This window comes from Salinisphaera sp. PC39, assembly GCF_040361335.1.
In the GTDB taxonomy this organism is placed as follows: Bacteria; Pseudomonadota; Gammaproteobacteria; order Nevskiales; family Salinisphaeraceae; genus APNM01.
The window spans coordinates 1-112,895 of record NZ_APNM01000002.1; the positions used below are offsets into that span (position 1 = coordinate 1).

100 protein-coding genes, 2 tRNA genes and 3 rRNA genes (1 of these 105 running past the window's edge) are annotated in these 112,895 nt (G+C 68.2%); 56 read left to right on the forward strand and 49 right to left on the reverse strand.

Annotated features, from left to right (window positions below):
* Positions 1-46 precede the first annotated feature (46 nt).
* From PC39_RS02370 to PC39_RS02380, 3 genes are all read right to left on the reverse strand, one after another.
* The gene (locus tag PC39_RS02370) at positions 47-667 is read right to left on the reverse strand and encodes a SpvB/TcaC N-terminal domain-containing protein (protein ID WP_353251768.1); all 621 of its coding nucleotides are present in this window, start codon (positions 665-667) and stop codon (positions 47-49) included.
* Between the two features lie 131 nt (positions 668-798).
* Positions 799-3,525, reverse strand: coding sequence for a winged helix-turn-helix domain-containing protein (locus tag PC39_RS02375; protein ID WP_353251769.1), 2,727 nt, complete (start codon positions 3,523-3,525; stop codon positions 799-801).
* Between the two features lie 132 nt (positions 3,526-3,657).
* Positions 3,658-5,004, reverse strand: coding sequence for a cytochrome P450 (locus tag PC39_RS02380; protein WP_353251770.1), 1,347 nt, complete (start codon positions 5,002-5,004; stop codon positions 3,658-3,660).
* Positions 5,005-5,124: 120 nt separating this feature from the next.
* Between PC39_RS02380 and PC39_RS02385 the strand changes: the two genes are divergently transcribed.
* On the forward strand, positions 5,125-5,598 hold the full coding sequence (locus PC39_RS02385; RefSeq protein WP_353251771.1) for a DUF2489 domain-containing protein: 474 nt from the start codon (positions 5,125-5,127) through the stop codon (positions 5,596-5,598).
* 349 nt (positions 5,599-5,947) lie between these two features.
* On the opposite strand, the gene ggt is transcribed toward PC39_RS02385, so the two are convergent.
* From ggt to rpe, 19 genes are all read right to left on the reverse strand, one after another.
* Positions 5,948-7,678 (reverse strand): gamma-glutamyltransferase, encoded by a 1,731-nt coding sequence (gene ggt, locus PC39_RS02390; RefSeq protein WP_353251772.1) that lies wholly within the window; start codon positions 7,676-7,678, stop codon positions 5,948-5,950.
* The gene (gene coaD / locus PC39_RS02395; protein WP_353251773.1) at positions 7,675-8,175 is read right to left on the reverse strand and encodes a pantetheine-phosphate adenylyltransferase; all 501 of its coding nucleotides are present in this window, start codon (positions 8,173-8,175) and stop codon (positions 7,675-7,677) included. Before coaD ends, ggt begins: the two co-directional genes overlap by 4 nt.
* A complete protein-coding gene (gene rsmD / locus PC39_RS02400) occupies positions 8,172-8,750 on the reverse strand; it encodes a 16S rRNA (guanine(966)-N(2))-methyltransferase RsmD (protein ID WP_353251774.1) in 579 nt (192 codons plus the stop codon). Before rsmD ends, coaD begins: the two co-directional genes overlap by 4 nt.
* 19 nt (positions 8,751-8,769) lie before the next feature.
* The gene (gene tldD / locus PC39_RS02405; RefSeq protein WP_353251775.1) at positions 8,770-10,212 is read right to left on the reverse strand and encodes a metalloprotease TldD; all 1,443 of its coding nucleotides are present in this window, start codon (positions 10,210-10,212) and stop codon (positions 8,770-8,772) included.
* Positions 10,209-11,030 carry a carbon-nitrogen hydrolase family protein gene (locus PC39_RS02410; protein ID WP_353251776.1) on the reverse strand — a complete coding sequence of 274 codons (822 nt, stop codon included), beginning with the start codon at positions 11,028-11,030 and terminating at the stop codon, positions 10,209-10,211. The genes tldD and PC39_RS02410 overlap by 4 nt, the downstream gene beginning before the upstream one ends.
* 49 nt (positions 11,031-11,079) lie before the next feature.
* Complete coding sequence (locus PC39_RS02415; protein ID WP_353251777.1) at positions 11,080-14,853, reverse strand: YhdP family protein; 3,774 nt, start codon at positions 14,851-14,853, stop codon at positions 11,080-11,082.
* A 96-nt stretch (positions 14,854-14,949) separates the two neighbouring features.
* Positions 14,950-16,410 (reverse strand): ribonuclease G, encoded by a 1,461-nt coding sequence (gene rng, locus PC39_RS02420; RefSeq protein ID WP_353251778.1) that lies wholly within the window; start codon positions 16,408-16,410, stop codon positions 14,950-14,952.
* A gap of 183 nt (positions 16,411-16,593) precedes the next feature.
* Positions 16,594-17,064, reverse strand: coding sequence for a 23S rRNA (pseudouridine(1915)-N(3))-methyltransferase RlmH (gene rlmH, locus PC39_RS02425; RefSeq protein ID WP_353251779.1), 471 nt, complete (start codon positions 17,062-17,064; stop codon positions 16,594-16,596).
* Positions 17,065-17,083: 19 nt separating this feature from the next.
* Positions 17,084-17,434, reverse strand: a complete 351-nt coding sequence (rsfS, locus tag PC39_RS02430; RefSeq protein WP_353251780.1) for a ribosome silencing factor — start codon at positions 17,432-17,434, stop codon at positions 17,084-17,086.
* The gene (gene nadD / locus PC39_RS02435; protein ID WP_353251781.1) at positions 17,431-18,084 is read right to left on the reverse strand and encodes a nicotinate-nucleotide adenylyltransferase; all 654 of its coding nucleotides are present in this window, start codon (positions 18,082-18,084) and stop codon (positions 17,431-17,433) included. The genes rsfS and nadD overlap by 4 nt, the downstream gene beginning before the upstream one ends.
* A 3-nt stretch (positions 18,085-18,087) precedes the next feature.
* Entirely contained in the window at positions 18,088-19,374 is a 1,287-nt protein-coding gene (locus PC39_RS02440; RefSeq protein ID WP_353251782.1) for a glutamate-5-semialdehyde dehydrogenase, read from the reverse strand.
* A gap of 7 nt (positions 19,375-19,381) precedes the next feature.
* Positions 19,382-20,446 (reverse strand): DNA polymerase III subunit delta, encoded by a 1,065-nt coding sequence (holA, locus tag PC39_RS02445; protein WP_353251783.1) that lies wholly within the window; start codon positions 20,444-20,446, stop codon positions 19,382-19,384.
* A 69-nt stretch (positions 20,447-20,515) separates the two neighbouring features.
* Entirely contained in the window at positions 20,516-21,289 is a 774-nt protein-coding gene (gene speD, locus PC39_RS02450) for an adenosylmethionine decarboxylase (protein WP_353251784.1), read from the reverse strand.
* Between the two features lie 85 nt (positions 21,290-21,374).
* A complete protein-coding gene (locus tag PC39_RS02455; RefSeq protein ID WP_353251785.1) occupies positions 21,375-21,794 on the reverse strand; it encodes an OsmC family protein in 420 nt (139 codons plus the stop codon).
* A 91-nt stretch (positions 21,795-21,885) separates the two neighbouring features.
* A complete protein-coding gene (gene trpC, locus PC39_RS02460) occupies positions 21,886-22,689 on the reverse strand; it encodes an indole-3-glycerol phosphate synthase TrpC (protein WP_353251786.1) in 804 nt (267 codons plus the stop codon).
* Positions 22,686-23,717 carry an anthranilate phosphoribosyltransferase gene (trpD, locus tag PC39_RS02465; protein ID WP_502950840.1) on the reverse strand — a complete coding sequence of 344 codons (1,032 nt, stop codon included), beginning with the start codon at positions 23,715-23,717 and terminating at the stop codon, positions 22,686-22,688. Before trpD ends, trpC begins: the two co-directional genes overlap by 4 nt.
* A 171-nt stretch (positions 23,718-23,888) precedes the next feature.
* Positions 23,889-24,488 carry an anthranilate synthase component II gene (locus tag PC39_RS02470; protein ID WP_353251787.1) on the reverse strand — a complete coding sequence of 200 codons (600 nt, stop codon included), beginning with the start codon at positions 24,486-24,488 and terminating at the stop codon, positions 23,889-23,891.
* Entirely contained in the window at positions 24,485-25,969 is a 1,485-nt protein-coding gene (trpE, locus tag PC39_RS02475) for an anthranilate synthase component I (protein WP_353252036.1), read from the reverse strand. The genes PC39_RS02470 and trpE overlap by 4 nt, the downstream gene beginning before the upstream one ends.
* 248 nt (positions 25,970-26,217) lie before the next feature.
* A complete protein-coding gene (rpe, locus tag PC39_RS02480; protein ID WP_353251788.1) occupies positions 26,218-26,907 on the reverse strand; it encodes a ribulose-phosphate 3-epimerase in 690 nt (229 codons plus the stop codon).
* Positions 26,908-26,994: 87 nt separating this feature from the next.
* On the opposite strand from rpe, the gene PC39_RS02485 reads away from it, so the two are divergent.
* Together PC39_RS02485 and PC39_RS02490 are read left to right on the forward strand one after the other, a co-directional pair.
* Positions 26,995-27,456 (forward strand): CopD family protein, encoded by a 462-nt coding sequence (locus PC39_RS02485; RefSeq protein ID WP_353251789.1) that lies wholly within the window; start codon positions 26,995-26,997, stop codon positions 27,454-27,456.
* Between the two features lie 64 nt (positions 27,457-27,520).
* Positions 27,521-28,408: a phosphoribosylaminoimidazolesuccinocarboxamide synthase gene (locus tag PC39_RS02490; protein ID WP_353251790.1), complete on the forward strand. Its 888-nt coding sequence runs from the start codon at positions 27,521-27,523 to the stop codon at positions 28,406-28,408.
* Positions 28,409-28,476: 68 nt separating this feature from the next.
* Here PC39_RS02490 and PC39_RS02495 read toward each other — a convergent pair whose 3' ends face one another.
* Positions 28,477-29,796, reverse strand: coding sequence for a hypothetical protein (locus tag PC39_RS02495; RefSeq protein ID WP_353251791.1), 1,320 nt, complete (start codon positions 29,794-29,796; stop codon positions 28,477-28,479).
* A gap of 50 nt (positions 29,797-29,846) precedes the next feature.
* Positions 29,847-31,916, reverse strand: coding sequence for a TonB-dependent receptor domain-containing protein (locus tag PC39_RS02500; protein WP_353251792.1), 2,070 nt, complete (start codon positions 31,914-31,916; stop codon positions 29,847-29,849).
* Between the two features lie 340 nt (positions 31,917-32,256).
* Here PC39_RS02500 and PC39_RS02505 point away from each other — a divergent pair, with 340 nt between their 5' ends.
* The gene (locus PC39_RS02505) at positions 32,257-34,062 is read left to right on the forward strand and encodes a sensor histidine kinase (protein WP_353251793.1); all 1,806 of its coding nucleotides are present in this window, start codon (positions 32,257-32,259) and stop codon (positions 34,060-34,062) included.
* A 17-nt stretch (positions 34,063-34,079) separates the two neighbouring features.
* Positions 34,080-35,027 carry a response regulator gene (locus PC39_RS02510; protein ID WP_353251794.1) on the forward strand — a complete coding sequence of 316 codons (948 nt, stop codon included), beginning with the start codon at positions 34,080-34,082 and terminating at the stop codon, positions 35,025-35,027.
* 118 nt (positions 35,028-35,145) lie between these two features.
* On the opposite strand, the gene prpB is transcribed toward PC39_RS02510, so the two are convergent.
* From prpB to PC39_RS02525, 3 genes are all read right to left on the reverse strand, one after another.
* Positions 35,146-36,012 (reverse strand): methylisocitrate lyase, encoded by an 867-nt coding sequence (gene prpB / locus PC39_RS02515; protein WP_353251795.1) that lies wholly within the window; start codon positions 36,010-36,012, stop codon positions 35,146-35,148.
* Positions 36,013-36,162: 150 nt separating this feature from the next.
* On the reverse strand, positions 36,163-37,620 hold the full coding sequence (locus PC39_RS02520; RefSeq protein WP_353251796.1) for an aldehyde dehydrogenase family protein: 1,458 nt from the start codon (positions 37,618-37,620) through the stop codon (positions 36,163-36,165).
* Between the two features lie 84 nt (positions 37,621-37,704).
* The gene (locus PC39_RS02525; RefSeq protein WP_353251797.1) at positions 37,705-38,373 is read right to left on the reverse strand and encodes a TetR/AcrR family transcriptional regulator; all 669 of its coding nucleotides are present in this window, start codon (positions 38,371-38,373) and stop codon (positions 37,705-37,707) included.
* Positions 38,374-38,517: 144 nt separating this feature from the next.
* Here PC39_RS02525 and PC39_RS02530 point away from each other — a divergent pair, with 144 nt between their 5' ends.
* From PC39_RS02530 to PC39_RS02550, 5 genes are all read left to right on the forward strand, one after another.
* Positions 38,518-39,705 carry an alkane 1-monooxygenase gene (locus tag PC39_RS02530; protein WP_353251798.1) on the forward strand — a complete coding sequence of 396 codons (1,188 nt, stop codon included), beginning with the start codon at positions 38,518-38,520 and terminating at the stop codon, positions 39,703-39,705.
* 79 nt (positions 39,706-39,784) lie between these two features.
* The gene (locus PC39_RS02535) at positions 39,785-40,954 is read left to right on the forward strand and encodes an alkane 1-monooxygenase (protein ID WP_502950841.1); all 1,170 of its coding nucleotides are present in this window, start codon (positions 39,785-39,787) and stop codon (positions 40,952-40,954) included.
* A gap of 97 nt (positions 40,955-41,051) precedes the next feature.
* Positions 41,052-41,219 (forward strand): rubredoxin, encoded by a 168-nt coding sequence (locus tag PC39_RS02540; RefSeq protein WP_353251800.1) that lies wholly within the window; start codon positions 41,052-41,054, stop codon positions 41,217-41,219.
* 39 nt (positions 41,220-41,258) lie between these two features.
* Positions 41,259-41,429 carry a rubredoxin gene (locus PC39_RS02545; RefSeq protein WP_353251801.1) on the forward strand — a complete coding sequence of 57 codons (171 nt, stop codon included), beginning with the start codon at positions 41,259-41,261 and terminating at the stop codon, positions 41,427-41,429.
* Between the two features lie 85 nt (positions 41,430-41,514).
* Positions 41,515-42,657, forward strand: coding sequence for an NAD(P)/FAD-dependent oxidoreductase (locus PC39_RS02550; protein ID WP_502950842.1), 1,143 nt, complete (start codon positions 41,515-41,517; stop codon positions 42,655-42,657).
* On the opposite strand, the gene PC39_RS02555 is transcribed toward PC39_RS02550, so the two are convergent.
* Together PC39_RS02555 and PC39_RS02560 are read right to left on the reverse strand one after the other, a co-directional pair.
* Complete coding sequence (locus PC39_RS02555) at positions 42,629-43,777, reverse strand: FAD/NAD(P)-binding protein (RefSeq protein ID WP_353251802.1); 1,149 nt, start codon at positions 43,775-43,777, stop codon at positions 42,629-42,631. The two genes, PC39_RS02550 and PC39_RS02555, sit on opposite strands and share 29 nt — an antisense overlap.
* Positions 43,778-43,782: 5 nt before the next feature.
* Complete coding sequence (locus PC39_RS02560; protein ID WP_353251803.1) at positions 43,783-44,292, reverse strand: SixA phosphatase family protein; 510 nt, start codon at positions 44,290-44,292, stop codon at positions 43,783-43,785.
* A gap of 50 nt (positions 44,293-44,342) precedes the next feature.
* Here PC39_RS02560 and PC39_RS02565 point away from each other — a divergent pair, with 50 nt between their 5' ends.
* From PC39_RS02565 to ubiB, 4 genes are all read left to right on the forward strand, one after another.
* Positions 44,343-44,690, forward strand: a complete 348-nt coding sequence (locus PC39_RS02565) for a gamma-butyrobetaine hydroxylase family protein (RefSeq protein ID WP_353251804.1) — start codon at positions 44,343-44,345, stop codon at positions 44,688-44,690.
* 305 nt (positions 44,691-44,995) lie between these two features.
* Positions 44,996-45,748, forward strand: a complete 753-nt coding sequence (gene ubiE, locus PC39_RS02570; RefSeq protein ID WP_353251805.1) for a bifunctional demethylmenaquinone methyltransferase/2-methoxy-6-polyprenyl-1,4-benzoquinol methylase UbiE — start codon at positions 44,996-44,998, stop codon at positions 45,746-45,748.
* Positions 45,745-46,350: a ubiquinone biosynthesis accessory factor UbiJ gene (locus PC39_RS02575; protein ID WP_353251806.1), complete on the forward strand. Its 606-nt coding sequence runs from the start codon at positions 45,745-45,747 to the stop codon at positions 46,348-46,350. Before ubiE ends, PC39_RS02575 begins: the two co-directional genes overlap by 4 nt.
* Positions 46,350-47,996: a ubiquinone biosynthesis regulatory protein kinase UbiB gene (gene ubiB / locus PC39_RS02580; protein WP_353251807.1), complete on the forward strand. Its 1,647-nt coding sequence runs from the start codon at positions 46,350-46,352 to the stop codon at positions 47,994-47,996. Before PC39_RS02575 ends, ubiB begins: the two co-directional genes overlap by 1 nt.
* Here ubiB and PC39_RS02585 read toward each other — a convergent pair.
* The 3 genes from PC39_RS02585 to PC39_RS02595 form a co-directional block, all read right to left on the reverse strand.
* Positions 47,976-48,530 carry a DJ-1 family glyoxalase III gene (locus PC39_RS02585; protein WP_353251808.1) on the reverse strand — a complete coding sequence of 185 codons (555 nt, stop codon included), beginning with the start codon at positions 48,528-48,530 and terminating at the stop codon, positions 47,976-47,978. The two genes, ubiB and PC39_RS02585, sit on opposite strands and share 21 nt — an antisense overlap.
* Entirely contained in the window at positions 48,530-49,888 is a 1,359-nt protein-coding gene (locus PC39_RS02590; RefSeq protein WP_353251809.1) for a S41 family peptidase, read from the reverse strand. Before PC39_RS02590 ends, PC39_RS02585 begins: the two co-directional genes overlap by 1 nt.
* A gap of 156 nt (positions 49,889-50,044) precedes the next feature.
* On the reverse strand, positions 50,045-51,115 hold the full coding sequence (locus PC39_RS02595; protein ID WP_353251810.1) for a murein hydrolase activator EnvC family protein: 1,071 nt from the start codon (positions 51,113-51,115) through the stop codon (positions 50,045-50,047).
* 186 nt (positions 51,116-51,301) lie between these two features.
* Between PC39_RS02595 and PC39_RS02600 the strand changes: the two genes are divergently transcribed.
* From PC39_RS02600 to PC39_RS02620, 5 genes are all read left to right on the forward strand, one after another.
* Complete coding sequence (locus PC39_RS02600) at positions 51,302-51,727, forward strand: rhodanese-like domain-containing protein (protein WP_353251811.1); 426 nt, start codon at positions 51,302-51,304, stop codon at positions 51,725-51,727.
* A 64-nt stretch (positions 51,728-51,791) separates the two neighbouring features.
* Entirely contained in the window at positions 51,792-52,262 is a 471-nt protein-coding gene (gene secB, locus PC39_RS02605; protein ID WP_353251812.1) for a protein-export chaperone SecB, read from the forward strand.
* A 40-nt stretch (positions 52,263-52,302) separates the two neighbouring features.
* Positions 52,303-53,310, forward strand: coding sequence for an NAD(P)H-dependent glycerol-3-phosphate dehydrogenase (locus PC39_RS02610; protein ID WP_353251813.1), 1,008 nt, complete (start codon positions 52,303-52,305; stop codon positions 53,308-53,310).
* Between the two features lie 2 nt (positions 53,311-53,312).
* Positions 53,313-53,921 carry a CDP-alcohol phosphatidyltransferase family protein gene (locus tag PC39_RS02615; protein ID WP_353251814.1) on the forward strand — a complete coding sequence of 203 codons (609 nt, stop codon included), beginning with the start codon at positions 53,313-53,315 and terminating at the stop codon, positions 53,919-53,921.
* Positions 53,918-54,559, forward strand: a complete 642-nt coding sequence (locus PC39_RS02620; protein ID WP_353251815.1) for an HAD family hydrolase — start codon at positions 53,918-53,920, stop codon at positions 54,557-54,559. The genes PC39_RS02615 and PC39_RS02620 overlap by 4 nt, the downstream gene beginning before the upstream one ends.
* 22 nt (positions 54,560-54,581) lie before the next feature.
* On the opposite strand, the gene PC39_RS02625 is transcribed toward PC39_RS02620, so the two are convergent.
* Positions 54,582-55,034 carry a tRNA (cytidine(34)-2'-O)-methyltransferase gene (locus PC39_RS02625; protein WP_353251816.1) on the reverse strand — a complete coding sequence of 151 codons (453 nt, stop codon included), beginning with the start codon at positions 55,032-55,034 and terminating at the stop codon, positions 54,582-54,584.
* Positions 55,035-55,362: 328 nt separating this feature from the next.
* The gene (locus PC39_RS02630; RefSeq protein WP_353251817.1) at positions 55,363-55,677 is read right to left on the reverse strand and encodes a putative signal transducing protein; all 315 of its coding nucleotides are present in this window, start codon (positions 55,675-55,677) and stop codon (positions 55,363-55,365) included.
* 135 nt (positions 55,678-55,812) lie between these two features.
* On the opposite strand from PC39_RS02630, the gene PC39_RS02635 reads away from it, so the two are divergent.
* On the forward strand, positions 55,813-56,103 hold the full coding sequence (locus PC39_RS02635; protein WP_353251818.1) for a hypothetical protein: 291 nt from the start codon (positions 55,813-55,815) through the stop codon (positions 56,101-56,103).
* Between the two features lie 19 nt (positions 56,104-56,122).
* Here PC39_RS02635 and PC39_RS02640 read toward each other — a convergent pair whose 3' ends face one another.
* The gene (locus tag PC39_RS02640; RefSeq protein WP_353251819.1) at positions 56,123-57,277 is read right to left on the reverse strand and encodes an OmpA/MotB family protein; all 1,155 of its coding nucleotides are present in this window, start codon (positions 57,275-57,277) and stop codon (positions 56,123-56,125) included.
* Entirely contained in the window at positions 57,264-60,092 is a 2,829-nt protein-coding gene (locus PC39_RS02645) for a M16 family metallopeptidase (RefSeq protein ID WP_353251820.1), read from the reverse strand. The genes PC39_RS02640 and PC39_RS02645 overlap by 14 nt, the downstream gene beginning before the upstream one ends.
* 71 nt (positions 60,093-60,163) lie before the next feature.
* Here PC39_RS02645 and PC39_RS02650 point away from each other — a divergent pair, with 71 nt between their 5' ends.
* The 7 genes from PC39_RS02650 to PC39_RS02680 all read left to right on the forward strand — a co-directional run bounded on the left by PC39_RS02650 (position 60,164) and on the right by PC39_RS02680 (position 68,723).
* On the forward strand, positions 60,164-62,023 hold the full coding sequence (locus tag PC39_RS02650; RefSeq protein ID WP_353251821.1) for an OPT family oligopeptide transporter: 1,860 nt from the start codon (positions 60,164-60,166) through the stop codon (positions 62,021-62,023).
* Positions 62,024-62,101: 78 nt separating this feature from the next.
* Positions 62,102-62,590, forward strand: a complete 489-nt coding sequence (locus tag PC39_RS02655; RefSeq protein ID WP_353251822.1) for a DUF3015 domain-containing protein — start codon at positions 62,102-62,104, stop codon at positions 62,588-62,590.
* A gap of 102 nt (positions 62,591-62,692) precedes the next feature.
* Positions 62,693-64,525 carry an Lnb N-terminal periplasmic domain-containing protein gene (locus PC39_RS02660; RefSeq protein WP_353251823.1) on the forward strand — a complete coding sequence of 611 codons (1,833 nt, stop codon included), beginning with the start codon at positions 62,693-62,695 and terminating at the stop codon, positions 64,523-64,525.
* Positions 64,488-66,437, forward strand: coding sequence for a lipoprotein N-acyltransferase Lnb domain-containing protein (locus PC39_RS02665; RefSeq protein ID WP_353251824.1), 1,950 nt, complete (start codon positions 64,488-64,490; stop codon positions 66,435-66,437). The genes PC39_RS02660 and PC39_RS02665 overlap by 38 nt, the downstream gene beginning before the upstream one ends.
* Positions 66,438-66,470: 33 nt before the next feature.
* Positions 66,471-67,016 carry a 1,6-anhydro-N-acetylmuramyl-L-alanine amidase AmpD gene (ampD, locus tag PC39_RS02670; protein WP_353252038.1) on the forward strand — a complete coding sequence of 182 codons (546 nt, stop codon included), beginning with the start codon at positions 66,471-66,473 and terminating at the stop codon, positions 67,014-67,016.
* A complete protein-coding gene (gene ampE / locus PC39_RS02675; RefSeq protein ID WP_353251825.1) occupies positions 67,013-67,885 on the forward strand; it encodes a regulatory signaling modulator protein AmpE in 873 nt (290 codons plus the stop codon). Before ampD ends, ampE begins: the two co-directional genes overlap by 4 nt.
* A gap of 64 nt (positions 67,886-67,949) precedes the next feature.
* The gene (locus PC39_RS02680; RefSeq protein ID WP_353251826.1) at positions 67,950-68,723 is read left to right on the forward strand and encodes an inositol monophosphatase family protein; all 774 of its coding nucleotides are present in this window, start codon (positions 67,950-67,952) and stop codon (positions 68,721-68,723) included.
* An 83-nt stretch (positions 68,724-68,806) separates the two neighbouring features.
* Here the strand turns inward: PC39_RS02680 and PC39_RS02685 are convergent, their stop codons facing one another.
* Complete coding sequence (locus tag PC39_RS02685) at positions 68,807-69,532, reverse strand: histidinol-phosphatase (RefSeq protein ID WP_353252039.1); 726 nt, start codon at positions 69,530-69,532, stop codon at positions 68,807-68,809.
* Positions 69,533-69,660: 128 nt separating this feature from the next.
* Between PC39_RS02685 and PC39_RS02690 the strand changes: the two genes are divergently transcribed.
* On the forward strand, positions 69,661-70,179 hold the full coding sequence (locus PC39_RS02690) for an RNA pyrophosphohydrolase (protein ID WP_353251827.1): 519 nt from the start codon (positions 69,661-69,663) through the stop codon (positions 70,177-70,179).
* A gap of 114 nt (positions 70,180-70,293) precedes the next feature.
* On the opposite strand, the gene PC39_RS02695 is transcribed toward PC39_RS02690, so the two are convergent.
* Positions 70,294-72,450 (reverse strand): TonB-dependent receptor family protein, encoded by a 2,157-nt coding sequence (locus tag PC39_RS02695; RefSeq protein WP_353251828.1) that lies wholly within the window; start codon positions 72,448-72,450, stop codon positions 70,294-70,296.
* 284 nt (positions 72,451-72,734) lie between these two features.
* Here PC39_RS02695 and PC39_RS02700 point away from each other — a divergent pair, with 284 nt between their 5' ends.
* Together PC39_RS02700 and bfr are read left to right on the forward strand one after the other, a co-directional pair.
* The gene (locus tag PC39_RS02700) at positions 72,735-72,965 is read left to right on the forward strand and encodes a bacterioferritin-associated ferredoxin (protein WP_353251829.1); all 231 of its coding nucleotides are present in this window, start codon (positions 72,735-72,737) and stop codon (positions 72,963-72,965) included.
* Between the two features lie 141 nt (positions 72,966-73,106).
* The gene (bfr, locus tag PC39_RS02705) at positions 73,107-73,589 is read left to right on the forward strand and encodes a bacterioferritin (RefSeq protein ID WP_353251830.1); all 483 of its coding nucleotides are present in this window, start codon (positions 73,107-73,109) and stop codon (positions 73,587-73,589) included.
* 63 nt (positions 73,590-73,652) lie between these two features.
* On the opposite strand, the gene PC39_RS02710 is transcribed toward bfr, so the two are convergent.
* Positions 73,653-74,075, reverse strand: coding sequence for a CopD family protein (locus PC39_RS02710; RefSeq protein ID WP_353251831.1), 423 nt, complete (start codon positions 74,073-74,075; stop codon positions 73,653-73,655).
* A 76-nt stretch (positions 74,076-74,151) separates the two neighbouring features.
* Positions 74,152-75,924, reverse strand: coding sequence for a chloride channel protein (locus PC39_RS02715; RefSeq protein ID WP_353251832.1), 1,773 nt, complete (start codon positions 75,922-75,924; stop codon positions 74,152-74,154).
* 352 nt (positions 75,925-76,276) lie between these two features.
* Between PC39_RS02715 and argC the strand changes: the two genes are divergently transcribed.
* The 4 genes from argC to erpA are packed head-to-tail and all read left to right on the forward strand — an operon-like array spanning position 76,277 to position 79,070.
* On the forward strand, positions 76,277-77,329 hold the full coding sequence (argC, locus tag PC39_RS02720; protein WP_353251833.1) for an N-acetyl-gamma-glutamyl-phosphate reductase: 1,053 nt from the start codon (positions 76,277-76,279) through the stop codon (positions 77,327-77,329).
* Between the two features lie 43 nt (positions 77,330-77,372).
* A complete protein-coding gene (locus tag PC39_RS02725; protein ID WP_353251834.1) occupies positions 77,373-78,131 on the forward strand; it encodes a DUF6776 family protein in 759 nt (252 codons plus the stop codon).
* A gap of 35 nt (positions 78,132-78,166) precedes the next feature.
* Positions 78,167-78,673: a bactofilin family protein gene (locus tag PC39_RS02730; protein ID WP_353251835.1), complete on the forward strand. Its 507-nt coding sequence runs from the start codon at positions 78,167-78,169 to the stop codon at positions 78,671-78,673.
* 43 nt (positions 78,674-78,716) lie between these two features.
* A complete protein-coding gene (gene erpA, locus PC39_RS02735; protein WP_353251836.1) occupies positions 78,717-79,070 on the forward strand; it encodes an iron-sulfur cluster insertion protein ErpA in 354 nt (117 codons plus the stop codon).
* A gap of 198 nt (positions 79,071-79,268) precedes the next feature.
* Here erpA and PC39_RS02740 read toward each other — a convergent pair whose 3' ends face one another.
* Together PC39_RS02740 and PC39_RS02745 are read right to left on the reverse strand one after the other, a co-directional pair.
* A complete protein-coding gene (locus tag PC39_RS02740) occupies positions 79,269-80,414 on the reverse strand; it encodes an anhydro-N-acetylmuramic acid kinase (protein WP_353251837.1) in 1,146 nt (381 codons plus the stop codon).
* Positions 80,415-80,487: 73 nt separating this feature from the next.
* Entirely contained in the window at positions 80,488-81,927 is a 1,440-nt protein-coding gene (locus PC39_RS02745) for an OapA family protein (RefSeq protein WP_353251838.1), read from the reverse strand.
* 175 nt (positions 81,928-82,102) lie between these two features.
* Between PC39_RS02745 and tyrS the strand changes: the two genes are divergently transcribed.
* The 6 genes from tyrS (at position 82,103) to rrf (ending at position 89,006) form a co-directional block, all read left to right on the forward strand.
* Positions 82,103-83,305 (forward strand): tyrosine--tRNA ligase, encoded by a 1,203-nt coding sequence (gene tyrS / locus PC39_RS02750; RefSeq protein ID WP_353251839.1) that lies wholly within the window; start codon positions 82,103-82,105, stop codon positions 83,303-83,305.
* A gap of 404 nt (positions 83,306-83,709) precedes the next feature.
* Positions 83,710-85,253: ribosomal RNA gene (locus tag PC39_RS02755) — 16S ribosomal RNA — on the forward strand.
* 67 nt (positions 85,254-85,320) lie between these two features.
* Positions 85,321-85,397, forward strand: a tRNA-Ile gene (locus tag PC39_RS02760).
* Between the two features lie 78 nt (positions 85,398-85,475).
* Positions 85,476-85,551 (forward strand) — tRNA-Ala (locus PC39_RS02765).
* Positions 85,552-85,865: 314 nt separating this feature from the next.
* Positions 85,866-88,754, forward strand: a 23S ribosomal RNA gene (locus PC39_RS02770).
* A 135-nt stretch (positions 88,755-88,889) separates the two neighbouring features.
* A 5S ribosomal RNA gene (gene rrf / locus PC39_RS02775) occupies positions 88,890-89,006 on the forward strand.
* The 16S, 23S and 5S rRNA genes sit together here with 2 tRNA genes alongside, the layout of an rRNA operon.
* A gap of 195 nt (positions 89,007-89,201) precedes the next feature.
* Here rrf and PC39_RS02780 read toward each other — a convergent pair.
* The 4 genes from PC39_RS02780 to PC39_RS02795 all read right to left on the reverse strand — a co-directional run bounded on the left by PC39_RS02780 (position 89,202) and on the right by PC39_RS02795 (position 92,609).
* Positions 89,202-90,266, reverse strand: a complete 1,065-nt coding sequence (locus PC39_RS02780) for a hypothetical protein (protein ID WP_353251840.1) — start codon at positions 90,264-90,266, stop codon at positions 89,202-89,204.
* A gap of 95 nt (positions 90,267-90,361) precedes the next feature.
* On the reverse strand, positions 90,362-90,985 hold the full coding sequence (locus PC39_RS02785; protein WP_353251841.1) for an opacity family porin: 624 nt from the start codon (positions 90,983-90,985) through the stop codon (positions 90,362-90,364).
* Positions 90,986-91,104: 119 nt separating this feature from the next.
* Complete coding sequence (locus PC39_RS02790) at positions 91,105-91,722, reverse strand: YqgE/AlgH family protein (RefSeq protein WP_353251842.1); 618 nt, start codon at positions 91,720-91,722, stop codon at positions 91,105-91,107.
* A gap of 89 nt (positions 91,723-91,811) precedes the next feature.
* Positions 91,812-92,609 (reverse strand): thioesterase family protein, encoded by a 798-nt coding sequence (locus tag PC39_RS02795; RefSeq protein WP_353251843.1) that lies wholly within the window; start codon positions 92,607-92,609, stop codon positions 91,812-91,814.
* Between the two features lie 155 nt (positions 92,610-92,764).
* Here PC39_RS02795 and nhaD point away from each other — a divergent pair, with 155 nt between their 5' ends.
* The 5 genes from nhaD to PC39_RS02820 are packed head-to-tail and all read left to right on the forward strand — an operon-like array spanning position 92,765 to position 98,530.
* Positions 92,765-94,192, forward strand: coding sequence for a sodium:proton antiporter NhaD (nhaD, locus tag PC39_RS02800; protein WP_353251844.1), 1,428 nt, complete (start codon positions 92,765-92,767; stop codon positions 94,190-94,192).
* Positions 94,189-95,259 carry a patatin-like phospholipase family protein gene (locus tag PC39_RS02805; protein ID WP_353251845.1) on the forward strand — a complete coding sequence of 357 codons (1,071 nt, stop codon included), beginning with the start codon at positions 94,189-94,191 and terminating at the stop codon, positions 95,257-95,259. The genes nhaD and PC39_RS02805 overlap by 4 nt, the downstream gene beginning before the upstream one ends.
* Before the next feature lie 7 nt (positions 95,260-95,266).
* Positions 95,267-95,866, forward strand: coding sequence for a Maf family protein (locus PC39_RS02810; protein WP_353251846.1), 600 nt, complete (start codon positions 95,267-95,269; stop codon positions 95,864-95,866).
* The gene (dauA, locus tag PC39_RS02815; RefSeq protein WP_353251847.1) at positions 95,859-97,601 is read left to right on the forward strand and encodes a C4-dicarboxylic acid transporter DauA; all 1,743 of its coding nucleotides are present in this window, start codon (positions 95,859-95,861) and stop codon (positions 97,599-97,601) included. Before PC39_RS02810 ends, dauA begins: the two co-directional genes overlap by 8 nt.
* A complete protein-coding gene (locus PC39_RS02820; RefSeq protein ID WP_353251848.1) occupies positions 97,598-98,530 on the forward strand; it encodes a bile acid:sodium symporter family protein in 933 nt (310 codons plus the stop codon). The genes dauA and PC39_RS02820 overlap by 4 nt, the downstream gene beginning before the upstream one ends.
* A gap of 55 nt (positions 98,531-98,585) precedes the next feature.
* Here the strand turns inward: PC39_RS02820 and msrA are convergent, their stop codons facing one another.
* A complete protein-coding gene (gene msrA / locus PC39_RS02825; protein WP_353251849.1) occupies positions 98,586-99,206 on the reverse strand; it encodes a peptide-methionine (S)-S-oxide reductase MsrA in 621 nt (206 codons plus the stop codon).
* A 92-nt stretch (positions 99,207-99,298) separates the two neighbouring features.
* On the opposite strand from msrA, the gene PC39_RS02830 reads away from it, so the two are divergent.
* The 10 genes from PC39_RS02830 to PC39_RS02875 all read left to right on the forward strand — a co-directional run bounded on the left by PC39_RS02830 (position 99,299) and on the right by PC39_RS02875 (position 108,887).
* Positions 99,299-99,913: a class I SAM-dependent methyltransferase gene (locus tag PC39_RS02830; protein ID WP_353251850.1), complete on the forward strand. Its 615-nt coding sequence runs from the start codon at positions 99,299-99,301 to the stop codon at positions 99,911-99,913.
* Positions 99,914-99,999: 86 nt separating this feature from the next.
* Positions 100,000-100,749, forward strand: coding sequence for a DUF6662 family protein (locus tag PC39_RS02835; RefSeq protein ID WP_353251851.1), 750 nt, complete (start codon positions 100,000-100,002; stop codon positions 100,747-100,749).
* 82 nt (positions 100,750-100,831) lie between these two features.
* Positions 100,832-102,550, forward strand: a complete 1,719-nt coding sequence (locus tag PC39_RS02840) for a phosphoethanolamine transferase (protein WP_353251852.1) — start codon at positions 100,832-100,834, stop codon at positions 102,548-102,550.
* 60 nt (positions 102,551-102,610) lie between these two features.
* On the forward strand, positions 102,611-103,222 hold the full coding sequence (locus PC39_RS02845; protein WP_353251853.1) for a thermostable hemolysin: 612 nt from the start codon (positions 102,611-102,613) through the stop codon (positions 103,220-103,222).
* Entirely contained in the window at positions 103,216-104,685 is a 1,470-nt protein-coding gene (locus PC39_RS02850; protein ID WP_353251854.1) for an AMP-binding protein, read from the forward strand. The genes PC39_RS02845 and PC39_RS02850 overlap by 7 nt, the downstream gene beginning before the upstream one ends.
* Positions 104,686-104,695: 10 nt before the next feature.
* On the forward strand, positions 104,696-105,364 hold the full coding sequence (locus PC39_RS02855) for an iron-containing redox enzyme family protein (protein WP_353251855.1): 669 nt from the start codon (positions 104,696-104,698) through the stop codon (positions 105,362-105,364).
* Complete coding sequence (locus PC39_RS02860; RefSeq protein ID WP_353251856.1) at positions 105,361-106,167, forward strand: SDR family oxidoreductase; 807 nt, start codon at positions 105,361-105,363, stop codon at positions 106,165-106,167. Before PC39_RS02855 ends, PC39_RS02860 begins: the two co-directional genes overlap by 4 nt.
* Before the next feature lie 12 nt (positions 106,168-106,179).
* Positions 106,180-106,821: a TRAP transporter TatT component family protein gene (locus tag PC39_RS02865; protein ID WP_353251857.1), complete on the forward strand. Its 642-nt coding sequence runs from the start codon at positions 106,180-106,182 to the stop codon at positions 106,819-106,821.
* Between the two features lie 6 nt (positions 106,822-106,827).
* Entirely contained in the window at positions 106,828-107,493 is a 666-nt protein-coding gene (locus tag PC39_RS02870) for a response regulator (protein ID WP_353252040.1), read from the forward strand.
* Positions 107,490-108,887 carry an ATP-binding protein gene (locus PC39_RS02875; protein WP_353251858.1) on the forward strand — a complete coding sequence of 466 codons (1,398 nt, stop codon included), beginning with the start codon at positions 107,490-107,492 and terminating at the stop codon, positions 108,885-108,887. The genes PC39_RS02870 and PC39_RS02875 overlap by 4 nt, the downstream gene beginning before the upstream one ends.
* Before the next feature lie 21 nt (positions 108,888-108,908).
* Here the strand turns inward: PC39_RS02875 and PC39_RS02880 are convergent, their stop codons facing one another.
* Positions 108,909-110,846: an N-acyl-D-amino-acid deacylase family protein gene (locus PC39_RS02880; RefSeq protein WP_353251859.1), complete on the reverse strand. Its 1,938-nt coding sequence runs from the start codon at positions 110,844-110,846 to the stop codon at positions 108,909-108,911.
* A 150-nt stretch (positions 110,847-110,996) separates the two neighbouring features.
* The gene (locus PC39_RS02885; protein ID WP_353251860.1) at positions 110,997-112,310 is read right to left on the reverse strand and encodes an MFS transporter; all 1,314 of its coding nucleotides are present in this window, start codon (positions 112,308-112,310) and stop codon (positions 110,997-110,999) included.
* 128 nt (positions 112,311-112,438) lie between these two features.
* On the opposite strand from PC39_RS02885, the gene PC39_RS02890 reads away from it, so the two are divergent.
* On the forward strand, positions 112,439-112,895 hold the 5' portion of the coding sequence (locus PC39_RS02890) for a hypothetical protein (RefSeq protein WP_353251861.1). Its footprint extends 47 nt past the window's final position; the window shows 457 of its 504 coding nt (coding positions 1-457); the start codon lies at positions 112,439-112,441; its stop codon lies off the right edge, out of view.

Below are 112,895 nucleotides of genomic sequence, written 5' to 3' on the forward strand. Positions count from 1 at the left end.
GCTCCATCCTCTCAAGAAATGGAGCCTCCGGGAATCTCGGGGCGGTTCAATCTTTAGAATAATTATATTTTATATAATTCCCCGAGGTGTCCATAGTTCGGCTAACAGACCATATATAATTGTAATCTTTTCCGGGAACTTGGAATGAGGAGTTGTTTCCCCCGTATTCTTTTATTAGTCCGTTTTTTGTATGGACTTTGAACCATGTGTTTGCGGCATTGAGATCGCCTCCAAATTGTTTTACTTTGATAAAATCCTCTACTTCTGTGCGATACTCTGTCCCGCTTTCCCCGTAGTTACCGGATATCGCTACAAGGCGAGATCCATTGAGACATAGTTTATCGTTGGCGTCGAAATCTACTCCATCTATCGTGTTGTCTTGCACATATGTCGCTGGACAGCGTGTAATACGGGATAATCCCGTAAGACTCCATCCAACCCCGAGCATGCCGTCCCCGCCTTGGCTGGAGTATCTCAGTTGGAGCCTGGGCTCCATTCCGGCGGTGCCCGGTGGAACTGTAATTGGGATGCTGTAACTCGCTGCGCCGTCAGGTGTGACGGCAAAATTAGAATTGGTTGTGCCAACTGCAGCCAGCGCTGAATTCAGGCTGAGGGCGATAAGAAGTGAGAGGGAGCTAAGTGTCTGTTGAGGAATACTGGTGCTCATCCGTGGCCTCCATACACCTATCCATGTGCGACACGCAGTTGGATTCACCGTGGAACAGAGGCTGAGCGAATGTCAACTCGCTAGCGGAGAAGTCTGGGGCTTGACCAGTGCGTGTATTACGTCTCATTAACTCAGATCAGGTTCATCTCGCGGGCCGCGCCGGTCGCCTGAAGGCGGCTGTTGACGCCGAGCTTGGAGTAGATGTTCTTGAGGTGGAACTTGACGGTGTTCTCGGAGACGAACACCCGCCCGGCGATGTCCTTGTTGGATAGCCCGCTGGCGAGCAATCGCAGGATCTCCTCCTCGCGCTCCGACAATGCTTCCAGTGGCTGGAAATCGGTGCCCACCAGGGTCTCGGCCTTGCGGATATCGGTGCCCGAGGCTTCCAGGAGACGCGCCAGGAAGCCGTGGATACGGTCCGTGGCGGCGTCCCGCCGGGTGGCGCCGGTCAGGCCCTGGTAGTCCTCGCGCAACAGCTCGACCACGTCCTCGCCCTCGTCCAGGAATATCCGCACGAACCCGCCCGGCGCGGCCAGTTGCAGTGCCTTGCGCAGACTGCGATGGGCGATGTTGGTGTCGCCCAGCCGTTTGTGCGCGATCGCCTCCAGGATCAGCAGCTTGATCTGCCGCCGCGTGCGCCCCAGGCCCTGCACGGCGCTCAACTCGGCGGCGAGACGTTTGAGGGCGTCCTGCGGGTGTCCCTCGTGGATCGCCAGACGAATCCCGCCGATGGCGTCGCCCTCGGCGTCCTCGGCGAATTGGATCCAGTCGTCGGGGAGCGCGGTGTCGCGCGGCGGGATGCGGCTGGCGATGGATTGCGCCCGGTCCAGCTCGCCGGCGAGCAGCGCGCGCCGGACCCGTTCCCAGCTCACCGCGCGGATCACGCGGGGCCACATGCTGGCGTGGCCGATGGCCTCGGCCTCGTCCAGGATCTCCAGGGTCTTGACCGGCCGCCCCTGGACATCGTGGATGCGGGCCATCGTGATATAGCCCAGGGCCATGAAATCGTGCATCGCGGCGTTGGCGATGACGTCCTGGAACTGGGTGAAATAGTTCTCGGCGGCGTCGAGGTCGTCGGCCTCGTACAGGGCCTGGACGTAGCAGGAGACCAGGGAGGCCGAGGCCACCGATTCGTCCAGCGTCACCCGCGGCTCCGACATTCCGAGTCGGAACATGTCCAGGGCCTCGCCCAGCAGTCCCTGGAGCATCAGGTTCACCCCGGCCACGCTGATCGAATAGCCCCAGCTGAATCCGGCCTTGGCGCGGTCGCCGTGGGCGCGGGCCAGGGTCAGGTATTCGCGGGCCCGCTCGAAGTCGTTGGCGACGATGGCCAGATAGCCCTTGAGGTTGGCCGCGGCGCCGAGCTCGAAGGCCCGGAAGCCCTGGATGTCCAGGTCATGGACATCCACCGGATCGACGATCTCGAAGGCCGCCAGGATATCGTCCTCGATCACGGCCACCATGGACCGGACCACATCGGGGTTGGCGCCGCTATCCGGCTGCTCGGCGAGGCGCTCCAGGATGTGCAGCACCGGTCCGATCTTCTGCCGGCGGCGCAGGAAGGCCAGGGCGTAGGCGACCTTGATCGCCAGATGCGGCCGTTTGTCGATCTCGCCCAGCGGCAGCCGGTCGTACCAGCGCTCGACCGTCGCCAGGTCGCCGTCCATGACCAGTTGGGTGGCCCAGGTATCCAGGGTGTCGGCGGCGAACTCGTAGTCGCGGATGGCGATGGCATGGTGCATCGCCTCCTCGTACAGGTCCTGGTCGCGGAACCAGCGCGCCGCCCGATGGTGGATGTCCGGGATGGCGTCGGGATTCTGGACCTTGAGCTGGTCGGCGAGGAAGGACGAGAACAGCGTGTGGTACTTGAACCAGCGCAATCGCGAGTCGACGCTGCGCAGGAACAGGCCGGCGCTTTCCAGGTTCTCCAGGATCTCCTGGGAATCCTCGCGCTCGAGCACGGCGTCGCACAGCGCGCCGTTGAGCCGGACCAGCAGCGAGGTGCGCAGCAGGAAGTCCTGCATCGGGGGCGACTGCAGGGCGAGCACGTTGTCCGCCAGGTATTCCGCGAGCTGCCGCGGCTGGAATGAATTGATATTGGCCAGGGACTCGCGCACGGAGGGGCGGACCAGCGACAGCCGGTAGAGCTGGAGCGCGGCCGGCCAGCCCTCGGTCTTGCCGTAGATCGCGTCGATCTCGCCCTGACTGATGTCCAGCTCGTCGGCTTCGGCGAAGAAGGCCTTGACCTCCTCCGGGCTGAAGCGCAGGTCCTCGGCGCGCAGGATCAGCGCCTGGTTGTTCACCACCAGGCGCGCCAGCCCCAGGTTGGGTACGGTGCGCGAGCCGATGAACACCATGACCTGGTCGGGCAGGCGCGCGAGCAGGTTGCGGAAGAAGGCGTGCGTGGTCTTGTTGGTCAGCGCCTGGAATTCGTCCAGGAACAGACCCACGGGCCGGCCCAGCGCCACCAGCCGGTTGATGAACCAGTCGGTGCCGCGGCTGGGCGGCATGCCACGTTCCTGACGTGCCCGGCTGCGGCTTTCGGCGCCGCTCTCGATCTCGGTCAGCAGCGCCTGCAGGTGGGTGAACAGGCGACTGATGTCGTTGTCGGCCTCGTCGAAGGTGAGCCAGCCGGTGAGGGCGTCCCGGTCCTCCAGCTTGGACTTGGCCTGCTGCAGCAGCGTCGATTTGCCGTGACCGGCGGGTGCCTGCAGCAATACCACGCGGATGGCTTCCTCGCCGAAGATCCGGTCGAGGATGGCCTGGCGGCAGATCGCGCCACGGTAGACGGGCGGGGCGAACAGCTTGTGCGCCGCCACCTGCTCCGCGGTATTGGCCCGCTTGTCAGCCAGGCTCATGGATTCGCCGCCCTCCTCCGGTGTGTCGCGCCGTCCGGCCGGAATCGCGCCGGCGGCGTTTTTTTGGATGTGCTCGTGCGCTATCCCGGCACTTTAATAGGGCCGGGCCGGCATTTCCATCCGTTGCGGCCGTCAGCCGGGCGCGCCGACCGGCGCCAGGGTCAGCGGCAGACCGTCCCGGGGCTTGGAAATGGGCACGATCTGGTAGGGCATGCGGTAGCCGGGGGGCACCGACAGGCGGTATTCGCGCAGCAGCCGATGCAGGACCGCCTTGACCTGGATCTCGGCGAAATGCAGTCCGATGCAGGTATGGGCGCCGGCCCCGAAGGGGATGAACTGGAACGGGTGCCGCCGATGCTCGTTGCGCGCGAACCGGTCGGGGTCGAAGCGTTCGGGGTCGTCCCAGTATTCCGGCATGTGGTGGGTGAAGTGGTTGAAGATGTTGACCGCGGTGTCGGCGGGCAGGGTATGGCCCTTGAACTCGCACTCGCGCACGGTGCGCCGGCGCATGGACGGCAGCGGCGGGTACAGGCGCAGCGCCTCGCGGAAGGCGCGGCCGGCGTCGGGCAGCGCATCCAGGTCGGCATGCTCCAGGTCCGGCCCCGCGGCCATCGCCTCCTCTCGCAGCCGCGCCTGCCAGTCCGGGTTCGCGGCGAGCAGGTAGGCCAGCGTCGTCAGCGCGCTGGTCGTGGTGTCGTGGGCGGCCATCATCAGGAAGATCATGTGGTCCACGATCTCGCCGTCGCTGTAGCGCTCGCCCTCCTCGGACTCCGCGGTGCATAGGCGCGAGAACAGATCGTTGCCGGGGGCCGCGCGCTTGCCGGGGATGCGCGCGGCGAAGAACCGCTCCAGGAAGGCCCGGCCGCGCAGGCCGCGACCGTAGAGCGTGCCCGGCACCGGCAGTTGCAGCACCGACATCGAGGCCTCGACCACGTTCACGAAAGCGCGGTTCACCCGCGCCGCGTCGCGGCCCAGCGGCAGGTCCAGGAACACGCTGGCGGCCAGATCCAGGGTCAGAGACTTGATCGCCGGGTAGAACTTCAGCCGCTGCGGCCAGCGCGCCAGCCGCTCGGCGATCAGCGGCTGCATCAGCGCCAGATCCGCCGCGAGCGCCTCCTTGCGGAAGGCGGTCTGCATGATGCGGCGGTGCGAGCGGTGGTCGGCGCCGTCGCGCAGCATCAGGCCGCGCGGGAAGAGGTCCCCCAGGATCGGGGTCCAGCCGCGGTAGGCCGAGAAATTGCCCTCGCGGTCGGCGAGCACGAACTGGTTGGCGTCCGGCCCCAGCAGATTGGCGGCGTTCTCGAACATGACGTTGCCGCGCGAAATCTCGCCGTAGCGCGCGTAGAGCCGCTCCGGCATCGCCACCGGTCGCATCAGGAATTGCAGCGTCTGGCCCAGGACGGGCCAGCCGTCCTCGCCCGGGATATGGGAGAGGTCGACGCGCGAGCGCGCCACGGGCGGATAAAGCGTCTGTGCCACGATTGCTGCCCCCGGCCGATGCCGGCCGTCGCCGAAAATTACCGTTCGGTCAGTAAAACACCGGAGACGCCATCGGGCAAGGGGGCGTCCGCTCGGCGCCGTGACGCGTACACTGGGACCATGGCGATATGGATCGGAATGGCGGCCGGCGCGCTGTGCCTGGCCCTGGCGGCCTATGCCCTGTGGCTGTGGCGCGAGGTCTGGCGCCGCCGGGCGGATCTGCGCGCGCGGCGGGGCGAGGCGGGCGCGCACCGACGCGAGAGTATCCGCATCCTCGCCCGTGCCGTGATCGACGACGAGTTGAACCTCACCGAGGGTGCGATCCGCCTCAAGGTCCTGCTGGATCACGAGGTCCCGGCCGAGACCGGCGCGCAGCGTTTCCCGGCGATCTACGGATTGCACGACGCCACCGCCCACATGCCCCGGCGTTTGGCGCGGCGCCGCCGCCCCCGGACCGAGATCGCACGCCTGGATGCCGAGCGGGAAGAGCTGGAGACGGACTACCGGCAGGCGGTGTTGGCCGAGGCGCGGCGGCTGCTGGCGGTGGCGGACAGTGACGCCGGCGACGACTGGCTGCGGCGCGGCCTCCATTGAGAGGTGTCTACAAAACGTAGCGAGCATGGGCAGACCGTAGGCCGGGATTAAGCGCAGCATTCCCGGCATTCCCCTGCCGAAGATCACAACGGCGGAAAGTACCTCGGCAAACGGCCAGCCGGAAAATTAACCACAGAGGGACACAGAGGAAACTGACTGTCCTCCCGGAAGCCGCAAAGAAGCCTGCCCCGGACACGACCGGGGCGCCCATCAAAAACCTCTGTGCGCCTCCGTGCGCCTCTGTGGTTTCATGTCCCGCCAACCAAAGCCTGTGGAGCCGGATAAGCGAAGCATCCCCGGCCTACGGTCCGGGTAGACACCCTCTGAGGCAATGCCGGAGGGGGCGGAATCAGGGTGCGGCGTCTTCCGTCTGTGGTGCCGGCGCGCCTTCGCTGATCCGGGCGCTGCCCACGCCGCGCGGATCGGCGGCGGCGTCGAGCCGGTCCTCGGCGCGGTCCCAGATCACCACCTGCATGTTGCCGTATTCCCGGTCCGCCAGGGTCAGAGCATGGCCCTTGGCGCGCAAGGCCTCCTTCTCGGACTCGCGCAGGGCGCCGGGCTCGTACTGGATCTCGTCCGGCAGATACTGGTGGTGGTAGCGCGGCAGGCCGACGATCTCGGCCGCGCCGGCGCCGTCGGCCACTTCCAGCATGCCCAGCAGGACCATGGAGATGATGCGGCTGCCGCCGGGCGTGCCGAGCACGGCGATCCGGTCCTCGCCGACCATGAAGGTGGGCGACATGCTCGACAGCGGTCGCTTGCCGGGCGCCACCGCGTTGGCGTCGGTGCCGACCAGGCCGTAGGCGTTGGGCGTGCCCGGCTTGGCCGCGAAATCGTCCATCTCGTTGTTCAGGACCACGCCGGTGCCCTCGGCCACCAGCGCGCTGCCGAACGGGAAATTGATCGACAGGGTCGCGGCCACACGGTTGCCCTCGGCGTCGATCACCGAGAAGTGGGTGGTGTCCCGGCCGGCCTCGGCGTCGTGCCGGATGGGCGCCAACTCGTCGCTGGCGGTGGCCCGGTCGCGGCGGATACCCACGCGCAGCCCGGCCGCGTAGTCGGGCGAGGTCAGGCGCGCCAGCGGCATGTCCACGAAATCGGGGTCGCCCAGGTAGGCGGCCCGGTCGCGGTAGGCCCGGCGCATGGCCTCGACCACGAGATGCTTGCGCTCGGCGCCGGCCAACTCGGCCAGCGGGTAGCCCGAGAGAATGTTCAGGGCCTCGGCGAGCACTACGCCGCCGGAAGAAGGCGGCGAGGCGGAGACCACGTCGTAGCCGCGGTACTCGAAACGTATGGGTTCGCGCTCGATCACCCGGTATTCGGCGAGATCCTCGGGGCGCCAGATGCCGCCGGCCTGGCGAACCGCGTCCACCAGATCGCGCGCCGTGTCGCCGCGATAGAAGCCGGCACGGCCTTCTTTCGCCAGGCGCTCTAGCGTGCCCGCGAGGTCGGGCTGCTTGAGGGTGGCGCCCAGGGACAGGGCCTGGCCGTCGGCGTCCAGGAAGATATCGGCGCTGGCCGGGAAGCGTCGCAGGGCCTCGGCGCGCCACAGCAGCATGGCGTGCATGCGGGCGTCCACCTCGAACCCCTCGCGCGCCAGCCGGATCGCGGGCGCCAGCGAGCGGGCCAGTTCCAGGTTGCCGTACTTCGCCGCGATGTGCGCCAGCGCCGCCGGCTGGCCGGGAATGCCCGCCGCCAGGGCGCCGGTCCGGGAACGTTCCTGGACGTAGGTGCCGTCTTCGTCCAGATACATGTCCTCGCCGGCGGCGCCGGGCGCGGTCTCGCGGCCGTCGATCATCACGTCGCGGCCGTCGACGGCACGGTGCAGCAGCCAGAAGCCGCCGCCGCCGAGACCGGAACTCTGCGGCTCGACCACCGCCAGCGCCGCGGATACGGCCACCGCCGCGTCGAAGGCGTTGCCGCCCGCGGCCAGTATCTCCATGCCGGCGGCGGTGGCGGCCGGGTGGGCGCTGGCGATGGCGGCCCCCGGCGGCCGGTCGGACGCGGCGGCCGTCGTCGCCGCCAGGAACAGGACGGCGGCGAGCAGGGGGCGCAGCGCGATCGCTCGGACGTGCATCATTCGCGGTGGTTGGTCTTCTCGGCGAGTTTCTCGGCCACGATGGACGGCACCAGGCCGCTGATGTTGCCGCCCAGGAAGGCGATCTCGCGTACCAGGGTGGACGAGATGTGGGCGTACTGCGGCGAGGGCGCCAGCAGCACGGTCTCGATCTCGGGCGCCAGGTGCCGGTTCATCACCGCCATCTGGCGCTCGTACTCGTAGTCGCCGACGCCGCGCACGCCGCGCACCAGCACGCTCACGCCGTTGGCGCGGGCGAAGTCGACCACCAGGCCGCTGGTGCCCATCACGGTGACGTTGGGCAGGTCCGACAGGGCCTGCTCCGCCAGCCACTTGCGCTCCTCGGGCTCGAAAATGGATTTCTTCGAGGTGTTGTTGGCCACCGCCACCACCACCTCCGCGAACATGCCGGCGGCGCGCCGGATCACGTCGGCGTGGCCGTTGGTGATCGGGTCGAAGGTGCCGGTGTAGGCGGCACGGATGTTCTTGGCTTGGCTCATTGCCGTCTATCTTCCGTGGCCGGGGCCCGCCTTGCAAGGCAATAGCCCACCTCGCCGGCGCGTTTCTCGCGCAGTGCCGACCAGCCCGCCGGCAGCGGCGGCTCGCCGGCCGGGTATTCCAGGTAGACCCGGTGGTCCGGTGCCAGGTGCGGCGCCAGCGCGGCCAGGGACGGTTCCCAGAGGCCGGCGGCGAAGGGCGGGTCGAGGAACACGATGTCGAAGCGCGCCGCCGGCGTCCCCCGCAGGAAATGCAGGGCATCCGCGCACCGGATGTCGCCGCCGGTCGCGCCGAACCGCGCCAGGGTGTCGGCGAGGTCGCGCGTCAGCCGCCGGTCGTTTTCCAGGAACAGGCAGGAGGCGGCGCCGCGGGAGAGCGCCTCCAGGCCCAGAATGCCGGTGCCGGCGAAGGCGTCCAGGCAGCGCGCGCCCGCGATCACCGGCATCAGCCAGTTGAACAGGGTCTCGCGTACCCGGTCCGGGGTGGGACGCAGGCCGGGCGAATCGGTCACGGTCAGGCGTCGGCCGCGCCAGTCGCCGCCGATGATGCGGATGCGGTGGTCGCGCACGCGGGTCATGCAGGCGGGCGGACCGCGGTCAGCCCGTGCCGCCGACCGTCAGGCCGTCGACCCGGAGGGTGGGTTGGCCGACGCCCACCGGCACGCTCTGGCCGTGCTTGCCGCAGACGCCGATGCCGGTGTCCAGCGCGAGATCGTGGCCGACCATGGAGACCCGTTCCAGCACCGCGGGGCCGTTGCCGATCAGGGTGGCGCCCTTGACCGGCTCGGCGACGCGGCCGCCGCGGATGCGATAGGCCTCTGAGGCCGAGAAGACGAAGTTGCCGGAGGTGATGTCCACCGAGCCGCCGTCGAAGTTGACCGCGTAGATACCGTCGTCGACCGAGGCGATGATCTCCTCGGGATCGTGCCCGCCCGGCCGCATGTAGGTATTGGTCATGCGGGGCATGGGCAAGTGCGCGAACGATTCCCGTCGGCCGTTGCCGGTGGGCGTGCCGCCGGTGAGGGCGGCGTTGTGCTTGTCCTGCATGTAGCCGGTGAGCACGCCGTTCTCGATCAGCACGTTGCAGCGGCTGGGCGTGCCCTCGTCGTCCACCGACAGCGATCCGCGGCGGCCGGGGAGGGTGCCGTCGTCGACCACGGTGCACAGCGACGAGGCGACCTTTTCGCCAATCCGGCCCGAATAGGTGGAGCTGCCCTTGCGGTTGAAGTCGCCCTCCAGGCCGTGACCCACCGCCTCGTGCAGCAGTACGCCGGGCCAACCCGGTCCCAGGACCACCGGATAGGTGCCGGCCGGCGCCTGGCGGGCGTCCAGGCGTACCAGGGCGCGGCGCACGGCCTCGCGGGCATAGCGTTCGACGGTGTCGCCGTCGGCCAAAAGCTCGTAGCCGGCGCGTCCGCCGCCGCCGGCGCTGGCCGATTCGCGGCGGCCGTCGCGGGCGACGTGCACGGTCACGCTCAGGCGCACCAGCGGCCGCACGTCGCCGGCCCGGGTGCCGTCGGAGGCCGCGACCAGCATCACATCGTGGCTCGCGGCCAGCGCGATCCGGACCTGGACCACGCTGGGATCGGCCGCGCGCGCCGCGGCGTCGGCGCGGGCCAGCAGTGCCACCTTGGCCTCCTCGTCGAGACCCGCCGCCGGATCGAGGGGTGGATACAACGCCGGTGCCGTCGGGGAATGACGTGCGGCGATACGGCCGCCGCGCCCGTCGCGGGCGATGGCGGCGGCGGCGGCCGAGGCTTCGCTCAGGGCCGGCAGCGCGAGGTCTTCGGCATAGGCGAAACCGGTCTTCTCGCCGGCGATGGCGCGCACGCCTACTCCCTGCTCGGTGCCGGCCGCCGCGGTGCGCACGATGCCGTCCTCCCACAGCCAGCTCTCGCTGCGGTGGAGCTGGAAATACAGGTCGGCGGCGTCGATGCCGGGCCGCATGAGGCCGCCGAGCACGCGGTCCAGGGTGGCGGCGTCCAGCTCGGCGGGCGCGAGCAGGGTGGACTCGGCGATGGCGAGGGTATCGTCGGTCATGTCAGGCGGCGGTGCTCCAGGACGGGGAAGTGCTCGCGCGTGCGCCGCAAGGCGTCGCGATCGACGGTGCCGATGGCGATGCCGGGCCCCGCGGCGACGCGGTCCATGACCCGGCCCCAGGCATCGACCACCAGACTGTCGCCGTAGGTCTCGCGGCCGCCGGGGTGGCGGCCGCCCTGGTTGGGGGCGATCACGGTGCACAGGTTCTCGATGGCGCGGGCGCGCACCAGGACCTCCCAATGGGCGCGGCCGGTGACCGCGGTGAAGGCGGAGGGCACGGCCAGGATCTCCGCGCCGGCGGCGGCGTAGTGGCGATAGAGCTCGGGGAACCGCAGGTCGTAGCAGACCGAGAGTCCGACGCGGCCGAACGGGGTGTCCACCGTGGCCGGATCGGAGCCCGGCACGGTACTGGCCGATTCCTTGTATTGCTCGGCGGTGTCGGGCACGGCGACGTCGAACAGGTGGATCTTGTCGAAACGCGCCGCGCGCTTGCCGTCCGGGTCGTAGACCAGACAGGCGCCGAACGAGCGCCGGGCCTGGCCCGGCGCGCGCAGCGGGATGGTGCCGCCGATCAGCCAGAGGTTGTGGCGGGCCGCGGTCTCGGCCAGGAATTCCTGTATCGGCCCGTCGCCGTCCGCTTCGGCGATCTCCGACTTGTCGGCCTCGTGGCGTCCCAGGTAGGCGAAATTCTCCGGCAGCACGGCGAGGCCGGCGCCAGCGTCGGCCGCCGCCGCGGCGAGGCGGCCCGCCGCGGCCAGGTTCATGTCGACGTCGTCGTTGGACACCATTTGGATGGCCGCGACTCGCGATGTGGTCATGCTATGGGGTCTCCGATCGGTTCATGCCGGGCACGGGGGCGCATACGGCCTATTCGGTGGCCGTCGGCTCGCGTATCTCCGGATCGTCCCAGCTTCCGGTCAGATGGTAACTGACGCGGGTCAAATCGCCGAGGGGCTTGTCCAGGAACTGTTGCGCGACCCAGACCGCGGCGCCCAGGGCCGGACCGCCCAGCACCGTGCCGGCGATCGCGGCGGCGCCCGAGACCTGGGGGGTGATGGTCACCCGCTGGTCGTAGTCCCGGGCCGCCAGTCCGACCCGGCCCTCGATGGCGATCTCGGCCGAGGGGGTCCGGATCACGAGATCGTCGGTGTAGGCGTCGCCGGATTCGATGCGGAAATCGCCCGAGAGGGTGTCGAAGGTCGTGCCCTTGCCCAGGACATCGCGGAAATCCAGCAGGAGCCGGCGCGGCAGGGCGTAGAAGTTGACCAGTCCCAGCACGCGTCCGGCGCCGGGCTCGACCGCGAGCAGGTTGCCGTTCTCCATGGACAATGACAGGCGCCCGTCGAGGGTGGCCGGTGTGAGTCCGTCGGGGTTGGGCGCCAGCGCCAGCTCGGCCTCGATATCGGCCTTGTCGGCGCGCAGGTTGGCGGTGTAACCCAGAGTCCGCAGCAGCGGCGCGATCCCGCTGCCCTTGAGCCGTGCGTCCAGGGAGGCGCGCGTGAGGCCGTCGGTCCGCCGCCAGTCGCCGGTCGCCCGCAGGGTCATGACGCCGCCGTCGACGTCGAGCGTGTCCAAGGACAGCCCGTCCGCCAGGGGGGTCGTGTTCAGGTCGAGGTGGCCGAAATCGTCGCCGGCCAGCGCCAGGGCCTCCACCCGGACGTCGAGCAGGGGCAGCGTGGCGGGATCGATGGGCGCGGCATCGGCGTCATCGTTGCCGGGTGCCGACGTGTCCGGCACCGGTGTGAGACGCAGCCGTTCCAGGCGCGCCTCGATCCGGTCGCGGTCCGCGCGCCGCAGCCAGCGCACCGTGCCGCGGCCCGCCGTGCCGGCCAGGTCGGCACGCCAGCCGTCGTCCGCGGTCAGCGGCGTGATCCGCAGCGACAGGTCCTTGAGCCGCTGGCCGGCCGCGCGCAGCTCGCCGATCTCCAGGTCGGCGCCGCGCAGGGCGAGCCGGCCGCCGCCATCGTTCTCCGCCCGTTCGCCGCCGTCCGCGAGCAGGTCGCGCCAGGCGCCCGCGTCCAGGCGGTCCGCGGTGCCGCCGATCCACCAGCCGGGACCGTCCGGTGCGGCCTCGGTGTCGCCGCCGCCCAGTATCGCCGTGAGTCCCCAGAGGCCGTCGGCGTCGAAACGCAGGTCGAGAGTCGCGCGCTCGCCGTGTTCCACCCGGACCCGATCCCGGTCGCCGGCGATCGTCACCCGGGTCGGTACCGCGTCGCCGGCCGGCTTGGCCAGTGGTGCCGGCAGCTTCAGCGCCATGCCCGCGAGGTCGCTCGTCAGGGTCAGCGCCGAGGCGCGGCCGCCCCCGCCGATGCCCAGCGCGATACGCCAGGGGGTCTCGCCCGCCGCGGCGGCGACGATCCGCGCCGGGAGCCGGAAGGCGGCAAGTGTCTCGGCGTGCTCCGGCAGGCGCAGGGTGGTGCGGGCATCGATGCGCAGCGTGTCGCCGTCGCCGGGCGCCACGTCCGCGGTGAGCGGCAGACCCGCTAGCTCGGCCGTCAGGCCCTCGGCATAGAGACCGTCGAGGTCGAAGCGCAGGGTGCCGGCGATGCCGGTCAGGGGGGCCGGCAGGGCGTCGTGCTCGGCGCGCAGGCCGGCCACGGTCACCGCGCCGTTGACGCGTGGCTCGCCCAGGCCGGGTTTGAGGGGGATGGACAGATCCAGGGTCAGGTCGGCCGCGCCGTCCAGCGTCAGCACCTCCGGCAGGCGGCCGAAGCGTTCCGCCAGCGGCGATTCGGCGAGGAAATCGAGCATGCGGGCGGCGGCACCGTCCCGGACCCGGCCGTCGACCTTGAGCACCGGTTCGCGGACGTTCGCGATGCGGGCCGTGGCCGGTCCCGCCGCGACGCCGAGCATGCGCCCCCGCTCGGCGCGGATCTCGAGATCGTCGCCGTCGATGACGAGACGCCCGGCCACGGCCGTCAGGCTCGGCCAGCCCGGCTTGTAGGTCAGGTCGACGCCCTCGCCGCGCGCGGTGATGCGGAATGTGCCCGCGTCACCGGCCAGGGGGAAACGGTCGAGCGGGCCGGCGAGCCGGATTTGCCCCGAGGTCAGCCGGCCGGCGCCGATCGCGTCGGGGAGCCAGTCGCGCAGTCGGGGGTTGGGCAGGTCCTCGGCCTGCGGTATGTGCGCGAGCACGGCCGGCAGGTCGTCGCTGACGACGTCGAAGGTCAGGTCGGCGACGGGCGGGCCGGCGTCCGGCAGTTCGAGGGTGCCGCCGCCCGCGATCTCGGTGCCGGCGGCGGCGAGACGCAGTCCGGACATCGTCAGGCGCCGGCCGTCGGCGGTCGTGGTCCAGGCGAGCTCGCCGCCGAGTGCCGCGAGCGGCAGCCGGCCCCGCAGGTAGCGGTCGAGCGTGATCCCGCCCTCGCCTTCGGTCAGGGTCAGCGAGCCGCCGTCGCCGTCGACGGACCAGGTCCCGCCGAAACGCCCGGCCTCCAGGCCGAGCGGTGCGTCGCGCAGGGTGAGTCCGGCGAAGCGGCCGTCCGCCCGCCAGTCGCCCTCGCCGGCGTATTCGACACGCAGGGTCTCCAGCGTGCCGTCCGCCGCGGTGTCGGTGAACCGCGCCGGCAGGGCGAGCTTGAGCCAGCCGGCGGCCAGGCCGGCCGGCAGCGATGCCAGCCGCGCCTCGATACGGCCGCCGTCGGGGGCGATCAGCGCCTCGCCGGTCGTGTCTAGGGCGCCGCCGTCGGGGGTGCGCAGGGCGTCGAGCCGCGCGCGGTAGCCGCCGTCCCCGCCGGCCGGCTCGATGCTGGCGTCCAGGGTGGTCGCGGTCCGTAACGGCGTCCCGGACAAGCGGAACGACTCCGTCGCCAGGGTGAGGCGGGCGCCCTCGAAGTCGCCTTCACGCCAGTCGCTCCAGGCTTCGAGTTGCGCGCGTCCGCCGCGCAGCGCGTCGTCGCCCAGGCCCGCGGCGCGCAGCAGGCTGGCGCCGTCGAGTCCCTCGGCGTTCACGTAGGCGTGCGCCTCCAGGTTCTCCGGGCGGGCGAAATCGCCGAGCACGAAGACATCGATTTCGGCTCGCTCGCCGATACGCGGCGGCAACTGCGCCCGGATACGCGCCCGGTGGCGCGGGCCCTTGTTGCGGAGGGTGCCGGCGATGCCGGTCACGTCCAACGCCAGGTCCGGATGGGCCGCGTCCGTGATGCGTACGTGGCCGTCCTCGATCCGGGTGAAGTGCACGCGGTCCAGCCAGCGGTCGATATCGGCGGCGTCGAAGCCGCGGGTCTCGCTCTGCCCCAGGCCGCGCAGCCGCCAGTGGCCGTCGCCGTCGCGGTGGAGCGTGAGCTCCACGCCCGATATCAACAGCCGGTCCGGCTCCCGGATACCCCGCAGCAGGTCCCAGAAGCCGAAATGCAGACCCAGTCCGCGCAGGCGCAGTGCCGGACGCGCGTCCTCTTCCCGGAGCAGGGCGACGTCGCTGAAGTGCAGCACCGGTCCGGTCCAGGTCCAGCCCAGTTCCATGGCGCCGATCGCCAGCGGCTGACCGATGCGCTCGCTGACCCAGTCCGCGGTCTGGGCCCGGTAGCCCGGCACGGCGCGGTCGAGCAGGCGCACCGTGCCCACCAGCGTGCCCGCGACGATCACCAGGACGGCGATGCCGAGGAGAAGCCAGGTTTTCAGGCGCAGGTTGCGTCGCAGCATGGCGGTCGGTGTCGGGTCTCGCGGCCGGGGTCCGGGGGGTCGTCCTGGGTTATGACCATGAAAGGCGCCGGCAGTGCCGACGCCCGGCGTCCCGTGTTATGTCGGGACGACGTCGAATTGCTCCTGAAGATACAGCGATTCCGCCTGCAGGCGGACCCGGCGCGCCACCGATTCGGCTAGGTCGCCGAGCGCGCCCGCCTGCTCGTCCAGCAGCATGGCGACCACGTCGGGATTGGCCAGGACCAGCATCCCGTCGGTGTCGAACTGGCGGGCCGAGCGCAGGATCTCACGGAATATCTCGTGGCAGACGGTCTCCACGCTCTTGACGCTGCCCCGGCCCGAGCAGGCGGGACAGGGTTCGCAGAGCACGTGCTCCAGGCTCTCGCGGGTACGCTTGCGGGTCATCTCCACCAGGCCGAGCGGCGAGATCTGGGAGATCATGCTCTTGGCCGGGTCGCGCTCCAGGGCGCGCTCCAGGGCGCGCAGCACCTGCTCGCGATGGCTGGTTTCGCTCATGTCGATGAAATCGACGATGATGATCCCGCCCAGGTTCCGCAGGCGCAGTTGGCGGGCGATGGTCTGCGCCGCCTCTAGGTTGGTCTTGAGGATGGTCTCGCCCAGGTTGCGGGTGCCCACGTAACCGGCGGTGTTGACGTCGATCGTGGTCATCGCCTCGGTCTGCTCGATCACGATGCTGCCCCCGGACTTGAGCGGCACGCTGGGCTGCAGCGCGCGCTCGATCTCGTCCTCCACGCCGAACAGGTCGAAAATGGGCCCGTCGCCCCGGTAATGCTCGATGCGGCCGGCCAGCTCCGGCACGAAGCGGCGGGCGAAGTCCGCCATCTCGCGGCAGGCGCGGTCGTCGTCGATGCGTACCCGCTCGATGCCGGACAGGACCATGTCGCGCAGCATCCGGGTGACCAGCGGCAGGTCCCCGTGCACCAGGCTGCCCGGGGCGGCGTGCATCACCTGCTCCCGGATCGAACGCCAGAGCCGGTCCAGGAAACGCATGTCGGCGGCCAGGGCGTCGGCGTCCGCGCCTTCCGCCACGGTGCGCACGATGAAGCCGCCGCGCAGGCCCAGTTCCGACTTCAGGGAGGCCACCGCGGCGCGCAGGCGCTCGCGTTCCGTTTCGTCCTCGATCCGCGTGGATACGGCGGCCTGGTCGCCGTGCGGCATCAGTACGAGGTAGCGTGACGGGATCGAGAGGTCCGTGGTCAGGCGGGCGCCCTTACTGCCCAGCGGTTCCTTGGCGACCTGGACCAGCACGCTCTCGCCGGCCGACAGCAGGTGCTGGATATCGGGACGGATGTCGTCCTCCTCGCCGCGTTGGCGCACGATGTCGGCGGCGTGCAGGAAGGCCGTGCGGTCGAGCCCGATCTCCACGAACGCGGCCTGCATCCCCGGCAGCACGCGCTGGACCCTGCCCAGATAGATGTTGCCGGCGACGCCGCCGCGGGAGTCGCGCTGCAGGTGGATTTCCTGGAGCACGCCGGCCTCCACCTGGGCGACGCGGGTTTCGCCCGGCGCCACGTTGACCAGTATTTCGGCGCTCATCGCGGACCGCTCGGGGGCGTTCGCGCACGCAAGCCGGGGCGCGGGGGATTGTCATGAAACCTGCACATGGCGGGATTGTCGGCGGGCGGGGGAAACGCTGCAAGCAATGGACGGGCGCGCCCGGATATCCGGTGTCCCCGTCTTCCGTTTCCCATTTTCCGTTTTCCGTCTCCCGGCTTGAAGTCAGCCCCGGTGATACGGATGGCCCGCCGTCACGCTCCAGGCCCGGTACAGTGCCTCCGCCACCAGCACCCGGGCCAGGCCGTGCGGCAGGGTCAGCGGCGACAGGGACCAGCGTGCCGTGGTGCGCTCCCGCACCGCCGGCGCCAGGCCGTCGGGGCCGCCGATCAGGAAGGCGCGGTCGCGACCGTCCGCCAGCCAGTCCGACAGGCGATTCGCCAGCGTTTCCGTGGACCAGGCGGCGCCGTCGACGTCCAGCGCGATCGCCTCGGCCGCCGCCGGCAGGGCCGCGAGCATGCGCTCGCCTTCCTCCGCGACCGCGCGGCCCGGGGAACGGTTCTTGGCGCGGCGGCCGAGCGGGATCTCGGTCAGTTCCAGGCGGCATTCGCGCGGCAGCCGCCGGGCATACTCGCGGTAGCCGGCATCGAGCCAACCGGGCAGGCGGCTGCCGACGGCGATCAGGTGAAGCCTCACGGTCCCGTGGGGCGCGGGGTCACTGTTCCAACTGCTGCTCGGGCGGCCGGGCGTCGATGTCCCAGAGCTTCTCGAGCTGGTAGTAAGCGCGCGCGGTGGGCTGCATGATGTGGACCACGACGCCGGAGAGGTCGATCAGGACCCACTCGGCCTCGGCGAGGCCCTCCACCCGCGGCCGGAGTCCGGCGCCCTTGGCGCGTTGCACGAGGTTCTCGCCCAGGCGCTTGACGTGGCGGGCGGAACGGCCGTTGCACACGATCATGTAATCGGTGATCGGTGTCAGCGAGGCGACGTCGAGGACGCGGGTCGATTCGCCCTTGAGTTCCTCGATCGCGTCCAGGGCGAGTTGCAGGGTGTCGTCGGGTGTCATGCGGGGGCCGGCTCGCGGCGGTAGACGCCGGCGTCCTGGATTTCCTCCAGGACCACGTCGGGCAGCAGGTAGCGCGCGCTGCGGCCGGCGGCCAGGAGCTCGCGGATGCGGGTGCCGGAGATGGTCAGTGGCGGCGGCGTGCACACGTGCACCAGACCGTGCGTGGCGCCACGCAGGTCGGCGGCGTCGCCGACACGCCGGCGTTCCACCTCGTCGGCGACGGCGGCCGGCAGCTCGGTGTCGGTGTCGGGCCGCTCAACGAGCACGATGTGGGCGTGCTCGAACAGGCCGCGCCACTCGTGCCATTTGTCGAGGGCGGCCATCACGTCCCGGCCCATGAGCAGGCACAGGGGCGTGTCCGGCAGTTCCCGGCGCAGCGAGGCCAATGTGTCCACGGTGTAGGACGGCCCGCGGCGCAACAGCTCGCGGTCGTCGAGACGCAGCCGCGGCTCGTCGGTGATCGCCACGCGGATCCACTTGGCGCGTTGGCCGGGCGAGGCGATGGGGGCGCCGCGATGGGGCGGCCGGGCGCTGGGCACCAGCCGTACCTCCGCCAGTTCGAGCGCTTCCGCGAGTTCCACGGCCAGTCGCAGGTGGCCGTTGTGAACCGGGTCGAACGTGCCGCCGAGAATCCCGATCGGTGCCGGCATCGTTCAGCGCACGTGCCCGTCGCCGAACACGACGTACTTCACGGAGGTAAGCCCCTCCAGGCCCACGGGGCCGCGGGCATGCAGCTTGTCGGTGGAGATGCCGATCTCGGCGCCGAGGCCGTACTCGAAGCCGTCCGCGAAGCGGGTGGAGGCGTTGACCATCACCGACGACGAGTCCACCTCGCGCAGGAAGCGCCGAGCGCGGGTGACGTTCTCGGTCACGATCGCGTCGGTATGGTGCGAGCCGTGGCTCTCGATATGCTCGATGGCCTCGTCCAGGCCGGCGACCACGCGCACGGCCAGGATCGGCGCCAGGTACTCGGCGTCCCAGTCCGCCTCGCTGGCCGGCACCGCATCCTCGACCAGCTTGCGGGTGCGCGGACAGCCCCGGATCTGGACATCGGCCTGGCGCAGGGTGTCGGCGATGTCGGGCAGCAGGCGCTCGGCCACGCTTTCCGCCACCAGCAGCGTTTCCATGGTGTTGCAGGTGCCGAAGCGCTGGGTCTTGGCGTTGACCGCGATCGACCGTGCCTTGTCCGGATCGGCGTCGTCGTCGATATAGACGTGGCAGACGCCGTCGAGGTGCTTGATCACCGGCACGCGGGCATGCTCGGCGACATACTCGATCAGGCCCTTGCCGCCGCGCGGCACCACCACGTCCACGGAGTCGGTCATGCGCAGGAGTTCGCCGACCGCGGCGCGGTCGGTGGTCTCCAGCACCTGCACGGCGTCCGTGGGCAGGCCCACGGAGGCCAGGGCGCGTTCGATGCAGGCGGCGATCGCCTGGTTGGACTCGCGCGCCTCGGAGCCGCCGCGCAGGATCGCGGCGTTACCGGATTTGAGGCACAGGGCGGCGGCGTCCGCGGTGACGTTGGGACGCGATTCGTAGATGATGCCGACCACGCCCAGCGGCACGCGCATGCGGCCGACCTGGATGCCCGAGGGCCGGTAATTGAGATCGGTGATCGCGCCCACCGGGTCCGGCAGGGCGGCCACCTGGCGGACGCCGTCGGCCATGGCGCCGATGCGCTCGTCGGTCAGCTCGAGGCGATCCATCAGGGCGTCGTCGAGGCGGTCGCGGCCGGCGCGCAGGTCACGCTCGTTGGCCGCCTTGAGACGGGCGCGATCCTTTTCCAGGGCATCGGCCACGGCGAACAGGGCGGCGTTCTTGACCCCGGGATCGGCCGCGGCCATGCCGCGTGCCGCGCGACGCGCGCGGCGGCCGACCTCGCGCATGTACTCGCTCACCGTGGTGGGCGCGGCGTCGGCCTGGCTCAAGCTGGCGCTCATGATTCGGTTACGGACTCCTCGCTGTCGTCTGGTTTCCTGCCGTCGGCCGTCGCTGGCGTCCCGGCGAGCGGGGTCCGGCCGCGGCCGCGGTATCGAGTGCCAATCTTACCAGTTCTTCCCAGGGGCGGCCCGGCGCGGCGCCCTTGTTGATGCGGTCCAGGCGCGCGGCGCGGCGGAGCAGGGCGAGCGCGGCGGTGGGGCGGATGCGGGAGGCGGCGGCCGCGAGCTGGCGCTTGCGTGCCGGGGGCATGCGGACCGAGGCGAGCGCCCGCTCGCGGTCGACGGCCCCGGCGAGCCGGTGCAGCAGCCGTAGCTCGCGGGTCAGCGCCGCCAGCACGGGCACCGCGTCAACGCCCTCCTCGCGCAGGCGCAGCAGGCTGCGCACCGCGCCCTCGGCGTCGCCGGCCAGGGCCTTGGCGGGCAGGTCGAACACCGCGAAGCGCGCGGCGTCGGCACCGGCCTCGCGCATGGCGTCCGCGTCCACGGTCGTGTCCGGGAATAGCAGCGCCAACCGGTCGATCTCCTGGGCGGCGGCGAGCAGGTTGCCTTCGGTCAGGGCGGCGAGCACCGCCACGGCGTCGGATGTGAGCGTCACCCCGCGGCCGGCGGCGCGGCGCTCGATCCAGTCCGGCAGGGCCGTGGCCGGCAGGGGCCAGGCGTAGACCGCCGCGCCGGCCCCGGCCAGTTGCTTGTACCAGGCGTTGCGCCGCTGGTTCGAGGCCAGGCCCGGCGCCAGCACGATCAGGACGGTGTCGGCGGGCGGGTCGTCGAGGTAGCGGCCGAGGGCGTCCGCGCCGGGCTTGCCGGGGCCCTTGTCCGGGAGGTGCAGTTCGATGAGGCGGCGGCTGGCGAACAGCGACAGGTTGTCGCCGGCGGCGGCGAGCTGGCTCCAGTCGAAGCCGGGCTCGGCGTGCAGCACGTCGCGCTCGTCGTGGCCGGCGGCGCGCGCCGCCGCGCGCACGGCGTCCGCCGCTTCGTGCACCAGCAGCGGTTCCTCGCCGGCCAGCAGGTAGGCCGGCCGCAGGCCGTGCCGGCGCAGGTCGGCGGGGAGTTGCTCCGGTTTCAATTCCATGTGATCGGTGATTGGTGATTCGTGACTGGCAGGAGCGTAACCGCCCGTGTCAGCCCTGCAAATCACGAATCACGAATCACCGACAGGGAAGTTGCGCCCGTAGAAGATCTCCATCACCTCGTGCTCGATGCGTTCGGTGATCTCCGCGGCCTCTTCCTCGGTCAGATTCTCGGGCGACTCGGCGAACAGGTAGTCGTCCAGGTCCAGCTCGGTGAGACGCATCTTGGTGTGGAAGATGCGCTCGGCGGGGACGTTGACGTCCACCATCTGGTAGCGGTTCTTGACGTCGTCCGGCACGTAATCCTGGATCGAGTTGATCTCGTGGTCGATGAAGTGCTTGCCGCCGTCGACGTCGCGGGTGAAGCCGCGCACCCGGTAGTCCAGCGCCACCACGTCGGATTCGAAACTGTAGATCAGGTGCTCCAGGGCCTTGAGCGGCGAGATCAGGCCGCAGGTGGAGACGTCGATGTCCGCGCGGAACGTGGAGATGCCGTGGTCCGGGTGGAATTCCGGGTAGGTGTGCACGCAGATGTGGCTCTTGTCCAGGTGCGCCACCACGGCGTCGGAGTCGGGCTCGTGGTAGGCCGATTCCTCGGCGATCAGCATGGTCACCGAGGCGCCCTCGGGCTCGTAATCCTGGCGCGCCACGTTGAGGATGTTGGCCCCGATGATGTCGGAGACCTCGGTGAGTATCTGGGTCAGACGCTCGGCGTTGAACACTTCGTCCAGGTACGCGACATAGGCCTTCTTCTGTTCGGCCGTGCGCGCGTAGCAGATGTCGTAGATGTTGAACGACAGGGACTTGGTGAGGTTGTTGAAGCCGTGCAGTCTGAGTTTGTCCATGGCGCCACTCCGTGTTGCCGGGCCGCGCGGGATCGCGGGGCGCGCATTATGCCGTCGCCGGGCGGCGGACGAAACGGCGAGAGGGTTATGTCGCGTCCCGCAGCTCGTGGCTGTGCGTGATGTCGACGCTTTCGCGCAGCATGATCGAGGCCGAGCAGTACTTTTCCGCGGACAGGCGCACGGCGCGCGCCACCTGCTTTTCCGACAGGCCGTCGCCGCTGACGATGAAGTGCAGGTGGATGGCGGTGAAGACCTTGGGGTCGGTGTCGGCGCGGGTGCCGTCGACCCGGATGCGGCAGTCGGTCACCGATTGCCGGGCCTTGCGCAGGATGTGCATGACGTCCATCGCGCTGCAGCCGCCCACGCTCATCAGCATCAGTTCCATCGGGCGCATGCCGGCGTTGCCGCCGCCCAGGGCCGGGGGGCCGTCGATGGTGAGGCTGTGGCCGCTGCCGGCGGTGCCGGTGAAACGAAGGTCTTCCTGCCAGTCTATGGTGACGTTCATGGGCTGGACCTGTCTGGTGTCTCAGGTTTCATGTCGGGTGAATGGCGCCGGTGGCGGGTTCGTGTGTCACGAAACCCGGAACACCGGCCGGCTACGCGAGCAGCTCGGCCAACGCCTGTCCCGGATCCGGGCGGCGCATCAGGGATTCGCCGATCAGCAGGGCCGGCACGCCGGCGGCGCGCAGGCGGGCGACGTCCTCGCGGGTATGGATGCCGCTCTCGCTGACCAGCAGACGGCCGGCCGGCACGCGCTCGCGCAGCGCGAGCGTGGTCTCCAGCGTGGTCTCGAAGGTACGCAGATCGCGGTTGTTGACGCCGATCAGGCAACCCTCGTCCAGCGTCAGGACGCGCTCCAGCTCCTCGGCATCGTGCACCTCGGCGAGCACGTCCATGCCCAGTTCCCGCGCCTGGGCGGCCAGCCGCGCCATGCGGGTGTCGTCCAGCGCCGCCGCGATCAGCAGGATGCAGTCGGCGCCCAGGGCGCGCGATTCGGTCACCTGCACGGGGTCGATGATGAAGTCCTTGCGCAATACCGGCAGGGTGCAGGCATCGCGCGCGTCCATCAGGTACTGCGGATCGCCGCGGAAGAATTCGCGGTCGGTGAGCACGGACAGGCAGGCGGCGCCGCCCGCCGCGTATTGCGCGGCCAGCGTCGCCGGGTCGAAATCCTCGCGGATCAGGCCCTTGCTGGGGGAGGCCTTCTTGATCTCGGCGATCACCGCGATGCCGCGCTCGGCGGCCGTCGCGCGCAGGGCCGCGGCGAAGCCGCGCGCCGGCGGCGCCTCGGCGGCCTGCTCGTGCAGCACCTCGGGGGTGCCGTAGGCGTGCAGGGTCTGGATCTCCTCGCGCTTGCGCGCCAGGATGCGCGCGAGCACGTTGTCGGCCGGCGCCGTCATGGTGCCATCCCCTGGGTGAGCTCGGCGAGCGCGGCCAGCCGGTCGCCGGCGGCACCGCTGGCCAGGGTCTCGCGGGCCAGGGCCACGCCGGCCGCGATCGAATCCGCCCGCCCGGCCGTGTACAGCGCGGCGCCGGCGTTGAGCGCGACCATGTCGGCGGCGATGCCGCGCTCGCCGGCGAATGCCCGCCGGATCAGGGCCAGGCTGGCCTCGGCGTCGTCCACCCGCAGGGCGTCCAGGGAGCCGCGCTCCAGGCCCACGTCCTCGGGGGTGATCTTGTAGCTGGTCACCTCCCCGTCGCGCAGCTCGGAGACCCGGCTGGGGGCATTGATGCTGAGTTCGTCCAGGCCGTCCTCGCCGTGCACCACCAGGACGTGGCGGCTGCCGAGCTTGGCGAGCACCCGGGCCAGCGGCTCCGTGAGGTGGCCGTTGAACACGCCCACGACCTGGTTGCGGGCGCCGGCGGGGTTGGTCAGCGGGCCGATGATGTTGAACACGGTGCGGATGCCCAGCTCACGGCGGGGGCCGATGGCGTGCTTCATGGCGCCGTGATGGGCGGGCGCGAACATGAATCCCACCCCCAGGCTGCGGATGCACTCGGCCACCGCCTCGGGGGGGATGTCGAGGCGGACGCCGGCGGCCTCCAGGACATCGGCGCTGCCGGACTTGCTGGAGACCGAGCGGTTGCCGTGCTTGGCCACCCGGCCGCCCGCCGCCGCCACCACGAAGGCGGCCGCGGTGGAGACGTTGAACAGACCCGACCGGTCGCCGCCGGTGCCGCAGGTATCCACGAGCTCGTCGGCGAAGGCCGGATCCACCGGTACCGGCGTGGCCAGTTCGCGCATCACCTCCGCGGCGGCGGCGATCTCGGCCACGGTCTCGCCCTTCATGCGCAGGGCGACCAGGAATCCCCCGATCTGCGCCGGCGTGGCGGCGCCGGTCATGATCGCGCGCATCGCTTCGCGCATGCGTTCCGGGTCCAGGTCGCGGCCCGCGACCACATCGTTCATCAGGGCCTTGTCGATCATTGCGATTTCACGAATGTTTCTTAACGAACCACGGAGGCACGGAGGCACAGAGAGTAGCAATCTTGAAAAGACTGAAGATGCTGAGAGCGCAAAAGTGGCCGAAGCAGGGTCACGGCTGTTTCGCCTTGGATTTTGCGGCCTTGACTCTGTGTTCTCTGTGACTCTGTGGTTTTATCCTGTCTCCGCCACGCCGGTACGTGCCAAAAATGTGCGCAGCATGGCGTGGCCGTGCTCGGAGAGGATCGACTCGGGGTGGAACTGCACGCCCTCGGCGCCGGTCGGGCCGTGGATGAGTCCCATGATCTCGTCGATCTCGCCGTCGGCGCTTTCGGTCCAGGCGGTGATCTCGAATTCCGTCGGCAGGCTCTCCCGGTCCACCACCAGGGAATGGTACCGCGTGGCGGTGAGCCCGTCCGGCAGGTTCGCGAACACGCCGCGGCCGCGGTGCCGGATCACGGAGGTCTTGCCGTGCATCACCTCGCGGGCCCGCACCACGCGGCCGCCGAAGGCCTGGCCGATGGCTTGGTGGCCGAGGCACACGCCCAGGATCGGCAGTCGCCCCGCCAGCCGGCGCACGGTCTCCAGGGACACGCCGGCCTCGTTGGGCGTGCACGGGCCGGGCGAGATCACCACGCCGGCGGGGTCCATGGCCTCGATGTCGGCCACGTCGACCGCGTCGTTGCGCACCACCTCGACGTCCGCCCCCAGCTCGCCCAGGTACTGGACCAGGTTGAAGGTGAAGGAGTCGTAGTTGTCGATCATCACGATCATGAGTTCGCTCCCGTATCCAGCCCCCGGGCGGCCATCGCGGCGGCACGCATCACCGCGCGCGCCTTGTTCATGGTTTCCTCCCACTCGGTCGGCGGGTCGGAGTCGGCGACGATGCCGCCGCCGGCCTGGACGTGGATCTCGCCGCCCTTGAGCACCGCGGTGCGGATGGCGATGGCCAGGTCCATGCTGCCGTTGTCGGCGAGATAGCCGACGGCGCCGCCGTACACGCCGCGCTTGACCGGCTCCAGTTCGTCGATGATCTCCATGGCCCGGATCTTGGGCGCGCCGGAGAGGGTGCCGGCCGGGAAGGTGGCGCGCAGGGCGTCCATCGGGGTCAGGTCGGGGCGCAGCCGTCCGGTCACGTTGGAGACGATGTGCATGACGTGCGAGTAGCGCTCGATGATCATGCGGTCCGTGACCTCGACGCTGCCCACTTCGGCGACCCGGCCGACGTCGTTGCGGCCCAGGTCGATCAGCATCAGGTGCTCGGCCAGTTCCTTGGGGTCGGCCAGGAGTTCCTCCGCCAACGCCGTGTCCTCGGCCGGGGTGGCGCCGCGCGGGCGGGTGCCGGCGATGGGCCGCACCATCACCTCGCCGTCGGTGACCCGTACCAGGATCTCCGGCGAGGAGCCCACGACATGGTGGTCGCCGAAGTTGAAGAAATACATGTACGGCGAGGGGTTCAGGCAGCGCAGCGCCCGGTACAGCGACAGCGGCTCGGCCGTGTAGGGGGCCGACAGCCGCTGGCTGGGCACCACCTGCATGACGTCGCCGGCGCGGGTGTATTCCACGATCCGCCGGACCGCGTCCTCGTAGCCGGCCTGGGTGAGTCCCGAGACGAAGCTGGCGTCGTCCAGCGTGTCGCGGCCGAGATCGGCCTCGGGCATCGCCAGCGGCTGCGACAGTTTCTTCAGCAGCGCGTCCAGGCGGGCGGCGACCCGTTCGCGGTCGGCCTCGTCCCCTTCCAGGTGGTGGCCGATGCAGTACAGCTTGCCGGACAGGTTGTCGAAGACCACCAGTTCCTCGGCCACCAACAGCAGGATGTCCGGCAGGTCCAGCGGGTCCGGCTTGTCGACGCCGGCCAGACGCGGCTCGATGTAGCGCACGGTGTCGTAGCCGAAGTAACCGACCAGGCCGCCGGTCAGGCGCGGCAGGTCCGGCAGGCGCGGCGCCGCGCGGGCATCGGCGAAGGCCTGGATCCAGGCCAGGGGATCGTCGGTCTCGACGCGCTCGAGCACGGTGTCGCCGCGTTCGTGCACCAGCGTGCGGCCGTGCACGCGAATGCGCTCGTCGCAGGGCAGGCCGATGATCGAGTAGCGGCCCCAGCGCTCGCCCCCCTGGACGGATTCCAGCAGGAAGGAGTAGGGCGCGTCGGCCAGCTTGAGATAGGTGGACAGCGGCGTGTCCAGATCCGCCAGTGCCTCGCGGACGAGGGGCAGGCGGCGCGGCTGTCGGGGGTGTCGGGTCTGCTCGGATGTCATGCGGTCGATCTCCTGGACGGGCGTGATGGCGCGGGCGGCCGCAGGGGGCCGCGGCATCGGCTTACGCCGAGGTGCCGTTGCGCCATCGCCACGCGGCGCGGGGAGCGGCCGGCGCGGTCCTGTCCAGAGCGATCGAATGCATGTCGGTGTCTTCGCGTTGCGTTTGTCCGGCGGGCGCCGGGGGCGTCCGCGAACCGCGATTATATGTCAGCTTGCCGCCGCCAGAAACCCGCATGCCCCGTCGCGCCTCAGACGGTCCGCAGCGCGTCCAGCTCGCTGCGCATGGCCGCGACCGTGGCCGCGTAGTCGTCGCCGCCGAAGATCGCGGAGCCGGCGACGAAGGTGTCGGCCCCGGCCGCCGCGATCTCGCGGATATTGTCCTGCTTGACGCCGCCGTCCACCTCCAGCCGGATGGGTTTGCCGGAGGCGTCGATCAACTCGCGCGCCTCGCGGATCTTGTGCAGCGTCTCCGGGATGAAGGACTGGCCGCCGAAGCCGGGGTTGACCGACATCAGCAGCACCATGTCCAGCTTGTCGAGCACGTGCTTGAGCCAGTACAGCGGCGTCGCCGGGTTGAACACCAGGCCCGCCTTGCAACCGGCGTCCTTGATCAGTTGCAGGCTGCGGTCGATGTGCTCGCTCGCTTCCGGGTGGAAGGTGATGTAGTCCGCGCCGGCCTCGACGAAATCGCCGATCAGGCGGTCCACCGGCTTGACCATCAGGTGGACGTCGATGGGTGCCTCGATGCCGTAGTCCCGCAACGCCTTGCACACCGGCGCGCCGAAGGTGAGGTTGGGCACGTAGTGATTGTCCATCACGTCGAAGTGGACCATGTCCGTGCCGGCGGCGAGGACGTTCTCCACTTCCTCGCCGAGCCGCGCCAGGTCGGCGGACAGGATCGAGGGTGCGATGCGGTAGGGCTGGGGCGACAGGGGCATGGCCGGAACCTGCTGGATGTATTGTGCCGGCGCGCTACTCTACCTTAAGCTGCCCCGCGACACAGCATCCTCACGGGCTCCGAACCTATGGCCGCGTTCCTGATCGCCGTGCACGCCCTCGCCGCCGTCGTTTGGGTGGGCGGCATGTTCTTCGCCTACCAGGTCCTGCGGCCCGCGGCGGCCGGTCTTGCCCTGGCCGAGCGGCTGCCGCTCTGGTCCCGAGTCTTCGGCCGTTTCTTCCTCTGGGTCTGGCTGTCGGTGATCGCGCTGCTGGTCACCGGGTACGGCATGATCTTCGGCGTCTACGGGGGCATGGCCGCCGCCGGGACCCATATCCACATCATGCACGGCCTCGGATGGCTGATGTTCCTGGCCTTCGGTCACCTGTTCTTCGTGCCCTGGAAGCGTTTGCGCACGGCGCTGGCCGCCGGTTCCCTGGACGAGGCCGCGCGCCATCTGAACCAGATCCGGTGGATCGTAGCGGTCAATCTCGCGCTCGGCCTGATCGTGGTCGTCGTCGCCAGCGGCGGCCGTTTCGGTCTGGTCTGACGCGCGTTGTCGCGTCAGGTAAGCTAGCGCGCCTTTCCCTCCGTTTTCACAGGGATCACGCGCCATGCCGGAAGCGCTCTATCAGTCCGATCTTCGTAGTCTGACCCTGCTCAATCGCGGCAAGGTGCGCGATATCTACGCGGTCGGCGACGATCACCTCCTGATCGTGGCCACGGACCGCATCTCGGCGTTCGATGTCGTGCTGCCCGATCCGATTCCCGGCAAGGGGGCGGTGCTGACCGAGGTCTCCGATTTCTGGTTCAACCATCTCGCGGGCGTGATTCCCAATCACCTCGCCGACCTGTCCCTGGCGGACGTGCTGCCGGACTCCGGGGAGCGGGCCCAGGTGGCGGGCCGCGCGACCATCGCGAGACGCCTGCGGGCCTTGCCGGTGGAGGCGGTGGTCCGCGGCTACCTGATCGGCTCCGGCTGGAAGGACTATCAACGTACCGGTGCGGTATGCGGCATCGGCCTGCCCGCCGGCCTGGCCCAGGCCGAGCGGCTGCCCGAGCCCATCTACACCCCGTCCACCAAGGCCGAGGTTGGGCAGCACGACGAGAACATCGACTTCGACGCCACCGTCGACCTGGTCGGCGGCGAGCTGGCCGCCCGCATCCGCGACGTCAGCCTCGAAATCTACCGCCGGGCCGCCGAATACGCGCGCGAGCGCGGCATCATCATCGCCGACACCAAGCTGGAGTTCGGCCTGGACGAGGACGACCGGCTGGTCTTGATCGACGAAGTGTTGACCCCGGATTCGTCCCGATTCTGGCCGGCGGACAGCTACCGCACGGGCATCAGCCCGCCCTCGTTCGACAAGCAGTACGTGCGCGATTACCTGGAGACCCTGGACTGGGACAAGACCGCCCCGGGCCCCCGTCTGCCCGCGGACGTGATCGCCAACACCGCCGCCAAGTACCGCGAGGCCCGCGACCGCCTGTTGGCGGTTTGAAGGCACGTTTCCGCCGGCGGACGGCGGCGCGGCCCCGCCGTCGGGCCGCGCCGCGGCTGAAGAACGGCCTAATGCTCGTGGTCGTGGTCCTCATCGTCATGGTCATGGTCGTGGTCGCTCTCGGCGAGCCCGGTCCACGCCAATCCGACGGGAGCGAAGTCCAGTTCGATCGCTTCATCCAGAAGGCCGAGGGTCTCCAGGTCGAGCACGCGGATGGCGCGTTCGGCGGGGTCGGTGATGAAGGCCAGGTCGCCGGCCCCGCTGAAGGCCAGGACGGGGCTGGTGCCGCCACTCGGCGGGACCGAGTCCAGCAGGTGGAGGCGGGTTTCGCGTTGCCAGTCGGTCGTGTCCAGCACGTGCAGATGGCCGGTATTGTCGAGGATCAGCAGGTGTTCGCCATGCGGGTCCAGACCGTATTGAATCGCCTCCACCGGGTCGCCGTCGCCGTCGGTCGCGCCGTCGCGCCAGTCGATCTCCTCCGCGGTGGCGGTCTCCGGGTCGATCGCATACAGGTTGTAACCGGGATAGGCGAAGGCCGCGAATCGGGGCAGGTCCGGCCGGCCCAGCACCAGCGCGATCCGCTCGCTGACGGTCACTTTGGCCTCGTGGAAGTGGTCGCCGTGCAACTCGGCCAGAAGCACGCCGTCCTCGCAGCCGAAGGCGGAGAATGCCCCGTTTGAGGCGCCGCCGTGCAGGCCCGGGCACGCCGTGGCGAGGCTGCCCTCGTCGTGAAAGTGATCGCCATGCAACTCATACACCGTGATGCCGTCGGCTGGATCGCCGTTGGCGGGGCTATGGCTGGCGAGGACGAGTTCGCCGAGAGGCTCGGCGATGCCGTGGTGCGCGGTGTCCAGGGTCTGACCGGCCACGACGCCGCCCGCGGTCAGGCTCTCGTCGGTCAGCAACTGGAATCGGGACAGGTTGGCGGCGCCGGCGTCGCCGTCGTAGAAGAGCGCGGCCTGTTCTCCGTTGATCCGGTAGTGGGTGGGCCGGACACCGGTCAGGATGAAGCCGAGCATGGCGGGATCGTTGGTGTGGACGTGATCCTCATGGCGTGAAATCCCGCTATCCAGGAGCGCCACCTGATCGTTGTCGCGCTGCACGAGCAGGGCGTAGCGTGCTTCCGGGCTGGCATGGACGGCGGTGGCCGGGTAGGTGAGCGCGAAATCCGCGATCGATGCCCGTTCCGTCAGGTCATAGACGTAAACCCGCGAGTTGCTGCCGTTGGCCTCGGTGAACACCAGGCGCCCGGTATGTTCGTGGTCGTGGTCATGGTCATCGCCGCCGGGCAGGGTGGTGCTGCCCGTGTCGTTGTTGCAGGCGGCGAGCAACAGGGTTGCGGCCAATAGCGACGACACATGCAGGTTACTTATTTTAAAGGATTTCATGACGGTTTTCCTGATATAAAACGTTATAACATCTCTTCGAGAGGCGAAACTCAGAATTCAATCTCCACGCCCGTGATCAGGTTGCGGCCGGGAGCGGGCACGGCATCGGCCAGAAACGAGGTGTGATTCCAGACTTCCTCGCCCAGCAGATTGCGGCCGCGTACGAACAGCCGGTAACGCTGTCCGGCATCCACCCGGTAGCCGATGGTGGCGTTGAGCATCTCGTGGCCGGGGGTCGTGGTCTCGAAGTCGGCGATCTTGCGCTGGTCGCGGACGTGATAGAACTCGGCCTCGGCGTCGAACGGCCCCCGGAACGTGTTCACCCGCACGCCCAGCCGGTCCGCCGGCATGCGCGGCAGATCGTCGTTGCCGTCGCTCAGCCGGCCGCGGACCGTGTCCCCGAACAAGGTGGTCGTTAGTCGGTCGTTCCAGCGGTAGGTGAGCTCCAGTTCACCGCCTACGAATTCGGCGTCGTCCTGCGTGTACTTGATCAGCCGGAACGCCTCGATCCGGTCCAGGCTGCGGGCGTATATGTAATCGTCGATGCGGTTGTAGAAGACACCGGCATCGAATGTGAGATCGCCGCGAACCCTGCGCAGGTTGAGGCCGATGTTATGCGAGGTTTCCGGTTCCACGGAGCGGTCGTCCGCTGGGTCGCCGCAGGTCAATTCGGCCGCGACCAGCCCGCATTCGTAGGTATTGGTCGCGAGGTGCACGCCGCGGGCATACATCTCCTGGGCATTCGGCAGACGTTGCGAGCGCGAGAGGGACAGGGCCAGGTTGTAGTCGGGACGGACTTCCCAGACCAGGCCCACGGAGGCGGAGTCGGCGGACATATCCGACGACGGGCGATTGATCGGATCCTTCACGGGATTCAGATCCCGCCGCTCGTGCCGCGCCCCGACCTCCATGTGCCAGCGCTCGGACAGGCGGTAGCGTTCGATCGCGAACACGGCGACGGTTTCCGTGTCGGTCTTGGGCATGAAGGCCTCGGTGCCCTGGGTGTTGAACTGGCTGTCCGAATACTGGGCGCCGACGATGCCCCGCCAGCCGGCCAGCGGTGCGTGCTCGACCTCCACGCGGGTCTCGTAGCCTTCGTGCCGGAAGGTAGTGCCGGCCACGCCGTGTTCGACCTCGTCGTGTCGGTAGTCGCCATGGCTGGAACGCACGCGCACGCGCTCTATGCCGGCCGTCGACGGCCGGTATTCGGCGCGCAGGTCGACCCGGCGGCTGTCCAGGTCGACGTACGGCGATTCGCCACCGTGATCATGGTCGTGATCGTGTCCCGCCCCGCCGCAGACCAGGCTGTCCCCGTCGGCGGTGCAGTCCTCGAATTCGTGGCTGTGCCCGGGCAGGCCGTATTTGTCCGCGCGGTCGGAATAGGCGATGCCGATATAGCCCTTGTCCCCGATCCAGGAGGCGCCCAGCGTGCCCGTGTCGCTCTCGGCGAAGGTGCCGTCGATCGTCGGCACGGTGAACCCGTTGACCTCGTAATCGTCCGCGTCGCGGCGCGCGCCCTCGACCCGGATGGCGAATCGGCCGGCGGCGGGGAGGGTGACGCCGAAGGCGCCGGCCCGTTCGTCGGCCGCGGTATCGCCGCGCACGGAGGCGAAGCCGTCGGCCATGCCGTCCGGCATCCGGGTCGGGATCTTCTCGTCGAGAACATTGACCACGCCGCCGATGGCGCCGCCGCCGTAACGCAGGGTCGCCGGGCCGCGCAAGACCTCGATCTTGCGGGCCAGCATCGGTGTCACGGTCACCGCGTGATCGGGTGAGATCGCGGAGGCGTCGAACAACGAGGCACCGTCCGACAACACGCTGACGCGGGGCGAGCGTTGCCCTCGGATCACGGGGCGGCTGGCGCCCGCGCCGAATGCGTCCGAATGCACGCCGGGCAACCCGTCGAGCGTGTCGCCCAATGTCGCCCGGCTGTTCGTCAACAGATATTCGTCGTCCAGCAGGGAGAATGACGCGGGCGTGTAATCGGCGTCGCCGCCGAACGGCAGGGCGGATATCTCGATCGGTGCCAGTTCGTTCGTGGTGTCCCGGTTCGTATCGTCAACCGTGGCGGCGGATGTTGAAGAGAAGGCAATGCCCAGCAGGGCGCTTACGGCCTGCATGGTCCGAGGGTGGTTGTTTGGCATGGTCGCTCGTTGTCTGGGGAACGCGATTCGTTTCTAAAATAGTTATGTTATAACGTATTAATAATGTGGGCAAGTAGCCGTGGCACATGTCGTCGTTCGCTGACCGCGAGGACCGGGTAACGCGACTGCCCGGGATTCAGCCGGTGCTGCCGGGTGGCACGGAATCCCGGCGGCCGCTGTCACGCGCGGATTCGCCCGCGGATCGTCGGCGCAGGAACGGGCACTTGATTTCGCCAAGAATCCTTGTATCTTCTGGACGGAAGTCGCGCTCCCTCCGGAAGGGACGCCGTGTGCGAGAGCGAGAGGGGAGACCGGGATGCGGGTAAAGCCGATCCTCGTCGGGGCCGCCGCGTTGCTGGCGGTCGCCGGTTTCGGATTTCTGGTGGTGGCGATCCAGGCCCTGGAGCAGGGCAACGAGTCCGAGGTCCGCGCCGAATTGCGGACGTTCGACCGTCTGGGCGCCCATTTCAACGAAGAGCTGGCGCGGGCCCGGCTGTACGTGGATGTGCAGCAGGACGACCTGCTGCGGCACATCGAGCGTATGCGCGAGTTGGCGAGCCGGCTCGGCGACGGCGACACGCCCCTGCGCGGGCTCGATCCGCGGGTGGATGCCGCCCTGGACGCGTACCTCGCGAGCCTGCGCGAGAAGATCGACCTCGCCACCGAGTACGAGAGCCGGAATCTCGCCCTGATCAATGCCCTGGAACTCATTCCCTGGGAATCCGACCGGATTCTCGAGGCGCTGCCCGACGAGAACCGCGGAACCCGTTCCCTGGTCCTGGCCCTCAACAAGGAAGTGCTGACATACGGCATCCTGCCGCGTCCCGACAACCTGGGCCGGGTCGAGGATCTGCTCTATGAGTTGAGCCATGTCCCGCCGGACTTGCCTGCCGAAGTGCAGAACCCCCTGGTGAAGCTGTCCTCGCTGGGCAACGCGGTGCTGATCCAGAAGCCCTGGGTCCAGACCAACATGGAGACGCTGCTCGCCCATCCGGTGGGCGGGAAGCTGTCCGACCTGCAGTCGGCCTACAACGGCTACCGGGCGGAGCGGCTGGCGCTGGCGGGGCAGTACCGATGGCTGCTGGTGGGCTATGCCGCGGCCCTGCTGCTGGGTCTCGGCTGGCTGGGGTGGCGGTTGCGCGACAGTTACCGCAGCCTCGACCTGGCCAACACCCGGCTGCACGAGGCGAACCGGGACCTCGAGGAGAAGGTCGCGGAACGCACCCGGCATCTGGAGGATACCCTGGCCGAACTGAAGACTTCCCAGACCCAGCTCATCCAATCCGAGAAGATGGCCTCGCTGGGCCAGATGGTCGCCGGCGTCAGTCACGAGATCAACACGCCCCTGGGCTACGTGCGCAGCAACAACGACATCGTCGCCGAATCCCTGGACGAGCTGGATGCCCTGCTGCGGTCGTACCGGGACACGCTGGCGATGCTCAATCGTCCGGACGCCGACCTGGACGAGGCCGCGCGCGCCATGCAGGAGCTGGAGACGCTGCAGCGGGAAGTCGATCCGGACGGGGTCTGGGACGAACTGCGGCAATTGTTGGCCGACAACCGGCACGGTCTGGCGCAGATATCGGAGCTCGTCGGCGACCTCAAGGACTTCAGCCGCCTGGACCGTTCGCGCACCGAGTACACCGATCTCAATGCGGGGCTGGATGCGGCGCTCAAGATCTGCCGGAACGTGCTCAAGGATCGCATCGAGGTGGTCCGGCGCTACGGCGAGCTGCCGCAAGTCGAATGCGCGCCCTCCCAGATCAACCAGGTCTTCCTGAACCTGATCACCAATGCCGCGCAGGCGATCGAGGGCGAGGGCCGGATCGTGCTCACCACGCGCCGCGACGGCGATCGCGTGGTGGTGCGCATCCGCGACACCGGCAGCGGCATGGACGAGGAGACGCGATCGCGGATCTTCGACCCCTTCTACACCACCAAGCCGGTGGGCGAGGGCACGGGGCTGGGGCTCGCCATCTGTTACCGCATCGTCAACGAGCACGACGGGCGCATCGTGGTCGCGTCGGCGCCCGGCAAGGGCACCGAGTTCGCGATCGTGCTGCCGCTGCGCCAGCCGGACGAGCGCGACAGCGCGGCCGCCGCCGCGACCGCCGAGGCCTGAACGGGAGAGCCACGCGCATGAGTCACGATACCCCCAATGCCAAGCCGCGCGTGTTGTTCGTGGACGACGAGCAGCGCATTCTCACCAGTCTCAAGATGCTGTGCCGCCGGGATTACGACGTGCGCATCGCCCATGGCGGCGAGGCCGCCCTGGAGGTGTTGCGCAATGCGCCGGTGGACGTGATCGTCAGCGACCAGCGCATGCCGGGCATGACCGGTATCGAGTTGTTACGGCAGGCGCGCGAACTGCAGCCGCGCGCGATGCGTCTGCTGTTGACAGGGTATGCCGACCTGAACGCCATCATCGGCTCGATCAACGAGGGCGAGATATTCCGCTTCATCAGCAAGCCCTGGTCCAACGACGATCTCAAGGCGACGTTGGCCCAGGCCGCGGAGGCGGCGGGTATCGATGTCGCCGACGAGGCGCCCGCGCCGGAAAGCGGTGGCGACGCCCCGGCGGCGGCTCCCGACTCGCAGCCCGGCGTTCTGGTGCTGGAGCCGGACGAGACCCGCCGGCGGGCGTTCCGGGACGTGCTCGGCGACGAGTGCCGGCTGTTCGAGGCGGAGACCCTGGACGGCGCCGTGGAACGGCTGCAGCAGCACGACATCGGCGTGATCATCTCGGACGTGCGGGTGCAGGGCACGCCGATCGTGGACCTGCTGAACCCGCTCAAGCGTTACCAGCCGCACCTGGTGTCGATGATCCTGACCGACCGTGCGGACGCGCACGATGCCATCGAGCTGATCAACCGCAGTCAGGTCTACCGTTTCCTGTTACGCCCCCTGCGGCCGGCGATGTGCCGTATCAGCGTGCGTTCGGCCCTGCAGCAGCACGCCGCGCTCAAGCGCAACCCGGAGCGTACCCGCCGCCACCGCGTGCAGGAGACCGACGAGCGTGCCGGCGGTCTCGGCGAGGGGCTGGTCAACCGCATCCGGATGATGCGGTCGCGGCTGGGGCTGACCTAGCGCGGCAGGGCCGCGTCGTTCCCCGTTTCAGGTTTCGTGTTTCGTGACGCCGTTGCAGGGCATCCGCCGCGGCCCCGCTGTCCGAGAAACATGAAACGCGACACGGGCGGTGTCTCCGTCAGGAGGTGCCGCCGAACAGCTCGTCCAGCTTGTCCTCGTATTCGTGGTACCCGAGGTGCTCGTAGAGCTCGTTGCGGGTCTGCATGGCGACGACCACGTTCTTCTGGGTGCCGTCGGCGCGGATCGCGCCGTAGACCTCCAGGGCCGCCTTGCTCATGGCGCGGAAGGCGGACAGCGGGTAGAGCACCATGCGCACGCCGCGCTCGGCCAGCTCGTCCTTGTGGTAGAGATCGGTGGCGCCGAACTCGGTGATGTTGGCGAGCACGGGCACGCCCAGGTCGACGAAGCGGCGGTACATCTCGATGTCGGTCATGGCCTCGGCGAAGATGTAGTCGGCGCCGGCCTCGACGCAGGCGGCGGCGCGCTCGACCGCGGCATCCAGGCCCTCGACCGCCAGAGCGTCGGTGCGGGCCATGACCTTGAGCTCGTCGCGCGCGTCCACGGCCGCCTTGACCCGGTCGACCATCTCTTGCTGGGTGACGATGGCCTTGCCGGGACGATGGCCGCAGCGCTTGGCCGCGACCTGGTCCTCGATATGCACGCAGGCCGCGCCGGCGCGCTCCATCTCGCGGATGGTGCGGGCGATGTTGAAGGCCGAGCCCCAGCCGGTGTCGATATCCACCAGCAGCGGTGCCGGGGTGGCGGCGGTGATCCGGCGCACATCCTCGAGCACGTCGTTCATGGTGGTCATGCCCAGGTCGGGCAGGCCGTAGGAGGCGTTGGCGACGCCGCCGCCGGAAAGGTAGATCGCGCGGAAACCGCTATGCTCCGCGAGCATCGCGCTGTAGGCGTTGATGGCACCCACGATCTGCAGCGGGTTCTCGGTTTCCAGGGCGGATTGGAATCGTTGCGCGGCGCTCGCCATGGGGTCTCTCCTGCGTTGATCACGAAACCGCCCCCGGGGGTCCGGGGGCGGGAGCGAGCTTCGCATTCTACCGCAGGGCCGTCGCCACCCGGCAGGGTGGTCGACGCAGGCGGGTCGCCGCCCCGGGGGCGGCGGTGCCCCGGCGGTCTTCTAGACGAAGTACTTCATCGTCCATTGGATCAGCTTGCGGGTGAACGGCGTGTACGGCGGCTGCATCAGGAAGCTCGACGAGAAGCGATCGCGCAGGACCGCGCGCTCGTGCGAGAAGGTCTTGAAGCCGAACTCGCCGTGGGCGTTGCCGATGCCGCTGTTGTTGACGCCGCCGAACGGCAGGTTGCCGTGCAGGTAATGCATCATCGCGGTATTGATGCCGACGCCGCCGGAGCTGGTGTTGTTGATCACCCGCTCGATCACGCGGTCGTCCTTGCCGTAGACGTACAGTGCCAGCGGCTTGGGCCGGCTGTTGATGTCCGCGATCGCGTCATCGACGTCGCTGTAGGTCAGGATCGGCATCAGCGGGCCGAAGATCTCCTCCTGCATGATCTCGGCCTCGCGGTCGACATCGGTCAGCAGGGTCGGCGCCAGGAAGTCCTGGGCGTCGTCGTGCAGCCCGCCGGCGACCACGTTGGCGCCGCGCTCGCGGGCATCGTCGAGCAGGTGCTTGATCCGCCCGTAATGCTTGTTATTGACGATGCGGCAGTAGTCGGGGTTGTTCTCGATGCCGTCGATGGAGCCGTACATGCGTTCCAGCGAGGCCTTCACCTCCTCGACGAAGGCATCCTTGATGTCCTCGTGGACATAGGTCAGGTCCGGCGCGATGCAGGTCTGACCGTTGTTGGCGAACTTGCCCCAGACCAGGCTGCCGACGGCCTTCTTGAGGTTGGCGCTCTTGTCCACCACGACCGGGGACTTGCCGCCCAACTCGAGTGTGACCGAGGTCAGGTGCTTGGACGCGGCACCCATCACGATCTTGCCCACCGCCGGCGAGCCGGTGAAGAAGATGTGATCGAAGGGCTGGGCCAGCAGGCTCTGCGAGGTCTCGACCGCGCCCTGGAAGGTGGCCACCTCCTGCTCGTCGAACAGCTCGCCCATCATGTCCTCCATGAGCCGGGCGCAGTGCGGCGTCATCTCCGAGGGCTTGAGGATCGCCGTGTTGCCGGCGGCGATCGCCGACACCAGCGGCATCAGCGTGAGATTGATGGGGTAGTTCCACGGCGAGATGATCAGGCAGACGCCGCGCGGCTCGTAATGCAGCCGGGCCTGGGTGCCGAGCATCGCCATCGTGGGCCGGACACGCTTGTCCTTCATCCACTTCTTGGTGTGGCGGATGGCGTCGTTGGCCTCCATGACGATCGGCAGGATCTCGGTCATGTCGACCTCGGCCTCGGGCTTGCGGAAGTCCTCGTAGCAGGCCTTGTAGATGTCCTCGGCGCGATCCAGCACCATTTCCTTGAGGCGCTTGATCTTGGCCACCCGTTCGGCGGCGGTGCTGGTGCGCAGACGCAGGGCGTAGGCCTGTTGCTTGGCGAAGACACGCTCGATCTCGGCGCGCTGTGCCTCGGCGCTGCCGGCGGCGTCGCGGTTGATGTCCTGGACGGCGGTACTCATGTGATCTCTCCTCCTTCGGCCTATACCTTGACCGTTGTCGACCGAATGTACGTTCAATAGACCGTCAAAGTCCAACGTGCCGACTCAGGCAGAGGCCGGGTCCGGCAGGCCCGCCACGGCGGCCTCGGTGGCGATCTCCGCCAGTTGCGAGCCGTCGGCGTGGGCCCGGAAGAAGGTGTGTGCCAGCACCTGGATCAGACGTCGGCTGCGTTCCGGCGTGTTCCGGCGCAGGGGCAGGATGATGGCCTCCATGGTGGCGATGAAGGCATCCGCCATGTCCTGCACGGGAAGTCGCAGGTCGAGCTGGCCGGCCTCGCCGGCCTGGCTCAGGCTACGGGCGATCAGGGCCGCGGAGCTCTCCTCGAATTCCAGTTGTACCGCACGCGCCTCGGGCACGTCGGCGGTGGCCGGCTGCAGCCAGTAGCCGGCCACCCCCTCGCGGACGCGCCCGTCCTCCAGGAGGGTGCCCATGCCGGTGAACACCGCGAGCAGCCGCGCGAGCGGATCGCGCTCCGCCAGGAGATGGGAGAAAACGTGTTCGCGGAACAAGGCCGTGAGCTGGCGCATGCAGTCGGCGTAGAGGGCCGGCTTGCCGTCGTAATGCCAGTAAAGGGCGGCCTTGGTCACGCCGGCGGCCCGGGCGACGTTGAGCATGGACACACCGTCGTAGCCGTAACGCCCGAACAGCGCGAAGGCCGCGTCGCGTATCTCCGCCAGGGTGTCGCCCTGTTCGCTGGCAGGCCGCCGTCCCATATATCACGTGTCCCGTCCGGAAAACGTCCATGATAGCGTATCATGGAATTGACTTACCGTTCGGTTAATTATAGGGTGCGTTCCTGCGGCCCGAGTGGGTCGCGAATGAACCGGGTTCCGGCACGACATCGGAGGTGAACGAACATGAGTACCACTGCCGCCGCCCTGGCCCGACAGCACGACCGCAAGCGTCATCTGTGGGTGTGGGGCATCATCGTCGCGTTCCTGCCCATGATCGGCGGCGCGCTGGCCTGGTTGACCGGCTGGAGCGCCATGTGGTTCTTCGCGCCGTTGTTCGTCTACGGCGTGATCCCGGTGGCCGACTACCTGGTGGGCACCGACAGCGGCAACGCCCCCGAGAGCGTGCTGGAGGCCCTGGAGGACGACCCCTATTACCGTTGGTGTACCTATCTGTTCGTGCCCGCCCAGTACATCGTGATCGTCTGGGCCGCCTGGCTGGTGGGCAGCGGCGAACTCGGCTGGGTGGCCCTGGCCGGCCTGACCTGGTCGGTGGGCATTCTCTCCGGCGTGGGCATCAACACCGCGCACGAGCTCGGACACAAGCGGCCCGAGCACGAGAAGCGCCTCGCCAAGATCGCGTTGGCCCCGGTGGCCTACGGTCATTTCTTCGTCGAGCACAACAAGGGTCACCACCGCCGGGTGGCCACGCCGGAGGACCCGGCCAGCGCCCGCATGGGCGAGTCGTTCTGGCGCTTCTTGCCGCGGACCGTGATCGGCAGTCTGCGTTCGGCCTGGGAGATCGAGCGGACGCGCCTGGCCCGCAAGGGCAAGGGGCCCTGGACCTGGGAGAACGAGAACCTCCAGGCCTGGAGTCTCACGGTACTGTTGTTCGGCGGATTGACCGTGGCCTTCGGCTGGCCGGTGCTGCCCTTCCTGATCGTGCAGGCCGCGCTGGGTGCCTCGCTGCTGGAGGCCGTCAACTATGTGGAGCATTACGGCCTGCTGCGGCAGAAGGGCGAGGACGGCCGCTACGAGCGTTGCCGGCCCGAGCACTCCTGGAACAACAACCATATCGTGACCAACGTGCTGCTCTATCACCTGCAGCGGCACTCGGATCATCACGCGCACCCGACCCGGCGCTACCAGGCGCTGCGCCACTTCGACGACGCGCCGGAGCTGCCCACGGGGTACGCGGGCATGATCGTGCTGGCCTACCTGACGCCGCTCTGGTACCGGGTGATGGACCCCAAGGTGGTGCGGCACTACGGTGGCGACATCCGCCGGGCCAATCTGCAGCCGGGGCGCGAGGCCGACCTGTTGGCGAAGTATCCGCCGCCGGCCGCCGCGGCCCGGGAGGCGGCAGACGCATGATGACGCGCCTTTATGTCTTCCTGTAATGTTACATTGCTCAATGTAACTATAAGCCCGATATGCGGGCGGGAGGGATGATATGTCCGGCATGACTCTGGCACAGGCGCGGGAATACGATCGCAAGCGGCATCTCTGGCCGATGGGTTTCGGCATCGTGCTCGTGGTCGGCGGCCTGACGGTGTACGGGCTGCTGACCGGCCTGCCGTGGCTGTTGTTCAGCGCGCCGGTGGTGGTCTACGGCGTGGTGCCGCTGGCCGACTGGCTGATCGGCAGGGATAGCTCGAACCCGCCGGAGGGGGCTCTGGCAGCCCTGGAAGACGACCCTTATTACCGCTGGTCGACCTATATCTATGTGTTGATCGAGCTGGTCTTCTTCGGTCTCGTGGCCTGGGTGATCGGGACCTGGTCGCTGTCCTGGGCGGAATGGGTCGGCCTGACCTGGACTATCGGCATCCTCTCCGGCATCTCCATCAACACGGCCCACGAGCTGGGCCACAAAAAGCCGAAGCTGGAACGTTGGCTGGCGCTGGTGGCGTTGGCCCCGGTGGCCTACGGTCATTTCTTCGTCGAGCACAACAAGGGTCACCACCGCCGGGTGGCCACGCCGGAGGACCCGGCCAGCGCCCGCATGGGCGAGTCGTTCTGGCGCTTCTTGCCGCGGACCGTGATCGGCAGCCTGCGCTCGGCCTGGGAGATCGAGCGGACGCGCCTGGCTCGCAAGGGCAAGGGGCCCTGGACCTGGGAGAACGAGAACCTCCAGGCCTGGTCCATGACTGTCGTCCTCTGGGGCGGTCTGATGGCGGCCTTCGGTGTCGAACTGTTCCCGTTCCTGGTGATCCAGGCGGCGCTCGGCGCTTCGCTGCTGGAGGCGGTGAATTACGTGGAGCATTACGGCCTGCGCCGGCAGAAGCTCGACAACGGCCGCTACGAGCGTTGCCGGCCCGAGCATTCCTGGAACAACGATCACATTGTGACCAACATCTTCCTGTTCCATCTGCAGCGGCACTCGGATCACCACGCGCACCCGACCCGGCGCTACCAGGCGCTGCGCCACTTCGACGACGCGCCGGAGCTGCCCACGGGGTACGCGGGCATGATCGTGCTGGCCTACCTGACGCCGCTCTGGTACCGGGTGATGGACCCCAAGGTGGTGCGGCACTACGGTGGCGACATCCGCCGGGCCAATCTGCAGCCGGGGCGCGAGGCCGACCTGTTGGCGAAGTATCCGCCGCCGGCACCGGCGGGTTGAGGCGGGCGTCGGCATGGCGGCCGCCGCCGCGCGGTCGCCGCGTTTTTTGGTACGCTTGCGAGCCGATACGTCGGGTCGCGGGCCGGAGGAGAGCGTCATGGCGCGTTATCAATGCGACGATTGCGGTTTCATTTACGATGAGGCGGAAGGCTGCGAACGCGAGGGTTTCCCGCCCGGCACCCCCTGGTCCGAGGTGCCCGAGGACTGGGCCTGCCCCGACTGCGCGGTCCGCGAGAAGCCGGATTTCATCAAGCTGGACGACTGACGCCGCGGCGTCGGTGTCACGAGGGAAACAGGAGTACCGATGAGGAAGTGGGAGTGCATCATCTGCGGGTTCGTGTACGACGAGGCCGAAGGCATGCCCGAGGAGGGCATCGAGCCCGGCACCCGCTGGGAGGACATCCCGGACGACTGGACCTGTCCGGATTGCGGCGCCCCCAAGGACGACTTCGAGATGATGGAGATCGACGAGTAGTCCGTCACTTCGCCGGATCACGGGCCGGCGGCCCCGCGGCCGCCGGCCTTTTCATTGCAACCCCGTCGCAGGAGAGGCGCGAATCATGCAGCCGATCGTCATCGTCGGTACCGGCCTGGCCGGCTACGGCGCGGCCCGCGAGCTGCGCAAGCACGACCGCGAGACGCGGCTGATCCTGGTCAGCCGCGACGACGGTGCCTCCTATTACAAGCCGGATCTGTCGGAGGCGCTGACCAAGGGCCACGCGCCCGACGACTTGGTCAAGAAGACGGCCGAGGCCATGGCCGAGGAACTGGACGCCGAGGTGCGCACGCACGCGGAGGTCTCCGCCATCGACACGGCGGCCCGGACCGTCACCGTGAACGGCGAGGCCCTGGCCTACCGCGACCTGGTGCTGGCCAACGGCGCCGAGCCGATCAGCATCCCGCTGGCCGGCGACGGCGTCGACGAGGTGTTGAAGGTCAACGACCTGCAGGACTATCGCGTGTTCCGTTCGCGGCTCGAGGGGGCCGACAGCGTCGCGATCCTCGGGGCCGGCCTGATCGGTTGCGAGTTCGCCAACGACCTCGCCAACGCCGGGTTCACGGTCCATAACATCGATCCTATCGATTGGCCGCTGCAGCGATTCCTGCCGGAGGCGCCGGGTCGTGCCCTGGAATCGGCCCTGGCGGATCTCGGCGTCGACTGGCATCTGGGCACGATGGTCGAGGGCGTGCAGCGGGCCGGCGACGGTTTCGAGCTGTCCCTGTCCGACGGCGGCAGCCTGAATGCCGATCTCGTGTTGTCCGCGGTCGGCCTGCGTCCCGACATCGCGCTCGCCGAGTCCGCCGGGCTGGAGGTGGACCGCGGCGTGGTGGTCGATCGCGAGTTGCGTACCAGCGATCCCCACGTTTACGCCCTGGGCGACGTCGCCGAGGGCGGGGGACACGTCCTGCCGTTCGTGATGCCGCTGATGAATGCCGCCCGGGCCCTGGGCAAGACGCTGGCCGGTGAATCGACGGCGGTGCGCTATCCGGTGATGCCGGTGATCGTGAAGACGCCGGCCTGCCCGACCATCGTCTACCCGCCGCGCGCCACCGACGGCGAGTGGACGGTCAGCGGCGATGCGCCGGACCTGGAAGCGCGCTACCTCGACGCCGAGGGCAAGCTGGACGGATTCGCCCTGACCGGCGAGGCCACCGGCAAGCGCCGGGATTACATCAAGGAAGCGCCGCCGCTGCTCGCCTGATATCCGTGTCCGCGGCGCGGGCCAGCCGCTCGGCGGCCGCGCGGGCGCCGCGGATATTGCCCGCCATCGGTCCCAGCACCAGCTCCGCGAGCCGGCCGGCCACGAACAACCCCGGCAGCCATTCCAGGTTCTCCGCCGGGCGGGGAAAGCCGCAGGGCGCCAGCGGCGGCCCCTGTTCCTCGATCAGGTCGCGCAACAATCGCCCACCCGGCGGTACGTCTTCGAAGCCCGTCGCCAGCCGTAGCGTATCGACGCGCAGACGCCGGCCGTCGGCCAGAGTCGGGCCGGCGTCGCCGAGACCGGCGATCTCGCCCCGGACCAGTCGGACGCGGCCCTCGGCCAGTGCCGCCGCGAGCCGCGCATGGATGTCGGGCGGCAGGCTGCCCGGGCGGCGGGCCGCGCGGATCAGCCGGCGCCGGTGGCGTGGATCGCGGGCCGCGGCGAACGGCACCATGCAGCGCGGTCCGGCGTAGCAGGGCTCGCTGTCGAAGGTCGCCTGCCGGATCGGGCCGCGGCTCACCAGCCACACGCGTCGGCCTGCGCCGGCGAATGCCAGGGCGGCCTGTGCCGCGCTGATCCCGCCGCCGATCACCGCGATCTCGCCATCCGCCGGCGCCGCCGCGGGCACCGGATCGAACAGATGCGGCATGCCGGTTGCCCAGGCGGGGCGGCGCACCGGCGGCGGGCCCGGCGCCAGGAGCACGCGCCGGGCGCGGTAGTGGCCGTTGTGCGTATGCAGGCGCCAACCGCCGGATAGGCGCGCCAGGTGGGTCACGCGCTCGGGGATGCGCGGCGTCGCGTTCGCCGCCAGCGCGGCCGCGGCGTGCGCCTCGAACAGCGCGCGCGACGGCCGCCGGTAACGGCCGAGCAGGTGGCGGGTGTCGTAGCCCTGGGCGTGTGCGAAGGCGAGCAGGCCGTCGCCCGGACCGCCCAGGTGGTGGGCGGCCGGCGAGCGCAGGTGATCCATGCCGCAGGCCGCGGCGCGGCGCCGCCAGGCGGCCAGCGGATCGGACTCGGGATCGAAGACCGTCGGCTCGCCCGCGCCGGTCTGCCGCAGACGCCGCGCCAGGAAGGCGCCGTGCAGGCCGCCGCCGACGATGGCCCAGTCCAGCTCGGGCATCGTGGTCAGCCGAGCGCCCGCAACTGCGCCGCGGTCAGCAGCCAGCGCAGGGTGCCGGTGCCGCCCTCGGCGTGCCCCGGAAACTCGATCAGGCAACTGCCGGCCTTCTTGAATGCCAGGATGCGCTCGCGCTTGCGGGTCAGGCCCCAGGAGACCCAGTCGGACAGGTCGGGCTCGTGGCCGACCAGGACCAGCCGGTTACGGGCGCCCTGGCCGTGCAGCCACGCGTCGAGTGCCTCCGCGCCGGCGCCGGGGCGCAGGGCGTCGGATTCCACCGCCGGCGGTGATTCGATGTAGTCGACCAGGATATCGGCGGTCTGGCGCGCCCGAAGCAGGTCGCTGGTCACCACCGAGTCCACCCGGTCGCCGTCGAGGACGGCGCGCAGGCCCGCCGCGGCCGCGCGCGTGCGCCGCCGCCCCTTGTCCGTGAGCGGCCGTTCCTCGTCGGACAGGCCCATGTCGGCGGCCTCGTCGCGTTCGAGCGCGATCCCGTGACGGAATACGATCACTTCCACAGCGTTCACCCGGTGGTCGTCGCCGGCCGTCTGCCAGCACAATACGCAACATGATACCGACAGAAATCAAGCTCAAGCGCCGAGAACGGTCGCTCGCGGTCGCCTACGAGGACGGCGTGCGCCACGAATTGCCCTGCGAGTACCTGCGGGTGTTCTCGCCCTCGGCGGAGGTGCGCGGCCACGCGGGCGGTGAGGGCCGGCTGGTCGTCGGCAAGCGCGAGGTGGGCGTCACGCGGGTCGAGCCCGTGGGCAATTACGGCGTGCGCCTGCACTTCGACGACGGCCACGCCACCGGCATCTTCACGTGGGATTACCTGCGCGAGCTGGGCGAGAACCGGGAAGCCTACTGGGCGCGCTACCTCGAGCGCCTCGAACAGGCCGGCGGCTCCCGGGACTAATGAAGATGTGAACCACAGAGTCACAGAGGGCACAGAGAAAAACAAAGAATCATGACGCGTTTTAGATGAGGCGCCTTGCCCCGCGGTTGCGGGCAATGCCTTCATGGCCCATATGATGGCTTCGCAAGGCGGCAGGCGGGGATTGATCGTGCTCTCGACTCTGTGTGCTCTGTGACTCTGTGGTTCATGGTTTTCTTTTGTCTCCCGACGCCCTTGCGCGAGAGGTGGGTACATGCGCAGGCCGCTGTTCGAGCCGGGCCGTTCCCGGTAGGCTATGCGGTCGTTCCAGCATGCCCGCGATCCGGATGACACACGATTCCGACACCACCGACTTCGGCTACGAACGCGTGCCGCGGGCCGAGAAGACGCGGCGCGTGGGCGCCGTTTTCGACTCGGTCGCCGACCGCTACGACTTGATGAACGACCTGATGTCGCTCGGCATCCATCGGGGCTGGAAGCACTTCACCACGCGCCTGGCCGCGGTGCGTCCCGGCGAGCGGGTGCTGGACCTGGCCGGCGGTACCGGCGATCTGGCGGCCGTGATGGCGCGCGACGCCGGGCGCGACGGCTACGTGGTGCTGGCCGACATCAACGGCCGGATGCTGGCCCGCGGCCGCGAGCGTCTGGCCGACGCGGGCGTGGCCGGCAACCTGGGCATCGCCCAGGTCAACGCCGAGGCGCTGCCCTTCGCCGACGCCAGCTTCGATTGCCTCACCATCGGTTTCGGCCTGCGCAACGTCACCGACAAGGCCGCGGCCCTCGCGGAGATGAACCGCGTGCTGGCGCCGGGCGGCCGCGCCCTGGTGCTGGAGTTCTCCAAGCCCCAGGTGCCGGGCCTGGGGCGGCTCTACGACCTGTACTCGTTCACGGTGCTGCCGCGGCTGGGCCGGGCGGTGGCCGACGACGAGGACTCCTACCGCTATCTGGCCGAGTCCATCCGCATGCACCCCGACCAGGAACGGCTGCGCGACATGATGAACGAGGCCGGCTTCGTGCGTTGCGCCTACTACAACCTCACCGGCGGTATCGTCGCGGTGCATCGGGGTTTCAAGCCGTGAGGCTGCCGACCGAGGCGCTCGGTCTCATGGAGATCGGGCTCAACGGCTATCTCGGCCGCGATGCGGAAGCCCTGCGCCGTTGCCGGGCGTTGGCGGGGCGGTGTCTGGCGCTGTCCATGCGGGATCTGGATCTGACCCTGTACCTCCTGCCCTCGGCGCACGGGGTCCAGGTGGCGGACGACTACGACGGCGAGCCCGACGTGCGCCTGTCCGGCAGCCCGGGCGGCTTCGCCCGGACCCTGTTCGCCGGCGAGGACGCACTGCTGTCCGGCGGCGATCTGCGGATCGAGGGCGACGTGGGGCTGGCCCAGGGCTTCGCCCGGCTGCTGCAGGGGGTCGATCCCGACTGGATGGACTGGCTGGGCGCGCGCGTGGGCGATGTGCCGGCCGACCTGATCGGGCGCGCGCTGCGCGGCGGCGGCGCCCTGGCGCGGCGCGCGGCATCGACCCTGTCCCTGGATGCCGCCGAATACCTGCGCGAGGAGACCCGCGACCTGGTCCAGCGCGAGGAACTGGATGAATTCACGCGGGGCGTGGATCGCCTGCGGGCGGACGCGGACCGGCTGGCGGCGCGTGTCCGCCGTATGGAAGGGGGGCGGTGATGCTGAACCGTACCCGCCGTTTCTGGCAGATCCAGCGCACCGCACGCCGCTACGGCCTGGGTGAATTGCTGGACGGCCGCGGCCCCGCCTGGCTGCTGGGCGGGCGCCGGCGCGACGATCGTCCCCTGGGCGTGCGCATCCGGCTGGCCCTGGAGTCGCTGGGCCCGGTATTCGTGAAGTTCGGCCAGACGGTGTCCACGCGGCGCGACCTGCTGCCGCCCGAGATCGCCGGCGAGCTGGCCAAGCTCCAGGACCAGGTGCCGCCGTTTCCGGGCGAGGAAGCGAAGGCGCTGGTCGAGACCGCCTATGGCTGCTCCCTGGACGCGGTGTTCGAGCGCTTCGACGAGACACCGCTGGCGTCGGCCTCCATCGCGCAAGTACATGCCGCGCGTCTCAAGCCCCGGCCGGGCGAGGACGCCGGCATGGAGGTGGTGGTCAAGGTGCTGCGGCCGGGCATGCATGCCGCCATCCGCCGCGACCTGGACCTGATGTACCTGCTGGCGGACCTGGTGGCGCGCTTCTATCCGGAAGGCGAGCGGCTGCGGCCGCGCGCCGTCGTGGCCGAGTACGAACGCATCATCAACGACGAGCTGGACCTGGTGCGCGAGGGCGCCAACGCCAGCCAGCTCCGCCGCAACTGGCTGGGCTCCGACCTGATCTACCACCCGCTGGTGGTGTTCGAGCATACCTGCGAGAACGTCCTGGTCATGGAGCGCATCGAGGGCGTGCCCATCGACGATGTCGAGACCCTGCGCGAGGCGGGGGTCGACTTCAAGGTTCTGGCCGAGCGCGGCGTGGAGATATTCTTCAAGCAGGTGTTCCGGGACAACTTTTTCCACGCGGACATGCATCCCGGCAACATCTTCGTGGACATATCCAACCCCGCGCGGCCGCGTTACCTGGGCGTGGATTTCGGCATCGTCGGCTCGCTGTCGCCCTCCGACCAGCGTTACCTGGCCGAGAACTTCCTGGCCTTCTTCAACCGCGATTACCGCCGTATCGCCGAGCTGCACGTCGATTCCGGCTGGATGCCGCCGGACACGCGCATCGAGGACTTCGAGGGTGCCATCCGCACCGTGTCCGAGCCCATCTTCAACAAGCCGCTGGCCGAGATCTCGTTCGGCCTGTTCCTGGTGCGGCTGTTCCAGATCGCGCGCCGTTTCCGCTACCGCGTGCAGCCGCAACTCGTGCTGCTGCAGAAGACGGTGCTCAACGTCGAGGGCCTCGGCCGCCAGCTCTACCCCGAGCTGGATCTCTGGCAGACCGCCAAGCCGATCCTGGAGCAGTGGATGCGCGACCGTGTCAGCCCGCGTACGGCCGCGGAGCGCTTCCGCGAGCAGTTGCCGCTCCTGGCGGACCAGTTGCCGCAGCTCGCCGGCACCCTGCTCAAGCGCCTGGAGTCGGGGGAAAGCCCGGCACAGGCCCGGCAGGCGGACGTGCTCGCGGAGATGCGCGCGGAACTGGGCGCCCAGGCACGCGGCCTGCGCTGGACCGTGGTCGCCGGGACGTTTCTGGTGGCGGCCGTGCTGGCCGGGACGGGGAATTGGCTGTCGCCGTGGCTGCCGGGCGGCCTGGCGGCCGGCGCCGTGCTCGGCGGTTGGCGGGCGTGGCGCGCCGGGCGCGCGTCAGGCCGCGGGGATCTGTAGCCGGCTTTCGACCTCGTCGCGCTTGTCGGCGCCGCAGAGCTGTTCCACCAACGCCAGGGCGAAGGGCATGGCCGTGCCCGGCCCGCGCGAGGTGGTCACGCCGCGGTCGTGGACCACGGGCTCCTCGCTCAGCTCGGCGTCGCCGGGCTGAAGGAAGCCGGGAAAGCTCGTGGCCCGGCGGCCGCCGAGCACGCCCGCCGCGACCAGGGCCATCGGAGCGGCGCAGATCGCGCCCAGCGATCGCCCGGCCTCGTGCTGACGCCGGATCAAGGCCTGCACCCGTGCGTCCTCGGTGAGGCGCTTGGCGCCACCGGCGCCGCCCGGCAGGACCACCAGGTCGTAGTCCCGGTCGGCCACCTCGTCGAGCAGGGCATCGGCCTCGACCGTCACCCCGCGCGAGGCGTGTACGGTGCGGCCGTCCACGCCGGCCGCGGTCACCTCGACGCCCGCCCGCCGCAGGATATCGATGACGGTGATGGCCTCGATCTCCTCGAAGCCGTCGGCCAGCGGTACCAGGACGGTGGGCGCGGGCATCACTTGCGGCTCAGGATGTGCAGGCCCTTCAGCAGGTTGAGGGCCTCGTAGAGGGCGTAGTCCTCCTCGGCCAGCTTGGCCGAGGCCTCCTCGTCGGTTTCGGCGGACTGCTCGCCGTCGCCGTCACCGTCGCCCTTGTCGCTCTTCTTGCCCTTGTCACCGTTCTTGCCGTTCTGCTTGTTCTCCAGCGATCCGGCGAGATCGGCCTCCAGGAACGGCGCGATGCCGTTGTCCTCGGCGGCGGTGACCTTCACCGGCTGGATGGTCACGTCGGGCTTGATGCCCTCGGCCTGGATCGAGCGGCCGCTGGGCGTGTAGTAGCGCGCGGTGGTCAGCTTCAGGGCGGCTTCGTTCTGCAGCGGCACGATGGTCTGAACCGAGCCCTTGCCGAAGGTGCGCGAGCCCATGATCACGGCCCGGCCCTTGTCCTGCAGGGCGCCCGCGACGATCTCCGAGGCCGAGGCCGAGCCTTCGTTGACCAGCACCACCAGCGGCCGGCCGTCGAGCAGGTCGCCGGGTTCGGCGTCGTAGGCCTGCTGGGTGCTTTCCGCGCGTCCCCGGATCGACACCACTTCGCCGCCGTCGAGGAAGGCGTCGGAGACCGCCACGGCCGCATCGAGTACGCCGCCGGGGTTGTTGCGCAGGTCCAGCACCAGGCCGCGGAGCGGTTCCTCGGACTGGGATTCGAGTTCCTTGAACTGCGTGCGCAGGCTCTTGCCGGTCTGGTTGGAGAACTGGGTGATCCGCAGGTAGCCGTAGCCCGGCTCCAGCATGCGCGACTTCACGCTTTTGACGCGGATGATGTCGCGCGTGATATCGACCTTGAAGGGCTCGTTGCGCTCCTCGCGCAACACCGTCAGGGTGATGTCGGTGCCGGGCTCGCCGCGCATCATCTTGACCGCGTCCATCAGGCTCAGGCCCTTCACGGCGGTGTCGTCGATGCGGATGATCAGGTCGCCCGCCTGGATGCCGGCACGCTTGGCGGGGGTGTCGTCGATCGGCGCGACCACCCGCACGAAGCCGTTCTGCATCTGCACTTCGATGCCCAGGCCGCCGAACTTGCCGGACGTGGAGATGGATATCTCCTTGAACTCGTCCGGGTTCAGGTACGCGGAATGCGGGTCGAGCCCGTCGAGCATGCCGCGGATCGCGTTCTCCAGCAGTTCCTCGTCGCTGACATCCTCGACGTAGCCCTGCTTGACGCGATTCAGGATCTCGACGAACGTCCTCAGTTCCTGCAGCGGCAGTTCCTGCGTGCCTTCGTCGCGAACCGCGAAGACGCCCTGCGTCAGCGCGATGGCGACGCCCATCGCCATGCCGATGGCGAGGACGAGGAGACTGCGAGATTTACTGGCCATTCAAAGTGCTCCGAAACCGGCGGCGAGCGCGGTGTGCCACCGCGCCAACATACCATAGGGGGAAACCCGCAGGATAAGGCTAAAGGTCGCCGAGTGTCGCGTTTCCGGCCGCCGGTTTCAACAAGGGCGGCCCGCCGTGCCGCGGGATCGCATCACCTAGGACCGCAGCCACTGCGAGGGGTTCACCGGCGTGCGCCCCCGGCGGATCTCGAAGTAGACGCCGTCGCGTTGATGCCCGCCGCTGCGGCCGGCCTCGGCGATCGCCTCGCCGGCGGCCACCCACTGACCGACCTCCGCGCGGGTGGAACGGTTGTGGCCGTAAACGGTGAAGTAGCCGTCGCCGTGGTCCAGCACCACGATCAGGCCGTAACGGTGCATCCAGCCGACATAGACCACGCGGCCGGCGGCGGCGCTGTGGACCGTGGCGCCGGCGTCCGCCGCCAGCCAGAGGCCCTGCCAGCGCAGGCGGCCGTCGAACTTGGGTTGGCCGAAGCGGGCGATGGTCGGCCCCGGCACGGGCGGCTCGAGCTTGCCCTTCAGCCGGTCGAACGGGGGTGACTCGGCCTGGGCGGGTATGTCAGCCAGCTCCTTGCGCAGACGTTCGACCAGGTTCTCCAGGCGCGCCTCGTCGGCACGCAGTGCCTCCAGCTCGTCGCCACGCTTCGCCAGCCGCGCCTCCATCGCGGCCAGGGTTTCCCGCCGCTCCGCCTGGCGTGACTCGACCGCGGCCAGCATGCGCTCGCGCTCGGCACGCTGCGCCGCCAGCTCGTCGCGCTCGGCGGCGATCTCGTGGCGGGTGGCGGCCAGCTCCGCCAGGCTGTCCGAGAGCGTATCGATGGCGTCGGTGCGGGCGCGGGCGTAGTAGTCGTGGTAGACCAGCAGGCGGCCGAGGGTGGCCGGGTCCCGGCCCGAGAGCAGCAGGCGCAGCTTGCCCTGGCGGCCGCCGATATAGGCCGCCCGCACCTGGGCCGCCAGTTGCCGGCGCTCGCCGGCCAGGCGCTGTTCCTGGCGACGGGCACGCTCCCGCAGCGCCGCGATCGCGGCCTCGCGCTCGCCGATCGCGTCCGCCATGTCGCGCAGCTTGCGATGCAGCCGATCGATCTCGCGTTCGGCCTCGGCCAGGCGTTGGGTCAACTCGTCGCGTTGCTCGCGCTCGCGCGCCACATCCTCGGCCACGGCCTGGATGCGCTCGCGCACGGCCTCCAGCCGGTCGCGGGTGGATTGCATGTCGGCGCTCGCGGTCGCGGCCAGCAGCGCAACCGCGAGCGTCGGAGCGAGGTGTCGACGCCGCCGTAACATGGCGCGATTGTAAGCCACGGCCGACCGCTGTCGTCGGGCGGGGGCGGATTCGAAGCCGATTTATGCAATAATCGCGCGCCTTTCCGACTGCCGCGCGACCACGAGCCGATACGTATGGAACGCCTGAGCGAATTCGTCGTAAACCATCCGATCCTGTGGGGCCTCTTCGGGGCCGTGCTGCTGGCGCTGCTGGGGGTGGAGCTTTTCCGTCTGCTGCGCGGTCAGCGCCCGATCCCTCCGAGCGAGGCCGTGCGCCTGATCAACAGCAGCGATGCCGTGGTCGTGGACGTGCGCTCGTCGGCGGATTATCGGAAGGGGCACATCCTCAATGCGGTGCATATCCCCCTGGCGGGTATCGAGGAGCGGGCCAAGGAGATCTCGAAGGATCACGACCGCACCATCGTCTGCTATTGCGCCGTCGGCTCCGCCGCCCCGCAGGCCTGCGCCAAGCTGCGCAAACTGGGTTATCGCGATGTCCACGCCCTCAAGGGCGGTATCAACGCCTGGCAGGGCGCCGGGCTGCCGGTGACCACCAAATAGCTGTCAGCGGCGGCATCGCGGTAGGATGCCTCCGATAGCGGAAAATGCCCGGGGAGGGATAGTCGTGAGTGAGCGGGAAGACGCCGGCGACGGCCGGCGAGTCACCTTGCAGAAGATTTACCTGCGCGACGCCTCGGTGGAAGTGCCGGACGGTCCGCGGGTGTTCACGAGCGAGTGGAAGCCGAAGATCGACGTCGATCTGGACACCCGGATCCAGAATGCCGGCCAGGATCATCACCATGTGGTGGTGACGGTCACCGTGACCGCGAAGCTCGAAGACCATACCGCCTACATCGTCGAGGTCCAGCAGGCGGGGGTGTTCACCCTGCAGGGCTTCGACGAGGAGGACCGCCGCCGGGTGCTCGGCGTCTATTGCCCGGATACCCTGTTCCCGTATGTCCGGGAGACGGTCTCGGATCTGGTCCAGCGCGCGGGTTTTCCGCCCTTCCTGCTGCAACCGATCAATTTCGACGCGCTCTACCGCAGCGGCCGGACGCAGGCGGAAGCCGCCCCCGACGAGGCGGTATCCCACTAGTGCGGGCGCCGCGGTTGACGGCTCGCGAGCGGGCGGGGCGATGACGGACGTTCGGACCATGGCGGTCATCGGTGCGGGTTCCTGGGGCACCGCCCTGGCGATCCAGCTCGCGCGCCGCGGCAGCGCGACCCGGCTGTGGGGACGCGACGCCGGGGACGTGCAGCGCCTGGCGCGAGAGCGCGAGAACGCGCGCTACCTGCCCGGTTGTCCCTTCCCGGCGGCCCTCGCGCCCGAGCCCGACCTCGAGGTCTGCGTGACCGGGGCCGACGACATCCTGGTCGTGGTGCCCAGCCATGCCTTGCGCGACGCGCTGACGGCCCTGGCGCCGCTGCTGGCGCCGGGTCAGCGCGTGCTCTGGGGCACCAAGGGGCTGGAGCCGGACACCGGCAAGCTGCCGCACGAGGTCGCTGTCGAAGTGCTGGGCGGGGAACGTCCCGTGGGTGTCCTGTCCGGGCCGAGCTTCGCCGGCGAGGTGGGTCGCGGCCTGCCGACCGCGGTCACCATCGCCTCGCGCGACGCCGGGTTCGCCCGCGACATGGCGGAGGCCTTTCATGACGGCACTTTCCGCGTCTACACCGGTTCCGACATCGTCGGCGTGGGCATCGGCGGGGCGGTGAAGAACGTGCTGGCGATCGCGGTGGGCATTTCCGACGGCCTCGGTTTCGGTGCCAATGCCCGGGCCCTGCTGATCACGCGCGGGCTTTCGGAGATGGTGCGCCTGGGCGAGCCGCTGGGCGGCCGGCGCGAGACCTTCATGGGCATGGCCGGGCTGGGTGACCTGTTGCTTACCTGTACCGACGACCAGTCCCGCAACCGCCGCATGGGTCTGGCCCTGGCCGCCGGCAAGAGCGTCGCCGAGGCCGAGGCCGAGATCCGGCAGGTGGTCGAGGGCGTGCGCGCCGCCAAGGAAGTCCGGCGCATCGCCGAACGGCACGGGGTGGATATGCCGATCTGCAACGAGGCTTACCGGGTGCTGCACGAGGGCGTCACGCCGCAGGAAGCGGTTCGCGCGCTGACGGAACGGCCCTTCCGCGACGAGGTCGATTGAGCATGGCCAATCTCATCACATTCGGGCGCTGCGTCCTGCTGTTCGTCCTGCTGTTGATCGTCTACTGGGGCTCGCCCGGTCTGCAATTGCTGAATGCGCCGCTGGTGCTGTTGGTGATCGCCCTGGACGGCGTGGACGGCTGGGTGGCGCGGCGCCGCAACGAGGAGTCGGTCTTCGGGGCGACTTTCGACATTGCGGCCGACCGCATCGTGGAGAACGTGCTCTGGGTGGTCCTGGCGCATCTCGGCCTGATCGGTGTCTGGGTGCCGCTGTTGTTCATCGTGCGCGGCAACCTGGTGGATGCCATCCGCAGCAAGGGAGCGTCCGAGGGCACGGCGGCGTTCGACATGATGAAGACGCCGGTGGGCCGGTTCCTGGTCGCGGGCCGGTTCATGCGGGCCTTCTATGCCGTGGTCAAGGCGGTGACCTTCGCCTGGGTCCTGCTCTGGCAGCCGTTCCCGGCGTTGGCGCCGGATTGCTGGGCCGCCTGGGCCGGGCCGATCCAGGCGGTCAGCCTGGCGTTGGTGATCGTGTCCGCGGCCCTGTGCGTGATCCGCGGGCTGCCGGTGGTGCTCGAATTCCTGGGCAGCCGTCCCGCCGCGCAGACGTGAGGCTGATCCTCTTCGATATCGACGGCACGCTGGTGCCGGGCCGCGGCTCCGAGCCGCGGTTCGCCGCCTATCTGTGGCGGCATCGTCACCTGGGGCCGCGCCAAGTGGCGGGCTTCCTGGGCTACCTGCTGCGCTACCTGCCGCGGTACGGCCGCAGCATCCTGCAAAAGAACAAGGCCTATCTCGCCGGGCTCGGGACCGGGGAGGTCCGCGGCTGGGCACAGGACTTCGTCGCCACGGACCTCCTGCCCATCCTCCATCCCCCGACCGTGAGCCGTCTGCGGGCGCATGTCGAGGCGGGCGATCGCGTGTGGCTCTTGTCGGGCACGCCACAGTTCATCGCCGCGCCGCTGGCGGACGCGCTGGGAGCGCACGGTGCCTACGGGGCGCTTTGCGCGGAACGTGACGGTGTCTTCCGCGCGGCGTCGCCCCTGCGTCATCCGTACGGCCCCAGCAAGGTGACCGCCGCGCGCGAGATCGCCGCCGGCGCGGGTCTGCCGCTGGACGAGGCCATCGCCTACGGCGACTCCATCAATGACGCCCACCTGTTCCGGGCCGTCGGCCGCTCGGTCGCGGTGATGCCGGACCGGCGGTTGCGGGAGGCCGCCCGGGGCGAGGATTGGGAGCTTCTGGGCTAGTCCTGCCGGCGGGGCCCGGGCGTCAGGCGAATCCCGCCTGCCGCCAGGCCTCGTAGGCCACAACGGCGACCGCGTTCGAGAGATTGAGGCTGCGGTTGCCGGGTCGCATGGGAAGGCGCAGGACGGTATCCACCACGGATGAGGCCAGCAGGGAAGCCGGCAGGCCGCGGCTTTCGGGGCCGAACAGAAGGATATCGTCGTCCGTGTACGCGATCTCGTCGTAACGCCGCGTGCCACGCGTGGAACAGGCCAGTATCCGGCTCGCCGGCAGGGCCGCGCGCAGCGCGTCCAGGTCCGGCCAGGTCTCGATGCGGGCGATCTCCCGGTAGTCCAGCCCCGCGCGCCGCATGCGCGCGTCGTCCAGCGCGAAGCCCAACGGCTCGATCAGGTGCAGCCGCGCGCCCACGTTGGCGCTCAGGCGGATGACGTTGCCGGTGTTCGGCGGGATTTCGGGTTCGTACAGAGCTATGTGCATGGTGCGTCAATCTGTGCCGTCGGCCTCTGGGGACGGGCTGCCTCCGCTCGGGGAACCCGAAATCGTCCGCCCGCCGGCGGTCGCATCCCGGCTTCGCCGGGAACCCTGCTCCTCGCCTCGGGCGGATACTCCGGGTTCGTACAGGGCGATGTGCATGCGCGTCTTTATTTGGAAATACTAACCACAGAGGCACAGAGACACAGAGGTTTAGTTTTAATAACAACGAAAGCCACAAAGAAATTGAATGCTTGAGCTGACTGCTTCAGCGCATAGCCTCAGCCAAACCCTTTATCTTCCTCTGTGTCTCTGTGCCTCTGTGGTTAGTTCTTCACGTTCGCCGGCCGGCGCCGCAGCGCCAGCAGACGTCGAACTGGCCGGGCAGGTCTTCGCGGCAGCGGGGGCAGCGCCAGGGCTCGCCGTCGGTCTCGCCCGCCTCGAAGGCGGCGATGAGGCGGCGGGCGGCGTCGTAGTCCTCGCCCCGGTCGACCCAGACGGTGGGATAGACATCCGCCGGCAATTCCCCCATGCCGCCCCACAGGAAGCGGCCGCGGACCTGGGCGGCGATGCCGTGGCTGCCGAGGTGATCCTTGACGATCTCGGCGTTGACCGGGTCGGAGGCGATATAGACCTTGCGGGGACTCAATGACGGTGCGTCTCGGTCGATCTCGACCCTGCAGTCTAGCAATCGCGCGCCCGCGGCGCGTTGACAGTCCCGCCCGGCCTGCCTAATGTGCGATCAAGGAGTCCATCTGCTTGGGAAAACGGTATGGGGAGCCGGTTGAGAATCTGTCTGCTGGTGGCGGCACTGGCGTTCGCGCCGGCCGCCTCGTACGCCGAGATACGCACGGCCGCGCCGCCGAGCGCCGCGGCGATGGGCTTCGATATGCTGCTGGTACGGCCGCTCGGCCTGGTCAGCACCGTGGCCGGCACGGGGCTGTTCGTGGTCTCGCTGCCCTTCTCGATCCTCGGCCTCAATGCCGACGATGCCGCGGTGCGCCTGGTGGGGGAGCCCGCCAAGTTCACCTTCGTCCGGCCACTGGGCGAGTTCGGCGGCACCGCCGGGCGTTAATCGGCCGCGGCGGGCCTAGTCAGCGGGCGAAGCCTCCGTCCTGACCGCCGCCGTTCCTGTCATCGGTCCCGGTGTCGCTTCCGCCGCCGGTTCCCGACCCGTTCCCGGTATCGACGGTATCCGAGGCCGATTGCGTTCCCGCGTCAGACGGTTCGGATCCGGCCGTCGCCTCCGCGGGATGGCCGCCTTCCACCAGGATTTCGATGCGACGGTTTTTCGCCCGGCCCGCCGCGGTGTCATTGTCGGCGATGGGACGCTGCTCGCCGTAGGCCCGCGCCTCCAGGATCGAGGGATCGACCCCGTTCTCGGCGAGGCGGCGCACCACCATCGTGGCGCGCGCGGCCGAGAGTTCCCAGTTGCTGGGATAACGCTTGCGCAGATAGGGCTTGAGCGGCTGGTCGTCGGTGTGGCCCTCCACGATCACCCGGGCGGGGTCGCGCGCGGCCAGGCGCTCCGCCAGGTCCAGGACGACTTCTTCCCCGGCCTCGGTGAGTTCGTGGCTGCCCGAGGGGAACAGGTTGGTCGAATCCAGGGTGATGCGTTCGCTCTCGCCGGATGCCGGCCGGGGTGCCGCACGCCGTGACTCGGGTTCGGCGGGTTCCCGCACGCGGTAGGCGATATCGAAGGTCAGGTCGTTCACGCCGCTGCCGGACCACGCCAGGGTGTTGCCGAGGCGGTTCCAGTCGCCGCCGCGGTTGGCGACGTAGTCGAGGATTTCGATGTTGTCGGGAAAGACCCAGATATAGGCGAAACGCTCGAAGTCCCCGGGCACCGTCCATTTGCCGAAGTGGCCGTTGGGCAGGGTCTCGCCGTCCCAGCTCCGGTAGGAGATGCGGCCGTCGGCGCCGTGCTCCAGGGCCGATTCGGGGAACCGGCCCGTCCGCATGATGGCGTAGCTGCCGGGCTCGAAGGTCAGCACCATGCGCCCGTTCTTGCGCTCGCGCTCGTAATTCGCCGGGTGGATATAGACATAGTCCTCCGGCCGTTCGCCCGGCTCCAGACTCAGGCGCCAGGTCGGGATGTCGGAGCGTACCGTCTTGTAGGCGGTGTAATGGCGGCCGTCGGCATGCAGGAAGACGATGTCCTCGCGCACGACACCGGCCTGCGCGGTCGCGGCGAAGGCCGACAGCGCCAGCAGACAGGCGGCCGCCGCCGCGCGTCTATTCCCCGCCATCGATCACTTCCACCGGGCCCCAGCCCAGGTCGCGGATGCCGGACTCGATCTTGTCCAGGTCGCCCACGACCACCCAGGTGAGCGAGTCGGGCGCCAACAGCGTGCGGGCGGCGTCGGTCAACGCCGCCTGTCCGAGCCCCTGGACCTTGTCGACATAGGTCTCGTAGTAATCGTCGGGCAGGTCGAAGACCACCGATTTGGCGAACGTGCCGGCGAGGTCCTGGCTGGTCTCGTTGTCGCCCGGCAGACTGCGGGTGAGATTCGCCTGCGCGGCCTCGATCTCCTCGGGACGCGGCGGGTTCTCGCCGCGGATGCCCTCGATTTCGGCCAGCATCTCGCGCATGGCCGGCGCCGTCTTGTCGATCTGCACGGAGGCGTAGGCCAGGAACGGCTGTTGCGCGCGGGCGTCCATCAGCAGGCTGCGCGCGCCGTAGGACCAGCTCTTGTCCTCGCGCAGGTTCAGGTTCAGCCGCGAGTTGAACATCCCGCCGAGAACGGCGTTGACCGTGGTCATGGGGATGTCCTCGGGGCTGGACTTGGGCGGCGCCAGGTTGCCGGCGATGACCGTCGCCTGGGTGGCGCCCGGCCGGTCCAGCAGATAGATGCGCGGCCGTTCCGCCGGCTTCAGATCCGGCAACCGCTTCTCCGGCGCCTCGGCGTCCTTCGCCGGTGCCCAGTCGCCGAAGTGCTTCTCCAGCAGCGGGCGCAACGTCTTCACGTCGGTGTCGCCGACCACGACCAGCGTGGCGTTGTCCGGCCGGATCCAATGCTTGTGGAAACGCTCCATCGCGGCCACGTCCAGGCCCTCGACGGCCGCCTGCGTGCCGCTGCCGGTCAGGGGGACGCCGTAGGCGTGATCGTCGCCGTAGAGCAGCGGCCCGAGGGTGCGCATCGCCAGGCTCGTGGGATTGGATTTCTCCTGCTGGATCTGGGCCAGCCGCTGTTGCTTGAGGCGGGACAGCTCGCGCTCGGGGAAGGCCGGGTGCCGGATGACGTCGGCATACAGCGCCAGTGAGTCGTCGAGCCGGGTGGTCAGGGCCGACAGGCTTACCGTCGAGGCGTCCAGCGACGAGCCGGCGGACAGTTGCGCGCCCAGGCGGTCCAGCTCGGCGCTGATCGCCAGGGCGTCGCGTTCCGCGGTGCCCTCGTCGAGCATCGCCAGGGCGAGGCTAGCGGTGCCGGGGGCGTCCGCCGGGTCGGCGGCGTAGCCGGCGTCCAGGATCATGCGGAACTGGACCAGCGGCGCCTGATGGCGCTCGGCGAGCCAGATCTTGAGACCGTTATCCAGCTCGAAGCGCTCGATCCCTGGCAGGTCCAGCGAGGGTGCGTCGCCGATGTCCGGGAGCTGTGAACGGTCGACGTCGGTGCCGGTGACGCCGTGCTCGCCGAAGGGATGGACCTCCAGTACGTAGACGCCGTCGTCGAGCCAGCGGCGGGCGGTGTCGCGCACGGCGGTCGTGTCGGCGTCGCGCAGCGTGGCGAGATAGTCCTCGTAGGCCGCCGGGTCGTCCTGGAAGATCTCGCCGCGGGCCAGGATGTCGGATTTGCCGCCGAAGCCGCCGATGCGTTCGAGCCCGCGCAGGAAACCGGACGCGATATTGGTCTTGCTGCGGCGCAGTTCGTCGGCGGTCGGCCCTTCCTCCAGGAACCGGGCGAGTTCCTCGTCGAGCGCGGCCTCGACCTCGGCGAGATCCTGGCCGGGTTTGGCCGTGGCCTGAACCACGAACTGCGAGCCCAGTTCCTTGCTCCAGACGAAAGCGCTGACATCGGTCGCGATCCGGTCCTCGTAGACCAGGCGCCGGTAGAAGCGACTGGTCTTGGAGCCGGCCAGCAGGTCGGTCACCAGATCGAGCCGCGTGCTGTCGGCGGCGCCCTCGGGCGGTACGTTCCACACCTTGTAGATGCGGGCCTGCGGCACGCGGTCCTGCATGACCTGGCGGTGCTCGCCTTCCATCTCGGCGATCCAGGTCTTCTGCTTGTCGAGCGGCGGGCCGGCGGGGATGTCGCCGAAGTAGCGGGTCACCTTCTCGCGGGCCGTCTCGGTATCGATGTCGCCGGCCAGTACCAGCACCGCGTTGGAGGGGCCATAGTAGCGTTTGAACCAGGCGCGCACATCTTCCAGCGAGGCCGCCTTCAGATCCTCCTCGGAACCGATGGTCGACCAGGAGTAGGGGTGGCCCTCGGGATAGGTGTTGGGCGGCAGCAGCTCCCAGACCTCGCCGTAGGGTTGGTTCGCACGCTGCTTCTTCTCGTTGAGCACCACGCCGCGCTGCTCGTCCAGGCGGGCTTGGTCGACCGCGCCCAGGAAATGCCCCATGCGGTCGGATTCCATCCACAGGGCCATGTCCAGCGCCGGGGTCGGCACGTTGGCGAAATAGTTGGTGCGATCGGTGTTGGTGGTGCCGTTCATCTGGGTCGCGCCGGCGCGCTCGAAGGGCTCGAAGTACTCACCCTCCCAGTGCTCGCTGCCCTGGAACATCAGGTGTTCGAACAGGTGGGCGAAACCGGTCTGCGACGGGCCTTCGTCCTTGGAGCCGACGTGATACCAGATGTTGACCGCCACGATCGGTGCCTTCCGGTCCTCGTGCACGATCACGGTCAGCCCGTTCTCGAGCCGGAACTTCTCGTACGGGATGTCGATCTCCGGCAACTCGATGCCGGCATCGACGCCGTCGCCCGTGGTTTGCGCCGATGCCGATCCGTTCTCGGCGGCCGGTTCGGGGCGGTCGCCGCCGCCCTGGGGGTCGCAGGCGGCCAGGATCAGGGCGAGCGGCAGGAAAAGCGGCAGACGGATACGTTGGGCAGTCGCGGGCACGGGCAGAGTCCTCCTCGGTCTTGGCCGGCAGCTTAGCAGTGAGCGCGCACAGGGGCTAAACTGCAGCGACCATGGGGGAGGAAACAAGTTCCCGAGCCGAGTCGGTCCAGCTCACGCCGCGCGCGTTGGTGCTGGGCGTGTTGTTGTCGGTGCTGCTGGCGGGGGCCAATGCCTACCTGGGCCTGTTCGCCGGCCTGACGGTGTCCGCGTCGATCCCGGCGGCGGTGGTGTCGATGGCGGTGCTGCGGGCGTTGCGCGACGGCGGCATCCTTGAGAACAACATCGTCCAGACCTCGGCCAGCGCGGGCGAGGCCCTGGCGGCGGGTGCCATCTTCACCCTGCCGGCCCTGGTGTTGCTCGGCTTCTGGGACGACTTCCCCTATCTCTGGGTGATGTTCCTGACCGGCGTGGGCGGTCTCCTGGGCGTGGCCCTGACCGTGCCGCTGCGCCACGCACTGATCGGCGAGCTCAAGCTGCCGTTCCCGGAGGGCGCCGCGACCGCCGAGGTGTTGCGGGCGGGTCACGGCCGTGCCGGCGGCATCGCACCGCTGCTCATGGGCGCCGCGATCGCCGCCGCCGCCAAGTTGGCCACCGGCGGCCTGCGGCTCTGGCAGGGGGCCGCGGAGGCGGCCGGCCAGGTCGGCGGCGCGGTCGTCTATGCGGGCGCCAACCTGTCGCCGGCGCTGCTGGCCGTGGGCTACATCGTCGGTTTCAACGTCGCGGTGCTGGTATTCGCCGGCGGCCTATTGAGCTGGGGCGTGGCGCTGCCCGCCTATGCGGTATGGACCGATGCCGAGATCGGCGGCGACCCGCTGGGCACGGCCTGGCGGCTCTGGAGCGGGCATATCCGTTATCTGGGCGTGGGGGCCATGCTGGTCGGCGGCCTGTGGGCGCTGTGGTCGATGCGCGGCTCGCTGGTCGCGGGCTTCGCCCGCGTCGGGGCCATCGGCGGGATCGGCGGCGGCGACGACCTGCCACGGTCGCTGCTGGTCCTGCTCACGGGGGCGGCCGGTGTCGCCATGTATCTGCTCTACTGGCGCGTCCTCGGCTCGCCGGTCGCGGCGCTGCCGGTGACCGGCGCGATGCTCGCGGCGGCGTTGGTGTTCTCGGCCGTGGCCGCCTATATGGCGGGCCTGGTGGGGTCTAGCAACAACCCCGTCTCGGGGGTCACGATCGCCACCATCCTGGTCACGGCCCTGGGTCTCCTGCTGTTCCTGGGGCAGACACAGACCGGCCCGGTGACGGCCGTGCTGGTCGGCACCGTGGTCTGCTGCGCCGCCGCGATCGGCGGCGACAGCATGCAGGACCTGAAGGCCGGGGCGCTGCTCGGGGCCACGCCCTGGCGCCAGCAGGTGGCCCAGCTCGTGGGCGTGCTCAGCGCCATGTGCGTGCTCGCGCCGGTGCTGTCCCTGCTGCTCAACGCCTATGGCATCGGACCGCCCACCGAGGCCCATCCGCAACCGCTGCCCGCGCCCCAGGCCAGTCTCATGGCGGCGGTCGCCGAGGGGGTCTTCGGCGGGCACCTGCCGTGGACCATGGTGGTCGCCGGCGCCGGTGTCGGCGCCCTGGTGATCGCCGCAGACGAGTGGCTGCGGCGACGGGAAGCCGGGTTCCGGATGCCGGTGCTGGCGGTCGCCGTCGGCATCTACCTGCCGCTGGAATTGTCGGTGCCGATCGCGCTGGGGGGCGCGATTGCCTGGTGGGCGGGCGCCCGCGGCCAGGGGGCCGGTCTGCTCGCCGCCGCCGGGCTGATCACCGGCGAGGCCCTCACCGGCATCCTGCTCGCGATACCCATCGCCGTGACCGGCGAGCGCGAAATCCTGGCGGTGGCGGACGGCGGCCTGGGGCCGTGGCCCGGGATGCTGTTGGTGGTGTGGTTGTGCTGGTGGCTGTCGCGGGTGACGGCCGCTGTTGCAAATCCGCGCACCTGACCTAAGATGGAACCTACTCATGCTGTGCGTGGGTATGTCTGGATTGATGGAACCGATACCGAAAACGGGGAGATAGTGATGAGGAAGACTCTGATCCTGGCGGCGACGTTGCTGTGCGGTGCGAGCATGTCCGCCCACGCGGTGGCGCCGGGCGGCCCGGGCTGCGGCTGGGGCAACCTGGTGTTCGAGGGCAAGAGCGGCCTGCCGGTGCATCTGCTGGCGACCATCGTCAACGGCACCTCGGGCAACAAGACCTTCGGCATGACCAGCGGCACCAATGGCTGCAATACCAGCGGCGCGCTGACCTACGGCGGCAAGAGCCTGCTGACCAAGAACGGTGTGCTCGAAGAGGTCGCTCAGGATATGGCCGTGGGCGAGGGCGAGGCGCTGACCGCCCTGTCCGTGTCCATGGGTATCAAGGCCGAGGATCGTGCCCGCTTCAACCAGTTGATGCACGAAAACTTCGCGAGCGTTTTCCCGAACGAGAACGTCACCGCCGAGGAAGTGATGAACAACATCGTCGCGGTCATGCGGCGCGACAAGCAGTTGTCCACCTACCTGACCTGAACCGCCGGCTAGTCCGTGCGAATCGTGCCCCGCCCCTGCGGCGGGGCACTTTTGTTGGGCGGGCGATGGCCGCGCCGCCCACCCTTACTGTTCCTGGACCGCATGCGCGCCATCGTTCTTTTCGTGCTCTTGTCCGGCCTGGGTGGTGCGACCGCCGCGGCCGGAGAACCGGATTTCGCCGCGCTGGCGGAGACCCCCCGCTGGCGCGCCCTCATGCATGTCAATCCGGGCGCCACCCTGCGCGATGTCGGCGCGAGTTACGTGGACGACGAGGCTTTCTTCCTGGCCGGGGACGGCAAGCGAAATCCCGAGGCCGAGCTGCGCGCCAGTTGGCGCGCGCTGCGTGAACCGGCCGCAGAGGCGCGTTGCCGTTTCCCGGCCCGCTATCGCTTTCTCGACGAACGGCTCGGCTGGAATGAAGATGCGCCGCTTGCGCATTGCGGGGAATACCAGCAGTGGCGCGACGATATGCCCATCGGCCAGTTGGTGCTGGTCTTCCCGGCCGCCTACCTGAACAGCCCGTCCTCCATGTTCGGCCACACGCTGCTGCGGCTGGACGAGCGGCCGGACCCCGATGCGGTCTGGCTGTCGCGCTCCATCAATTTCGGCGCCCAGGTGGATGCCGAAGAAAACTCGATTCTCTATATCTGGCGCGGCCTGGCCGGCGGATATCCCGGCCAGTTCTCGGTGGTGTCCTATGTCGACAAGATCCGCGACTATGCCTTCATCGAGAACCGGGACATGTGGGAGTACGCCCTTGATCTCGAGCATGACGAACTGGATTGGCTGGTCCGGCATCTGTGGGAATTGCGGGATATCAATTTCGACTACTTCTTTTTCGACGAGAACTGCTCGTTCCGGCTGCTTGAACTGATCAAGGTGGCCCGGCCATCGGCGCCGCTGCTGGAGGGCTACCGCTTCGCCGAGCTGCCCCTGAACACGGTACGGACCCTGTATGCCGCGGACCTGGTGATCGAACGCCGCTATCGGCCCTCCAAGCTGACGCAACTGCGGCACAGCGCGGATCGGCTGGACGCCGACGAGCTGGCGTTCGCGGAGGCTTTGGTGCGCGACCCGAGCGTCGCCGACAGCCCCCGGTTCCGTTCTTACCCCGGTGAGCGCCGGCACCTGATGGCCCTGACGGCGTACCGGGCGGTACGGGTGCGACACCGCGACCAGGAACGCACCCGGCAGGCGGCGAGCGACAGCCTGGCGCTGCTGCGGGTGGTCCAGCGTAATCCGGCGCCGCCCGAGGAGCCCGTGCCGGCGCCGCCGCCGCCCGAGAGCGGCCACCGCACCCAGATGGCGAGTTTGGCGGCGGGACGGCGCGGCGGTTCGGATTACCTGGAGGCGGGTTACCGATTGACCTACCACGATCTGCTGGACCCGATTACCGGTTTCCTGCCCGGTGCGGGCATCGAGGGGCTGGATTTGAGGGTACGCCTGGACGAATCGGAGGGGCTGATCCTGGAGCGCCTCGACCTGGTCAATATCCGGTCCCTGGCGCCGCGGGGGACGTTCGAGAAACCGGTCTCCTGGTTCGTGCACGGCGGCATGGAACGCATCGTCGAGGGTGACGCGCGCCGGACGGGCCTGTTCCTGGAGGGCGGCCCCGGTGCGAGCTGGCGGTTTGGCGGTCTGATGCCCTACACCTTCTTGGTGGGGCGGGCGGAGACCGTCAGCGGTCGCGAACCGGCGGTGACGCTCGCCGGCGGCGCCGAGATCGGCGCCGTCCATTACACCGGGGGCGCGCAACTGGGTGTCGATTTACAGGCCCTGGCGCTGGATGACGGCAACGACCGTTATCGTGCGCGCCTGAGTGTCGGGATACCGCTGGCGCGTAACCAGGCGTTGCGCGGCTGGTGTGCCCACGAGGCCTGGCAAGGGCGCGAGGACAATGCTTGTCAGTTGGGTTGGCGTCACTATTTCGACTAGCCGGTTGGTGCTGTTCCTGATCGCATCGTTGGCGGGCGGCGTCGCCCGCGCGGGCGATATCGAATCCCTGCAATCGCGTGCCGTCGCTCTCGACCTGGCGCAGAGCGCGCATTGGCACGCCCTGATGCACTACGAGCCGGACCGGCTCGGCGGCGGCGTCACCAGCGCGGTCGTGCCGGACTGGTTCTTTCTCGCGGGCGCGGGCCGCACCGATCCCGCCGCCGAGCTGGCCGCGACCCTGGCCGCGTTCTTCGAGAGCGCGCCGGTCGGCCCCCGCGACCTGCCGGTGCGCTGTGCGTTTCCGGCGCGGTTCCGGTTCCTGGAACGGCGCCTGGATATCGATCGCGGGCGTCTGCCCGCGGTCGACTGCGACGCCTTCGAGCGCTGGCGCCGGGCGCTCGACGCACGCGCCGTGCGGTTGGTGTTTCCTTCCGCCTATCTCAACAGCCCGGCCTCCATGTTCGGGCATACCCTGCTGCGGATCGACGGCGGCGAGTCGGCGCGCGGCGGTGAGTTGCTCTCGTACGCGGTCAATTTCGCCGCCGAGACCGGCGACGAGCGGGGGCCGGTGTATGCGTTCAAGGGGCTGACCGGCGGCTATCCCGGTATCTACGGCGTCTTTCCCTATTACGAGAAGGTGCGCGACTACGCCTGGATCGAGAACCGGGACATCTGGTCCTATCCGCTGGCGCTGAGCGATGCCGAGATCAAGCGGCTGGTGGCGCACCTATGGGAACTGGACGGCGTCACCTTCGACTACACCTTCCTGAGCCGGAACTGTGCCTATCAGCTCCTGACGCTGCTGGAGGTGGCGCGGCCGTCGTTGCGGGCCTCGGAGCGCTTCGGCTGGTACGCGATCCCGGCGGATACCATCCGCGCCCTGGCGGCGACGCCGGATCTGCTGGGCGAGCCGGCTTACCGGCCCGCCCTGGCAACCGTCCTGCGGGCCGAGGCGGCGCGCCTGGATGCCCCGCGGCGGACGCTCGCCCGGTCCGTCGCCGCGGGTCGGGCGGCGCCGGACGGGGATGCCGTGGCCGCGCTGCCGCGGGAGACCGCCGCGCGGGTGCTGGAGGTCGCGCACGACCTGCTTTATTACCGTTTGCAGACGGGTGGGGCCGCGGCGGCCGCACGCCCGCGTCTGGAAGCGATCCTCGAGGCCCGTAGCCGTCTGGGTGGCCGGTCGGGTGTGTCGTCGCCACCGCCGCCGGGCCCCGGTCCGCATGCGGGGCATCCGACCGCGCGTGTCGCCTTCGGCGGTGTCTGGACGGACGACGGATTCCGTCTGGGTGCCCGTTTGCGTCCGGGCTATCACGATCTGCTCGATCCCCCGGCGGGCTATCCGGCCGGGGCCGGTATCGAGCTTCTGGACATCGGCCTGCGCTTCGATCCGGACACCGGCGATGCCAGACTCGCCGATCTCGTGCTGCTGGGTATCGAGTCCCTGGCCTCGCGCGGCGACCTGATCCGGCCGGTGTCGTGGCGTGTGAGCACGGGGCTTCGGCGACGGCCGTCCCCGGCCCCTTTCGGGGACGGGCGTTCGCGGCTGGGCCTCTATGCCGAGGGCGGGCCGGGGGTGGCATGGGGAGATTTCCGTTCGCTGGCGGGGTATGCGTTCGCCCTGGGCTCGGCGGATGCGAACCGGGCCCTTGATGCGGACCATGCCGTGGCCGCCGGCGGCAGCATCGGCCTCCTGGCCCGGCCGGCGGCCGGATGGCATCTGCGCGCCGAGGTCGGTGGCCTGTCCCCGGTCGCCGGCGACGACAGTCGCCGGCGCTGGGCGGAACTGCACCAGCAGTGGGATCTGCCGTCGGCGGGCGGCATCGGCCTCGGTCTCAGGCTGACCGTCGGCTGGCGCGACGAACGCGGCAGGGACGCGGCGCACGCGGCGTTGGGGCTGCAGACCTATTTCTGAGCCGGCTTTGCAGTAGACTTTCGTTTCATGGAGCTGTCGATCGACAACGGCTGGCTACGGGGTGCACGGGCCGTGCCCTCGCCCAACCGCGACGAGCGACCGGCGGACGTGGCGGTCGATCTGCTGGTGATCCACGGCATCAGCCTACCGCCGGGGCAGTTCGGCGGGCCCTGGATCGAGGCCTTGTTCCGCAATCGGCTGCCGCCGTCGCGCCATCCCTATTTCGCGGGGATCGCGGACCTGCGGGTGTCGGCGCATCTCCTGATCCGGCGCGACGGCGAGCTGGTCCAGTTCGTGCCCTTCCACGAACGGGCCTGGCACGCGGGGGAGTCGCGCTTCGGCGATCGCACGCGCTGCAACGATTTTTCCGTCGGCATCGAGTTGGAGGGCACGGACGACCGGCCCTATGCCGATGTCCAATACGAGCGCCTCGGTGCCGTCGCGCGAGCCTTGATGGCGCACTATCCGGCGATTGCCACGGACCGTATAGTGGGGCACAGCGATATCGCCCCGGGCCGCAAGACCGATCCGGGACCGGCCTTCGACTGGGCCGAATTCCACCGGCAGTTGCAACCGTGAACCTGATCGCCATCGTCATCGCGCTCGCCGTCGAACGGCTGCTCAGCCGGATCAGTCGCTGGCGGCAATACGACTGGTTCGGACGTTACCTGGAGCGTCTCCATGGTCTGGGCGTGCTCTCGCCGCTGCGCGACTCCGCCTGGGGATTGGTGGTGCTGGCGCCGCCGCTGGTCGTGGTCGCGGTATTGCAGTCGTTGCTGGGCGGGGGCGTATGGTCCCTGGTGGGCCTTGTGTTCGCGGTGGCGGTCCTGGTGTTCGCGCTCGGCCCGCGCGACCTCTGGTACGACGTCCGCGAGCTGATCGCGGCGCGCACCGCGGGCGATCGCGATCGCGTATTGCACCTGACCGGCAAGCTGCACGGCCGCGGGGCGGCGCGCGCGGGCGACCTGCTGGGCGCCGTCGTCGTGGCGGGCCACGAACGCATGCTCGCCGTCCTGTTCTGGTTCTTCCTGCTGGGCCCGTTGGGCGCGGTCCTGTACCGTCTTGCCTCGGCGTTGCCCGCGCGCCTGGACGAGCTCGGTGCCGGCGACGGTCTGCTGGAGGCCGCGGTGCGTTTCCACGCGATCCTGGCCTGGCCGTCACAGCGCGTGGCGGCGCTGCTCTACGGGCTCGCCGGCAGCAGCGATGATGCCATCGCCGGTTGGCGGCGCGCGCACGCGGCGGAATGCGCCGACTGGGCGGACCGCGGCTGGCGCGTGCTGGCCGAGACCGGTACCGGTGCCCTGCAGATGGAGGAGGGCACCGCGCACGAGAGCGTCGAGATGGACGTGGACGACCGCCTGCGCGAGGCGTTGGGATTGGTCTCGCGCAGCCTGGTGCTGATGCTGGCGCTTCTGGCCGCGTTCACGATCGGCGGCTGGATGGCCTGACAGGGGTTGTTTCCAAGTGTCGGAATTCCGGGTCGGCATGCCCGAGCCGAGGGAGTGTTTTGTTATGAGTCTTGAGGCGTTTCTGGAGAAGGCGGTGGAGGCCGCCCGGGCGGCGGAGGAAGTCATCCGCCATTACTATCACGGGGAGTTCGATGTCGAGCGCAAGGCCGACGCCTCGCCGGTCACGGTGGCGGACATCGAGAGCGAACGCGCGATCAAGGGCGTGCTGTCCAAGGCCTTCCCCGGTCACGGCTTCTACGGCGAGGAGCTTGGGCGCGAGACCCCCGATGCGGAATACGTGTGGCTGATCGATCCGATCGACGGCACCAAGAGCTTCGTCCGGGGCTATCCCTTCTTCTCCACCCAGATCGCTCTCATGCACCGTGGCGAATTGATCTGCGGCGTGTCCAACGCGCCTATGTTCGGCCGCGGCGAGCTGGCCTGTGCCGCGGCGGGCATGGGCGCCACCCTGAACGGCGAGCCGATCCGGGTCAGCGAGGTGGACGATCTCGCGGACGCGACGCTGTCGATGGGCAATATCGCGACCCTGGCCGGGTCGTCCCGCTGGCAGGCGCTGGGAGACCTGATCCGCCGGGTTCATCGCATCCGCGGCTATGGCGACTTCTACCACTACCACCTGCTCGCCAGCGGGCGCATCGACCTGATCGTGGAGTCGGATCTGAACATCCTCGACATCGCGGCCCTGACCGTGATCCTGCGCGAGGCGGGCGGCCGGATCACCGATCTGGAAGGTGGCCCCATCGACCTGGACACGACCAGCGTGTTCGCCGGCAACGGCCGCGTGGACGCCGCGGCGCGGGAGATCCTGTTCGGTTAGTTATATAGCCACGGATTACACGGATGGACACAGATTAAGATCGAAAAGTCTGTTGCCCAACGAAATCCGTGTGATCGGTGGATTCACTTCTTCGCTGTGCGGTTTTGGCTCTCTATGTCGGCCGCGACGCGCTCGAACACGTCCTCCGCGTCCTCGCCGCGCAGGCTGACGACGGGCCAGCCGCGCTCGCCCGCCGCCTCGGCCAGGGTCTCGTCGGGGTCCACCGCCACCGGGTGATCGACATGCTCCAGCAGGGGCAGGTCGTTGTGGGAGTCGGAGTAGAACCAGATCCGCCCGACGCGCTCCGGCCGGGTCTCCAGCCATTGCCGCAGGCGTTCGACCTTGCCCTCGCGGTAGCAGGGCGTGCCGGCGATGGCGCCGGTGTAGCGTTCCCCGTTGCGTTCGGGTTCGGTGGCCAGCAAGTCGCCGACCTGCAGTAGTTCCGCGATAGGCTCGGTCACGAAGCGGTTGGTCGCGGTGATGATGGCCAGCGCGTCGCCGCGGGCCCGGTGCGCCGCGAGCAGCCGCGGCGTGCCGCGGGCCACGATCGGGCGGATGCACTCCTCGACGAAGCGGGCCCGCAGCGCCCGCATCTCCGACAGCGGATTGTCCAGCAGCGGCTGGAGCGCGAACCGCTGGAAGGCGTGAATGTCCAGCTCGCCCGCCTTGTACTGCTCGTAGAAACGGCGGTTGGTGGTCTCGTGGGTATCCGCGTCCACCACCCCCGATTCCACCAGGAAGCGGCCCCAGAGGTAATCGCTGTCGCCGGCGAGCAGGGTGTTGTCCAGGTCGAAGAGGGCGAGGTGCATCGGTTCGGTGTCATCCGTCATGGCGCGCCGCAGCATACGATACCCGCCGCGGGCGGCCAAGCGAGGCGCTTTGCCGCCCGCGAAAGGTTTGTGAAAGAATCGAGGCATTACAGTCATAGAGACCTGCCGTGATCGACGAGGAGGGCTTTCGCGCAAACGTCGGCATCGTGCTCGGCAATACCGATGGCCGGGTGTTCTGGGGCAAGCGGGTGGGCCAGGATGCCTGGCAGTTCCCGCAGGGCGGCATCCACCGTCACGAGAGCCCCGAGGACGCCCTGTTCCGCGAGCTGGAAGAGGAGATCGGCCTGCGCGCCGAGCACGTCCGTATCCTCGGCAGCACCCGCGGCTGGCTGCGCTACCGCCTGCCGCGTCGTTTCGTCCGCCGCCACCGCCGGCCCGTTTGCATCGGCCAGAAGCAGAAGTGGTTCTTCCTGGCCCTGGAGGCGCCGGAATCCTGCGTGCGCTTCGACGTCAGCGACAAGCCCGAGTTCGACGGCTGGCGCTGGGTGGACTATTGGCAGCCCGTGCGCGAGGTGGTGTTCTTCAAGCAATGCGTCTATCGTCGCGCGCTCCAGGAGCTGGCGGAGTGCCGGGATGCGTTGTGCGGCGCCGTGACCGCGGATGGCGGGATCACCTCGCAGGGTTGATGCGACAGTCCGAATAAAAAGGGCCCGGCAGAGCCGGGCCAGCTTCGCGGGAGAGGACCCGGACCGACGGGGACTGGGTTGGGGTGTCGGTCCGGACCCTTTGCGGTTCGTTGATCAGTTGAAATCGGCTTCGAGTCCCATGTAGACGAAGCGCGGCTTACCCGGTCTCGGGCCGTGCGGCAGGCGCGAGGCCATGTATTCCCGGTCGAGCAGGTTGTGGGCGCCGGCAAGCAGGCGCCAGCCGTTGTCCAGCCGGTACTTGGCGCTGGCATCGACCACGAAGAAGCTGTCGATGCGGCCGAAGCGCGCGTCCGGGTTGCCGCTCGGGTCGACCTGTCGGCTGGTGTTGCTGGCACTGGCGAACGACGAGTCGACGTAGGTGCCGGTCAGATCCACTTTCCAGCGCGCCGCTTCCAGGGCGGCGCCCACGGTGAACTGATAGTCGGGGATGTAGGGAACCTCGTTGCCGTCGTCGCCCCCGGAGAAGATCGACTCCGCGTCGCCGGAGGTCGAGGCGTTGGCGATCTCGGCGTCGGTGTAGGTGGCGGATACGAACAATGGCGTGCTCACGGCCCAGCCGCGCGCGATCGAGGGATCCCAGGCCAGGGACAACTCCACGCCCTGGCTCACGACCTCGCCCACGGACGTGGTTTCGCCGCTGCCGCCCGCGCTGGCACCGACATTGTCGACCACCACCAGGTCGTCGAAGTCGGTGCGGAAAACCGTTACCTCGCTGCGCAGGCTCCGGGCGTCGTTGCTGAAGCGTACGCCGGCCTCCGTGGACAGGCTGGTCTCCTCCTTGAGGTCGCTGCGGATCGCCGCGCGGGGGCCGGGCGGTGAGAACCCGCGGAACACGCCGCCGAAGAAGCTCCAGTTGGCGTTCTGTCGCCAGGTGGCGCCGATACCGCCGCCGAGCAGATCCAGGTCGTCCTCGCCGCTGTCGGGAGAGCCGCCGCCGTCGGAACGGCGCTGGTCCTGTTCGTATTCGAGGTCCAGCCGCTCGAAGCGGATGCCGGGCGTGATGGTCAGCCGCCCCATGCGAATCCGGTCGTCGACGTTGACCGCGACCGCCAGGGTTTCCTGTATCCGGTCGCCGGCGGCGCCCTCGGGTTGGACCTGGCGGTCGCTGATGGTGCCGTTGGCCTCCTGCGTGAACACTTCATCCTGCTGGAAGCGATCGATCTGGTCGCCGTGCACGCGCAGGCCGACGGACAGTTCGTGTTCCGCGCCGCCGGTTGCGAATCGGTGACTCAGCAGGCTGTGGATGCCGCGGCTGTAGTACTCGCGGCTGTTGTTGCGATTGGTGAATTGGCCCGCGGCCTCGCCCTTGAGGACGGCCAGGTCGTTGCCCCCCTCGGCCAGGGCGCGGCTGAGGTTGTTGCCGTTGACGCTGGCGAGCTTGAACCAATTGCGCTCGAACTCATTGTTATAGATCACCGTCGACAGGTCGGTGGCATCCGATAACGCGATGAAGTGGCTCAAGGCCACGCGGTCCTGCTGCGTGGCGATGTTGTCGAAGCGGCTCGCCGAGTAGCGGCGGTACGGGTCGGTCCGAAAATCCCGGTCGGTGAGACCGAGGTAGGTCTCGTCGGCGTCGATGTCGGTGCGGCCGAGCTTCAGCTCGAAGCGCTGATAGACGCCGCTGTCCGGTTCCCAGGAGAATTTCAGGTTGAAGTCGTCGTTCTCAAGGCCGGTCTCGTCGGTGTCCCGGAAATCCGGCGTGCCGTCGATGTGCTTGAAGCCGTCTGTGCGGCGGAAGAAGCCTTCCGCCAGGAAGCCGACACGGCCGGCGCCGGTCGTGACGGTATCGCCGTACCAGGCGTGCGTGCGCAATTCGTCATCATCGCCGTACAGCAGCTTGAAATATCCGGCTTCGTTACCGGGAATTTCCGTGGACAGGTAGTTGATCACGCCGCCCGTGATGTGCGGGCCGTGGCGGACCTGGCTGGAGCCCTTGAGCACCTCCAGACCGCGCATGCGGCCGGCGGTCGGTGAATAGTAGGCCGACGGCGCGGAATAGGGGGCGGGCGCCTGTGGTACGCCGTCCTCGAGGATCATGACCTTGGCGCTGCGGCCGGGATCGACGCCGCGCAGGCTGATGTTGGGGAACAGCCCGTAGCCGTCCTCCTCGCGGATGTAGACGCCGGGGACCTTGCGTAGGGCGCGGTTGACATCGTCGTACGACTGGTCGCGCAAGTCGTCGGTGTCCAGGTAGCTGCCCGAGCCGGGCAGGGTTTCCACTGCCTCCTTGGAGCCGATTACCTCGAGCATTTCGAGTTCGCGCGTTCGCTCGTCCTCGGCCGCGGCGGACCATGCGACAGCGACTAGGCTCGCGCCCAGAAAGCGTATACCAAAGCGTGTCATGCGTATTCCCCCTTGTAAGAACCGTGCTCTCCCGACACGGCGAGACCGTTTGCTGCCAGGCAGCCGAGCGGCATGGATTTTAATGATAAAGATTATCATCCGCAATAACGAATCCGGGCGCATGCCGACGTCGATATAGTTGACACTTATTCGCATTCGCGTTCTACTGGTGCCCGAATGAGGGTCTAGCCATGTACGTCTGTCTCTGCAAACAGGTCACCGACGGTGACATCCGGGCCGCGGTCGAAAACGAGGGCGCCGCTTCCATGCGCGATCTGCGGCGCCAGCTCGGCGTGGCCACCTGCTGCGGGTGCTGCGCGCCGTGCGCGCGCGAGGTCCTGGCCGTGGCGCTCCAGGAGCGCGAGCAGGCGTTCGCCGACGATGTGCTGCCGGCGGCGAATCCCGCCCTGCAACCGGGGTGAGACGCGCGACAGGCGTTCCCGCGCTTGCGAATGCGAAAAAGAATCAGTTGAAAATTCTGTAAAAACAAGCGCTTGGCTTGTCATCCGGGACCTGCCTGCTATACTCGCCGTTCATCAACACCGCGATGCCCGGAGGCGGTCATGAAAGGCGACGCGAAGGTAATCGAGTATCTCCAGAAGGGCCTGAAGCTCGAGCTGACGGCGATCAACCAGTATTTCCTGCACGCCCGCATGTATCAGGACATGGGCCTGAACGAACTGGGCGGCAAGGAATACAAGGAATCCATCGAGGAGATGCAGCACGCGGACCGCTTCATACAGCGGATCCTGTTCCTCGAGGGCCTGCCCAACCTGCAGGAATTGGGCAAGCTGCGCATCGGCGAGACCGTGCCCGAGATGATCGAATGCGATCTCGCGGCCGAGTACGAGTCGCACGCCTTCTACAAGGAAGCCGTCGCCTATTGCGAGAAGGTCGGCGACTACGCGTCCCGCGCCCTGTTCGTCGATATCCTGGAGGACGAGGAAGAGCACATCGACTTCCTGGAGACCCAGCTCGGCCTGATCGACAAGCTCGGCCTGCAGAACTACCTCCAGACCCAAGCGGGAAATCCGAACGAAGAATGATTGGTGGTCCGTGAGTTCGTGATTCGCCGAGTCATGCGGATCACCAATCACGAATCACGGTCGTTAAAACGGCTTGACGACGGCCAGCACCACGATCGCGATCAGGAACGCCCCGGGCACCTCGTTCATGAGGCGGAAGTAACGGCTGCTGCCGCGATTGCGGCGCTCTCGGAAGCGCTTGACCTGGATCTGGCACCAGCCGTGGTAGCCGATCAAACCCGCCACCAGCAGCAGCTTGACGTGCATCCAGCCGTTGCCGGCCAGCCATGCCGAGCCGTAGGCGAGCAACAGCCACAGGCCCAGGCCGATGGTCAGTAGGGCGCCGATCCCCATGATCGCCGAGAGCCGACGCTCCATGACGCAGAAACGCGCGTGGCTGATCTCGTCGGTGGTGTCGGCGTGGTAGACGAACAGCCGCGGTAGATAGAACAGGCCTGCGAACCACGTGACCATGAACACGATATGAAAGGCCTTGATCCAGAGCATGCGTCCTCCGCGTTATCCGTCCTGCCAGGGAACCTAAAGACCGCGGCATGACCGGCGCACCGGCCATGCCGCGGCCTCAGGGATGATACGCCCCCTCGATGGCGGCCCGAGTGAGCACGCCATAGATGGCATCCGCGCCTGTCCGGCCCCGGCGCTGCACGTACAGGGCGTCCGCCTCGTGTTGGTCGAGACGGTCATAGGCCTCCTGCAGGCTGGCTCGCAGGGGGACCGACACGGCGTCGAGCCGCTGTCCCGGAATGCGGATCAGGTCGATATCGCCCTCGTCCGGTACGTCCTCGCTGCCCAGGAAGCGCACGACATCCGCTGGCCGCATCAGGCTGGCGCGGTTCTCTTCACCCCCGACCAACAGCCAGTCCGGATTGCGTGCCAAGGTTTCTTCCAGTGCCGTGCGGGACACTTGGCGCGGCAGGCGGGCGAAGCGCCGGTTCATCGCGCTGAGGACGCTCGCGCGTCGCAGGTATTGGGAAACCGGATCGTTGCGATAGTCCAGGCCCCGCCGGCGCAGCAGCATCCGGAACACGGATTCCGCGGAGGCCAGGCGGCGGGAGACCACGATGGCGGTGATCACGGCGAGCATGCCGGGCAGTACCACCTCGGTATGGTCGGATAATTCGAGGATCACGACCAGCGAGGTGAGCGGGGCCTGCAGCACCGCGCCCATCATGGCCCCGATGCCGATCAAGGCGTAGAAACCGGGCTCGCTGGCCTGGGCGGGGGCGGCCAGGCCGCCGAGGGTGCCCAAGGCGCTGCCCACGGTGGCGCCGATCACGAAGGCGGGCAGGATCACGCCGCCGGGGATGGCGGCGGCCGCGGCGAAGGCCGTGGCCAGGAACTTGGCGGCGCCGATGCCCAGAGCTATCCCGAGAACGAATTGGCCGGCCAGGGCGGCGTTCACCAACTCGAAACCGAGCCCCAGAATCTGCGGGAACATCAGTCCCAGCACCGCCGTGACCAGGCCGGCCGCGGCCATGCGCAGACTCGGCCGGATCGGTTCCAGCCAGGTGGTCAGGGCGCCCGTCAGCCGCGTGAAGCCGGCGCCGAGAAGCCCCATGACCGCGCCCACGAACACCAGGTAGGGCAGTTCCCACATGGAGCTGAAGCTGGCGTGCTCGACCACCAGTCCGGGATGGATATCGGTCAGGGTGAAGGTGACCAGCGAGCCGCTGACCGCGGCGAGGATGATGGGCGCGAATCCGGAGACGGTGTATTCCATCATCACCACCTCCATGGCCAGGATGACGGCCGCCAGCGGCGTGTTGAAGGAAGCGGCGATGCCGGCGGCCGCGCCGCAGCCGACCAAGGTGCGCACGCTGTTGTTGGGCAGGTCCAGGCGGCGGCCCAGCCAGCTTCCGGTGGTCGCGCCGACCTGGGCCGCCGTGCCTTCCCGGCCCACGGACTGGCCGGTGACGATAGCGCCGGTGGTGACCAGGAATTCCGCGATCGCCGTGCGCACCGGCAGGAAGCCCTGGTAGTAGACCAGCCGCTCGATGATGTGGACGACGCCGTAATCGCGCACTTTCAGGACGCGCTCGATCAGCAGCCCCAGGAACAGGGCGCCCAACACCGGCACCGCCACGCGGAAAGCCGGCGCGGTATCGGGGAAATGGCCCGGCGCCGCGTTCGTGCCGGCGAACAGCGGCCCTTGGAGCCCGGTGATCGCCGTCTGCAGCCCCAGGATGATCAGTCCGCACAGCACGCCCGTGGCCGCGCCGAGCGCGCAGAGTACCCCCAGGCCCGGGGTGTTCTCGATGTCGGCGATTTCCTGGCGCAGGCGGTCGAGCCAGTCCCGCCACCGGCGCCCGAGGCTCGGTTTGCGGTCAGCGGACATGTGGCATCGGTGTGGGTGACATTGGGTCAGCGGGATCCGTCGTGCGGCATGGCCCGGCGCATCGTTTTATACTTGACGGCATACATTATGAGGCCATTGGACAACGACTGCGTTCGACATCCCGGTTGCCGGCGGTGATCGCGATGCCCGGCGGCCGCACGCACAGGGCGTTCCTGCGCTCCGGCGGCGGCCAACCTGTCTTCGTTCGCGACGTTGTGCAGCGGTCTCATCATGTCGTCGGCCGGCAGCCCTCGCGACGGACCGGCCGTATCGTCACCCGAATCCAGAGGGCGACGTTCCACGATTCTAATGTACTCGTCGTGGATCGGACGCGCCCCGCCGCGATGGAGTCATGGCCTTGTCAGGACCGCAGTTGAAAATCGGTATTGTCGGCGGCACCGGTTATACCGGGTCGGAGTTGCTGCGTTTGCTTGCCGGGCATCCCAATGCCCATGTGGTTGCCGTGACGTCCCGATCGGAGGCCGGCCGGCCGGTGGCGCAGGCCTATCCGCATGTCGCGCGCTATTACGAGGATTTGTCGTTCAGCGCCCCGGATCCGGAGGCGCTCGCCGACTGCGATGTGGTGTTCTTCGCCACCCCGCATGCCGCGGCCATGCATCTCGTGCCGGCGCTCCTGGAGGCCGGCAAGCGCGTGATCGACCTCTCGGCCGATTTCCGCCTGCGCGACCCGGATTTGTGGGCGCGCTGGTACGGCGAGCCCCATGCCTGCCCGGAGTTGATCGAGGAGGCCGTCTACGGTCTGCCGGAACTGCAGCGGATCACCATATCCAAGGCGCGGTTGGTAGCCTGTCCGGGCTGCTATCCGACCGCGATCATTCTGGCGCTGATGCCTTTGCTCGAATCCGGCACGATCGCGCCGGGCGATCTGATCGCGGACGCCAAGACAGGCGTTTCCGGCGCCGGCCGCAGCCTGAAGACGCCCTTCCTGTTCGGCGAGATGGGCGAGTCGTTCAGGGCCTACGCGGTTGCCGGCCACCGCCACCTGCCGGAGATCCGCCAGGTGCTCGGTGAACTCGCCGAAGGGGAGGTGGACGTCAGCTTCGTGCCGCACCTGGTGCCGATGATCCGGGGTATCTTCGCCACCTGCTACGGCCGCCTCACGGACCGCGGCGTCGACCTGCAGGGCCTGTTCGAAGCCCGCTACGCGGGGGAGCCGTTCATCGAGGTGCTGCCCGCCGGCGGCATCCCGGAGACCCGGGAAGTGCGCGGCGCGAACACCTGTCGCCTGGCCGTCCACCGCCCCGAGGACGGCGATCGCGTGATCGTGCTCTCGGCGATCGACAATCTGGTCAAGGGCGCCGCCGGCCAGGCCGTGCAATGCCTCAATCTCATGTACAGCCTGCCGGAGACCGCCGGCCTGGAGATTCCGGGGCTGATGCCGTGACGGCGACTATCGCCCCGACGGCAGGCGTCGTGGCCGCATACGCATGAGGCCCGGCGACCGCCCGCGCCTGGTCGTTCAGCGCCAGCGTCATCCCTGGGTCATGCGTCTGGGGGTGGCCGGCGGGGCGGCCCTGGCGCTTGCGCTGGCTTGGGGGCTCTATGCGTTGGGACGGGCCCAGGCTCCCGGCGATTGGGAGCGGGTGCAGGTGGCACGCGAGCGCCTGGAGGGTGAGCGCCGCCGCCTGATCGAGGAAAACCGGCGGCTGGAGGCGGAGAATCGCCGTCTCGACGAGCGTGTCGTGGTGTTGCAGCGCGCGGCCGATATCGATCGCGAGGCGACGGCGGAACTGCGGCAATCCCTGCGCGAGATGCAGGAACGCCTGTCCGAATACAAGAAGGAACTGGCCTTCTATCGCGGCATCCTCTCGCCCGAGGAAGCCAAGGCCGGCGTTCGGGTGCAGCAGCTCGAGGTCGATCCGACGGGGGGCGAGGGTCTGTATCGCTTCAACCTCGTCCTGATCCAGGCGGCCCGCCATGACCGGCGCGTCGAGGGTCGCGTGCAACTGCGTTTCGAGGGTCTGCGCGGCGGGGAATCCGTGAGTCTGGGCTGGTCCGACGTCGCGCTTGATTCGGCTTCGAGACTTGTGTTCTCTTTTAGATATTTCCAGGAACTGGCGGGAACCTTCCGTTTGCCGCAGGATTTCGATCCGACCCTGGTCGAGATCGAGATCGCCCCCGGCGGCCGCTCGGAAGCCTTCACCGACAGCTACGACTGGCAGAAGATCGTACGGGCGGCGGACTAGGGCTAGTACAAGACTCAAACCAGGAGGAAGGGACCATGTGGGGAAATGATTCGAAGGACGAGCCGGCGCGGTCGGGCAAGGCCACGAACAAAGCGGCCAGCACGGTGGATACCCTGATCGGGCGCCAGTCGGAGATCACCGGCGACGTCCGCTTCGCGGGCGGCTTGCACGTCGACGGCAAGATCAAGGGCAAGGTGATGGCGGACTCCGACAAGAACGCCGTGCTCAGCGTCAGCGAGAGTGGCGCGGTCGAAGGCGACGTCCGGGTGCCGCACGTGGTCCTGAACGGTTGCGTGGAGGGTGACGTGCACGCGTCCCAGCGCATCACTCTGTCGGCCAAGGCGCGCGTCAACGGCAATGTCTATTACAAGCTCATCGAGATGACCGGCGGCGCCATGGTCAATGGCCAGATGGTCTACGAGGGCGAGGGGGCCGAGAAGGTGGCCGCCATTCCCCACAAGCAGGACGAGGCCAAGACCGGGACGACGACGGGCGAGAGCGGCAAGACCGCCGCCATCGGCGGTGCCCGCGAAAAGGTCTGACCTCGTTCGTGGCAGCCTGCGTTTCGCGTTATGATGGAGCGGTATGAGTACCGTAGCCGAAGACATCGAGGCCCCGCTGGAATTCACCGAGGCCGCCGCACACAAGGTGCGTGAACTGCTGGAGGACGAGGACAACCCGAACCTCAAGCTGCGCGTGTTCGTGTCCGGCGGCGGCTGCTCCGGCTTCCAGTACGGGTTCACCTTCGACGAGAACGTCGAGGATGGCGACACCGTGATCGAGAAGGAGGGCGTCACTCTCCTGGTCGATCCGATGAGCGTGCTCTACCTCACCGGCGCCGAGATCGATTTCTCGGACGGTGTCGAGGGCGCCCAGTTCGTCATCCGTAATCCCAACGCGACCACCACCTGCGGGTGTGGCAACTCCTTTTCCGTGTGATTCGGTGATTCGTGATTGAGGCGCGGAACCAGCACGGTTCCGCAGTCTCCCGGATCATCAGTCTCGTAGGTCGGGATAAGCGAAGCGTTCCCGGCATGCCGGAAACGGACCTGTTGCTCCTTGCCCCGGCCCGCCTTGCCCTGTTCGAGGGATAGAGGCGGAATAAGGTAAAGGTGAAAGGAAGAGGGCTGCCCTCTTTCAATCCCCCCCTTTCAGCTTTCCCCTCGGATCGTAAACGCCGCCCAGGACCACCGCCTCGCGCGCGCCGGTGACCGACGGCAGGTTGCCGGGCCGGCCCGCCAGTGTCCGCATGGCCAGCCAGGCGAAGGCGGCCGCCTCCACCCAGTCCGGCGGCACGCCGTAGTCGCCGGTGTCCGCGACCGGGCGCGGTGCCAGCAGGGCCTCCAGGCGTCGGCGCAGCACGGGGTTGCGGGCGCCGCCGCCGCATAGCAGGACCCGCTCGGCCCCGGCGCCGTATTCCTCCAGCGCCGTGGCCACGGTGCGTGCCGTGAGTTCGCACAACGTACGCTGCACATCCGCGGGATTGGGCGGGCGTCCCAGGCTCGCCAGACGGTTGTGGAGCCAGTTCAGGTGGAAGTGCTCGCGGCCGGTGCTCTTGGGCGGCGGCCGGTAGAAATAGGGGTCCTGGAGCATCAGGCTGAGCAAGCCTTCGTGGACTTCGCCGGAGGCGGCCCAGCGGCCGTCGGTGTCCTGCGGTTCGCCCAAGTGCTCGACGGCCCAGGTGTCGAGCAGCGCGTTGCCGGGACCGGTATCGAAACCGAGCACCTCCGCGGCCTCGTCGTCGCCATGGGCGGGTAGCAGGGTGAGGTTGGCGATGCCGCCGATATTCAGGATGGCGCGTCTCTCCGCGGGATGCCGGAATACCCACTGGTGGAACGCCGGCACCAGCGGCGCGCCCTGGCCGCCGGCGGCGATATCGCCGCCGCGCAGGTGGCCGACGGTGGGGATGCCGGTCCGTGCCGCGATCAAGGCGGGGTCGCCGATCTGCATGCTGAAAGGGTGTGGGGCATCCGGCGCATGGTGCACGGTCTGGCCGTGACTGCCGATGCCGCGCACGGCCGCGGCCGGCGTGCCGCTGACCTTCAGCAGGGCCAGCGCCGCGTCCGCGAACCAGTGTCCGACGCGCTGGTCGAGCTCGCCCAGCTTGGCGAGCGAGATGCCGGCGACGTCCTGGGAAAGCGCCAGCAGGTCGGCGCGCAGATCGTCCGCCGGCGGCTGTGCGTGCGTTGCCGTCAGGCGGGGTGATTCGGGATCGGACAAGTCCAGCAGCGCGGCGTCGACCGCGTCCATGCTGGTCCCGGATATCAGACCGATATAGAGCATGGCTGGAGGGTACGGGTGCTATGCCGACGAGGAAAGCGCGACGTTCCCCCGATCCGCTCTGGGGCGCTCCGGATTATTCGACGTTCTCGGCGTCGCTGTCCTGCGCCGCGAGTTGGGTGCGCCCGAGCGCGTCGAGCTGCGCCAGCAGGGGCTGGGCCTGCTCCCGGAAATCGGCCATGTGCTTCTCCGGCAGTGGCTCGGCCTCCGGCAGGTCCACCGTCTCCGGGTTGCGGGGGTGCCCGTGCACGCGGAATTCGTAATGCAGGTGCGGTCCGGTGGCCAGCCCGCTCATGCCGACATAGCCGATGACTTGACCCTGTTGTACCCGGCTGCCCACGCCCAGTCCCGAGGCGAAACGCGACATGTGCGCGTAACGCGTCGTATAGCGCGAGCTGTGCTTGATCTCGATCACGTTGCCGTAACCGCCGCGGCGACCACGGAACACGATGCGGCCGTTGCCGGTCGCCTTGATCGGCGTCCCCGAGGGGGCGGCGTAATCGGTGCCCTCGTGCGCCCGGATGCGATTGAGGACGGGATGCTTGCGACGCAGGTTGAAGTGCGAGCTGATCCGGAACTGGTCGAGCGGCGTGCGGATGAAGGCCTTCTTCATCGCCTTGCCGTCCGGCGCGTAATAGTCGCCCTGGCCCTCGGCGTCGGTGTAGCGCAGTGCGCGCAGTTCGCGGCCCCGATTCACGAATTCCGCGGCCAGAATCTTGCCGTCGCCGATCTTTTCGCCGTCGCGATAGAGTTCGTCGTAGACCACCACGAAGCGGTCGCCGGCGCGGATGTCGAGCACGAAATCGATATCCCAGCCGAAGATATAGGCCAGGTCCATGATCAGCTTGTCCGACAGGCCGGCCTCCAGCGCGTCCACGTAGAAACTGGTATCGATGCGGCCGGAGGCATAGGCGGTGCGATGCTCGACGTCGGCGGCCACGATCTCGGCGGTATAGCCCTCGCCTTTCTCGGAGGCACGCACTTCCAGGGTGCGGATGGCATCCAGCGGATAGTCCAGCGCCAGGACATGGCCGCTGTCATCGGCGTCCACGAGCAGGGTGTCGCCGGCCCGCAGGCCGCGCGTGAAACGCGTGCCGTGCTCGTCCAGGTGGGCGATGGCCAGCGAATCCTTGTATGACAGGCCGTGACGCTGGAAGGCCAGCGACAGGGTGTCGCCCCGCTGGATATCGACCTCGGTCCAGTCACGGGCCGGCGAGTTCGTGCCGTCCGTCGACGCGGCGGCGCCGGAGAACCGCTCCGAGAGGGATGCCACGGTCTGGGCGTTGGGCGCGCCGGCGTCCGCGAGAGGCGCGTTCGCGGGGCTGTCCGGCAGCAGGATGCTCTCGGTGAGCAGGGCCGCCCGGCGTTCGGCTTCCACGCCGGTGCCGCCCGGCCCGGTCAGGCTGACCGCGCCGACGACCAGCGGCACCGCGAGTCCCAATCCGACCCAGCGCCAGCCGCCGCGCGGCGACGGCTTGTCCTGGAGCCATATATAATCGTTGCCTATCCTGCTCATGGCTGCGGGATTCCTGCGATCGCTTGCTGGTGCGCCCGGCGATTGCCGTCGCGGCGAGCCCCTGACGCTTAAAGAACCACAAAATCGGGCATTTAGCAAGGATTTTGCGGGTAGTATCTGAAACCAACGGCGCGCCGCCCGCGGGCGGCGCGGAGACGACGGGACCGAATCGAACATGCGCGACCAGCTAGCCGAGATACGCCGCGGGGCCGAGGAACTCATCCCGGAGGAGGAGTTCGAGGCCCGCTGGCGCGAGGCCGAGAAGAACGGCCGGCCCTTGCGGATCAAGGCCGGATTCGATCCCACCGCGCCCGACCTGCACCTGGGGCATACCGTGCTGCTCAACAAGATGCGCGCCTTCCAGGATTTCGGCCACGAGGTGATTTTCCTTATAGGGGACTTCACCGGGATGATCGGAGATCCCACCGGCAAGAACGTGACGCGCAAGCCGCTCACGCCCGAGGAGGTCACGGAGAACGCGCGCACGTACGAGGCCCAGATCTACAAGGTGCTGGACCCCGACCGCACCCGGCTGGAATTCAACTCCCGCTGGGTGAACGAGCTGACGCCCTCCGATTTCGTCAAGCTTGCCGCCAGCCACACGGTGGCCCGCATGCTGGAACGCGACGACTTCCACAAGCGGTATACCTCGGGCCAGGCGATCGCCATCCACGAGTTCCTGTATCCGTTGATACAGGGGTATGACTCGGTGGCCCTGGAGGCCGACGTCGAGCTCGGCGGCACCGATCAGAAGTTCAACCTCCTGGTGGGGCGTCATTTACAGCACGTCTACGGGCAACGCCCGCAGCTCGTGCTGACCATGCCGCTGCTCGAGGGGCTGGACGGCGTCAACAAGATGTCGAAGTCGATGGACAACTACGTCGGCATCGACGAGCCGCCGGACGAGCAGTTCGGCAAGTTGATGTCGATCTCCGACGATCTCATGTGGCGCTACTTCCAGCTCCTGTCCTTCGAGCCCATCGCCACAATCGAGGGCTACAAGCGCGAGGTCGCGGAAGGCGCCAACCCCCGGGACATCAAGTTCCGTCTGGCGCGCGAACTGGTGGCCCGTTTCCATGGCGACGCCGCCGCCCGTAAGGCACAGGAGGCGTTCGTCGCGCGTTTCCAGCGCGGCGCCCTGCCGGACGAGATGCCGGAGGAGACCGTGGAGGCCGGCCCGGAGGGCATACCGATCGCCGCGTTGCTGAAGGCGGCCGGGCTGACCAAGAGCAACGGCGAAGGCATGCGGCTGGTCAAGCAGGGGGCGGTGCGCGTGGAGCAGGACCGGGTCGAGGACCCGACCAAGACCCTGGCGGCCGGCTCGTCCTATATCGTCCAGGTGGGCAAGCGACGCATCGCCCGCGTCACCGTCGTATAGGCAGACGGCGGGAGCGGCCCCGGCGTCCCGCCGGCGGGCGTCGGTGGTCGGCGCCCTCGTCACAGGGCCGGTCGGGGCAGTATCCGGGCCAGTGTTAGCGCAGTCGGCGGGGGACGCCGGGCGGGCCGGGAAGGCCGTATAGACGGCCATGACAGGGCTCGCGAAAAAAACTTCGCAAAAAGTTGTTGACACCCTGATTACGGCCCCTATAATACGCCCTCCGCAGCGGGGCACCGCCCCGCAAAACGCTCTTTAACAATACGGACAAGTGGCTTGTGTGGGTGCTCCGTCGGTCCTGGCGAAAGCCAACGACCCAACGAGCATCCTAAGCGTAACGCCTTACGAGGTGTTTGCTGGGAATCGCTCGCGCATGATCTTCGGATCGTGCACCAGTTTGTAGATATAAACTGGAGAGTTTGATCCTGGCTCAGATTGAACGCTGGCGGCAGGCCTAACACATGCAAGTCGAGCGGAAACGACAGGAGCTTGCTCCTGGGCGTCGAGCGGCGGACGGGTGAGTAACGCGTAGGAATCTGCCCAACGGTGGGGGATAACCCGGGGAAACTCGGGCTAATACCGCATAATCCTTACGAGGCAAAGCGGAGGACCCTTCGGGGCTTCGCGCCGATGGATGAGCCTACGTCTGATTAGCTTGTTGGTGGGGTAACGGCCTACCAAGGCGACGATCAGTAGCTGGTCTGAGAGGATGATCAGCCACACCGGGACTGAGACACGGCCCGGACTCCTACGGGAGGCAGCAGTGGGGAATATTGGACAATGGGGGAAACCCTGATCCAGCCATGCCGCGTGTGTGAAGAAGGCCCTAGGGTTGTAAAGCACTTTAAGCAGGGAAGAAAAGCGTCGGGTTAATACCCCGAGCGTCTTGACGGTACCTGCAGAATAAGCACCGGCTAATTCCGTGCCAGCAGCCGCGGTAATACGGAAGGTGCAAGCGTTAATCGGAATTACTGGGCGTAAAGCGTGCGTAGGCGGTCGCGTGTGTCGGATGTGAAAGCCCCGGGCTCAACCTGGGAATTGCATTCGAAACTGCGTGACTCGAGTGTGGTAGAGGAAGACGGAATTCCACGTGTAGCGGTGAAATGCGTAGATATGTGGAGGAACACCGATGGCGAAGGCAGTCTTCTGGGCCAACACTGACGCTGAGGCACGAAAGCGTGGGTAGCGAACAGGATTAGATACCCTGGTAGTCCACGCCGTAAACGATGAGAACTAGACGTTGGTCTGCATAGCGGATCAGTGTCGCAGCTAACGCGTTAAGTTCTCCGCCTGGGGAGTACGGCCGCAAGGTTGAAACTCAAAGGAATTGACGGGGGCCCGCACAAGCGGTGGAGCATGTGGTTTAATTCGATGCAACGCGAAGAACCTTACCTGCCCTTGACATCATGTCGCGACCCTGGAGACAGGGTTTTCAGTTCGGCTGGACATTGACAGGTGCTGCATGGCTGTCGTCAGCTCGTGTCGTGAGATGTTGGGTTAAGTCCCGCAACGAGCGCAACCCCTATCCTTAGTTGCCAGCAGTTCGGCTGGGCACTCTAAGGAGACTGCCGGTGACAAACCGGAGGAAGGTGGGGATGACGTCAAGTCATCATGGCCCTTATGGGCAGGGCTACACACGTGCTACAATGGCAAGTACAAAGGGTTGCGAAGCCGCGAGGTGTAGCTAATCCCATAAAGCTTGTCGTAGTCCGGATTGCAGTCTGCAACTCGACTGCATGAAGTCGGAATCGCTAGTAATCGTGGATCAGCAATGCCACGGTGAATACGTTCCCGGGCCTTGTACACACCGCCCGTCACACCATGGAAGTCGGCTGCACCAGAAGCCGGTAGCCTAACCTTCGGGAGGGCGCCGTCCACGGTGTGGTCGATGACTGGGGTGAAGTCGTAACAAGGTAGCCGTAGGGGAACCTGCGGCTGGATCACCTCCTTTAAGAGAATGCTTGAGCCTGCCGGCGGAGCATCCACACAAGTCACTTGTCTGTCGTAGAGCAACCCTTGGGCCTGTAGCTCAGCTGGTCAGAGCGCACCCCTGATAAGGGTGAGGTCGGAAGTTCAAATCTTCCCAGGCCCACCACTTATCAGTGATTTGTGATCAGTGGCTCGTGATTGATGAAGACAGATCACGAATCACCAATCACGGGTCACGAAAAACGGGGCCATAGCTCAGCTGGGAGAGCACCTGCTTTGCAAGCAGGGGGTCGGCGGTTCGATCCCGCCTGGCTCCACCAGCCGGTCCGGGTCGCAAAGCCCAGAGAAAGCGCCTGCATGCGCAGACGTTTCCTGTGGGCTTTGTCGATCAAAGCCACGCTCTTTAACAATTCGGAAGATCGCAATCGAACACTGTAGAACACAGTAATTGTCTAGGTTATTAGAGTGTTGCGAGTGCCGTATGATCAAGGGCACTCTCGGCAAGTGATTTGCGCTGAGACAAGGCGGCGATTGAGTGATGGAGGGAGCGTAGCAACGCTACGTGACCGACAGAGCGATTGAGCCAACGCAGTATCAGCGTAAAGCACGCAGCCGAGAGCGTTTGAGGTTATATGGTCAAGCAACGAAGCGCATACGGCGGATGCCTAGGCGGCAGGAGGCGATGAAGGACGTGGAAGCCTGCGATAAGCCTCGGGGAGCTGGCAAACAAGCTTTGATCCGGGGATGTCCGAATGGGGAAACCCACCGCTTCGGCGGTATCCGTAGCTGAATCCATAGGCTGCGGAGGCTAACCCGGGGAACTGAAACATCTAAGTACCCGGAGGAAAAGAAATCAACCGAGATTCCCTTAGTAGCGGCGAGCGAACGGGGACTAGCCCTTAAGCCTCGATTGTCTTAGTGGAACAGTCTGGAAAGTCTGGCCATAGACGGTGACAGCCCGGTACACGAAAAGGCATTCGAGGTGAAATCGAGTAGGGCGGGGCACGTGAAACCCTGTCTGAACATGGGGGGACCATCCTCCAAGGCTAAATACTCCCTGCCGACCGATAGTGAACCAGTACCGTGAGGGAAAGGCGAAAAGAACCCCGGAGAGGGGAGTGAAATAGAACCTGAAACCGTATGCGTACAAGCAGTGGGAGCCCCTTCGGGGGTGACTGCGTACCTTTTGTATAATGGGTCAGCGACTTACTTCTCAGTAGCAAGCCTAACCGTGTAGGGGAGGCGCAGGGAAACCGAGTCTGAACAGGGCGACTTAGTTGCTGGGAGTAGACCCGAAACCGGGCGATCTACCCATGGCCAGCGTGAAGGTCGGGTAACACCGACTGAAGGCGCGAACCCACTAATGTTGAAAAATTAGGGGATGAGCTGTGGGTCGGAGTGAAAGGCTAATCAAGCCCGGAGATAGCTGGTTCTCCTCGAAAGCTATTTAGGTAGCGCCTCGTGTATCACTGTCGGGGGTAGAGCACTGTTTCGGCTAGGGGGGTCACAAGACTTTACCAAACCGAGGCAAACTCCGAATACCGACAAGTGCAATCACGGGAGACACACGGCGAGTGCTAACATCCGTCGTGGAGAGGGAAACAACCCAGACCGCCAGCTAAGGTCCCCAAATCATGGCTAAGTGGCAAACGATGTGAGAAGGCACAGACAGCCAGGAGGTTGGCTTAGAAGCAGCCATCCTTTAAAGAAAGCGTAATAGCTCACTGGTCTAGTCGGCTTGCGCGGAAGATATAACGGGGCTAAAGCCATGTACCGAAGCTGCGGACGCGTGCTTTGCACGCGTGGTAGAGGAGCGTTCCGTACGCCGCTGAAGGTGTGTCGTGAGGCATGCTGGAGGTATCGGAAGTGCGAATGCTGACGTGAGTAACGATAAGGCCGGTGAAAAACCGGCCCGCCGAAAGCCCAAGGGTTCCTGCGCAACGCTATTCGGCGCAGGGTGAGTCGGCTCCTAAGGCGAGGCCGAAAGGCGTAGCCGATGGAAAACGGGTTAATATTCCCGTACCTCGCATGACTGCGATGGGGTGACGGAGAAGGTTAGGTCAGCCGGGCGTTGGTTGTCCCGGTTCAAGCGTGTAGGCAGACCTCTTAGGCAAATCCGGGAGGTCAATGCCGAGACGTGATGACGAGCCCCCAAGGGGGCGAAGTGGCCGATACCATGCTTCCAGGAAAAACCTCTAAGCTTCAGGTCATGCGGGACCGTACCCCAAACCGACACAGGTGGGCGGGGTGAGAATCCCAAGGCGTATGAGACAACTCGGGTGAAGGAACTCGGCAAAATGGCACCGTAACTTCGGGAGAAGGTGCGCCCGGTCTGGTGAAGGACCTCGCGTCCGGAGCTGGGCTGGGCCGAAGTGACCAGGTGGCTGCGACTGTTTACTAAAAACACAGCACTCTGCTAACTCGTAAGAGGATGTATAGGGTGTGACGCCTGCCCGGTGCCGGAAGGTTAAGTGATGGGGTTAGCCCTCGGGCGAAGCTCTTGATCGAAGCCCCGGTAAACGGCGGCCGTAACTATAACGGTCCTAAGGTAGCGAAATTCCTTGTCGGGTAAGTTCCGACCTGCACGAATGGCGTAACGATGGCCACACTGTCTCCACCCGAGACTCAGTGAAATCGAAATCGCTGTGAAGATGCAGTGTTCCCGCGGCAAGACGGAAAGACCCCGTGAACCTTTACTACAGCTTTACACTGGATTTTGAGCATTCCTGTGTAGGATAGGTGGGAGGCTTCGAAGCCACCGCGCCAGCGGTGGTGGAGCCAACCTTGAAATACCACCCTGGAATGTTCGGAGTTCTAACCTAGGCCCGTTATCCGGGTCAGGGACAGTGTATGGTGGGTAGTTTGACTGGGGCGGTCTCCTCCCAAAGAGTAACGGAGGAGTGCAAAGGTACCCTCAGCGCGGTCGGAAATCGCGCATTGAGTGCAAAGGCATAAGGGTGCTTGACTGTGAGACCGACGGGTCGAGCAGGAGCGAAAGCTGGTCTTAGTGATCCGGTGGTTCTGTATGGAAGGGCCATCGCTCAACGGATAAAAGGTACTCCGGGGATAACAGGCTGATTCCTCCCAAGAGTCCACATCGACGGAGGAGTTTGGCACCTCGATGTCGGCTCATCACATCCTGGGGCTGAAGCAGGTCCCAAGGGTATGGCTGTTCGCCATTTAAAGTGGTACGCGAGCTGGGTTTAGAACGTCGTGAGACAGTTCGGTCCCTATCTGCCGTGGGCGTTCGAGATTTGAGGGGATCTGTCCTTAGTACGAGAGGACCGGGATGGACGTACCTCTGGTGTTCCGGTTGTCACGCCAGTGGCATTGCCGGGTAGCTACGTACGGAAGGGATAACCGCTGAAAGCATCTAAGCGGGAAGCCCACCCCAAGATGAGATCTCGCTGGACCCTTGAGGTCCCTGTAGGGCCGTCCGAGACTAGGACGTTGATAGGCCGGGTGTGTAAGCACGGTAACGTGTTCAGCTAACCGGTACTAATTGCCCGTGAGGCTTGGCCATATAACACTCAAGCGCTCTCGACCCGACAGCGTGTTCGTGTTCGGTCGCGATCTTTCGAATTCGAGGGGCGGTGATAGCTATCATCGCCGTGACGACGGTCCATCTGTTGTCGCATGCGTTCCTCGCGCCGATTTGCCTGGCGGCCATAGCGAGCGGGAACCACCCGAACCCATTCCGAACTCGGAAGTGAAACCGCTCAGCGCCGATGGTAGTGCGGGGCTCTCCCCGTGCGAGAGTAGGTCACCGCCAGGCTCCTAACTTGAAAAGCCCCATGCATACGCATGGGGCTTTTTATTTGGTCTGGCGTGTGTTTTTATTACCGGTCTCCGGCCGCGCGCAATAAGCGCGCGGCGCTCGCGAGGGCGAAAGCGGTGCTTTCTTCGCCTGATTCCAGCAGGGTTTTTGATTGGTCTGGCGCTCTGTGACCATGATCCGGCTGATCGGTCACTAGCCTACCTCGTCGTCCGATTCGGCTTCGCGAGTCTCGATCAGGACAACGGAGACGCCGCCGTCCTCGTCGCCCTCGTCGGGTTCTGCGTCTCCTGTGGGCGGCTCATCTTCGCCGTCGTTGGCCAGGCGGCTTATTTGGGTCCGGATGCGATTGGCGATACGCGCCGGGTCGTCCGAGAACGCGGGGATGATGCCCTCCGACAGCACGTAATTGAGAGGGCCGACGTGGTCGCCGCCGGCCCGGGTCTGGTGTTCGACACCGATGTTGCGGCGGTTGAACAGAAAGGTCTCGGCGCGCTCGATCAGGTCCCAGACGAGCTGACTCCAGCCGTCCGTTGCGTCCTCTCCGAGCCCGGTGAAGGGGCGTCCGTTGGCGCCCACCAGGAAGCGCACGAGTATGTCCGCGAACGAGTCGCGGGCATAGAGTCGCGACGTGGGCGGCCAGACGGCCATGCACCAGCTCCCCGGGATGCCCAGCGATCCCGACAGGCCGCTGATCCGGCTGTCGTTGATCAGCAGATACTGGGCGCCGGGATGCCAGTTCTTGGGGCGTACGTCCCGTTGTTGACCGTTCAGACGCGGGCCGCTTCGTTCGTAACGGAAGGTCGGCCAGAAGCGGTACAACTCGAACTGCGCCCGGTCCCGTCCGGTGAGGGCCAGCGAGTCGCGGGAGAGTGTCTTGGCTTGCAGCAAAAGGGCGTTGCGCCGCAAGACGGAGCAATCCGGACCCGTGTGGAAATGGACGAAAAGGATATCGCCCAATTCGCAGACTTGATCCTGGCCGTTCTCGTCGTGCCGGACGATGGGGCTCTGGTGGCAGTAGACCGAGGAGACCGCCGCGGCGTAGTTCAGGTGTGCGATCGCATAGCGCAACGCCGCGGCGATATAGGGGGCGCTTTCCAGCGTGAGCATGGCCACGTAGTCGGGCTCCTCGGGGGCCTTTCGGGAGCGGACGTGCGTTTCATGCATCGCGACGCGGATGGCATGTTCGAAGGCGGCCTTCAGATTGCCGTACTGGTTCATGACGGCCGACACGAAGTGGCCTGACTTGGAATCGGGCATGGATCGTCACCGTGGCTGCGTTCGCGGGCCGGTCGGCTGCGGCGCCGGACGTGCTCCGCCCCCTGCGTGACGGGGACGGAGCCGTCTGCCGGGGGTTATTCGACGTCGATTCGCAGACCGAGCCGTAGCTCGTTCTTGAGATCGATGTCCTGACCGTCGCTGTCCAGCTCGGTCATGCGGTAGCCGAGGTTGACGGACAGGAGATCGTTCACGGCGTACACGCTGCGGATCCCGTAGCGCATCCCGGAGGTGTCCCCGTTCAAGCTGTCGATATCGCCGTAATCCACGTATCCGATCGAGGGGTTGAGCTCCCACTGCGGCATGATCTGCCAGCGGGCGCCCGCGGTTACGCCGTAGCCGTCCCCCGAGTCGCCGTTTGTCTCCAGGTTCTCGTGGGTCAACAGCCCGTATAGGTCGAGTCCGGTATCCGGGTTGCCGATTGCATAGTGCATGCCCAGACCGGTGGAAAGTGTCCGAGCGCCTCCGAAGTCGTCCACGGAAAGGTTCTCGTAGGCGCTTCTGAAAAACAGGTGGTCGCCCAGTGCGACGGCTATCTCGACAGCCCAGCCGTCGTAATCGTGATCGCCCGAGACAAGCTCGGTCTCGGCTTCGCCGTCGGCGATCCAGTCGGCCTGGAGGTAGCTGTAATCGGGTGCGGCGTTCGTGGCGAACGGCCAGAGAACGGCCGTGGCGGCCGTGAGGGCCAGTTTTCTCATCATGCACTCCCTTGCGTTTGTCGGGTGTCGTCCTTGAAGTGGGCGTGCGATGCCCGTTTCTTTATATAAGAACCCTTTTCCGTTTGCAATGTCGGACGCGCCATCCCGGTGCTCCGACCGGATTAGATCGAGTGGAGCGGCCCTCCTTTTGCGCTGCCGGCGGCCTGCTCTTGCAGTCGTTGCCACAGGTCGTCGTCGTTGTCCTCGAAGATATGGTTGGCTTTGGCGGGCACGATCAGCCAGTCGCCACGCCGTATCTCGTTTTCCAACTGGCCCGGCGCCCAGCCGGCATGGCCGGCGAAGATCCGCACGGCGTCGGGATCGGGGGAGGAGGCCAGGATCGCGTCGAACGCCGCCTGTGCGTGGGTGTAGACGACCTCGGGCAGGATCCGGCGCGAGCCGTGCTCGTTGCCCTCGGTACGGGCAAGCAGGGCGAGGCCTTGCATGCGGACCGGGCCGCCGAGATGCACCGGGTAGTCGTATGCCAACTCGTCGGCCCGGTTCGGCAGGGCGTCCGCGAGGGTCGCATCGCTCGGTCGGTTGAGCACCAGGCCGAGGGCGCCGCCGTCGTCGTGTTCGAGAACCAGGATCACCGCGCGGGCGAAGGCGGTTCCGGACAGTTGCCGTTCGGCCACCAGGAGCGTGCCGCGCAACGAACTGTCGGCGGCGAGCGCGGGGGTGGCCGCGGCGAGTGCCAGCAGGCACGCCAGCGCCGTGACGGGAACGCGCGGCAGAGTCATATCCGGTACCTGCGGTGCGACCGTGCCGTCACTGTGCGCCATGCCGCCGACGCGGGGCAAGCGTCGGGCGGCGGCGGCCGCGCGGGATATCAGCGCCGGTCCGACGGCAGGCGTATGGTTTCCAGTTGGCGGGAGAGTGCCACCAGACGCCCCTCGGTATCCCATATCTCGCCGTCCTCCTCGGCGAAGCCGCCGGTGACGAAGCGGGTCCGGAAGCGGCAGCGCAGCGGACCGGGACACGGGCGGGCCCGTATCTGCACGGTCAGCTCGACCGTCGGCACCCAGGCGACCGGGCCGGTCTTGCGGAAGATCGGCGGCGGGAAGCCGTCGGCGAACAGGATCAGGGAAAGGATGTCCGGCTCGCGACCGTCGGCGAAACGGGCCCAGCCGGACAGTTCGCATGCCTCCGAATTCTCGCCCCGCAGCCAGTCGGCGGTATCGGGATTGAAGGCCACGTCGACACTCTCGAAGAAACGCAGCGGGATTTTCGCCGGCACGCAGTCCTCGATGGCCGGTATCGAGGGCGGCCCCTCGGTGCCGTGATCGAGGCCGCGGCGGGCGTCGAGATCGCCGTACGCGGCCGTGATCCGCAGGCGCTCCGCGTCCGCCTGGCGTACCCGGGCCTCGGCGTAACTGAGGGTCTTGCCCGACTTGAGGATGTCGGTTTCGATCTCCACCGACCCGGGCGCGATCGGATTGAAGAAATGGCCGGTGATGGTGAACGGGTCCGGATGGGGCAGCCGTTCGCGCAGCGCGCGCGCCGCGACCGCCATCAGGTAGCCGCCGTTGGGCACGTCCTGGATGTTCCAGCGGTCGCTTATCCCGGCGCCATAGCGGCCGTCGCCGAGGTCGGTCACTGCGGTGTCGCGGTCGAAATTCGAGGACACGATATCGTCTCCGGTGAGCGGCGGCCCGGTATTCTATAGGGTTGTCGGCCGATCGGTATTAAGTCGCCGCGCATCGGGTACAATACGCGCGCCCAAGCGCGTTCATTCCGCCGGCGGCTCGCCGGCGGCCGAGCCATCCCACCCCGGAAGCCGGAATGCCCCTGCGTCAGATCCCAGCCCTCTGCCTGCTGCTGTTCCTCCCCTTCACCGCGAGTGCCGCCACGGCCCTCACCGAGACATCCTTCACCACGCACTGGGTCGGTTATGCCTGCGTGGCGATCTTCGTCATCGCCTATGCCCTGGTGATCGCGGAGGACAAGATCCACCTGTCGAAGTCCAAGCCGGTGATCGTGGCCGCCGGCTTGATCTGGATGCTGATCGCGCTGGCGTTCATGCGCATGGGCGATACCCACAGCGCCTCCGTGGCGATCCGGCACAGCCTGCTGGAGTTCGCGGAACTGATGCTGTTCCTGCTCGCGGCGATGACCTACATCAACACCATGCAGGAGCGCGGGCTGTTCGATGCCCTGCGCGGCTGGCTGGTCACCCGCGGTTTCTCGCTGCGCACGATCTTCTGGGTTACCGGCGTGCTGGCCTTCTTCATATCGCCGGTGGCGGACAACATGACGACGGCGCTGCTGCTGTCCGCGGTGGTCCTGGCCGTGGGCGGCAGCCAGATCAAGTTCGTGGTGCCCGCCTGCATCAATATCGTGGTGGCCGCGAACGCCGGCGGCGCGTTCTCCCCGTTCGGCGACATCACGACCCTGATGGTCTGGCAAAAGGGCGTGGTCGATTTCACCGAGTTCTTCGTGCTGTTCGTGCCCTCGCTGGTCAACTGGCTGGTGCCGGCCCTGTGCCTGATGTGGGCCGTGCCGCGCGCCAAGCCCGCGCCGTTGGACGAGGCCGTGGTGCTGCGAAAGGGTGCTTTCCGCGTGATGTTCCTGTTCGGTGTCACCATTGCGCTCGCGGTCTCCGCCCATACCCTCCTGCACCTGCCGCCGGTACTCGGCATGATGACCGGCCTCGGCCTCCTCAAGTTGTTCGGCTACTACCTCCAGCATCGCGAGCGCACCATCCTCGGCTACCGGGATCGCGAGGCCGACGCCGTGCTGGAGGTGTCCGAGTGGCGCGACGGCCGGAAGCCGTTCGACATATTCCGGCAGGTCGAGCGGGCCGAGTGGGATACCCTGCTGTTCTTCTACGGCATCATCCTCTGCGTCGGCGGTCTGGGCACGCTGGGTTATCTGGCGTTGCTTTCCCAGGCCCTGTACCTGGATCTCGGCGCCACGCCGGCCAACGTCCTGGTGGGGGTCGCCTCCGCCGTGGTCGACAATATCCCGGTGATGTATGCGGTGCTGACCATGCTGCCCGACATGAGCCACGGCCAATGGCTGCTGGTGACGTTGACGGCCGGCGTCGGCGGGTCGCTGCTGTCGATCGGCTCGGCGGCGGGCGTGGCCGTGATGGGTCAGGCCCGGGGCATCTACACCTTCTTCGCCCATCTCAAGTGGAGTTGGGCGATCGCCCTGGGGTATGCCGCCAGCATCGTGGTCCATTTCCTGCTCAACGCGAGCCACTTTTGAGCGGATACGAGTCGCTGACGCTGCGCGCCGGGCCGGCGGCCTTGGCGCGCATCCGCCGGGACGGCCTGGAACGCGGGGCCATCCGCGCCGTCGCCGGGGCCGCCGGCGGCCCCAAGTGGCTGATCCTGCCGCATCTCGACCGATTCCTTTTCGGGGAATGGCTGGGCGACCAGCCGGTCGACCTCGTGGGCGCCTCCATCGGCACCTGGCGCTTCACCGCCGCCTGCGACGGGCGCGACCCGGCGGCCGCGATCACGCGGCTGGAGGAGGCCTATATCGAGCAGCGTTACAGCACGGGGGCCGGCCGCGAGGAGATCACGTCGGTTACCCGCTCGATCCTGGACCGCGTCCTGCCGCCGGAGAGCGCCGCCGGCGTCGCCGCCCATCCCAGCCGTCGCCTGACGGCCGTCACGGTTCGTGCCCGCGGCCCCGGCGGCAGCGAACGCCGCGGCATCCAGGCGCTGGGCTCGGGGCTGGCGGGCGGTGCCAATCTCGTCTCGCGCCGCGCGCTGGGGCTCGCCTACGAGCGGGTGCTGTTCCAGCACCCGGAAGTGGCGGCGCTGCGCCTGGCGGGCGAATGGATCCCCACCCGGCGGGTGGCGCTGACCGCCGACAATGTCCGCGACGCGGTCTACGCCAGCGGCAGCATCCCGCTGCACATGGCCGGTGCCCGCGACCCCGCCGGCGCGCCACCGGGCGTCTACCGCGACGGCGGCATCGTCGATTACCATATCGACCAGCCGTTGGTGGACGACGGTCTGGTGCTGATGCCGCATTTCGCCGACCGCCTCATCCCCGGCTGGTTCGACAAGTTCCTGCCGTGGCGTCAGCGTCCCCGCCATGCGACCAACACCGTCCTGGTCGGTCCCAGCCGGCGATTCCTGGCGCGGCTGCCCCAGGGGCGCATCCCCGATCGCAAGGATTTCTTGCGCTACGACGGGCGCGATGCCGAACGCATCCGCGACTGGCGCGCCTGCGCCGCTGAAGGCGAGCGTCTGGCCGACGAGTTCCGGCGCTGGCTGGCGGATCCGGATCCGGCGCGGCACCTGGCACCGCTGCTGACCTGAGGCGGATATGTCGGCCCCGGCTCCACAGTTGATCCTGGCCTCCGCCTCGCCGCGGCGCGCCGAGTTGCTGCGCCAGATCGGCCTGCCCTTCGAGCGCCGGCCCGTGGATGTCGACGAGGCGCCGCTGCCCGACGAGTCGCCGGCGGCGCTCGCGCAACGCCTGGCCGTCGCCAAGGCCCGTGCCGGCGTTGCCGATGCCGCGTTGCCGGTGCTCGGCTCGGATACGGTCGTCGCGCTCGGCGACGAGGCCCTGGGCAAGCCCGCCGACCGTGCCGAGGCGTTGGCGATGCTGGCACGCCTGTCGGGCCGGACCCACGAGGTCCATACCGGTGTCGCGCTCGCCCATGCCGGCGACACCGAGACCGTTCTGGTCACGACCCGCGTCACCATGCGCGACATCGCGCCGGGCGAGGCCGAGGCCTACTGGGCCACCGGCGAATGCGACGACAAGGCCGGTGCCTATGGCATCCAGGGGCTGGGCGCGGTGTTCGTCCGCCGCATCGAGGGTAGCTACTCCGCCGTGATGGGGCTGCCGTTGTTCGAGACCGCCGGCTTGCTGGAGCGAGCCGGTATTCGGGTCCTGGCGCCGGGTGGGTGCGATGACTGACAAAGCCTTCGAGGATGACGCGCCGCGACCGGGCAGCGCGCTGAGGGAAGCCTGGCGCGCGGGTTACGGCGCCGTGGAGGCCCGGGCCGACTTCCTGGCCGGCATCACCGTGGGCGTCGTGGCGATTCCGTTGGCCATGGCCCTGGCGATCGCCACCGGCGTGCCGCCGCAGCACGGTCTCTACACCGCGATCGTCGCCAGCGTGGTGATCGGTCTGGCCGGCGGCTCGCGGGTCAATATCTCGGGGCCCACCGCCGCCTTCGTCGTGATCCTGCTGCCGATCGTGCACGACTACGGCCTGGGCGGGTTGTTGCTGGCGACCCTGATGGCCGGCGGTATCCTGGTCGCGCTGGGGTTGGCCCGCGCGGGGCGCCTGATCGAGTACATCCCCTATCCGGTGACCGTGGGCTTCACCGCCGGGATCGGCGTGGTGATCGCCACCCTCCAGCTCAAGGATCTGCTGGGCCTGCCCGTCGGCGAGCTGGAGGGGCATTACCTGGACAAGGTCGTGGTCCTGGCCGGCGCGTTGCCGGCCGTCGACTGGGCCGATTTCGCGGTGGGCGGCTTCGCCCTGGGTCTGTTGATCCTGTGGCCGCGGCTACGCATCCCGTTGCCCGGCTATCTGATGGCGTTGATCGCCGGCAGCGCGGCCGCCTGGCTCGCCGGTCAGTTGGTGCCGGGCTTCGGTGTCGAGACCATCGGCTCCCGGTTCACCTACGAGCTCGACGGCGTGACTGGCCACGGCATTCCGCCCAGCCCGCCCATGCCCGTGCTGCCCTGGCATCTGCCCGGGCCCGACGGCGAGCCGTTGGTGTTGAGCTTCGGATTGATCCGGGAGTTGATCGGTCCGGCCCTGGCGATCGCGATACTGGGCGCGATCGAATCGCTGCTGTGCGCCGTCGTCGCCGACGGCATCGCCGGCACCCGGCACAACCCCAATACCGAGTTGCTCGGACAGGGGCTCGGCAATATCGCGGCGCCGCTGTTCGGCGGCATCCCCGCCACCGCGGCGATCGCGCGCACCGCCGCCAATATCCGCGCCGGCGGCCGCTCCCCGGTGTCCGCGGTCGTGCACGCCGCCACCATCATGGCGGTGTTGCTGTTCCTGACGCCGTTGCTGGCCCACGTGCCGATGTCGGTGCTGGCCGCGATCCTGATCATGGTGGCCTGGAACATGAGCGATGCGCCGCATTTCGCGCGGCTGTTGCGCATCGCGCCGCGCAGCGACGTCCTGGTGCTGCTGGTGTGCTTCGGGCTCACCGTGCTGTTCGACATGGTGCTGGCGGTGGGGGTCGGCGTGGCCCTGGCGGGGGCGCTGTTCATCCGGCGCGCGACCGAGCTGACCGGCACGCAACTGGTCAGCACCCAGAGTCACGAGCGCCTGGCCCATCTGCCGCCTGAAGTGGCGGTCTACGACATCAACGGTCCGCTGTTCTTCGGCGCCGCCGAGAAGGCGGTCAAGATTATGCATCGGCTCGACAAGAATGTGCGCGTGGTCATCATCGACATGAGCGGCGTGTCCATGGTGGATATCACCGGACTGATGGCATTGCGCTCCCTGCTCGACCAGTTGGGGCACGACCGGGTCGGCGTGGTCGTGGCCGGCCTGTCGCCCGAACTCGTGCGGCCGTTCCGGCGGGCCGGCATCCGGCCGCGACACGGCCGGCTCGTGTACGCCCGGGACCTGGGCGCCGCCGCGCACAAGGCGCTCGATTTGGTGTCGGCATCGACATGAGCGCGGTGTCCGTCGCGACGACGCTCTTCCCGGTCTGGGCCCTGCTGCTCTCGGCGGCGGCCTATGTCTTCCCGGCGCCGTTCGCGGCCGGCCGCGACCTGATCGTGCCGCTGCTGGTGGTGATCATGTTCGGCATGGGCGCGACCCTGACACCGGCCGATTTCGGTCGCGCCCTGCGCCGGCCGCTGCCGGTGGCGCTGGGCGTGGCCCTGCAGTTCCTGCTGATGCCGGCCCTGGCCTGGGCGATCGCCCGCGTGCTGGATTTGCCGCCGGACCTGACGGTGGGCCTGATCCTGGTCGGCTCGGTCTCGGGCGGCACCGCCTCCAACGTGATCTGCTACCTGGCCCGCGGCGACGTCGCGCTGTCCATCACCATGACGGCCGTGTCGACGATCCTCGCGGTGGGCGCGACGCCGCTGCTGACCTGGCTGTACGCCGGTCGTGTCGTGCCGGTGCCGGCCGTGGATATGTTCGTGAGCATCGCCAGCATCGTCCTGGCACCGGTGGCGGCGGGCGTGGTCCTGAACACCCTGGCCGGCCGGTATCTGGCGCCGGCACGCGCCTGGCTGCCGCTGCTCTCGGTCGCGGCGATCGTCCTGGTCATCGCGATCATCGTGGGCCTGAACCGGGACAGCATCGCCGCCCTGGGGCCGGCGGTGGCGGCCGCGGTGATCCTGCACAATCTGGGCGGGCTCGCCGCGGGCTATGCTTCGGCCCGTTTCCTGGTCCGCGACCCCGTCGTGGCCCGGACGGTCGCGATCGAGGTGGGGATGCAGAACTCGGGCCTGGCGGTGGCACTGGCGACCCAGTATTTCAGCGCCGCCGCGGCGCTGCCGGGGGCGCTGTTCTCCGTGTGGCACAACATCTCCGGTTCCCTGCTGGCGGCCGCCGTGCGCGCCTCGTCCGATCCGCCGATGCGCCGGGATTGACGCGGATTGGCCCTGGATCGTCCCGGGGTCGGCGCGAGTCCTGGACGAACGCCGTCTAACGGTCGCCCCAGAGCTCTTCCAGCCTCGCCGCGCGGCCGCACAGCTTCTTGTACACGTGGTACCGGATCGGGTTCTTTTCGTGGTAATCCTGGTGGTATTCCTCGGCCGGGTAGAAGGGCCCCGCGTCCTCGATGGGCGTGACGATGGGCGAGGGGGCGTCCGGATCCTGGCGTAACGCCTTCCGCGACGCCTCGGCCAGCCGGCGTTGGCGCTCGTCGTGCACGAAAATGCCGCTGCGGTACTGGCTGCCGCGATCGCAGAACTGGCCGCCGTCGTCGGTCGGGTCGACGTTGTGCCAGAAGGTGTCCAGCAGGGTCTCGTAGGTCACCGCCGCCGGGTCGTAGCGTACCCGCAGCGCCTCGGTATGGCCGGTGCCCCCGGCGGAGACCCGTTCGTAGCCGGGATCGGCGACGTCGCCACCGGTGAAGCCCGAAGTCGTCTCCACCACGCCCCCGACCTTGTCGAAGGCCTCCTCGACGCACCAGAAGCAACCGGCCGCGAAGGTGGCGGTGGCGAGGCCGTCGTCGGCGGGCGGTCGTTGTCCGGTCCCGTCATCGGCGGCGAGCAGGGCGGGGCCGGACAGGATCAGTGTCAGCGCGATTGTCAGTCGAAGCATGGCGGCGGTTCCGATTGCGACAGGGTTTGCATGATAGGAAGACCGGCTGATTGGGGGTATGGTTGCAGGTTACGCGACAAGGGAGGGGACGGATGAGTTTCTACGAACGCTACTGCCTGCCGCTGGTCCTGGATTTCGCCTGCGGGCTCAAGCCGATCCGCAAGCAGCGCGAGAAAGTCCTGCCGTTGGCCCGCGGTGACGTGCTCGAGGTCGGCATCGGCACCGGCCGCAACCTGCCGCATTACGACGCCGCCAATATCCGCAAGATCTGGGGCCTGGACCCCGCCACGGAGATGCACCGCAAGACCCGCAAGCGCCTGGCCGGCACCGGCCTGGACGTGGAACTGCTGCCGTTGTCGGCGGAGACCATCCCTGGGGAGGACGCGCGCTTCGACACGGTGGTGCTCACCTACACCCTGTGCAGCATCCCCGACCCGGTTGCCGCGCTCAAGGAAATGAAGCGCGTGCTCAAGCCCGGCGGCAAGCTGATCTTCGCCGAGCACGGCCTGGCGCCGGATGCCGGGGTGGCGCGCTGGCAGCGGCGGCTGACTCCGGCGTGGCGCAAGATCGCGGGCGATTGCCACATGGACCGCAATATCCCCGCGCTGTTGGCGGCCGGCGGGTTCGCGCCGGACGATCTCCAGGAAGGCTACATACCGGGCCCGAAGGTGCTGGGCTACAACTACTGGGGCACCGCGACACGCTGAGTGGGCCGTTCCTTAAGGGAGCCTTAAGGTCTCCGTGTCAGGTTTGGCACGGAGGCGCACAACCCACGACCAAAGGATGTCCGGTCATGCCCATGTCCAGGTTCCTGCTCGCCGCGGCCGTCGTGCTGGCGGCCGGCAACGCGGCCGCACGCAATTTCACCCATACCTACGAGGCGACCATCGCCGATCCGGACGAGGTGGAGTATGCCCAGTGGGCCACCCTGAGTCGCCGGGCCGAGAATGACCGGGGCCTGACCCGGCTGGATTTCCGGCACGAACTGGAGGCGGGTCTCTCGGAGCGCTGGCAGGCCGCGCTTTACCTGGACTGGCGCTATCTGGACAGCGACGTGGAGCCCGACGACGACATGGAATTCCTGGACGTGGCGGCGGAGTCGATATACCAGATATCCGATCCCACGAGCCGGCCGTGGGGGCTGGCCCTGTACGGCGAGGTGAAGCTGGGGGATGAGATCGTCGCCCTGGAGCCCAAGCTGATCGTGCAGAAGAACCTGGGGCCCTGGATCCTGGCCTGGAACCTCGCGGCGGAAGCCGAGTGGGAGGGACGGGATTACGAAGAGGACAATGCCGTGGTCGGCCAGACGCTGGGCATCAGCCGGCGGCTGGGCGGCGATTGGCGCCTGGGCGCCGAGTTCACGCACGAGGTGGAGTATGCGGATTGTTCCGGCTGGGAGAGCCCGGTCGTCTATGGCGGGCCCGCATTGAGTTATCACGGCCACGAATGGTGGTTCGCGCTGAGTCCGATGACCCAGCTCAGCGATGTCGACGACGAGGCCGACATCCGGGTCCGGCTGATCCTCGGCGTCGAATTCGAGTGACTCGCCGGCAAGGCGCATAAGGGGCGCTTAAGCGCGAACGCCTAGTCTCCCGCCGAAAGCCCTCGGCTATCGGTGAGAGATCATGTCCCAGCCCCGCGCCCCCGCGGACCGTGCATCGGTCCGGCGATGGGTCCGCCCGCAGCGCCTGCGCCGTTTCCGCCTCATGCCGCCCCTGGGGACCGGCACGTTGGCGCTGGCAACGGCGTCGTTCATCCTCGCGGCCGACAACCGTTCCCTGTGGTCGGCCATCCTGCACGCCACCGATATCGGTTCGGGACGGAACCCGGGCTTCGGTATCGCGATCCTGGCGCTGGTGGCCGCTTTCCTCACGCTGGTGCTGTCGTTGTTCGCCTGTTGTCGGCACCTGTTCAAGCCGGTGTTGATCCTGTTCCTGGTCGGGGCCGCGGCCAGCGGCTATTTCATGGATGTCTACGGTGTCGTCATCGACGACACGATGTTACGCAACGTCGCGCAGACCGATGCCGGCGAGGCGGGGGAATTGCTCGGTTGGGGGCTGCTGGGACGGGTGTTCGTGGCCGGTATATTGCCGGCCGTCCTGGTGGCGCTGACGCCGCTTCGCCGGGGGCCGTTCTGGCGCGAGGCGCTATCCCGCGTCGCCACGCCCTTGTTCTGCCTGGCCGTCATGGCCGGGGCGGTGGTGCCGTTTTACAAGGATTTCGCGCTGTTGGTGCGTAATCACCGCGAATTGCGTTACCTGGTGAATCCCACCTATCCGATCTGGGCGTTGAGTCAATACGCGATAGCGACCGCGAAAGCGGATGACGATGGCGTAGTCGAGCCCCTGGGGATGGACGCGACCCGGCAGGAAGGGGCGACCGTGCCCCGCCGCAAGTCGGCGGTGATCCTGGTGGTGGGGGAGACGGCACGGGCCGATCACTTCTCGCTCAACGGCTACGGGCGGGACACCAATCCGGAGCTCGCCGCCGTGCCCGGCGTCGTCAGTTTCCGCGATGTCAGCGCCTGCGGGACATCGACGGCGGTGTCGCTGCCATGCATGTTCTCCGTCCTGGGTCGCGACTCGTACGACCATGACCGCGCGGCCGCGACCGAGAATCTGCTGGATGTAGTGACGCACGCCGGCGTCACGGTGCTCTGGCTGGAGAACAATTCCGGCTGCAAGGGGGTATGCGAACGCATACCGACGCGGCACCCGGACAGCGCGGCGTTGCCGGAGGTGTGTACCGAAGGCGACTGTTTCGACGAGGCCCTGCTGCACGGCCTCGATCGGCACCTGTCCGCCGCGGACGGCGACGTGCTCGTCGTGCTCCACCAGCAGGGCAGTCACGGGCCCGCCTATCACAAGCGTTATCCGGCCGGGTTCCGGCGGTTCCTGCCGGAGTGCGCCAGCAACACGCCGCGGGACTGTTCGCGCGCGGCGATCGTCAACAGCTACGACAACTCCATTCTCTACACCGACCATGTGCTGGCGAAGGCCATCGAGGTCCTGCGGGCCCACGATGCCGAGTACGACAGTGCGCTGTTGTATGTGTCCGATCACGGGGAGTCCCTGGGGGAAAACGGCGTCTACCTTCACGGCTTCCCGTACGCCCTGGCACCGCGCGCGCAGACGCACGTGCCTTTCCTGATGTGGTTGTCGCCGGCCTTTCGTGCCGCGGCGGGCCTGGATGCCGGCTGCGTCGACGCCCGGTCCCGGCAGCCCCTGTCCCACGACAACCTGTTCGACACCATGCTGGGACTGTTTTCGATACGGACGCGGGTCTACACGCCGACCCGCGACATTCTCCGGCCTTGCCGCCGGACAGCGCGTGTCTCCGGATAAGCGAGCCTTAAGGCGCTACTCCTAGTCTGGATGCCCAGCGACATCAAAGGAGGGTTGCCGATGCGCCCAGCGTCCCATGTACAGAACGGCCGGAGCCTGCGTCACTACGGCCCGCAGGCCGTCGGCCGGGACCGCCTGGAGCGGTTCACGGCGGCGCATTATGCCCGCCACTACGGTGCACGCCTGGGCGATTTCTACCCGCACTTGTTGTCCCTGGACAATGGCGCCGGACTGCAGGCCTGCATGGGCTTTCGCGGTGCCGGTCACGGCGCGCTGTTCCTGGAGCAATATCTCGACGAGCCGATCGAGGCGCTGGTTCGCGAGCACCTGGGCATCGCCGCGCCGCGCGCCGGAATCGTCGAAGTGGGCGGCCTCGCGGCCGACTGGCAAGGGGCCGGACGGCGCCTGATCCTGGCGGCCGCGGGCTGGCTGCACAGCCGGGGTTACCGGGTGGTCGTGTTCACGGCCACGCCCTGCGTGGCGAACAGCTTCCGGCGGCTGCGGTTGCTGCCGGTGGATCTGGGTGCCGCGGATCCGCGCCGGCTGCGTCGCAACGCCAGCGACTGGGGGTGCTATTACGATCATCATCCGCGTGTGTTCGCGGGACCGATCCGTGCCGCCCTCGAGACCACGCCCCGGTCCCCGGCCGAACGCGGTGCGTCGGCATGCTGAGCCGGGCGAGCATTCTCGGCGGCGGCTGCGGCGTGCTCGGCGCGGGCCTGTGCCACGATCGCGACACGTTCGCCGACCGCGTGGCCGCCTGGCGCGACGCGCTGCGTTTCCGCGATGCGCGGGTCGTGGGCGTGCTGGCGGACAATTCGCCGCAGTGGCTGGCCTGCGATCTCGGTATCCGGGCCGCGGGCGCCGTGGCCGTTCCCCTGCCGCCATTCTTCAGCGACGGGCAACTGTGCCATGTGCTCGGCGCGGCCGGCATCGACCTCGTGGCGGCCGCGCCGCCCGATCGCATCCTCGCCCTGGATGTCGGCTTCCAGGTCGACGGCGGGCTGGGCGATCTGAGTCTGCTGCGCCGGCCGCCCGTGGCCGGCATCGCGATCCCGCCCGGAACCAGCAAGATCACCTTCACCTCCGGCAGCACCGGCGAGCCCAAGGGCGTCTGTCTGGACGATGCCGCCTGCATGCGCCTGGCCGCGACCCTCTGCGAACTGCTGCGTCCCCTGGGTATCGGGCGGCACCTGAGCGTGCTGCCGTACGCCACCCTGCTGGAGAACGTCGCCGGTGCCTACGCGGGACTCATGGCGGGCGCCCTGGTGATGGCGCCGCCCCTGGCCGAGCTCGGCTTCGGGGGCGATAGCGGGTTCGACCCCGAGCGGTTCCTGCGCTGTCTGCACGAGCACCGCCCGGACAGCCTGATCCTGCTGCCGGAACTGCTCAAGGGCCTGGTCGTGATGCGCGAGTTCGGGGCCCGCCTGCCGGATTCCCTGACCTTCGTGGCGGTGGGAGGCGGCAAGGTCGGCGCCGGCCTGATCGAACGGGCGCGGGCGGCGGGTATCCCGGCGTTCGAGGGATACGGCCTGTCCGAGTGTGCCTCGGTGGTGAGCCTGAACCTGCCGGGCGCGCAGCGCGCGGGCAGTGTCGGACGGCCCTTGCCGCACGTGCGCGTCCGGCTGGCCGAGGACGGCGAAATCCTGGTGGCCGGCAGCGCGATGCGCGGCTACCTGGGCGCCGAGTCGCGAGCGCCGGAGGTGGCGACCGGCGATATCGGCGAGTTCGATCGCGACGGTTTCCTGTACGTGCGCGGACGCAAGAAGAACCAATTCGTCACCGGCTTCGGTCGCAACGTGAACCCGGAATGGCCGGAATCGCTGCTGCTGCAGAGTCCCGTGTTGCGCCAGGCCGCCGTTTTCGGGGAGGCCATGCCGGGCAACGTGGCGGTGCTGGTCCCGACGCCGGGCATGCCGGACGCCGCCGTGGCGCAGGCGGTGACGCAGGTCAACCGCGAGTTGCCCGGTTATGCCCGTATCCATGCCTGGTTGCGGGCGAGCGAACCGTTTTCCGCGGCCAATGGCCTGGCCACCGCCAACGGCCGTCCCAGGCGGGCCGCGATCGAATCGGCCTATGGGGGGAGATTCGGGGATGCCCTCGGGGAGATGGCGTGCCATGCAAGCCAATCTTAGGAGCGACGATATGACCTTTTACGAGCGACTGCAGGCCGAGACCGAGGTGGAGCGGAACTATCTCCGGTCGGCCCCCATCATCCGCGCGGTCTTCGAGGGCTGGGCGACGCGCGAGAGTTACATCGCCTTTCTCACGGAAGCCTACCATCACGTCAAGCACACCGAGCCGCTGCTGATGGCCTGCGGCTCGCGCCTGCCCGCGCGGCTGGAGTGGTTGCGCGAGGCCCTGGGCGAGTACATCGAGGAGGAGATGGGACACCAGGAATGGATCCTGAACGATATCGCGACGGTGGGGGGCGACCCGGAGGCCGTCCGCCACGGCACGCCGGCCATGCCCACGGAGCTGATGGTGGCCTATGCCTACCACGTCATCGATCGCGGCAACCCGGTGGGCTTCTTCGGCATGGTCAACGTGCTGGAGGGCACGAGTGTCGATCTCGCCACCCCCGCGGCCCAGATCATCCGCAAGCAGCTTGGCCTGCCGGAGAAGGCGATGACCTATCTCAACACCCACGGCTCACTCGACCAGGAACATATCCATTTCTTCGAAGGGCTCATGAATCGCCTCGACGATCCCGACGATCAGGCCGCCGTCATTCATGTCGCGCGGATCATCTATCGCCTCTACGGCGACATATTCCGCAGTCTGCCCCTGCCCGAAGCCGTGGAGGCGTCATGAACCCCGGCAATGCGCGCGTGTTGCTGACCGGGGCGACCGGCGGCATCGGCCGTGCGGTCGCCCGCCGTCTCGGCGGCGAGGGCGCGGCGTTGCTGCTCACCGCCCGTGACCGGACGCAACTGGACGCGCTTTCCGCTGAGTTGCACGCCATCGGCGCCGAGGTCGCCGTCGTGGCGGCCGATCTGACCGATGAGGCCGGACGTCGCCGGGTGGCCGAGGCCGCGCGGGCCGAGGGCGTGAATGTCGTGGTCCACAACGCCGGCACCAATGTCGGCGCCCTGTTCGAGGACCTGGATGCCGCGGCGATCGACACCATCGTGACCGCGAACGTGACCGCGCCCATGCAACTCACGCGGCTGCTGTTGCCGGACCTGCGGCGCCGGGAGGAAGCGTTGCTGCTGTTCATGGGCTCGGGATTCGGCGCCATCGGTTATCCGGGTTTCGCCGCCTACAGCGCCAGCAAGTTCGCGCTGCGCGGTTTCGCGGAGTCCCTGCGCCGGGAGTTGGCCGACACGGCCGTCGCGGTCAGCCTGCTGGCCCCGAGAGCGGTCGATACCCCGCTCAACGACGCCCGCGTGCGGGACCTGCAGGCCGCGATGAAGATGGCGGTCGACCCGCCGGAACGTATCGCCGCCGAGGTCGCCGGGCTCATCCGCAGTCCCCGTCGCGAGGTCCATATCGGCTGGCCGGAGCGCTTCTTCGCCCGGATCAACCGGGTCGCCCCGGGGATGGTCGACGGCGCCCTGCGCAAGCAACTGCCCGCCATCCGCGCCAGGCTGCGGCCCGGCGATGCCGCCACCTGAAGGAGACCGATCATGAGATGCCTGTCATTCGTTGTGTTCCTGGCGGCCGCGTTCGGCGCGCAGGCGGCCGATTTCGATGCCCGGCTGCTGGATATCCAGCATGCCTGGGCCCATGCCAACTACGAGGTGTCCGGCGATGCCCGGGAACGGGCCTTCGAGGATCTGGAGGAACGGGCCGCGGCGTTCAGGGCGGCCTACCCGGATCGGGCCGAGGCCCTGATCTGGGAAGGGATCGTCCTGTCCACCTATGCCGGCGTGAAGGGCGGATTGGGTGCCCTGGGGCTGGCCAAGAAAGCGCGTGCCGATTACGAGAAGGCGCTGGAGATGGACGAGACCGCGCTGGCCGGCTCTGCTCATACCAGTCTCGGTGTGCTTTACTACAAAGTCCCCGGCTGGCCGCTGGGTTTCGGTAGTAACGACAAGGCCGAGAAGCATTTGCGCAAGGCGTTGTCGATCAATCCGGACGGGATCGACCCGAACTTTTTCTATGCCGAGTATCTTGTCGACGAAAAAGGCGATTACCGAGCGGCGCGGCGCCACCTGGAGAAGGCTCTGTCCGCGCCCGACCGGCCCGATCGGCCGGTGGCGGATGCCGGCAGGCGCGCCGAGGTGCGACGGCTGCTGGCGCGACTGGATGAGCGCGAGCGGGACTGAGTCGTGATGCCGCATGTGCTGGTGGTCGAGGACGATCGCTCGTTGCGCGAGGGGTTGATCGCGGGCTTGGGACGGTCCGGCTTCCGGGTCACGCCGGCGACGGATGCCGCCGGTGCATTGTCCGCCCTGCGCGGGGACGACTTCGATGCCGTCCTGCTCGATATCGGCCTGCCGGACCGGGACGGCATCGCCTTGCTCCGGCAACTGCGTGCGGAAGGGTATACGTTGCCGGTGGTGATCCTGACCGCCCGCGACGCTATCGATCAGAGGGTCGAGGGGCTCGATGCCGGCGCCGATGACTATGTGCTCAAGCCTTTCGAGCTGGCCGAGCTCATGGCGCGGTTGCGGGCCGCCGTGCGACGCGGGGTCGGCCAGGCATGCCACACGCTCGTGCATGGCGACCTGGAACTCGACACCGCCGCCTGGGAGGCACGCTACGAGGGACGGCCGCTGGAACTCAGCCGCCGTCAATTCATGCTGTTGGCCGAGTTGTTGCGCAACGAGGGGCGCGTGCTGACATACGATCACCTGGAAGCCGCGGTGTACGGGTGGAACAGCGATATCGAGAGCAACGCCATCCAGGTGCATGTCCATAGTCTTCGCCGCAAACTGCCGGAGGGGTTCATCAGGACCGTGCGGGGTGTCGGCTATATGGTGCCGGCGGCTCCGTGACCTGGCTGCCCGGCTCCATCCGAGGACGCCTGTTGCTCGGGCTCGTGCTCGTGATCGTGGGCATGAACGTGGCGTTGCTGTCATCCAGCTATCGTGCGGCCCGGCACGAGATCGACGAACTCTTCGATGCCCAGCTCGCCCAGTCGGCGCGTGTGCTCAAGAAACTGTTGTTGCCGGCCACCGGCGCCGGTGACGTGGAATCGGCCATTCGCGGCCGGTGGGACGAGGCGCTCGGCACCATCTATGCCGAGGAAGACGACCCCGATGGTCACGAATACGAGAGCAAGATCGCGTTCCAGTTGGTCGGCGAGGACGGCCGGGTACGCGTGCGCAGCGAGAGCGCTCCCGCGAGCCGGTTCCTGGCCATGGACCGTGGTTTCGCGGATAGCGTGATCGATACCGTTCGCTGGCGTGTCTTCGTCCTGCCCATGGGGGACGAGCGCGGCACTGTCCAGGTCGGTCAGCGCCTGGAGATCCGCGAGGAGTTGGAGCGCCGGATCGCGATCAAGACCGTTCAGAAGAGCCTGTACGGCCTGCCCCTGTTGATACTGCTCGCATGGTTGGTGGTGGGCGCGGGATTGCGTCCCTTGAAGCGTTTGACCGCGGAAATCCGCGAGCGCAGCGACACGCGGCTCGATCCGATCTCGTTGCCGGGGATGACTCGTGATCTGCGTCCCATCGTCGCGGCTCTGGACTCGCTGTTCGCGCGCTTGCGGGCGGCGTGGCGACGCGAACGGCGTTTCATCGACGAGGCCGCCCACGAGCTGCGCACCCCGCTCGCGGCGATCCAGCTTCATGCCGAGTCGTTGGCGGCGGCGAACGATCCCGCCGATCGGGAGTCCCGCCTGGACGCGTTGCTCGCGGCGAGTGCCCGCGGCTCGCGCCTGGCGTCACAGCTTCTGACCCTGGCGCGGGTCGAGTCCAACGAGGCCGGCATCGAACTGCGGCCGTTGGCGTTGGGGCCGCTATTGCGCGAGGAAACGGCCCTGCTGGCGCCGCTGGCCGAGCGCGATGGCATCGATCTGTCGGTGGACGTCCTGCCGTCACTGCCGCGGGTTCGGGGCGACGCCGGCCTTTTGAGTCTGCTGATCCGGAACCTGATCGACAATGCGATACGGCACTCGCCGCACGGTGGCGCAGTCGAGATCGCGGCGCGCGTGGCGGATGGCGGGGTCGTCGTGACCGTCGATGATCAAGGGCCGGGCATTCCCGCCGCCGAGCGGGAGCGCATGATGGAGCGGTTCGTGCGCGCGGGCAACGGCGAAGGCAGCGGCCTTGGATTGGCGATCGTCGCTCGTATCGCCGAGCAGCACGGTACCCATGTCGAACTCTCGGACAACCCGGCCGGCCGCGGCTTGAGGACGAGCCTCAGGCTGACGGCCGTGGCGGATTGAACGGGCCGTCGCGGGAGGCGGTCAGGCCGCGGCGCGTGCGCCGTCGACCGCCGCCGTCGCATGCGCCGACTCCGCGGGATGGTCGCGATGGCGCAGGGCGCGGCCGAAGCGCCGCCGCCCGAACTCGGCGGTGAAGTCGCCGTCGCGCCAGGCGAACGCGCCGCCCACCATGACGTGACGCACCACGCCCGGCACGCGATTGACCATCTGGTGGTGGTCGAATTCGTCGCGCCAGACGTGACGCACGGTCTCCGCCGGGTTCCAGGCCGCGAGCGCCTCCGGGTCGATCACCAGGATGTCGGCCTGAGCACCGACCTCCAGCGAGCCGGCGTTGAGCCCCAGGAATGCCGCCGGCTCGCGCGTCAGGCGGCGTACCTGGGTCGCCACCTGATCCAGGGAGTCCTCGGCCGCGAGCTTCAGGGTCCGCAGGTTGCCGTCGTAGAAGGCCATGTTGGTCAGGTGCGCGCCGGAGTCGTTGAAGCCGGGCAGGATCAGCGGGTGGAACAGCAGCTTCTTGAGCATGCCCGGGTCGCGGTTGGCGACGGTGGCGTGCCAGCGCAGGTCGGTGTCGAAGGTCCGCAGCAGGTAGAGGAAGAAATCGCAGTCGTCGCCCACCGGGTCCGGCATGGCGGCGAATGCCTTTTCCTCGGCCTCGGAGCGGGCGGCGGACACGTCGCCGGCCTGCCAGCGGCGCAGGCGGTCGTGGATCGCCTGCATCGATTCGCCGGCCCATTCCGGCGCGCCGCCGGCGTCCAGGAACATGTCGTCCAGACGCCGGTTGAGCACCAGGTCTTCCATGTTCAGCAGGCGCTTGAGGTTGGCCAGGTTGAAACCCGACTTGCCGTGGAACCACATCTTGCGGAAACGGGCCACGAAGTCCGGATCGTCGAGGATGCGCCGCCGCGCTTCGCGGTCCTCCAGGTCCGGCTCGTTGAGTTCGCGCAACTCCGGGATTTCCTCGGCCAGCGGCGTGATCGGGCCGTCCGCCCAGACGGTGAACGGTGCCGACAGGGCTTGCAGCCGGAAGCGGCCGCCCACCAGGCGCGAGTTCAGCAGCCGCGATAGCAGCAGGCCCATGCGCGCGATCGAGCGGTTGGTCGCCACGTCCAGCGCCGCCACCGCGGTGAGCTTGAGCGGCTTGCCGAACAACCGGCCGCTGGTCAGGAAGAACTTGCGGATCACCGAGCCGCGGCTGTCCTTGTTGGGCGTGGCCTGCCAGACCCGGTCGCGCGCGCGCAGGATCGAGGTCAGCCGCCGCAGCTCCCGGTAGGAGCCGAATTGGGTCGGGATGCGCGTGCGCCGGTGCGGGTCGTTGGCCAGGTAGTGGAAGGGCAGGTCGTCGGTGGAGAAGCCGAGATAGCCCTCGTCCATCCCTTTCTCGACCAGTTGCGCCATGCGCTCGATCTCGGCGCGCGTCGGCTTGCGGCGCACGCTCTCGTCCAGCCCCATCACCTCGATGCGCAGCATCGAGTGCGGGATCATGGGCGCGATGTTCGGGCCCAGCGACAGGTCGTCGAAATGCGCCAGGTAGGCGCCCGAATCGCGCCAGGTCACTTCGCCGGCGACCTTCTCCAGGACATGCTTGGGAATATTTTCGACGCGGGCGAAGCAGGCGACCAGCGGGTCCTGGCCGTCGCGCCGCTGATTGCCGAAGGCCATGCCCAGGCTGCAGTTCGCGACCAGGGCCGTGGTGGTGCCGTGGCGTATCGCCTCGGGCAGACCCGGGGCCAATTCCACTTCGAGGTCGAAGTGGGTGTGGATGTCGAGCAGCCCCGGCATCAGCCATTGGCCGCTCGCGTCCACGACCCGGTCCGCCGCGGCTTGCGGCAGGTCCGGCCCGCGGGCGGCGATGCGGCCGTCCTTGACGGCCACGTCCTCGACCCGCGGCGTGCCGCCGGTGCCGTCGAATACCAGGGCGCCCGCGAACAGGACGTCCCAGCGATCGGGTTGTGTGGTCATTTTGATTTCTCCCCCGAGTCGCCCTCCAGCGTGCCGGCGTACTCGTGTTCTAGGTTCTAGCTTTTATGCGACAAGGAGAACGCGGCCGTCGTGGTCCTGTCCAGGGGGAAGTATGTTTTTACCGGTTTCGGTAACGTTTCGTACCCCTGTTCATTCCACTTCCGGCAGCCGCAGCGCGAGCCCGGCGCCCAGCGCCGCCGGCAGGGCGAGCAGCAGTACCACGGCCGCCGCGCCCCAGGCCGAGGCGGCCGCCACCAGGCCGCCGCCCAGGAGCAGGATCACGCCGATCACGGTATTGCTCACCGCCGTGTAGCCGGCGCGGTTGCCGGCGTCGGCCAGGTCCACGAGATAGGTCTTGCGGCCCAGGCGCACGCCGGCGTGCAACACCGCGAGGGCGAAGTAGGCCAGCGCGAACCAGGCGATGCCGGCGCCGGTAACGGCGAGGGCCGCGACCGCGAGGTTGAGCAGGACCGTGCCCCCGCCGGTCACGATCAGCACGCGGCGGCTGGAGCGGTCCGCCGCCCGGCCCCAGAAGGGCGCGCCCAGCAAGGCGGCCACGCCGGCGGCCAGCAGGAGCAGGCCGAGGCCCTCGGCGCCGTCGCTGCGGGTGCGCGTGAGTTCGGCGTAGAACGGCGCCGCGAGGGCGGTCGCGGTGAGCAGTCCCCGGACCGCGACGAAGCGGGCGAAGTCCGGCTGCCGGCGCAGGCTGTCCAGGCTGCGCCAGGCCTCCCGCAGCGCGCTGCCGCCGCCCTCGGTCGCGCCGGGTTCCTCGCGTAGCGCGGCGAAGATCAGCGCCGCCGCCAGCCACATTACCCCGGCCAGCGTCAGCAGGATCGCGACCGTGTCCGCCGTGCCCCGGTCCGGCGGCGTCCACAGCAGCCAGAGGGCGAACGCCACCGCGATCGCGCCGCCGGCGCTCGCCGCGTAGCCGGAGAGCGTGCCGCGGCGCCCCTTGGCGATGGTCTTGCCCTGGACGTCCTTGTAGGCCACCGAACAGACGCCGCGGGCCAGGGCGAACACGGTCAGCGCCCCCAGGATCGCGAAGCCGCCGGCCGTGCCTTCCAGCGCGAGGGCGGTCGCGGCCATGGCCAGCACCGCCAGGGCCTGGACCGCGGCGCCCGCGGACCAGAACCACTTGCGGCGCGGCGCGCGCCGCATCCAACCGGCCACCGCGAGTTGGGGCAGCAGCGCCAGGGCCTCCCGCAGCGGGACCAGGAAACCGAGCATCCAGGCCGGTGCGCCGATCGCACCGAGCAGCCAGGGCAGGGTCAGCTTGGGGCTGGCCAGTTCGTCGCCGGCCTTGTTGGCGAGCAGTGCCGGCAGGTGCAGGAAGAAATTGACCGGTTGGTCCCGGCACTGGGCCTCGGAGATGTCGCGGCAGACGCGCGCGTCCTCGTCGCCCGTCGCCAGGTCGTAGAGATGCCGCACGGGGCTCGGCGATCGCGGCTTGGCCTGATTCGTCATGGGACCGTCCGGGCAGGGCCACCGACGCATGGTACGCAATACCGGATCGGCCTTCCCCATTATTACATTGATTGATGTAATGGTTGCGCTAAACTGACCGCGACGGTATCCGCGCCAAGGAGGAATGCATGCTGGGAATACCGATCGGCCTGATCACCGCGAACGCCACGGAGTGGGCCTTTCACAAGTACGTGCAGCACGGCTTCGGGAAACGCCGGGACAGTTTCTGGGGATTCCACTGGTACGAGCATCACCGGGCCGCGCGGCGTCACGATTTCGCCGACCCCGGCTATCGCCGTTTCCCCATCGGCCGGCATGCCCAGGGCCGCGAGGTCGCGACGCTGGTGGGGGCGGGCGCGGCCGTGGCGCCGCTGTTGCCGGTCGCGCCGTTCTTCGTCGCGACTCTCTGGTGGTCCGGCTGGCGCTATTACCGCCTGCACAGGAAGGCGCACCTCGATCCCGAGTGGGCGCGCGAGCACCTGCCCTGGCACTACGATCACCACATGGGGCCGAATCCCAATGCCAACTGGTGCGTCACCCGGCCATGGTTCGATCACCTGATGGGCACCCGCGAATATTATGCGG

Bases quoted from the DNA above. Each gene is read 5' to 3' on its own strand.
- PC39_RS02550 (WP_502950842.1), top strand. From the start codon at position 41,515: ATGCAGCCGATCGTCATCGTCGGTACCGGCCTGGCCGGCTACGGCGCG.
- rsmD (WP_353251774.1), bottom strand. From the start codon at position 8,750: ATGACCCGCGTGCGCGACCACCGCATCCGCATCATCGGCGGCGACTGG.
- PC39_RS02660 (WP_353251823.1), top strand. From the start codon at position 62,693: ATGCGCGCCATCGTTCTTTTCGTGCTCTTGTCCGGCCTGGGTGGTGCG.
- ggt (WP_353251772.1), bottom strand. From the start codon at position 7,678: ATGATGCACGTCCGAGCGATCGCGCTGCGCCCCCTGCTCGCCGCCGTC.
- PC39_RS02385 (WP_353251771.1), top strand. From the start codon at position 5,125: ATGGCGATATGGATCGGAATGGCGGCCGGCGCGCTGTGCCTGGCCCTG.
- PC39_RS02685 (WP_353252039.1), bottom strand. From the start codon at position 69,532: ATGCACCTCGCCCTCTTCGACCTGGACAACACCCTGCTCGCCGGCGAC.
- PC39_RS02440 (WP_353251782.1), bottom strand. From the start codon at position 19,374: ATGAGCGCCAGCTTGAGCCAGGCCGACGCCGCGCCCACCACGGTGAGC.
- PC39_RS02650 (WP_353251821.1), top strand. From the start codon at position 60,164: ATGGGGGAGGAAACAAGTTCCCGAGCCGAGTCGGTCCAGCTCACGCCG.
- PC39_RS02840 (WP_353251852.1), top strand. From the start codon at position 100,832: ATGTCCCAGCCCCGCGCCCCCGCGGACCGTGCATCGGTCCGGCGATGG.
- PC39_RS02415 (WP_353251777.1), bottom strand. From the start codon at position 14,853: ATGCTGCGACGCAACCTGCGCCTGAAAACCTGGCTTCTCCTCGGCATC.
- holA (WP_353251783.1), bottom strand. From the start codon at position 20,446: ATGGAATTGAAACCGGAGCAACTCCCCGCCGACCTGCGCCGGCACGGC.
- PC39_RS02565 (WP_353251804.1), top strand. From the start codon at position 44,343: ATGATACCGACAGAAATCAAGCTCAAGCGCCGAGAACGGTCGCTCGCG.
- PC39_RS02830 (WP_353251850.1), top strand. From the start codon at position 99,299: ATGAGTTTCTACGAACGCTACTGCCTGCCGCTGGTCCTGGATTTCGCC.
- PC39_RS02780 (WP_353251840.1), bottom strand. From the start codon at position 90,266: ATGCCCGATTCCAAGTCAGGCCACTTCGTGTCGGCCGTCATGAACCAG.
- PC39_RS02535 (WP_502950841.1), top strand. From the start codon at position 39,785: ATGTCCGGCATGACTCTGGCACAGGCGCGGGAATACGATCGCAAGCGG.
- rsfS (WP_353251780.1), bottom strand. From the start codon at position 17,434: ATGACACCCGACGACACCCTGCAACTCGCCCTGGACGCGATCGAGGAA.
- PC39_RS02700 (WP_353251829.1), top strand. From the start codon at position 72,735: ATGTACGTCTGTCTCTGCAAACAGGTCACCGACGGTGACATCCGGGCC.
- PC39_RS02810 (WP_353251846.1), top strand. From the start codon at position 95,267: ATGTCGGCCCCGGCTCCACAGTTGATCCTGGCCTCCGCCTCGCCGCGG.
- PC39_RS02860 (WP_353251856.1), top strand. From the start codon at position 105,361: ATGAACCCCGGCAATGCGCGCGTGTTGCTGACCGGGGCGACCGGCGGC.
- PC39_RS02470 (WP_353251787.1), bottom strand. From the start codon at position 24,488: ATGATCGTGATGATCGACAACTACGACTCCTTCACCTTCAACCTGGTC.
- PC39_RS02500 (WP_353251792.1), bottom strand. From the start codon at position 31,916: ATGCAGGCCGTAAGCGCCCTGCTGGGCATTGCCTTCTCTTCAACATCC.
- PC39_RS02855 (WP_353251855.1), top strand. From the start codon at position 104,696: ATGACCTTTTACGAGCGACTGCAGGCCGAGACCGAGGTGGAGCGGAAC.
- trpD (WP_502950840.1), bottom strand. From the start codon at position 23,717: ATGATCGACAAGGCCCTGATGAACGATGTGGTCGCGGGCCGCGACCTG.
- PC39_RS02865 (WP_353251857.1), top strand. From the start codon at position 106,180: ATGAGATGCCTGTCATTCGTTGTGTTCCTGGCGGCCGCGTTCGGCGCG.
- PC39_RS02505 (WP_353251793.1), top strand. From the start codon at position 32,257: ATGCGGGTAAAGCCGATCCTCGTCGGGGCCGCCGCGTTGCTGGCGGTC.
- PC39_RS02665 (WP_353251824.1), top strand. From the start codon at position 64,488: ATGCTTGTCAGTTGGGTTGGCGTCACTATTTCGACTAGCCGGTTGGTG.
- PC39_RS02880 (WP_353251859.1), bottom strand. From the start codon at position 110,846: ATGACCACACAACCCGATCGCTGGGACGTCCTGTTCGCGGGCGCCCTG.
- PC39_RS02610 (WP_353251813.1), top strand. From the start codon at position 52,303: ATGACGGACGTTCGGACCATGGCGGTCATCGGTGCGGGTTCCTGGGGC.
- PC39_RS02885 (WP_353251860.1), bottom strand. From the start codon at position 112,310: ATGACGAATCAGGCCAAGCCGCGATCGCCGAGCCCCGTGCGGCATCTC.
- PC39_RS02545 (WP_353251801.1), top strand. From the start codon at position 41,259: ATGAGGAAGTGGGAGTGCATCATCTGCGGGTTCGTGTACGACGAGGCC.
- PC39_RS02410 (WP_353251776.1), bottom strand. From the start codon at position 11,030: ATGACCACATCGCGAGTCGCGGCCATCCAAATGGTGTCCAACGACGAC.
- PC39_RS02640 (WP_353251819.1), bottom strand. From the start codon at position 57,277: ATGGCGGGGAATAGACGCGCGGCGGCGGCCGCCTGTCTGCTGGCGCTG.
- PC39_RS02590 (WP_353251809.1), bottom strand. From the start codon at position 49,888: ATGGCCAGTAAATCTCGCAGTCTCCTCGTCCTCGCCATCGGCATGGCG.
- trpE (WP_353252036.1), bottom strand. From the start codon at position 25,969: ATGACATCCGAGCAGACCCGACACCCCCGACAGCCGCGCCGCCTGCCC.
- rng (WP_353251778.1), bottom strand. From the start codon at position 16,410: ATGAGCGCCGAAATACTGGTCAACGTGGCGCCGGGCGAAACCCGCGTC.
- PC39_RS02870 (WP_353252040.1), top strand. From the start codon at position 106,828: ATGCCGCATGTGCTGGTGGTCGAGGACGATCGCTCGTTGCGCGAGGGG.
- coaD (WP_353251773.1), bottom strand. From the start codon at position 8,175: ATGAGCCAAGCCAAGAACATCCGTGCCGCCTACACCGGCACCTTCGAC.
- PC39_RS02790 (WP_353251842.1), bottom strand. From the start codon at position 91,722: ATGACTCTGCCGCGCGTTCCCGTCACGGCGCTGGCGTGCCTGCTGGCA.
- PC39_RS02725 (WP_353251834.1), top strand. From the start codon at position 77,373: ATGAGGCCCGGCGACCGCCCGCGCCTGGTCGTTCAGCGCCAGCGTCAT.
- PC39_RS02455 (WP_353251785.1), bottom strand. From the start codon at position 21,794: ATGAACGTCACCATAGACTGGCAGGAAGACCTTCGTTTCACCGGCACC.
- PC39_RS02655 (WP_353251822.1), top strand. From the start codon at position 62,102: ATGAGGAAGACTCTGATCCTGGCGGCGACGTTGCTGTGCGGTGCGAGC.
- PC39_RS02625 (WP_353251816.1), bottom strand. From the start codon at position 55,034: ATGCACATAGCTCTGTACGAACCCGAAATCCCGCCGAACACCGGCAAC.
- PC39_RS02555 (WP_353251802.1), bottom strand. From the start codon at position 43,777: ATGCCCGAGCTGGACTGGGCCATCGTCGGCGGCGGCCTGCACGGCGCC.
- PC39_RS02600 (WP_353251811.1), top strand. From the start codon at position 51,302: ATGGAACGCCTGAGCGAATTCGTCGTAAACCATCCGATCCTGTGGGGC.
- nadD (WP_353251781.1), bottom strand. From the start codon at position 18,084: ATGCCGGCACCGATCGGGATTCTCGGCGGCACGTTCGACCCGGTTCAC.
- PC39_RS02485 (WP_353251789.1), top strand. From the start codon at position 26,995: ATGGCCGCGTTCCTGATCGCCGTGCACGCCCTCGCCGCCGTCGTTTGG.
- dauA (WP_353251847.1), top strand. From the start codon at position 95,859: ATGACTGACAAAGCCTTCGAGGATGACGCGCCGCGACCGGGCAGCGCG.
- trpC (WP_353251786.1), bottom strand. From the start codon at position 22,689: ATGACGGCGCCGGCCGACAACGTGCTCGCGCGCATCCTGGCGCGCAAG.
- speD (WP_353251784.1), bottom strand. From the start codon at position 21,289: ATGGACAAACTCAGACTGCACGGCTTCAACAACCTCACCAAGTCCCTG.
- PC39_RS02695 (WP_353251828.1), bottom strand. From the start codon at position 72,450: ATGCTCGAGGTAATCGGCTCCAAGGAGGCAGTGGAAACCCTGCCCGGC.
- bfr (WP_353251830.1), top strand. From the start codon at position 73,107: ATGAAAGGCGACGCGAAGGTAATCGAGTATCTCCAGAAGGGCCTGAAG.
- PC39_RS02490 (WP_353251790.1), top strand. From the start codon at position 27,521: ATGCCGGAAGCGCTCTATCAGTCCGATCTTCGTAGTCTGACCCTGCTC.
- PC39_RS02745 (WP_353251838.1), bottom strand. From the start codon at position 81,927: ATGAGCAGGATAGGCAACGATTATATATGGCTCCAGGACAAGCCGTCG.
- PC39_RS02710 (WP_353251831.1), bottom strand. From the start codon at position 74,075: ATGCTCTGGATCAAGGCCTTTCATATCGTGTTCATGGTCACGTGGTTC.
- PC39_RS02595 (WP_353251810.1), bottom strand. From the start codon at position 51,115: ATGCAATCCACCCGCGACCGGCTGGAGGCCGTGCGCGAGCGCATCCAG.
- PC39_RS02510 (WP_353251794.1), top strand. From the start codon at position 34,080: ATGAGTCACGATACCCCCAATGCCAAGCCGCGCGTGTTGTTCGTGGAC.
- PC39_RS02615 (WP_353251814.1), top strand. From the start codon at position 53,313: ATGGCCAATCTCATCACATTCGGGCGCTGCGTCCTGCTGTTCGTCCTG.
- PC39_RS02835 (WP_353251851.1), top strand. From the start codon at position 100,000: ATGCCCATGTCCAGGTTCCTGCTCGCCGCGGCCGTCGTGCTGGCGGCC.
- PC39_RS02530 (WP_353251798.1), top strand. From the start codon at position 38,518: ATGAGTACCACTGCCGCCGCCCTGGCCCGACAGCACGACCGCAAGCGT.
- PC39_RS02740 (WP_353251837.1), bottom strand. From the start codon at position 80,414: ATGCTCTATATCGGTCTGATATCCGGGACCAGCATGGACGCGGTCGAC.
- PC39_RS02845 (WP_353251853.1), top strand. From the start codon at position 102,611: ATGCGCCCAGCGTCCCATGTACAGAACGGCCGGAGCCTGCGTCACTAC.
- prpB (WP_353251795.1), bottom strand. From the start codon at position 36,012: ATGGCGAGCGCCGCGCAACGATTCCAATCCGCCCTGGAAACCGAGAAC.
- PC39_RS02525 (WP_353251797.1), bottom strand. From the start codon at position 38,373: ATGGGACGGCGGCCTGCCAGCGAACAGGGCGACACCCTGGCGGAGATA.
- ubiE (WP_353251805.1), top strand. From the start codon at position 44,996: ATGACACACGATTCCGACACCACCGACTTCGGCTACGAACGCGTGCCG.
- rpe (WP_353251788.1), bottom strand. From the start codon at position 26,907: ATGCCCCTGTCGCCCCAGCCCTACCGCATCGCACCCTCGATCCTGTCC.
- PC39_RS02585 (WP_353251808.1), bottom strand. From the start codon at position 48,530: ATGCCCGCGCCCACCGTCCTGGTACCGCTGGCCGACGGCTTCGAGGAG.
- PC39_RS02375 (WP_353251769.1), bottom strand. From the start codon at position 3,525: ATGAGCCTGGCTGACAAGCGGGCCAATACCGCGGAGCAGGTGGCGGCG.
- PC39_RS02495 (WP_353251791.1), bottom strand. From the start codon at position 29,796: ATGAAATCCTTTAAAATAAGTAACCTGCATGTGTCGTCGCTATTGGCC.
- tldD (WP_353251775.1), bottom strand. From the start codon at position 10,212: ATGACCGACGATACCCTCGCCATCGCCGAGTCCACCCTGCTCGCGCCC.
- ubiB (WP_353251807.1), top strand. From the start codon at position 46,350: ATGCTGAACCGTACCCGCCGTTTCTGGCAGATCCAGCGCACCGCACGC.
- PC39_RS02520 (WP_353251796.1), bottom strand. From the start codon at position 37,620: ATGAGTACCGCCGTCCAGGACATCAACCGCGACGCCGCCGGCAGCGCC.
- PC39_RS02730 (WP_353251835.1), top strand. From the start codon at position 78,167: ATGTGGGGAAATGATTCGAAGGACGAGCCGGCGCGGTCGGGCAAGGCC.
- erpA (WP_353251836.1), top strand. From the start codon at position 78,717: ATGAGTACCGTAGCCGAAGACATCGAGGCCCCGCTGGAATTCACCGAG.
- PC39_RS02785 (WP_353251841.1), bottom strand. From the start codon at position 90,985: ATGATGAGAAAACTGGCCCTCACGGCCGCCACGGCCGTTCTCTGGCCG.
- PC39_RS02540 (WP_353251800.1), top strand. From the start codon at position 41,052: ATGGCGCGTTATCAATGCGACGATTGCGGTTTCATTTACGATGAGGCG.
- PC39_RS02715 (WP_353251832.1), bottom strand. From the start codon at position 75,924: ATGTCCGCTGACCGCAAACCGAGCCTCGGGCGCCGGTGGCGGGACTGG.
- PC39_RS02370 (WP_353251768.1), bottom strand. From the start codon at position 667: ATGAGCACCAGTATTCCTCAACAGACACTTAGCTCCCTCTCACTTCTT.
- PC39_RS02680 (WP_353251826.1), top strand. From the start codon at position 67,950: ATGAGTCTTGAGGCGTTTCTGGAGAAGGCGGTGGAGGCCGCCCGGGCG.
- tyrS (WP_353251839.1), top strand. From the start codon at position 82,103: ATGCGCGACCAGCTAGCCGAGATACGCCGCGGGGCCGAGGAACTCATC.
- msrA (WP_353251849.1), bottom strand. From the start codon at position 99,206: ATGCTTCGACTGACAATCGCGCTGACACTGATCCTGTCCGGCCCCGCC.
- PC39_RS02850 (WP_353251854.1), top strand. From the start codon at position 103,216: ATGCTGAGCCGGGCGAGCATTCTCGGCGGCGGCTGCGGCGTGCTCGGC.
- nhaD (WP_353251844.1), top strand. From the start codon at position 92,765: ATGCCCCTGCGTCAGATCCCAGCCCTCTGCCTGCTGCTGTTCCTCCCC.
- argC (WP_353251833.1), top strand. From the start codon at position 76,277: ATGGCCTTGTCAGGACCGCAGTTGAAAATCGGTATTGTCGGCGGCACC.
- PC39_RS02820 (WP_353251848.1), top strand. From the start codon at position 97,598: ATGAGCGCGGTGTCCGTCGCGACGACGCTCTTCCCGGTCTGGGCCCTG.